The organism is Pseudomonas sp. GOM7 (genome assembly GCF_026723825.1).
GTDB lineage: Bacteria > Pseudomonadota > Gammaproteobacteria > Pseudomonadales > Pseudomonadaceae > Aquipseudomonas.
In genome coordinates, this window is record NZ_CP113519.1 from 1,650,514 (window position 1) to 1,762,276 (window position 111,763).

Annotated in this window: 101 protein-coding genes, 1 tRNA gene and 1 pseudogene (2 of these 103 running past the window's edge); 61 read left to right on the plus strand and 42 right to left on the minus strand. The window is 62.3% G+C overall.

Going from position 1 to position 111,763, the window contains the following annotated elements; all coding sequences use genetic code 11:
• The 7 genes from OU800_RS07420 to ispD form a co-directional block, all read left to right on the plus strand.
• A protein-coding gene (locus OU800_RS07420; RefSeq protein ID WP_268182482.1) for an acetyl-CoA carboxylase carboxyltransferase subunit alpha crosses the window boundary here: on the plus strand, window positions 1–423 show its final stretch. Its footprint begins 528 nt before the window's first position; the window shows 423 of its 951 coding nt (coding positions 529–951); the start codon falls outside the window, past its left edge; its stop codon occupies window positions 421–423.
• A gap of 196 nt (window positions 424–619) precedes the next feature.
• Window positions 620–1,948, plus strand: coding sequence for a tRNA lysidine(34) synthetase TilS (gene tilS, locus OU800_RS07425; protein ID WP_268182484.1), 1,329 nt, complete (start codon window positions 620–622; stop codon window positions 1,946–1,948).
• Window positions 1,949–2,108: 160 nt separating this feature from the next.
• On the plus strand, window positions 2,109–3,740 hold the full coding sequence (locus OU800_RS07430; protein ID WP_268182486.1) for a CTP synthase: 1,632 nt from the start codon (window positions 2,109–2,111) through the stop codon (window positions 3,738–3,740).
• 3 nt (window positions 3,741–3,743) lie between these two features.
• A complete protein-coding gene (gene kdsA, locus OU800_RS07435) occupies window positions 3,744–4,589 on the plus strand; it encodes a 3-deoxy-8-phosphooctulonate synthase (protein ID WP_268182487.1) in 846 nt (281 codons plus the stop codon).
• A gap of 146 nt (window positions 4,590–4,735) precedes the next feature.
• Window positions 4,736–6,025 carry a phosphopyruvate hydratase gene (gene eno / locus OU800_RS07440; protein WP_268182489.1) on the plus strand — a complete coding sequence of 430 codons (1,290 nt, stop codon included), beginning with the start codon at window positions 4,736–4,738 and terminating at the stop codon, window positions 6,023–6,025.
• A gap of 177 nt (window positions 6,026–6,202) precedes the next feature.
• The gene (gene ftsB, locus OU800_RS07445; protein WP_268182490.1) at window positions 6,203–6,481 is read left to right on the plus strand and encodes a cell division protein FtsB; all 279 of its coding nucleotides are present in this window, start codon (window positions 6,203–6,205) and stop codon (window positions 6,479–6,481) included.
• Window positions 6,478–7,182, plus strand: a complete 705-nt coding sequence (ispD, locus tag OU800_RS07450) for a 2-C-methyl-D-erythritol 4-phosphate cytidylyltransferase (protein ID WP_268182491.1) — start codon at window positions 6,478–6,480, stop codon at window positions 7,180–7,182. The genes ftsB and ispD overlap by 4 nt, the downstream gene beginning before the upstream one ends.
• Window positions 7,183–7,185: 3 nt before the next feature.
• Here ispD and OU800_RS07455 read toward each other — a convergent pair whose 3' ends face one another.
• Window positions 7,186–7,500, minus strand: coding sequence for an HPF/RaiA family ribosome-associated protein (locus OU800_RS07455; protein ID WP_268182492.1), 315 nt, complete (start codon window positions 7,498–7,500; stop codon window positions 7,186–7,188).
• A gap of 111 nt (window positions 7,501–7,611) precedes the next feature.
• Window positions 7,612–8,499, minus strand: coding sequence for a LysR substrate-binding domain-containing protein (locus OU800_RS07460; RefSeq protein WP_268182493.1), 888 nt, complete (start codon window positions 8,497–8,499; stop codon window positions 7,612–7,614).
• A 173-nt stretch (window positions 8,500–8,672) separates the two neighbouring features.
• On the opposite strand from OU800_RS07460, the gene OU800_RS07465 reads away from it, so the two are divergent.
• From OU800_RS07465 to rpoS, 9 genes are all read left to right on the plus strand, one after another.
• Complete coding sequence (locus OU800_RS07465) at window positions 8,673–9,785, plus strand: S-(hydroxymethyl)glutathione dehydrogenase/class III alcohol dehydrogenase (protein ID WP_268182494.1); 1,113 nt, start codon at window positions 8,673–8,675, stop codon at window positions 9,783–9,785.
• 96 nt (window positions 9,786–9,881) lie between these two features.
• Window positions 9,882–10,736, plus strand: coding sequence for an S-formylglutathione hydrolase (gene fghA, locus OU800_RS07470; RefSeq protein ID WP_268182495.1), 855 nt, complete (start codon window positions 9,882–9,884; stop codon window positions 10,734–10,736).
• 144 nt (window positions 10,737–10,880) lie between these two features.
• Window positions 10,881–11,354: a 2-C-methyl-D-erythritol 2,4-cyclodiphosphate synthase gene (gene ispF / locus OU800_RS07475; protein ID WP_268182496.1), complete on the plus strand. Its 474-nt coding sequence runs from the start codon at window positions 10,881–10,883 to the stop codon at window positions 11,352–11,354.
• Entirely contained in the window at window positions 11,351–12,409 is a 1,059-nt protein-coding gene (truD, locus tag OU800_RS07480; protein WP_268182497.1) for a tRNA pseudouridine(13) synthase TruD, read from the plus strand. The genes ispF and truD overlap by 4 nt, the downstream gene beginning before the upstream one ends.
• Window positions 12,397–13,146, plus strand: coding sequence for a 5'/3'-nucleotidase SurE (gene surE / locus OU800_RS07485; protein ID WP_268182498.1), 750 nt, complete (start codon window positions 12,397–12,399; stop codon window positions 13,144–13,146). The genes truD and surE overlap by 13 nt, the downstream gene beginning before the upstream one ends.
• A 38-nt stretch (window positions 13,147–13,184) precedes the next feature.
• A complete protein-coding gene (locus tag OU800_RS07490; RefSeq protein ID WP_268184228.1) occupies window positions 13,185–13,820 on the plus strand; it encodes a protein-L-isoaspartate(D-aspartate) O-methyltransferase in 636 nt (211 codons plus the stop codon).
• 25 nt (window positions 13,821–13,845) lie between these two features.
• Complete coding sequence (locus tag OU800_RS07495; protein ID WP_268182499.1) at window positions 13,846–14,775, plus strand: DUF368 domain-containing protein; 930 nt, start codon at window positions 13,846–13,848, stop codon at window positions 14,773–14,775.
• A gap of 56 nt (window positions 14,776–14,831) precedes the next feature.
• On the plus strand, window positions 14,832–15,710 hold the full coding sequence (locus tag OU800_RS07500; protein ID WP_268182500.1) for a peptidoglycan DD-metalloendopeptidase family protein: 879 nt from the start codon (window positions 14,832–14,834) through the stop codon (window positions 15,708–15,710).
• 102 nt (window positions 15,711–15,812) lie between these two features.
• Window positions 15,813–16,817, plus strand: a complete 1,005-nt coding sequence (gene rpoS, locus OU800_RS07505) for an RNA polymerase sigma factor RpoS (protein ID WP_268182501.1) — start codon at window positions 15,813–15,815, stop codon at window positions 16,815–16,817.
• A gap of 540 nt (window positions 16,818–17,357) precedes the next feature.
• On the opposite strand, the gene pyk is transcribed toward rpoS, so the two are convergent.
• A complete protein-coding gene (pyk, locus tag OU800_RS07510) occupies window positions 17,358–18,809 on the minus strand; it encodes a pyruvate kinase (RefSeq protein WP_268182502.1) in 1,452 nt (483 codons plus the stop codon).
• Between the two features lie 148 nt (window positions 18,810–18,957).
• Window positions 18,958–19,764 carry a tetratricopeptide repeat protein gene (locus OU800_RS07515; RefSeq protein WP_268182503.1) on the minus strand — a complete coding sequence of 269 codons (807 nt, stop codon included), beginning with the start codon at window positions 19,762–19,764 and terminating at the stop codon, window positions 18,958–18,960.
• A gap of 150 nt (window positions 19,765–19,914) precedes the next feature.
• Between OU800_RS07515 and OU800_RS07520 the strand changes: the two genes are divergently transcribed.
• The 3 genes from OU800_RS07520 to OU800_RS07530 are packed head-to-tail and all read left to right on the plus strand — an operon-like array spanning window position 19,915 to window position 21,188.
• Window positions 19,915–20,289, plus strand: a complete 375-nt coding sequence (locus tag OU800_RS07520) for a tetratricopeptide repeat protein (protein ID WP_268182505.1) — start codon at window positions 19,915–19,917, stop codon at window positions 20,287–20,289.
• 59 nt (window positions 20,290–20,348) lie between these two features.
• Window positions 20,349–20,771 (plus strand): DUF4124 domain-containing protein, encoded by a 423-nt coding sequence (locus OU800_RS07525; protein WP_268182506.1) that lies wholly within the window; start codon window positions 20,349–20,351, stop codon window positions 20,769–20,771.
• Window positions 20,772–20,831: 60 nt separating this feature from the next.
• Window positions 20,832–21,188, plus strand: a complete 357-nt coding sequence (locus tag OU800_RS07530) for a PilZ domain-containing protein (RefSeq protein WP_268182508.1) — start codon at window positions 20,832–20,834, stop codon at window positions 21,186–21,188.
• 4 nt (window positions 21,189–21,192) lie between these two features.
• On the opposite strand, the gene OU800_RS07535 is transcribed toward OU800_RS07530, so the two are convergent.
• From OU800_RS07535 to OU800_RS07545, 3 genes are all read right to left on the minus strand, one after another.
• A complete protein-coding gene (locus OU800_RS07535; RefSeq protein ID WP_268182509.1) occupies window positions 21,193–21,996 on the minus strand; it encodes a SirB1 family protein in 804 nt (267 codons plus the stop codon).
• Between the two features lie 178 nt (window positions 21,997–22,174).
• Complete coding sequence (locus OU800_RS07540; RefSeq protein WP_268182511.1) at window positions 22,175–22,576, minus strand: DUF488 domain-containing protein; 402 nt, start codon at window positions 22,574–22,576, stop codon at window positions 22,175–22,177.
• A gap of 78 nt (window positions 22,577–22,654) precedes the next feature.
• Window positions 22,655–22,912, minus strand: a complete 258-nt coding sequence (locus tag OU800_RS07545; RefSeq protein ID WP_268182512.1) for a YebG family protein — start codon at window positions 22,910–22,912, stop codon at window positions 22,655–22,657.
• A gap of 1,134 nt (window positions 22,913–24,046) precedes the next feature.
• Here OU800_RS07545 and OU800_RS07550 point away from each other — a divergent pair.
• Both OU800_RS07550 and OU800_RS07555 read left to right on the plus strand, forming a co-directional pair.
• A complete protein-coding gene (locus OU800_RS07550) occupies window positions 24,047–25,225 on the plus strand; it encodes a diguanylate cyclase domain-containing protein (RefSeq protein ID WP_268182513.1) in 1,179 nt (392 codons plus the stop codon).
• Window positions 25,226–25,388: 163 nt separating this feature from the next.
• Window positions 25,389–25,883, plus strand: a complete 495-nt coding sequence (locus tag OU800_RS07555) for a phosphate-starvation-inducible protein PsiE (RefSeq protein WP_442964739.1) — start codon at window positions 25,389–25,391, stop codon at window positions 25,881–25,883.
• Window positions 25,884–25,906: 23 nt separating this feature from the next.
• Here OU800_RS07555 and OU800_RS07560 read toward each other — a convergent pair whose 3' ends face one another.
• Complete coding sequence (locus tag OU800_RS07560; RefSeq protein ID WP_268182517.1) at window positions 25,907–28,537, minus strand: DEAD/DEAH box helicase; 2,631 nt, start codon at window positions 28,535–28,537, stop codon at window positions 25,907–25,909.
• Window positions 28,538–28,704: 167 nt separating this feature from the next.
• Entirely contained in the window at window positions 28,705–29,580 is an 876-nt protein-coding gene (locus tag OU800_RS07565) for an AraC family transcriptional regulator (protein ID WP_268182519.1), read from the minus strand.
• 177 nt (window positions 29,581–29,757) lie between these two features.
• On the opposite strand from OU800_RS07565, the gene bglX reads away from it, so the two are divergent.
• From bglX to OU800_RS07585, 4 genes are all read left to right on the plus strand, one after another.
• On the plus strand, window positions 29,758–32,052 hold the full coding sequence (gene bglX, locus OU800_RS07570; protein WP_268182522.1) for a beta-glucosidase BglX: 2,295 nt from the start codon (window positions 29,758–29,760) through the stop codon (window positions 32,050–32,052).
• 236 nt (window positions 32,053–32,288) lie between these two features.
• On the plus strand, window positions 32,289–33,848 hold the full coding sequence (locus OU800_RS07575; RefSeq protein ID WP_268182524.1) for a glucan biosynthesis protein G: 1,560 nt from the start codon (window positions 32,289–32,291) through the stop codon (window positions 33,846–33,848).
• On the plus strand, window positions 33,841–36,387 hold the full coding sequence (gene mdoH / locus OU800_RS07580; protein WP_268182526.1) for a glucans biosynthesis glucosyltransferase MdoH: 2,547 nt from the start codon (window positions 33,841–33,843) through the stop codon (window positions 36,385–36,387). The genes OU800_RS07575 and mdoH overlap by 8 nt, the downstream gene beginning before the upstream one ends.
• A gap of 172 nt (window positions 36,388–36,559) precedes the next feature.
• Window positions 36,560–37,093, plus strand: a complete 534-nt coding sequence (locus OU800_RS07585) for a cytochrome b (protein WP_268182528.1) — start codon at window positions 36,560–36,562, stop codon at window positions 37,091–37,093.
• A 267-nt stretch (window positions 37,094–37,360) separates the two neighbouring features.
• Here OU800_RS07585 and OU800_RS07590 read toward each other — a convergent pair whose 3' ends face one another.
• From OU800_RS07590 to OU800_RS07605, 4 genes are all read right to left on the minus strand, one after another.
• On the minus strand, window positions 37,361–37,756 hold the full coding sequence (locus OU800_RS07590) for a GFA family protein (RefSeq protein ID WP_268182531.1): 396 nt from the start codon (window positions 37,754–37,756) through the stop codon (window positions 37,361–37,363).
• A 68-nt stretch (window positions 37,757–37,824) separates the two neighbouring features.
• Window positions 37,825–39,012, minus strand: a complete 1,188-nt coding sequence (locus tag OU800_RS07595; RefSeq protein WP_268182534.1) for an MFS transporter — start codon at window positions 39,010–39,012, stop codon at window positions 37,825–37,827.
• Window positions 39,013–39,118: 106 nt separating this feature from the next.
• The gene (locus OU800_RS07600) at window positions 39,119–40,018 is read right to left on the minus strand and encodes a LysR family transcriptional regulator (protein ID WP_268182535.1); all 900 of its coding nucleotides are present in this window, start codon (window positions 40,016–40,018) and stop codon (window positions 39,119–39,121) included.
• 20 nt (window positions 40,019–40,038) lie between these two features.
• Window positions 40,039–41,949 carry a DEAD/DEAH box helicase gene (locus OU800_RS07605; RefSeq protein WP_268182537.1) on the minus strand — a complete coding sequence of 637 codons (1,911 nt, stop codon included), beginning with the start codon at window positions 41,947–41,949 and terminating at the stop codon, window positions 40,039–40,041.
• Between the two features lie 149 nt (window positions 41,950–42,098).
• Here OU800_RS07605 and OU800_RS07610 point away from each other — a divergent pair, with 149 nt between their 5' ends.
• Window positions 42,099–42,992, plus strand: coding sequence for a DMT family transporter (locus tag OU800_RS07610; protein WP_268182540.1), 894 nt, complete (start codon window positions 42,099–42,101; stop codon window positions 42,990–42,992).
• 58 nt (window positions 42,993–43,050) lie between these two features.
• Here the strand turns inward: OU800_RS07610 and mnmC are convergent, their stop codons facing one another.
• A complete protein-coding gene (mnmC, locus tag OU800_RS07615; protein WP_268182542.1) occupies window positions 43,051–45,012 on the minus strand; it encodes a bifunctional tRNA (5-methylaminomethyl-2-thiouridine)(34)-methyltransferase MnmD/FAD-dependent 5-carboxymethylaminomethyl-2-thiouridine(34) oxidoreductase MnmC in 1,962 nt (653 codons plus the stop codon).
• Window positions 45,013–45,300: 288 nt separating this feature from the next.
• Here mnmC and pap point away from each other — a divergent pair, with 288 nt between their 5' ends.
• Both pap and OU800_RS07625 read left to right on the plus strand, forming a co-directional pair.
• Window positions 45,301–46,788: a polyphosphate:AMP phosphotransferase gene (gene pap / locus OU800_RS07620; RefSeq protein WP_268182545.1), complete on the plus strand. Its 1,488-nt coding sequence runs from the start codon at window positions 45,301–45,303 to the stop codon at window positions 46,786–46,788.
• Window positions 46,789–46,933: 145 nt separating this feature from the next.
• Window positions 46,934–48,118, plus strand: coding sequence for a thiolase family protein (locus tag OU800_RS07625; protein WP_268182546.1), 1,185 nt, complete (start codon window positions 46,934–46,936; stop codon window positions 48,116–48,118).
• Between the two features lie 59 nt (window positions 48,119–48,177).
• Here OU800_RS07625 and OU800_RS07630 read toward each other — a convergent pair whose 3' ends face one another.
• The 3 genes from OU800_RS07630 to pyrC form a co-directional block, all read right to left on the minus strand.
• A complete protein-coding gene (locus OU800_RS07630; RefSeq protein WP_268182549.1) occupies window positions 48,178–48,396 on the minus strand; it encodes a bacterioferritin-associated ferredoxin in 219 nt (72 codons plus the stop codon).
• Window positions 48,397–49,443: 1,047 nt separating this feature from the next.
• On the minus strand, window positions 49,444–50,118 hold the full coding sequence (rnt, locus tag OU800_RS07635; protein ID WP_268182551.1) for a ribonuclease T: 675 nt from the start codon (window positions 50,116–50,118) through the stop codon (window positions 49,444–49,446).
• Complete coding sequence (pyrC, locus tag OU800_RS07640; RefSeq protein WP_268182553.1) at window positions 50,115–51,161, minus strand: dihydroorotase; 1,047 nt, start codon at window positions 51,159–51,161, stop codon at window positions 50,115–50,117. The genes rnt and pyrC overlap by 4 nt, the downstream gene beginning before the upstream one ends.
• A 153-nt stretch (window positions 51,162–51,314) precedes the next feature.
• On the opposite strand from pyrC, the gene OU800_RS07645 reads away from it, so the two are divergent.
• The 3 genes from OU800_RS07645 to gloA all read left to right on the plus strand — a co-directional run bounded on the left by OU800_RS07645 (window position 51,315) and on the right by gloA (window position 54,181).
• On the plus strand, window positions 51,315–52,250 hold the full coding sequence (locus tag OU800_RS07645; RefSeq protein ID WP_330221405.1) for a flagellar protein MotY: 936 nt from the start codon (window positions 51,315–51,317) through the stop codon (window positions 52,248–52,250).
• Between the two features lie 106 nt (window positions 52,251–52,356).
• The gene (locus tag OU800_RS07650; protein ID WP_268182555.1) at window positions 52,357–53,574 is read left to right on the plus strand and encodes an argininosuccinate synthase; all 1,218 of its coding nucleotides are present in this window, start codon (window positions 52,357–52,359) and stop codon (window positions 53,572–53,574) included.
• Between the two features lie 214 nt (window positions 53,575–53,788).
• Window positions 53,789–54,181, plus strand: coding sequence for a lactoylglutathione lyase (gloA, locus tag OU800_RS07655; RefSeq protein WP_268182557.1), 393 nt, complete (start codon window positions 53,789–53,791; stop codon window positions 54,179–54,181).
• 56 nt (window positions 54,182–54,237) lie between these two features.
• On the opposite strand, the gene OU800_RS07660 is transcribed toward gloA, so the two are convergent.
• The 9 genes from OU800_RS07660 to metG all read right to left on the minus strand — a co-directional run bounded on the left by OU800_RS07660 (window position 54,238) and on the right by metG (window position 63,491).
• Window positions 54,238–54,417 carry a PA3496 family putative envelope integrity protein gene (locus OU800_RS07660; protein ID WP_004423730.1) on the minus strand — a complete coding sequence of 60 codons (180 nt, stop codon included), beginning with the start codon at window positions 54,415–54,417 and terminating at the stop codon, window positions 54,238–54,240.
• Between the two features lie 109 nt (window positions 54,418–54,526).
• On the minus strand, window positions 54,527–55,165 hold the full coding sequence (gene nth / locus OU800_RS07665; protein ID WP_268182559.1) for an endonuclease III: 639 nt from the start codon (window positions 55,163–55,165) through the stop codon (window positions 54,527–54,529).
• On the minus strand, window positions 55,162–55,869 hold the full coding sequence (locus OU800_RS07670) for an electron transport complex subunit E (protein WP_268182561.1): 708 nt from the start codon (window positions 55,867–55,869) through the stop codon (window positions 55,162–55,164). Before OU800_RS07670 ends, nth begins: the two co-directional genes overlap by 4 nt.
• The gene (rsxG, locus tag OU800_RS07675; protein WP_268182563.1) at window positions 55,866–56,501 is read right to left on the minus strand and encodes an electron transport complex subunit RsxG; all 636 of its coding nucleotides are present in this window, start codon (window positions 56,499–56,501) and stop codon (window positions 55,866–55,868) included. The genes OU800_RS07670 and rsxG overlap by 4 nt, the downstream gene beginning before the upstream one ends.
• A gap of 2 nt (window positions 56,502–56,503) precedes the next feature.
• Window positions 56,504–57,535: an RnfABCDGE type electron transport complex subunit D gene (locus tag OU800_RS07680; protein WP_268182565.1), complete on the minus strand. Its 1,032-nt coding sequence runs from the start codon at window positions 57,533–57,535 to the stop codon at window positions 56,504–56,506.
• 132 nt (window positions 57,536–57,667) lie between these two features.
• Window positions 57,668–60,124: an electron transport complex subunit RsxC gene (gene rsxC / locus OU800_RS07685; protein WP_268182568.1), complete on the minus strand. Its 2,457-nt coding sequence runs from the start codon at window positions 60,122–60,124 to the stop codon at window positions 57,668–57,670.
• The gene (gene rsxB / locus OU800_RS07690) at window positions 60,121–60,696 is read right to left on the minus strand and encodes an electron transport complex subunit RsxB (protein ID WP_268182570.1); all 576 of its coding nucleotides are present in this window, start codon (window positions 60,694–60,696) and stop codon (window positions 60,121–60,123) included. Before rsxB ends, rsxC begins: the two co-directional genes overlap by 4 nt.
• The gene (gene rsxA / locus OU800_RS07695) at window positions 60,693–61,277 is read right to left on the minus strand and encodes an electron transport complex subunit RsxA (RefSeq protein WP_268182571.1); all 585 of its coding nucleotides are present in this window, start codon (window positions 61,275–61,277) and stop codon (window positions 60,693–60,695) included. The genes rsxB and rsxA overlap by 4 nt, the downstream gene beginning before the upstream one ends.
• Before the next feature lie 177 nt (window positions 61,278–61,454).
• Window positions 61,455–63,491, minus strand: a complete 2,037-nt coding sequence (gene metG / locus OU800_RS07700; RefSeq protein ID WP_268182573.1) for a methionine--tRNA ligase — start codon at window positions 63,489–63,491, stop codon at window positions 61,455–61,457.
• A 176-nt stretch (window positions 63,492–63,667) separates the two neighbouring features.
• On the opposite strand from metG, the gene apbC reads away from it, so the two are divergent.
• Window positions 63,668–64,756, plus strand: coding sequence for an iron-sulfur cluster carrier protein ApbC (gene apbC, locus OU800_RS07705; protein WP_268182575.1), 1,089 nt, complete (start codon window positions 63,668–63,670; stop codon window positions 64,754–64,756).
• 39 nt (window positions 64,757–64,795) lie between these two features.
• Window positions 64,796–65,017, plus strand: a complete 222-nt coding sequence (locus OU800_RS07710) for a hypothetical protein (protein ID WP_268182577.1) — start codon at window positions 64,796–64,798, stop codon at window positions 65,015–65,017.
• Window positions 65,018–65,170: 153 nt separating this feature from the next.
• Here the strand turns inward: OU800_RS07710 and OU800_RS07715 are convergent, their stop codons facing one another.
• Window positions 65,171–66,220 carry an AraC family transcriptional regulator gene (locus OU800_RS07715; protein WP_268182580.1) on the minus strand — a complete coding sequence of 350 codons (1,050 nt, stop codon included), beginning with the start codon at window positions 66,218–66,220 and terminating at the stop codon, window positions 65,171–65,173.
• Window positions 66,217–67,233, minus strand: coding sequence for a carbon-nitrogen hydrolase family protein (locus OU800_RS07720; protein ID WP_268182582.1), 1,017 nt, complete (start codon window positions 67,231–67,233; stop codon window positions 66,217–66,219). The genes OU800_RS07715 and OU800_RS07720 overlap by 4 nt, the downstream gene beginning before the upstream one ends.
• Before the next feature lie 201 nt (window positions 67,234–67,434).
• Here OU800_RS07720 and OU800_RS07725 point away from each other — a divergent pair, with 201 nt between their 5' ends.
• The 5 genes from OU800_RS07725 to OU800_RS07745 all read left to right on the plus strand — a co-directional run bounded on the left by OU800_RS07725 (window position 67,435) and on the right by OU800_RS07745 (window position 73,597).
• Entirely contained in the window at window positions 67,435–69,468 is a 2,034-nt protein-coding gene (locus OU800_RS07725) for an NADPH-dependent 2,4-dienoyl-CoA reductase (RefSeq protein ID WP_268182583.1), read from the plus strand.
• A gap of 66 nt (window positions 69,469–69,534) precedes the next feature.
• Window positions 69,535–69,954 (plus strand): nuclear transport factor 2 family protein, encoded by a 420-nt coding sequence (locus OU800_RS07730; RefSeq protein ID WP_268182585.1) that lies wholly within the window; start codon window positions 69,535–69,537, stop codon window positions 69,952–69,954.
• A 210-nt stretch (window positions 69,955–70,164) separates the two neighbouring features.
• A complete protein-coding gene (locus OU800_RS07735; protein WP_268182587.1) occupies window positions 70,165–71,526 on the plus strand; it encodes a chromosome partitioning protein ParA in 1,362 nt (453 codons plus the stop codon).
• Window positions 71,527–71,528: 2 nt separating this feature from the next.
• The gene (locus OU800_RS07740; RefSeq protein WP_268182590.1) at window positions 71,529–72,491 is read left to right on the plus strand and encodes a 1-aminocyclopropane-1-carboxylate deaminase/D-cysteine desulfhydrase; all 963 of its coding nucleotides are present in this window, start codon (window positions 71,529–71,531) and stop codon (window positions 72,489–72,491) included.
• Complete coding sequence (locus tag OU800_RS07745) at window positions 72,491–73,597, plus strand: cyclic nucleotide-binding domain-containing protein (RefSeq protein ID WP_268182591.1); 1,107 nt, start codon at window positions 72,491–72,493, stop codon at window positions 73,595–73,597. The genes OU800_RS07740 and OU800_RS07745 overlap by 1 nt, the downstream gene beginning before the upstream one ends.
• Before the next feature lie 62 nt (window positions 73,598–73,659).
• Here the strand turns inward: OU800_RS07745 and OU800_RS07750 are convergent, their stop codons facing one another.
• The gene (locus tag OU800_RS07750; protein WP_268182592.1) at window positions 73,660–74,598 is read right to left on the minus strand and encodes a DUF1853 family protein; all 939 of its coding nucleotides are present in this window, start codon (window positions 74,596–74,598) and stop codon (window positions 73,660–73,662) included.
• 85 nt (window positions 74,599–74,683) lie between these two features.
• Between OU800_RS07750 and OU800_RS07755 the strand changes: the two genes are divergently transcribed.
• The 10 genes from OU800_RS07755 (at window position 74,684) to OU800_RS07800 (ending at window position 88,882) form a co-directional block, all read left to right on the plus strand.
• Window positions 74,684–75,571: an NAD(+) kinase gene (locus OU800_RS07755; RefSeq protein WP_268182595.1), complete on the plus strand. Its 888-nt coding sequence runs from the start codon at window positions 74,684–74,686 to the stop codon at window positions 75,569–75,571.
• The gene (locus tag OU800_RS07760; protein ID WP_268182598.1) at window positions 75,572–76,546 is read left to right on the plus strand and encodes a metallophosphoesterase; all 975 of its coding nucleotides are present in this window, start codon (window positions 75,572–75,574) and stop codon (window positions 76,544–76,546) included. It begins immediately after the preceding gene.
• Window positions 76,543–77,403: a rhomboid family intramembrane serine protease gene (locus tag OU800_RS07765; RefSeq protein WP_268182599.1), complete on the plus strand. Its 861-nt coding sequence runs from the start codon at window positions 76,543–76,545 to the stop codon at window positions 77,401–77,403. The genes OU800_RS07760 and OU800_RS07765 overlap by 4 nt, the downstream gene beginning before the upstream one ends.
• A gap of 53 nt (window positions 77,404–77,456) precedes the next feature.
• A complete protein-coding gene (locus OU800_RS07770; protein WP_268182601.1) occupies window positions 77,457–77,720 on the plus strand; it encodes a YeaC family protein in 264 nt (87 codons plus the stop codon).
• Window positions 77,717–78,553, plus strand: coding sequence for a DUF2797 domain-containing protein (locus OU800_RS07775; RefSeq protein ID WP_268184233.1), 837 nt, complete (start codon window positions 77,717–77,719; stop codon window positions 78,551–78,553). The genes OU800_RS07770 and OU800_RS07775 overlap by 4 nt, the downstream gene beginning before the upstream one ends.
• Window positions 78,554–78,608: 55 nt before the next feature.
• Window positions 78,609–81,266: an aminopeptidase N gene (gene pepN, locus OU800_RS07780; protein ID WP_268182604.1), complete on the plus strand. Its 2,658-nt coding sequence runs from the start codon at window positions 78,609–78,611 to the stop codon at window positions 81,264–81,266.
• A 487-nt stretch (window positions 81,267–81,753) separates the two neighbouring features.
• A complete protein-coding gene (locus tag OU800_RS07785) occupies window positions 81,754–83,763 on the plus strand; it encodes a DUF1302 domain-containing protein (protein WP_268182606.1) in 2,010 nt (669 codons plus the stop codon).
• Between the two features lie 66 nt (window positions 83,764–83,829).
• Window positions 83,830–85,200, plus strand: coding sequence for a DUF1329 domain-containing protein (locus tag OU800_RS07790; protein WP_268182607.1), 1,371 nt, complete (start codon window positions 83,830–83,832; stop codon window positions 85,198–85,200).
• Between the two features lie 195 nt (window positions 85,201–85,395).
• Window positions 85,396–86,487, plus strand: a complete 1,092-nt coding sequence (locus OU800_RS07795; RefSeq protein WP_442964740.1) for a WD40/YVTN/BNR-like repeat-containing protein — start codon at window positions 85,396–85,398, stop codon at window positions 86,485–86,487.
• A 16-nt stretch (window positions 86,488–86,503) separates the two neighbouring features.
• Window positions 86,504–88,882: an efflux RND transporter permease subunit gene (locus tag OU800_RS07800; protein WP_268182608.1), complete on the plus strand. Its 2,379-nt coding sequence runs from the start codon at window positions 86,504–86,506 to the stop codon at window positions 88,880–88,882.
• Window positions 88,883–88,981: 99 nt separating this feature from the next.
• Here the strand turns inward: OU800_RS07800 and OU800_RS07805 are convergent, their stop codons facing one another.
• Window positions 88,982–90,415, minus strand: coding sequence for a M48 family metalloprotease (locus tag OU800_RS07805; RefSeq protein WP_268182611.1), 1,434 nt, complete (start codon window positions 90,413–90,415; stop codon window positions 88,982–88,984).
• A 269-nt stretch (window positions 90,416–90,684) separates the two neighbouring features.
• Between OU800_RS07805 and OU800_RS07810 the strand changes: the two genes are divergently transcribed.
• Together OU800_RS07810 and OU800_RS07815 are read left to right on the plus strand one after the other, a co-directional pair.
• Complete coding sequence (locus OU800_RS07810) at window positions 90,685–90,924, plus strand: sulfurtransferase TusA family protein (RefSeq protein WP_268182612.1); 240 nt, start codon at window positions 90,685–90,687, stop codon at window positions 90,922–90,924.
• A gap of 36 nt (window positions 90,925–90,960) precedes the next feature.
• Window positions 90,961–92,022: an AI-2E family transporter gene (locus OU800_RS07815; protein WP_268182614.1), complete on the plus strand. Its 1,062-nt coding sequence runs from the start codon at window positions 90,961–90,963 to the stop codon at window positions 92,020–92,022.
• 78 nt (window positions 92,023–92,100) lie between these two features.
• Here the strand turns inward: OU800_RS07815 and OU800_RS07820 are convergent, their stop codons facing one another.
• Together OU800_RS07820 and OU800_RS07825 are read right to left on the minus strand one after the other, a co-directional pair.
• A complete protein-coding gene (locus OU800_RS07820; protein ID WP_268182615.1) occupies window positions 92,101–92,574 on the minus strand; it encodes a peroxiredoxin in 474 nt (157 codons plus the stop codon).
• Window positions 92,575–92,622: 48 nt separating this feature from the next.
• Window positions 92,623–93,180: a glycine cleavage system protein R gene (locus OU800_RS07825; protein WP_268182616.1), complete on the minus strand. Its 558-nt coding sequence runs from the start codon at window positions 93,178–93,180 to the stop codon at window positions 92,623–92,625.
• 202 nt (window positions 93,181–93,382) lie between these two features.
• Between OU800_RS07825 and dapA the strand changes: the two genes are divergently transcribed.
• The 4 genes from dapA (at window position 93,383) to OU800_RS07845 (ending at window position 96,562) form a co-directional block, all read left to right on the plus strand.
• Window positions 93,383–94,261: a 4-hydroxy-tetrahydrodipicolinate synthase gene (gene dapA, locus OU800_RS07830; protein ID WP_268182618.1), complete on the plus strand. Its 879-nt coding sequence runs from the start codon at window positions 93,383–93,385 to the stop codon at window positions 94,259–94,261.
• A 17-nt stretch (window positions 94,262–94,278) separates the two neighbouring features.
• Entirely contained in the window at window positions 94,279–95,397 is a 1,119-nt protein-coding gene (bamC, locus tag OU800_RS07835) for an outer membrane protein assembly factor BamC (protein ID WP_268182620.1), read from the plus strand.
• An 86-nt stretch (window positions 95,398–95,483) separates the two neighbouring features.
• Window positions 95,484–96,353 carry a phosphoribosylaminoimidazolesuccinocarboxamide synthase gene (locus tag OU800_RS07840; protein WP_268182623.1) on the plus strand — a complete coding sequence of 290 codons (870 nt, stop codon included), beginning with the start codon at window positions 95,484–95,486 and terminating at the stop codon, window positions 96,351–96,353.
• A 119-nt stretch (window positions 96,354–96,472) separates the two neighbouring features.
• Window positions 96,473–96,562: transfer RNA gene (locus OU800_RS07845), tRNA-Ser, on the plus strand.
• Window positions 96,563–96,647: 85 nt separating this feature from the next.
• Here the strand turns inward: OU800_RS07845 and OU800_RS07850 are convergent.
• The 3 genes from OU800_RS07850 to OU800_RS07860 all read right to left on the minus strand — a co-directional run bounded on the left by OU800_RS07850 (window position 96,648) and on the right by OU800_RS07860 (window position 98,403).
• Entirely contained in the window at window positions 96,648–96,899 is a 252-nt protein-coding gene (locus OU800_RS07850; RefSeq protein ID WP_268182626.1) for an antitoxin of toxin-antitoxin stability system, read from the minus strand.
• Window positions 96,900–97,047: 148 nt separating this feature from the next.
• A complete protein-coding gene (locus OU800_RS07855; RefSeq protein WP_268182628.1) occupies window positions 97,048–97,512 on the minus strand; it encodes a hypothetical protein in 465 nt (154 codons plus the stop codon).
• Between the two features lie 501 nt (window positions 97,513–98,013).
• Entirely contained in the window at window positions 98,014–98,403 is a 390-nt protein-coding gene (locus tag OU800_RS07860) for a hypothetical protein (protein ID WP_268182630.1), read from the minus strand.
• Window positions 98,404–98,543: 140 nt separating this feature from the next.
• Here OU800_RS07860 and OU800_RS07865 point away from each other — a divergent pair.
• A pseudogene (locus OU800_RS07865) lies at window positions 98,544–99,404 on the plus strand (IS110 family transposase); the annotation flags it as partial.
• Between the two features lie 38 nt (window positions 99,405–99,442).
• Here the strand turns inward: OU800_RS07865 and OU800_RS07870 are convergent.
• From OU800_RS07870 to OU800_RS07890, 5 genes are all read right to left on the minus strand, one after another.
• A complete protein-coding gene (locus OU800_RS07870) occupies window positions 99,443–99,805 on the minus strand; it encodes a hypothetical protein (RefSeq protein WP_268182632.1) in 363 nt (120 codons plus the stop codon).
• Between the two features lie 88 nt (window positions 99,806–99,893).
• Window positions 99,894–100,328: a hypothetical protein gene (locus tag OU800_RS07875; protein ID WP_268182633.1), complete on the minus strand. Its 435-nt coding sequence runs from the start codon at window positions 100,326–100,328 to the stop codon at window positions 99,894–99,896.
• A 793-nt stretch (window positions 100,329–101,121) separates the two neighbouring features.
• Window positions 101,122–101,475: a hypothetical protein gene (locus OU800_RS07880; RefSeq protein WP_268182634.1), complete on the minus strand. Its 354-nt coding sequence runs from the start codon at window positions 101,473–101,475 to the stop codon at window positions 101,122–101,124.
• 80 nt (window positions 101,476–101,555) lie between these two features.
• Window positions 101,556–101,957: a hypothetical protein gene (locus OU800_RS07885; protein WP_268182635.1), complete on the minus strand. Its 402-nt coding sequence runs from the start codon at window positions 101,955–101,957 to the stop codon at window positions 101,556–101,558.
• A 602-nt stretch (window positions 101,958–102,559) separates the two neighbouring features.
• Window positions 102,560–103,456: an AraC family transcriptional regulator gene (locus OU800_RS07890; RefSeq protein ID WP_268182636.1), complete on the minus strand. Its 897-nt coding sequence runs from the start codon at window positions 103,454–103,456 to the stop codon at window positions 102,560–102,562.
• 220 nt (window positions 103,457–103,676) lie between these two features.
• Here OU800_RS07890 and OU800_RS07895 point away from each other — a divergent pair, with 220 nt between their 5' ends.
• Genes OU800_RS07895 through OU800_RS07910 form a run of 4 tightly spaced genes read left to right on the plus strand, consistent with a single transcriptional unit; the run spans window position 103,677 to window position 107,230 of the window.
• Entirely contained in the window at window positions 103,677–104,879 is a 1,203-nt protein-coding gene (locus OU800_RS07895) for a lipid-transfer protein (protein WP_268182637.1), read from the plus strand.
• Between the two features lie 27 nt (window positions 104,880–104,906).
• Window positions 104,907–105,233, plus strand: coding sequence for a MaoC/PaaZ C-terminal domain-containing protein (locus OU800_RS07900; RefSeq protein ID WP_268182639.1), 327 nt, complete (start codon window positions 104,907–104,909; stop codon window positions 105,231–105,233).
• The gene (locus tag OU800_RS07905) at window positions 105,230–106,060 is read left to right on the plus strand and encodes an SDR family NAD(P)-dependent oxidoreductase (protein WP_268182641.1); all 831 of its coding nucleotides are present in this window, start codon (window positions 105,230–105,232) and stop codon (window positions 106,058–106,060) included. The genes OU800_RS07900 and OU800_RS07905 overlap by 4 nt, the downstream gene beginning before the upstream one ends.
• 18 nt (window positions 106,061–106,078) lie before the next feature.
• A complete protein-coding gene (locus OU800_RS07910; protein ID WP_268182642.1) occupies window positions 106,079–107,230 on the plus strand; it encodes an acyl-CoA dehydrogenase family protein in 1,152 nt (383 codons plus the stop codon).
• 52 nt (window positions 107,231–107,282) lie between these two features.
• On the opposite strand, the gene OU800_RS07915 is transcribed toward OU800_RS07910, so the two are convergent.
• Window positions 107,283–108,071, minus strand: a complete 789-nt coding sequence (locus tag OU800_RS07915) for a hypothetical protein (protein ID WP_268182644.1) — start codon at window positions 108,069–108,071, stop codon at window positions 107,283–107,285.
• A 98-nt stretch (window positions 108,072–108,169) separates the two neighbouring features.
• On the opposite strand from OU800_RS07915, the gene OU800_RS07920 reads away from it, so the two are divergent.
• Both OU800_RS07920 and OU800_RS07925 read left to right on the plus strand, forming a co-directional pair.
• Entirely contained in the window at window positions 108,170–108,952 is a 783-nt protein-coding gene (locus OU800_RS07920) for a crotonase/enoyl-CoA hydratase family protein (RefSeq protein WP_268182646.1), read from the plus strand.
• A gap of 34 nt (window positions 108,953–108,986) precedes the next feature.
• Window positions 108,987–110,513: a class I adenylate-forming enzyme family protein gene (locus tag OU800_RS07925; RefSeq protein WP_268182648.1), complete on the plus strand. Its 1,527-nt coding sequence runs from the start codon at window positions 108,987–108,989 to the stop codon at window positions 110,511–110,513.
• Between the two features lie 519 nt (window positions 110,514–111,032).
• Here OU800_RS07925 and OU800_RS07930 read toward each other — a convergent pair.
• A protein-coding gene (locus OU800_RS07930; protein WP_268182650.1) for an IS5 family transposase crosses the window boundary here: on the minus strand, window positions 111,033–111,763 show its 3' portion. 274 nt of this gene lie beyond the right edge of the window; only the last 731 of its 1,005 coding nucleotides appear in the window; its start codon lies off the right edge, out of view — the gene reads right to left on this strand; its stop codon occupies window positions 111,033–111,035.

A 111,763-nucleotide genomic window follows, 5' to 3' on the forward strand; every position in this document is an offset into this window, starting at 1 on the left:
GCCATCGCCTGGAACCTGCGCGTGATGGCGCGGCTGAAGACGCCGATCATCGCCACCGTGATCGGTGAAGGCGGTTCCGGTGGCGCGCTGGCCATCGGCGTCTGCGACCAACTGAACATGCTGCAGTACTCCACCTACTCGGTTATCTCGCCGGAAGGTTGTGCTTCGATCCTCTGGCGTACTGCCGAGAAAGCCCCGGATGCCGCCGAGGCCATGGGCATCACCGCCGAGCGCCTGAAAAATCTGGGTATCGTCGACCAGGTCATCGCCGAGCCGCTGGGTGGCGCGCACCGTGATCCGGCCGCTGCTTCCGAGTCGATCCGCCAGGAGCTGACCAAGCAACTGGCCAGCCTGCAGAAGCACGATACCGCAGCGTTGCTCGAGCGCCGTTACGAGCGCCTGATGAGCTACGGCATCGCCTGAGTTCTTTCTCTGCGTATCAGGCGAGTTTTCGGGCGAATGCCCGGCACAGATGGCTTTTGTAGGGTGTCGCGGGGCCGCCCAGGCTGTGCGCACCTATGACCGTAGCACCGGTATTTTGGTGCGCACGGCGCACCCTACGTAATTTCATCGTGCATCACCACGGGCCTTCGGGCCCGTTGTTGTTTAAGCTTGAACGATGACTGCTCTCGATCTTCGCTTGCGCCAAGCCTTGCAGCCCTGGCGCACGGCGCCTGCCTGGTACATAGCCTTCTCCGGTGGCCTGGACTCCAGCGTGCTGCTGCATCTGCTCGCCGACTGGGCGCGGCACGAGACGTTGCCGCCGCTGCGCGCCCTGCATGTCGAGCATGGTCTGCAGCCAGCGGCGCAGGCCTGGCCGGCGCACTGTGCCGAAGTCTGTCAGCGCCTGGGCATCGAGCTGGAAGTGCTGCGGGTACGGGTCGAGGCGGGTGCCAGCCTGGAGCAGGCTGCGCGCCAGGCGCGTTATGCCGCCTTTGCGCAATGCCTGGAGCCGGGCGCACTGCTGCTGACCGGCCAGCACCGTGACGACCAGGCCGAAACCCTGCTCCTGCGCCTGCTGCGTGGCGCCGGTGTGCGTGGTCTGGCGGCCATGCCCAGGCAGCGCCCCCTGGGGGCTGGCAGCCTGTTGCGGCCGCTGCTCGATTGCCCGCGCGGCGAGCTGGAGGCCTATGCTGCTGCCCATGGCCTGAGCTGGGTGGAAGACCCGAGTAACCGCAGCGAGCAGTTCAGCCGCAACTTCCTGCGCCGGCAGATCCTGCCGCGCCTGGCCGAGCGTTGGCCGCAGACGAGCGCTGCCCTGGCGCGTACGGCGGCGCACCTGGGCGAGGCGCAGATGCTGCTCGATGAGCTGGCCGAGCAGGATCTGGCCGCCGTGCGGCAAGCATCGGGTATCGCCTGGCTGCCCGTACCGTCCTTGCCCCTGGCACCCATTGCGGCGCTGAGTGAGGCGCGTCAGCGCAATCTGCTGCGCCACTGGCTGGCACCGTTGACGCGCCTGCCGGACAGCGAGCATTGGGCGGGCTGGCGTGATCTGCGCGATGCCGGCGTCGATGCCACGCCGATCTGGCGTCTGACCGATGGTGAGTTACAACGCAGCGAGGGGCGTATCTGGTGGCTGGCCGGCGCCTGGTTGCAGCCCCCGCCCGCGCTGGACATGCCCTGGCCCGTCGGGGCTCAGGAGGTGTCCCTGCCCGGTAATGGTCTGCTGCGCCTGCGGGGTGTTCAGGTGCATGAGAATCTGCGCGTGCGTTATCGCCAGGGCGGCGAGCGGCTGTTCATCGAGGGTCGTGGTCAGCGTGATCTCAAACGCCTGCTCAACGAGCAGGGGGTGCCCAGCTTCGTGCGCGGGCGTCTGCCGCTGCTGTACGCCGGGGACGAGTTGCTGGTGGTGGCCAACCTCGATCTGCCAGGCACCGCGGCGCAGAGCCTGCAGTGGCTGGCACCAGGCCAGCTCAGCGAAGAGCAAAGGGCGATGATCGAGGTTTGAGCTGGCATCCCCTTTCCGGTAGACTACGCTCCCGTCTTATTACAGCTTTGCCGACTTCCCCTGGGGAGCCGGTGAGTTAGCCATTGTCTCAACGGTGGCGCTCCTTCTTTGCTTTCCCCGGCGGCGCAGGCCGCTTAAACGCAGACTTCTAGGGTTTTTCATGACGCGCTACATCTTCGTCACGGGTGGTGTTGTTTCTTCATTGGGGAAAGGCATCGCCTCGGCTTCACTGGCGGCCATCCTGGAGGCGCGGGGCCTGAAGGTCACCATGCTCAAGCTGGACCCTTACATCAACGTCGATCCGGGCACCATGAGCCCGTTCCAGCATGGTGAGGTGTTCGTCACCCACGACGGCGCCGAGACCGACCTCGACCTGGGTCACTACGAGCGGTTCATCCGCACCACGATGACCAAGAGCAACAACTTCACCACCGGCCGCGTGTACGAAGACGTACTGCGCAAGGAACGCCGTGGTGATTACCTGGGCGCGACCATCCAGGTCATCCCGCACATCACCGACGAGATCAAGCGGCGCATCATCAAGGGCGCCGGCGATGCCGACGTGGCCCTGGTGGAAATCGGCGGCACCGTCGGTGACATCGAGTCGCAGCCGTTCCTCGAAGCCATTCGCCAATTGCGCGTGGAAGTGGGCGCCAAGCGCGCCATGCTGATGCACCTGACCCTGGTACCGTACATCGCCACTGCCGGCGAAACCAAGACCAAGCCGACCCAGCATTCGGTCAAGGAGCTGCGCTCCATCGGCCTGCAGCCGGACGTGCTGGTGTGCCGCTCCGATCATCCGATCGATGTCTCCTCGCGGCGCAAGATCGCCCTGTTCACCAATGTCGAAGAACGTGCGGTGATCAGCCTGGAAGACGTCGACACCATCTACAAGATCCCCGGCGTGCTGCATGCCCAGGGCCTGGATGACTTCGTCGTCGAGCGCTTCGGCCTGGAATGCGGCGGTGCTGACCTGTCCGAGTGGGATCGCGTGGTCGATGCCAAGCTCAACCCGGAGAAGGAAGTCACCATCGCCATGGTCGGCAAGTACATGGAACTGCTCGACGCGTACAAGTCGCTGATCGAAGCCATGAGCCATGCCGGCATCCAGAACCGCACCAAGGTCAATCTGCGTTACATCGACTCCGAAGACATCGAGAATCAGGGCACCGCGCTGCTCGAAGGCGTCGATGCCATCCTGGTGCCGGGCGGCTTCGGTCTGCGCGGCGTGGAAGGCAAGATCAAGACCGTGCAATATGCTCGCGAGAACAAGATTCCCTACCTGGGCATCTGCCTCGGCATGCAGGTGGCGGTCATCGAATACGCACGTAACGTGGTGGGCTGGAGCGATGCCAACTCCACCGAGTTCGACATGGCCAGCCAGCACCCGGTGGTCGGTCTGATCACCGAGTGGCAGGACGCGGCAGGTAGCGTCGAGCAGCGCAGCGAAAGCTCCGACCTGGGCGGCACCATGCGCCTCGGCGCGCAGGACTGCCAACTGCAGGCCGGCTCCCTGGTACACGCTTGCTATGGCAAGGACGTGATTGTCGAGCGCCATCGTCACCGCTACGAAGTGAACAACAACCTGCTGCCGAAACTGACCGAGGCTGGCCTGAAGGTCACCGGTCGTTCCGGCGACGGTGCGCTGGTCGAAGTGGTCGAGGCCCCGGATCATCCCTGGTTCGTCGCCTGCCAGTTCCACCCCGAGTTCACTTCCACGCCGCGTGACGGTCACCCGCTGTTCAGCGGTTTCGTCAACGCTGCGCTGGCCAAGAAAGCGAAGAAGGTCTGAGACATGGCACAGAAGATCATCAAGGTCGGCAATATCGAGATCGCCAACGACAAGCCCTTCGTGCTGTTCGGCGGCATCAACGTGCTCGAGTCGCGCGACCTGGCCATGCAGGCCTGCGAGGAGTACGTGCGGGTGACCGAAAAGCTCGGCATTCCCTACGTGTTCAAGGCCAGCTTCGACAAGGCCAACCGCTCCTCCGTCACCTCCTTCCGTGGCCCGGGCCTGGAAGAGGGCATGAAGATCTTCGAGGAAGTGAAGAAGACCTTCGGCGTGCCGGTGATCACCGACGTGCACGAGCCGCATCAGGCCGCCCCGGTGGCCGAGGTGTGCGACATCATTCAGTTGCCGGCCTTCCTCTCGCGTCAGACCGACCTGGTGGTGGCCATGGCCAGGACCGGCGCGGTGATCAATATCAAGAAGGCTCAGTTCCTCGCCCCGCAGGAGATGAAGCACATCCTGCGCAAGTGCGAGGAAGCCGGTAATGATCAGCTTATTCTCTGCGAGCGCGGCTCCTCCTTCGGTTACAACAACCTGGTGGTGGACATGCTCGGCTTCGGCATCATGAAGCAGTTCGAGTACCCGGTGTTCTTCGACGTGACCCATGCCCTGCAGATGCCGGGTGGTCGCGCCGATTCCGCTGGCGGCCGCCGCGCTCAGGTTACCGACCTGGCCAAGGCGGGCATGAGCCAGGGGCTGGCCGGCCTGTTCCTCGAGGCCCACCCGGATCCGGAAAACGCCAAGTGCGATGGCCCCTGTGCCCTGCGCCTGAACAAACTGGAGCCTTTCCTCACCCAGCTCAAGCAACTGGATGACTTGGTGAAGAGCTTTGCGCCGATCGAGACTGCCTGAATCCTGCGCAATCCGGTAAAGTGCCGCCCCAGTAAGATACCCCTGGCCTCTGAGTCAGTGCCGTTTGCCCGCCCGTCAGGGCAGCCAGCGGCTTCGCGCAGCCGCTGGCTGCTGCCTCATCGTCAACCTTCGGAGTGTTAATAAGCATGGCAAAGATCGTCGACATCAAGGGTCGTGAAGTTCTCGACTCCCGTGGCAATCCCACCGTGGAAGCCGACGTGATCCTCGAAGGCGGCATCATCGGTAGCGCCTGCGCGCCGTCCGGTGCCTCCACTGGCTCCCGTGAAGCGCTGGAGCTGCGTGATGGCGACAAGAGCCGTTACCTGGGCAAGGGCGTGCTGAAAGCCGTGGCCAACATCAATGGCCCGATCCGCGGCCTGCTGCTGGGCAAGGACGCTGCCGATCAGAAAGCGCTGGATCACGCGATGATCGAGCTCGACGGTACCGAGAACAAGGCCAAGCTGGGCGCCAACGCCATCCTCGCCGTGTCCCTGGCGGCCGCCAAGGCCGCTGCCCAGGCCAAGGGCGTGCCGCTGTACGCGCATATCGCCGACCTCAATGGCACCCCGGGCGTCTACTCCATGCCGGTGCCGATGATGAACATCATCAACGGCGGCGAGCACGCCGACAATAACGTCGACATCCAGGAATTCATGGTGCAGCCGGTGGGCGCCAAGAATTTCGCCGACGCCCTGCGCATGGGCGCCGAGATCTTCCATCACCTCAAGGCCGTACTGAAGGCCCGTGGCCTGAACACTGCCGTGGGTGACGAAGGCGGCTTCGCGCCGAACCTGGCCTCCAACGAAGACGCCCTGGCCGCCATCGCCGAGGCCGTGGCCAACGCCGGCTACAAGCTGGGTGATGACGTGACCCTGGCTCTGGACTGCGCCTCCAGCGAATTCTTCAAGGACGGCAAGTACGACCTGGAAGGCGAGGGCAAGGTATTCGACGCCGCCGGTTTCGCCGACTACCTGGCCGGGCTGACCCAGCGCTACCCGATCATCTCCATCGAAGACGGCATGGACGAATCCGACTGGGCCGGCTGGAAGGTGCTGACCGACAAGATCGGCGCCAAGGTGCAACTGGTCGGCGACGACCTGTTCGTCACCAACACCAAGATCCTCAAGCGTGGCATCGACGAGAAGATCGGCAACTCGATCCTGATCAAGTTCAACCAGATCGGCTCGCTGACCGAAACCCTGGAAGCCATCCAGATGGCCAAGGCCGCCGGCTTCACTGCGGTGATCTCGCACCGCAGCGGCGAAACCGAAGACAGCACCATCGCCGACCTGGCCGTAGGTACTGCCGCTGGTCAGATCAAGACCGGTTCGCTGTGCCGCTCCGACCGCGTATCCAAGTACAACCAGCTACTGCGCATCGAAGAGCAGTTGGGTGGGAAGGCTCCGTACAAGGGTCGCGCCGAGTTCCGCGGCTAAGCACAGCGGACGAGAAAAGGGCGACGCGAGTCGCCCTTTTTCGTGGTCGTTTCGTCGATTTCCGGGAACCCTTGCACGGATGCACAACCTTAAAACCCATGTCACCCATCAGCCGGCTCCTTTTCAAGCATGATCGCAGCCCCTACCATGCCGATGACTCAATCCGCGAGCCGCTCCATGCGTAGTCCCTATTGGCTGTTCATCGTGCTGATCCTGTTGCTGGCTGGCCTGCAGTATCGTCTGTGGGTGGGCGAGGGCAGCCTGGCGCATGTCAGTCGCCTGCAGCAGCAGATCGCCGAGCAGAAAGGCGAGAACCAGCGCCTGCTGGAGCGTAACCGTATCCTCGAGGCCGAGGTGATGGAACTCAAGCGCGGTATGGAAACCGTCGAGGAGCGGGCGCGGCAGGAGTTGGGCATGGTCAAAGAGGGCGAAACCCTCTACCTGCTGACCAAATGAGCGTGCCGTTCTGGCTGGTCATCCCGGCCGCTGGAGTGGGTGCGCGCATGGGCGCCGACCGGCCCAAGCAGTACCTGCAGGTGGCCGGACGCAGCATTCTGGAACATACCCTCGATTGTTTTCTCGACCATCCGGGCTTGCTCGGCGCCGTGGTTTGCCTGAGCCTGGACGATCCCTTCTGGCCGCCGCTGCCCGTGGCCAGCGACCCGCGTGTGCGCCGCGCGCCGGGTGGGCGCGAGCGTGCCGATTCGGTTCTGGCCGGTTTGCAGGCGCTCGAGCAGGGCGGCGCGGATGCCCAGGACTGGGTGTTGGTGCACGATGCCGCGCGGCCGAACCTGGCACGCAGTGATCTCGACCGGTTGTTGGAAACGCTGGCCACGGATGCGGTCGGCGGCCTGCTGGCGGTGCCGGCACGCGATACGCTCAAGCGCGCCGATGACCAGGGGCGGGTGGCGCAAACGGTGGATCGTGCGGTGATCTGGCAGGCCTACACGCCGCAGATGTTTCGCCTGGGGAATTTGCGTCAGGCCCTGAGTGCCGCCCTGGCGGCGGGGGTGCCTATCACCGATGAAGCTTCGGCGCTGGAGTGGGCGGGCCAGGCGCCGCGCCTGGTGGAGGGCCGGGCGGATAACCTCAAGATCACCCGCCCGGAGGATCTGCAGTGGCTGCACCTGGCCTGGGCCGGGCGCAGCCTGGAGTGATCGTCAGGCGTGTCGCTGGCGGCTGATGTTGCGCTCCAGCACCGTACCCAGTTTCTCCATGGCGCCTTCCAGCGCCTGTTCCAGATTGTCGCCGTTGTGGCTCACCGAAACCGGATCACGGCCTTTGAGCCGGGCCTCGGCCTGGCAGCGTTTATCCTGGCCGCCACCCTTGTGGCCGTTCTCGTCGTTGAAATGCAGCTCGATTCGGGTCAGGTGATCCTCGAAGCGTCGCAGCCTGAGCAGTACACGGCCACGTACCTTGTCCGCCAGCGCGGCGGAGCCGTGGATGTGGTTGTCGCTGTTGACCATGACTTGCATACATTACCTCCGGTTTCGCGGTGAGCGATGCCTGGGCTGGGGCATCACCTTAATTCTGGCCGCAAACGCCGGAAGTTGTTCCCGCTTCGCTGTGACAATCTGTTGCCTGCGCTAGCTGTATTCCGGGCGCTGCGCCAAACCCTGCTTGAGGTGCTCGACCAGTTGCCGCACCTTGGGTGAGAGCAGGCGCTGCTGCGGGTAGACCGCCCAGACGGCGGTGTTGGGTGGTCTGTGTTGTTCCAGCAGGGAGATCAGCGCACCGCTGCGCAAGTGTTCGAGCACATAGTAGTCCGGTAGCTGGCACAGGCCGAAGCTGCGCAGGGCGGCATCGAGCACCGCTTCGCCGCTGTTGCAGCGCCAGTTACCCTGTACCCGCACCTGCGCTTCGCGTCCGCCTTCGGCGAAGTTCCAATGGTCACTGCTGCCGATCAGGCAATTGTGCCGGCTCAGTTCGGAAAGCGAATGGGGGCGGCCGTAGCGCTGCAGGTAGTCCGGTGCCGCGCACAGGTACATGACCCGAGGGGCCAGGCGCGTGGCCACCAGCCGCGAATCCTGCAGGCGCCCCAGGCGGATGGCGAGATCCAGGCCTTCGTGCAGCAGGTCGAGTGGGCGGTTGCTCAGCTCGATTTCCAGGCGCAGTTGCGGGTGCTGAGCCATGAACTGGTTGACCAGGGGCACGATGAAGCGCTCGCCATAGGCCACCGCGCAGGTCATGCGCAGCAGCCCCTTGGGTTCGGCGCCAAGGTCGCTGACGGCGCGCAGGGCTTCTTCCCGAGCATCCTGCAGGCGCTGGCAGTGCTGCAGGAAGGTCTGGCCCGCTTCGGTCAGCGCCACGCGCCGGGTGCTGCGGTAGAACAGGCGGCTTTGCAGGCGTTCCTCCAGGCGTGCCACCTGGCGGCTGACCTGCGAGGTGGACAGCCCCAGACGCTCGGCGGCGGCGCTGAACTGACCGCACTCGGCCACCGCGACGAATTCGTCGAGTCCTTCCCAGCGATTCATGTGCGCTTCCTTCTCGCAGTCCGGAAATGGTTGATCAAGCATGCCCGTTCGGCTCTGGCGAGGCGAAATATTATCCCTGTACGGCAATAATGTTTTGCTGGGATGCCGATTGTCTCTCAGGAAGCTTGAACTAGACTGCCTGCCATTGTCCACGACTCCACTGGAGAGCTGTCATGATCAAATCCCGCGCTGCCGTCGCCTTCGCCCCGAACGAGCCACTGAAGATCGTCGAGGTGGATGTCGAGCCGCCCAAGGCCGGTGAAGTGCTGGTACGCATCGTCGCCACCGGCGTGTGCCATACCGATGCCTACACCCTGTCCGGTGCCGATTCCGAAGGGGTGTTCCCGGCGATTCTCGGCCACGAGGGTGGCGGCATCGTCGAAGCAGTGGGCGAGGGCGTCACCTCGGTGAAGGTGGGTGACCACGTGATTCCGCTGTATACCGCCGAATGCGGTGTGTGCAAGTTTTGCAAGTCGGGCAAGACCAACCTGTGCAGCTCGGTGCGTGCCACTCAGGGCAAGGGCCTGATGCCAGACGGCACCACCCGCTTCAGCTACAACGGCGAGCCGATCTACCACTACATGGGCTGCTCGACCTTCTCCGAATACACCGTGCTGCCGGAAGTGTCCCTGGCGGTGATCCCCAAGGAGGCGCCGCTGGAGAAGGTCTGCCTGCTGGGCTGCGGCGTGACCACTGGCATCGGCGCGGTGCTCAACACCGCCAAGGTGGAAGAGGGCGCCACCGTGGCCATCTTCGGCCTGGGTGGCATCGGCCTGGCAGCCATCATCGGCGCCAAGATGGCCAAGGCCTCGCGCATCATCGGCATCGACATCAACCCGGCCAAGGAAGCGGTGGCCCGTGAGCTGGGGCTGACCGACTTCGTCAACCCGAAGGAGCACGACAAGCCGATCCAGGAGGTCATCGTCGAGATGACCGACGGCGGCGTCGACTACAGCTTCGAGTGCATCGGCAACGTGCAACTGATGCGCGCCGCGCTGGAGTGCTGCCACAAGGGCTGGGGCGAGTCGGTGATCATCGGTGTGGCGCCGGCCGGTGCCGAGATCAGCACCCGTCCGTTCCAGCTAGTCACCGGGCGCGTCTGGCGCGGCAGCGCCTTCGGCGGTGTCAAGGGCCGTAGCGAACTGCCGAGCTACGTGGCGAAGGCGCAGAGCGGCGAAATCCCGCTGGATACCTTCATTACCCACACCATGGGGCTGGACGAGATCAACCAGGCCTTCGACCTGATGCACGAAGGCAAGAGCATCCGTACCGTCATCCATTACTAACCAGCGGCAAGCGGCGAGTGGCCCTGCGGCCGCTCGATGGTAGGGTGCGCTGCGCGCACCGCTAACCCCTGGTGCGCATGGCGCACCCTACGGAGTATGGACATGACTCTGGAAAACATTTCCTGTCAGAAGAGCTTCGGCGGCTGGCACAAGCGTTACCGCCATCGTTCCAGCAGCCTCAACTGCGACATGGTGTTCGCCGTCTACCTGCCGCCGCAGGCCGAGCAGGGCGGCAAGCTGCCGGTGCTGTACTGGCTGAGCGGCCTGACCTGCACCGACGAAAACTTCATGCAGAAGGCCGGCGCCCAGCGCATGGCGGCCGAGCTGGGGCTGATCATCGTCGCGCCGGATACCAGCCCGCGTGGCGAGGGGGTGGCCGACGACGCCAATGGCGCCTATGACTTCGGTCTGGGGGCTGGCTTCTATGTCAACGCTACCCAGGAGCCCTTCGCCCGTCACTACCGCATGTACGATTACGTGGTGCAGGAACTGCCGGCCTTGATCGAGGCCAACTTCCCGGTATCGGACAAGCGGGGCATCGCCGGTCACTCCATGGGTGGCCATGGCGCGCTGATCTGTGCACTGAAGAATCCCGGACGCTACCAGTCGGTGTCGGCGTTCTCGCCGATCAGCAATCCGATGAACTGCCCCTGGGGCGAGAAGGCTTTCTCACTGTACCTGGGCGAGGAGCGTTCGCGTTGGCGCGAGTGGGATGCCAGCGTGTTGATCGCCGAGGCCAGCGAAAAGCTGCCGATCCTGGTGGATCAGGGCGATCGCGACGACTTCCTCGAAGGCCAGCTCAAGCCCCAGGCGCTGCAGGCGGCGGCCAAGGCCGCCGGGCACCCGCTGACGCTACGCATGCAGCCCGGTTATGACCACAGCTACTACTTCATCGCCAGCTTTATCGACGATCACCTGCGTCATCATGCGGCCGCGTTGCGGCAGCTTTAAGCCGCAAGCCACAAGCTGCAAGTAAAGGCTTGGTGGCAGTCGTAGCCCGGATGAAATCCGGGGGGCGAATTTCCCGGATTTCGTCCGGGCTACGGATCAATGCGGTTAGAATCACGCCCTGACTTTTTCAGGGCGTTGTTCTTTATGCGTATCGGTCATGGCTATGACGTACACCGCTTCGGCGAAGGCGATTTCATCACCCTCGGCGGCGTGCGGATTCCCCATAAGTTTGGCCTCGTCGCCCATTCCGATGGTGACGTGCTGCTGCACGCTCTGAGCGATGCCTTGCTCGGCGCGGTGGCCTTGGGCGATATCGGCAAGCACTTTCCCGATACCGACCCGACCTTCAAAGGCGCCGATAGCCGTGTACTGCTGCGCCATGTGATGGGCCTGGTGCGGGCCAAGGGCTATGTGGTGGGCAATGTCGACGCCACCATCATCGCCCAGGCGCCGAAGATGGCGCCGCATATCCAGAGCATGCGCCAGTGCATCGCCGAGGATCTCGTCGTGGAGCTGGATCAGGTCAACGTCAAGGCCACCACCACCGAGAAGCTCGGCTTCACCGGGCGTGAGGAAGGCATCGCGGTGCACGCCGTGGCCCTGCTGGTCAGAGTATGAACGAGCTGCAACTGCTGGGGCCATGTGCCCATGGCCAGGCCTGTGGCCGCGCCGTGCTCAAGGCCACGGCCGAGGACTTCCAGGTCGACGAGGTGCTGGACATCCCGCTCACCGGCCAGGGCGAGCATCTCTGGCTGTGGGTGGAAAAACGCGGCCTGAATACCGAGGATGCGGCCCGGCGCATCGCCCGTGCTGCTGGCTTGCCGCTCAAGGCGGTCAGCTACGCCGGGCTCAAGGATCGCCAGGCGTTGACCCGGCAGTGGTTCAGCCTGCACCTGCCGGGCAAGGCCGACCCCGACCTGGCTGCTGCCCAGGGCGATGACCTGAGTGTCCTGCGCAGCCAGCGGCACAACCGCAAGCTGCAGCGCGGCGCCCACGCCGCCAATGGCTTCACCCTGCGTCTGACGGCGCTTGAGGCAGATCGCGATGCCCTGGAGCAGCGCTTGCAGCGCATCGCCAAGCAGGGCGTTCCCAATTACTTCGGCCTGCAGCGCTTCGGTTTCGATGGCGGCAATGTCGAGCAGGCCCGTGATTTCGCCTCTCGCCTGGAGCTGCCGGTGCAGCGCAACCTGCGTTCGCGCCTGCTCTCGTCGGCGCGCAGCTACCTGTTCAACCAGGTATTGGCCAGGCGTGTCGCGGCCGGCACCTGGAATCAGGCGCAGGTCGGTGATCTGCTGGCGTTCACCAGCAGTCGCAGTTTCTTCATGGCGGGCGAGGCCGAATGCAGCGACCCGCGTCTGGCCGCGCTCGATCTGCATCCCACCGGGCCGCTCTGGGGCGACGGGCCTTTGCCGACCGCTGGTGAGACCCGACAGCTGGAGCAGGAAGTAGCCGATGAGGCCGCAGCGCTGGTGCAATGGCTGGCCAAGGCGGACATGGCTCACGAACGGCGCATTCTTCGCCTCCCCATCGGCGGCCTGTCGTGGCATTATCCCGAACCCGATATTCTGCAACTTGCATTCGTCCTGCCGGCCGGGTGTTTCGCCACCGTGGTGGTGCGCGAATTGCTCGACCTGTTGCCAGCAGGGCAGACGGATACTCCATGCGAATTCTGATTTCCAACGACGACGGGGTGAACGCGCCCGGCATCGCCGCGTTGCACCAGGCCCTGGCCGACTATGCCGAGTGCGTGGTGATCGCCCCTGCCGAAGACCGCAGCGGTGCCAGCAGTGCGCTGACGCTTGACCGTCCGTTGCACCCGATGGCATTGCCCAATGGCTACATCAGCCTCAATGGCACGCCGACCGACTGCGTGCATCTGGGCATCAACGGTTTGCTCGAGCAGAAGCCGGAGATGGTCGTCTCCGGCATCAACCTGGGCGCCAACCTGGGTGATGATGTGCTCTATTCGGGCACCGTGGCTGCGGCCCTGGAAGGGCGCTTCCTGAGCAGACCGGCATTCGCCTTTTCCCTGCTCTCGCGCCTGCCCGACAACCTGCCGACTGCCGCCTATTTCGCGCGCAAGCTGGTCGAGGCCCATGCGACTTTGGAGCTGCCGCCACGCACCGTGCTCAACGTTAACGTACCCAACCTGCCGCTGGAGCACATCCGTGGCGTGCAACTGACTCGTCTGGGCCATCGCGCCCGCGCTGCGGCGCCGGTCAAGGTGGTCAACCCCCGGGGCAAGGAAGGCTACTGGATCGCCGCCGCCGGGGACGTCGAGGATGGCAGCCCAGGCACGGATTTCCATGCTGTGATGCAGGGTTACGTGTCGATCACGCCGTTGCGCCTCGACCGCACCTTCAACGAGGCTCTGGAAACGATGGCTGGCTGGTTGGAGGGCATCTTCTGATGCGCGAACAGGACGACATGCAACGCCGCGGGATCGGCATGACCTCTCAGAGAACGCGCGAGCGCCTGATTCAACGCCTCTACGAAGAGGGGTTGTCCAATGCCCAGGTGCTCGAAGTGATTCGCCGCACGCCGCGTCACCTCTTCGTCGACGAGGCGCTGGCGCACCGCGCCTACGAGGACACCGCGCTGCCCATCGGGCATAACCAGACCATTTCCCAGCCCTACATGGTGGGGCGCATGACCGAGCTGCTGCTGGCGGCCGGGCCGCTGGACAAGGTGCTGGAGATCGGCACCGGCTCCGGCTATCAGACCGCCGTGCTGGCGCAACTGGTAGAGCGGGTGTTCTCGGTCGAGCGCATCCAGGTGTTGCAGGAGCGGGCCAAGGAGCGTCTGGCCGAACTCAGGTTGCGCAACGTGGTCTTTCGCTGGGGCGATGGCTGGGAGGGCTGGAATGCGCTTGGCCCCTACAACGGCATCATCGTCACGGCCGCGGCAGCCGATGTGCCGCCAGCCTTGCTTAATCAGTTGGCCCCTGGCGGGCGCCTGGTGATTCCGGTGGGCAGCGGCGATGTGCAGCAGCTACTGGTGATCGTCCGCGAGGATGACGGCTTCTCCCGTCATGTGCTCGATGCGGTGCGCTTCGTTCCCCTGTTGAATGGTCCACTGGCCTGAGGGCCGTGGTTTCCTGGAAGGATCCATGAAGAAATATTTCCTGCTCTATACCAAAGGCATCGCCATGGGGGCGGCCGATGTCGTGCCGGGCGTTTCCGGCGGCACCATCGCCTTCATCAGTGGTATCTACGACGAGCTGCTGCGCTCCATCGCCAGCGTGCCGGAGGCCCTGTTCCTGCTAGTGCGGGGGCGAATCCGCGAAGCCTGGAACAAGGCCAATGCCACCTTCCTGGTGGTGCTGCTGGCAGGGGTGCTGACCAGCATCCTCAGCCTCGCGCGGTTGATCACCTACCTGCTGGAGCATCATCCGGTGCCGGTCTGGTCGTTCTTCTTCGGCCTGATTCTGGTGTCGGCCTATATGGTGGGGCGTGACATCGGCCGCTGGAACTGGAGCCGCGTGCTGAGCTTCCTGCTCGGCCTGGGTTTCGCCTACTGGATCACGGTGGCCGCGCCGGTGCAGTGGAGCGATGATCCGCTGACCCTGTTCTGCGCCGGTGCCATCGCCATCTGCGCGATGATCCTGCCGGGCATCTCCGGCAGCTTCATCCTGCTCCTGCTCGGCCTCTACGCCACCGTGCTGGGCGCCGTGAAGAGTCTGGATCTGGCCGTGCTGGCGGTCTTCGCCGCTGGGTGCCTGGTGGGTATCCTCAGCTTCGCCCGGCTGTTGAGCTGGCTGTTGTCACGCTGGCGCGATCTGACCCTGGCATTCTTGACCGGGCTCATGCTCGGTTCCTTGAACAAGGTCTGGCCCTGGAAGGAGACCCTGAGCTGGCGAATCGATAGCAAGGGTGAGCAAGTGCCTCTGCTGCAGCACAACCTGTTGCCCACGCAGTTCAGCGCAGTCAGTGGGCAGGACGCGCAACTGCTGCTGGCCATCGTCCTGGCGATTGCCGGTGTCGCTCTGGTGCTGGGATTGGAGTGGCTGGCCCGGCGCAAACCGCAAGAGGCTGGTTGATCCGGCCGTGCGGGTCGGGTCATATTGATATTCAGGATCGTTTCAGGGAGTACTGGGTGAGTCGCACAACCTTTCAAGCGCTGATTGCAAGAGCCGTCGATCTTCGTCTGCTCCTCGTGCTGTTGGGCGCTGTGCAGCTCTCCGCTTGTGTCAGCTCTCCACCAGGCGGTGTGCAGGTAGTCGAGCGTGGCCAGAACCAGGGCAGGGCGCCGCTGATCCAGCGTCAGCCGGTGCGTACCGGGCAGTATGTGGTCAAGCGCGGCGATACCCTCTACTCCATTGCCTTTCGCTTCGGCTGGGACTGGAAGGCGCTGGCTGCGCACAATGGCTTGCGTGACCCTTATCTGATTCGGGTTGGGCAGATCATTCACTTCGGTAATAGGACTTCCGTCCCAAGCAGTCCGGCCGTGGTCGCCAGCGCTCCGAGCAATCCGGCGCCCAGGGCGCCTGCCCCCGTACCGAGCCAACCCACGTCCAGCACTCCGGCCACGGCGGCTACACGTCCGGCACCGGCGGCACCGGCGGCGCCGGCCACCACGCCGGTCACCCCCGTCACCCGCTCTGCCAAGGGCTGGGCCTGGCCAACGCAAGGCGCCGTGATCAGCCGTTTCTCCTCAAACGGCAGTTTGAATAAAGGCATTGATATCGCCGGGGAATTAGGCCAGCCTGTTTTAGCTGCGTCTGATGGGTCAGTGGTATATGCCGGGAGTGGTTTGCGGGGCTACGGCGAGTTGATCATCATCAAGCACAGCGACACCTACGTGAGTGCCTACGGTCATAACCGCAGGCTATTGGTACGGGAGGGGCAGCAGGTCAAGGCCGGGCAACGTATTGCCGAGATGGGTTCCACGGGAGCCGACCGGGTGAAACTGCATTTTGAGATTCGCCGCCAAGGAAAACCTGTAGACCCGCTGCAATATCTGCCAAGTCGTTGATGCGTTGCCAGTTTCGTCCCGGAACGTAGGAGGGACGGGCTCAGGTGTAGCCGGGACGGTTCCGCCAGAGTCTGTTGTCGAACTCACACTGGGGCAACAATAATGGCACTCATTAAAAAAGAAGCGCCGGAGTTTGACGTCGACGATGAACTGCTCCTGATGGAGCCCGGAATCGTCCTGGACGAACTTCAGACCGACGAGGCGCCTGCCTCTTCGTCGCGCAAAGCCAAGCACTCCACGCCATCCAAGCAGCACAAACACATCGACTACACCCGGGCGCTCGACGCCACGCAACTTTATCTCAACGAAATCGGTTTCTCTCCCTTGCTCAGCCCTGAAGAGGAAGTGCACTTTGCGCGTCTGGCGCAGAAGGGCGATCCTGCTGGGCGCAAGCGCATGATCGAGAGCAACCTGCGCCTGGTGGTGAAAATTGCACGACGCTACATCAACCGTGGGTTGTCGCTGCTCGACCTGATCGAGGAAGGCAACCTGGGCTTGATCCGTGCCGTGGAGAAATTCGATCCGGAACGGGGTTTCCGTTTCTCTACCTACGCCACCTGGTGGATCCGCCAGACCATCGAGCGCGCGATCATGAACCAGACGCGCACCATTCGCTTGCCCATTCATGTGGTCAAGGAACTGAACGTCTACCTGCGAGCGGCCCGCGAACTGACGCAGAAACTCGATCACGAGCCTTCGGCCGAAGAGATCGCCAACCTGCTGGAAAAGCCGGTCGGCGAGGTCAAGCGCATGCTGGGTCTGAACGAGCGGGTTTCCTCGGTGGACGTATCGCTGGGTCCGGACTCGGACAAGACGCTGCTCGACACCCTCACCGATGACCGGCCCACCGACCCCTGCGACTTGCTGCAGGACGACGACCTTTCCCAGAGCATCGACCTATGGCTGTCGGATCTGACGGAAAAGCAGCGTGAGGTGGTGATTCGCCGCTTCGGCCTGCGCGGGCACGAGAGCAGCACGCTCGAAGAGGTTGGGCAGGAAATTGGCCTGACGCGCGAGCGGGTTCGGCAGATTCAGGTCGAAGCGCTCAAACGGCTGCGCGAGATCTTCGAGAAGAATGGCCTTTCCAGCGACGCGCTCTTCCAGTAACACCTGGCCCTGTTCCCATGAAACCCGGCCCGCTGGCCGGGTTTTTTATTGCCTGCTTTGTGGGAGCGAGTTCATTCGCGATCAGGGGGGGCTGCCTCGAAGCGCTTTTTCACGGCTGGCCCCCGGCAGCCAAGCAGCGGATCTGCGATCCCGCATGTCAGTCATCGCTTACATGCAGCGTCAGTCTTCAGGGCAAGCGGGTTCTGATCTTTGCTTTTTTTCCTGTGTGAAAATTTCAAGCCATTGATATTTAATAGTATTTTTATGCCAATCAGTTTGGCGAGGTGACTGCTCGCCGTGTCGCACGGGGTTGAGCGCGAAACGAGGGCGAGTAATATCGAACCCGTGCTCAGGGAACGGCACAGGTTGTCAGGAAGATGATCAGGAACATCGCAAGAAGCGATTCATCAGGACGATGAGTTGGGAAATAGAGGGACTAGGGACAAAAAGTGGGCGGGTTTTCCCGCCCCTTTTTTTGCCTGCGATTTGCCAGGGGCCTCTTGCGTTCGCTGTCCTATTCAAGGGTCAGGCCGGTACGGCTTACACCATCGGATCACCGACATGCAGGATCTTCATGGTGTTGGTGCCACCAGTGCCGTGGTAGCTGTCACCCTTGGTCAGGATCACCCAGTCGCCAGGCTCTACCACACCACGCTTGAGCAGCTCGTCCACCGCCGCCTGGCTGACCTTGTTGGCCGGCAGCGAGGCTGGATCGAACGGCACGGTGTAGACGCCACGGAACAGTGCCACGCGGGCTTGGGCCTCACGATGCGGGGTGAAGGCGAAGATCGGGATCGACGAGCGGATGCGCGACATGATCAGTGGGCTGTAGCCGCTCTCGGTGAGGCTGATGATGGCCTTGACGCCGGGGAAGTGGTTGGCCGTGTACATGGTGGCCAGGGCGATGCTCTCGTCGCAGCGCTCGAAGGTGCGGCCCAGGCGGTGGCTGGACTGCTTGCTGGTCGGGTGCTTCTCCGCGCCCAGGCACACGCGGGCCATGGCCTGTACGGCTTCGACCGGGTATTCGCCGGCGGCGCTCTCGGCCGACAGCATCACCGCGTCGGTGTAATCCAGCGCGGCGTTGGCCACGTCGGAGACTTCGGCGCGGGTCGGCATCGGGCTGTGGATCATCGACTCCATCATCTGCGTGGCGGTGATCACGGCTTTGTTCAGGCGGCGGGCGTGGGCGATGATCTTCTTCTGGATGCCTACCAGCTCGGCATCGCCGATTTCCACAGCCAGGTCGCCACGGGCCACCATCACCGCATCGCTGGCACGGATCAAACCGTCGAGGGCTTCGTCGTCGGCCACGGCTTCGGCGCGTTCGATCTTGGCCACCAGCCAGGCTGTGCCCCCAGCCTCGGTGAGCAGACGGCGGGCGTAGTCCATGTCGGCGGCGTCACGCGGGAAGGATACGGCGAGGTAGTCCAGCTCCATCTCGGCGGCGACCTTGATGTCGGCCTTGTCCTTCTCGGTCAGGGCCGGTGCGGTCAGACCACCACCACGACGGTTGATGCCCTTGTTGTCCGACAGCGGGCCACCGATCAGCACGCGGCAGTGCAGTTCGTCGGCACCCTTGAGTTCGACACGCATGACCACGCGGCCGTCGTCGAGCAGCAGTTCGTCACCGACGTCACAGTCCTGGATCAGCGCCGGGTAGTCGATGCCGACCACTTCCTGGTTGCCGGCAGTGCGCGAGTGGCTGGAAGAGAGGCGGAACAGGTCACCATCTTTGAGTTCGATGCGCTTGTTCTCGAACTTGGCGATACGGATCTTCGGGCCTTGCAGGTCACCGAGCAGGGCGACATGGCGACCATGCTTGGCGGCCAATTCACGAACCAAGGCAGCACGTGCCTTGTGGTCGTCCGGGGTGCCGTGGGAGAAGTTCAGACGGGCCACGTCCAGGCCGGCGAGGATCAGTTGCTCCAGCACTTCCGGCGAGCTGCTGGCCGGGCCGAGGGTGGCGACGATTTTGGTGCGGCGAAAGGTCATGCACGAACTCCCTAGTCAACGATAGCAGGGAGGCTACTACGGGCTTTCGCTGTAGTCATTGTTCCCGTGCACTACCCTTTGCCGTTCGCCTTGAGCAATGTGATGTCGTCTGCCCCGGCATGGTGCTGGGGGCGACCAGTACCACGAATCAGGGCGTGTTCAGGTTGATCGCCTTGTCGAGCAACAGGGAGGCCTTGGCATGCAGCTCGCCGTTGGGGTACTCGGCGAGCAGGCGGCGCAGGTAGGCGATGGCCTTTTCGCGATCGGCGCTGGGGTTGTCTGGCGCCATGTACATCAGCGCTAGCTGGTAGAGCGCCTTTTCCTTGATGTCTGCCGCTATGTGTGGGTCGGCCAGGCCCAGCAGGTAGAGCTCTTCGGCTTCGGCTACGCGATCCTTGAGCACGGCGCGGCGCGACAGCAGGGTCATGTCCTGGTCGAGGCTGGGTTTGTACAGATCGAGGTTCTGGCTCGGTTGCCAGTGTTCCAGCAGTTCGCGCGAACTCTTATGCACCGGCTCCTCGGCGCGCTTGCGAATCATCGCGATGCGTTTCTCGGCGCGGCTGGCAGCACGGCTGTTGGGGAATTCGTTGACGACCTTGTAGAAATAATTGAGGGCCTTGGCGTCGTCGCGCTGATCGTTGAAGCTGTTCATGTAGATCAGGCCGATCTGGTAGAGGGCGATCGCGCGCACCTCATCGCTCAGTTGCTGGTCGCGATAACCATCGAGATAGAGCGCTTCGGCCTTGTCGCTATGGGCATCGCGGATGGCCATGGCGCTGTAGGTGAGCAGATCGCCTTCTTCTTCGATGGCGGCGCTCATGCGCTTGGCCTTGAGCGCCTTGTATTCGACCACCTCGTTGGTGGTGACCTGGGCGATGAACAGCGGGGTCGTCGGGGCGCAAGCGCTCAGCAAGGTTGTGGCCATGACCAGGAACAGCGGGCGGATGAGCAGCATGTGGGCTCCTTGGCCGGAATCGACCTGTTCACGCAGTCTAGTGAGTGCAAGGGGTGGCGCCAAGGCAGCAAGGGCAGAACCCATCGGAGGTTTGTGGCAGTTCAGTTTCTGCCTGGCCTGTCGATACACTGCTCATCGGAGGATCTGCCTATGAAAACCCTGATCATACTGGCCGTGGCGCTGGCCGCCACGGGTTGCACCCGTGTCTCGCTCGATCATCACCTGAACAACGCCTATCGTGCCTACGACGAAGGAGACTGCGCGCGTGTCGTGCTGGAACTGTCGCAGGCCGAGCGCAAGAGCCGTTCGCGCAACTACCTGCAACCGGAAATTTCTCTGCTGCGTGGCCAGTGCCTGGAGCGCGAGAACCTGTTCGTCGATGCCGCGCAGACCTATCAGTTCATCATCAGTCGCTACCCGGCCAGCGAGTATGCCTATCGGGCGCGTGCACGCCTGCAGACGTTGCAGCAGCTCGGTCACTACACGCCGGCAGCCGCCGTCAAGACCAGTCCCGCTGCACTCTGAGCCAGGCTTTGCGCGCTGTCTGCTGCGGTATAAGCTGGTGGCCTTCATGGAGGATGAGCATGCGCCACCTGCTTCTGATCGTATCGCTGTTACCGGGTCTGGCCGCAGCGGAGATTTATCGCTGGACGGACGAGCAAGGCCGCGTGCACTTTGGCCAGCGCCCGGCTGCCGGTGCCGAGGTGATCGAGGTCAGGCCGCAGGTGATCGAGCGCGATGCTGATACCCGTGAGCGGGAGGTGCGCAGCCAGCGTTTCTATCAGGCCCGTGAACAGGAGCGGCAACGGGCCGCCGAGCAGGCCGCGCAGCAGCGCGAACAGCGTGCCAGTGAATGCCGCGAGTTGCGTCAGCGCATGGCGCAGTTACCGGAGGGCTATTCCTACTATCGGGAGGAGGCCAACGGCGAGCGTATTTACTATAGTGATGATGAGCTCGACACCGCTCGTCGCCAGATACGCGAGCGCATCGCCGAGCGGTGCTCCTGAGACTGGTAGTGTGATGGCTCGAAGGCGCATACTCGGAAACCTTTGTAGCGATATGCCATCATGCCTAGCCAGCGTCGAATCGAGCGGCATCAGCTGCCTTACTACCTGAAGGTCTTCAACCGCATCACGGACAAGCCGATGGGGTCGATCGGCAATGTCTCCCTCGATGGGTTGATGCTGATCAGTCAGATACCCCTGCTGGTGGGCGTGCAGTTCGACATGCAACTGAAGATTCCCTCTGCGCACGGCCTGCGCCTGATCAACCTGTCCGGCAAATGCCAGTGGTGCCGTGAGGATGTCACGCCAGGCTCCTATGACTCGGGCTTCTCCTTGTTCCCCCCGCCTCAAGACTACCTCGAGATGATCGAGGCGCTGCGCTATTACTTCAGTTTCCATTCGCTGTCGGCCTCGGCCTGACGCCTCAGTGCAGGGCTGGCGCCCTGTCGAGACTGCGCAGGCGCTGGCTCAGTTGCAGGCGCATGCCTTCCTCTTCGCATAGCAACAGGGCGTGCTGCAGGTCGTAACGTTCTCCCTGCGGGCATTCCAGTTGCTGGTAGATGGTGGCTCGGGCCAGATGATCGAGCAGGTTCGGTGGGCCGAGCTGCAACACCCGCTCGGCATCCTTGAGCGCCGCCAGATGGTCGTCCTGCTGCACGTGTAGCTGGCGCAGGTTGCGTGACAGGCGCAGCAGCATGGTGCGCGCATCCGCCGCTTGCAGGTGGGCGGCCCCCAGTTCTTCCTGCGGCCCCAGATGATGCACGAGCAGCTCGCGGCAGTCGCGGGTATACAGGCGACGGCCGCCGCAGGGATCGAGCAGGTGATCGGCGCCTGGAACCCGTAGCAGGAAATGACCGGGGAAGTTCACGCCTTGCAGGGGAATGTCCAGGCGTCTGGCCAGTTCCAGTGCAATCAGTGCCAGGCTCAGGGGTTGGCCACGGCGCCAGCGCAGGACTTCGTGCAGCAAGGCATGGCGCGGTCGCGTCGGGCCTTCATCGTCCTGGTGATAATCCAGCTCGCTGAGGCGGCGCAGCAAGGGTTGCGCGAGTTCGCGCAGTGGCAGACTGGGCAGGCCGGCGGCCACCTGCACCTGCAGACCATGCAGGTCAGCCAGCACCTGGGGTGGCTGTGCGTGCGGATCATGTTCGGCAGCAATCCACAGAGCCGCCTCGAACAGGGCCGGTGGATCTCGCTCCAGACACAGCAGACAGGCTTGACGTGGGCTCATCGCACGATCTCCGCTTCCTCCCTGGTTTGTAGCGTTTTGTCGTTCGGGCGTCCAGTTTTCGCGTGTCACGGGACTGGGGATTGGCTGTTGGGAGTCGATCTATCCGCGAAGGGGAGCGGCCTTGAGGCTCGATTGATCGCGCATGAATTGGCGCCTACAACAGAACAGGCATGGCTGCTCAATCGATGCCGAACTCACCTTGGTAGCACACCGGGGAGCTGGGTTCACCGGTACGTTGCAGTTCGTCTTCGAGGTACTCGGCCAGCACGCGGGCATTGTTGTGGGCCTCGTCGCGGGCCGCGTAGAGCAACGTGAGGGTGCCGGTCGTCGCGCTGTGCAGCAGGGCCTGCCAGTGTTGCGGTTGCGCATCGAGTTGTTGCCGATAGGCCAGGCGGAAGGCCTGGAAATCGCCGTCCCGGTGAAAGGCGCGGCGCAGTTCGTCGCTGGGCGCCACTTCCGCCACCCAGGCATCCAGTTGCGCGGCCTCTTTGCTGATGCCGCGCGGCCAGAGGCGGTCGACCAGCACGCGCTGGCCGTCATCGGCGGCTGCGGCGAGGTAGATGCGTTTGCACTGGACCATGCTCGTCTCCCTTGGTAGGACGGACGGCCCGAGCATAGCCCATCTACACAAAGGCCCCGCAAGTGCGGGGCCTGAGGGTCATTCGGCGTTGTCGTTCAGTTCGTCGAGTGCGTCGGGCTGATTCTTGAAGGCCTTGGCGAACACGTCGCGGTTCTTGGCCATGAAGATACCCAGTTCCTCACCCTGTTGCTCGTTCAGCGAAGGAACCGCCTTGTGCAGTACCTCGGTCAGCCGTTCGGCCAGTTCGAGCATCTTGTCATAACGGTCGGCTTCGGCTTTATCCATGAACAAGCGCTCCGGATCGCGACTGCTGCGGTACACCACTTCGACGGCCATTCATCACCTCGTCTGCCTTCATGCGTGTCAATATTGGCTGTTTATTTATACAGTATTCGAGAGCATAAAGAACTCGCCGCCATTTTGCCAGCAGCGAGTGTATCGGTGTTCAGCGATTCGCAATTATGGGGGCTGAACTCTGGCGCACCCTGGGATTTTTCTTGGTTCATCACATTTTCAGGGGGAGTGCCTGATTGACACCGGACTGGCAAGTTTGTGTTGTTTTCGGTATTCAAGCGTTTAGCTGATGTCTCCCGTTTCGCCCCCCGGCGACCTTCTTTTGTCAAACGCCACAAAAGAAGGCAAAAAGGCTTGGCCCCGCCATCCGAGCTAGGCGCCCCCGCCCTGCTGCGCCGGGGTTCGTTCATTCCATCGTTGCTCCGAGGGCACGCTGCGAAGGGCCATCCCTGGCCCATCGCAGCTCTCGCGGCATCCATGCCGCTCAACCCTCTACGTAACGATTCCACTCACCCTCCTGAAGGGGCCATTCGCGCGCCTGAGCGGACAGGTGTGCCAGGTTAGTCCTGCGTGCTCTGGCGGCTGTGAAGTCGCGATGTGGCCATCGAGTTAAACCAAAACTTTCATTCGCGAAGTTTCAACTTGCCGGCTTGCAGCCGGCATCCCGGTCAGCTCTAGGGCTGACCCATGTCCAAGCGCTCCGCACTAATTCTGGGTTACCGCAGGTTCAGGCGCGTGCAGAGCCCGCCCAGGAGGGCGAACGGAATCGTCGTGGAAGAGGTTGAGCGACATGGATGTCGCGAAAGCCGCGATGGGCCAGGGATGGCCCACCGTGGCGGGCCTCTGGAGCGGCGATGGAGTGAGCGAACCCTGGCGAAGCCAGGGCCGGATGATCGGGCGGAGGGTTTGGTTACTTTGCCCGCAAAGTGACTCGCCCGGGAGGGCGAAACCAAGAACATCAGCAAAAACGCGGCAATTCGGAACAGACGCCTGAAAAACCAAGACCGGGGGTTTTGACGAGAGGGGCGAACTGGGCTGGTGTATAGGTCTTGTATAATCCGCGTCGCGCCGTGGGAGCCGCGCTCGGAGTCGGCGTAATCCTTGCATTCCCCATAGGCGCAACTATAGTCAGTGCGCCATGAAAGGACTCCGCAATGCACAAGGCAAGAGATGTTTATGCTTGATTCGATCGGTCGCGTAGAACGCAAATTGCTGGCCTTGGTCGCGCTGTTCTACCTCAGTCTGATGCTACTGATCGGAGCCATCTGGGGCAGCCAGACCAGTTTCTCCAGTGGACGTGATGTACAAGAGTTGTATCGATCTCTTTATCGTCTGAGCCTGCTGCTGCCCAGCTTGCAAGAGGCCGAGCTCGATCAGCGCGGCTATCTGCTTACGGGCAAGGCGCGGTATCTCGAGCCTTATGCCTTGTCCGTGGAAAGATTCGATGAGCAGCTACGTGGCTTGCTGGATACCCCCACCATGCAGGCGCACGAGGCTGAGTTGCAAGCCATTGCCGAGCTCGGCCGCTTCAAGCGCGATGAAATGGCGCTGACCCTCGATCTGTACCGTGAGCAGGGCCGGGCAGCGGCCATGGAGCAGTTTTCGGACGAGCGTGGCGAGCGTTACATGGGCGAGATGCGTACACGTATCGCCAGCATCGAGCGTGCTGTGGCGATTGCCCTGAAGGCGCACAAGGCCGATATCGAATGGCGTTCGATGCTGGCGCTCTGGGGTGGTGGGGGTGGGGCACTGCTCATGCTCGGGCTGCTCACGCTGTTGTTCGTCGATCTGCGTCGCGATCTGCGAGAGCGTGGCGAGTTGCTCGAACGCATGGCGTTCGAGTCGCAACATGACAGCCTGACTCACCTGCTCAATCGGCGTGCCTTCAATGACACCCTGGATCAGGCCCTGGCCCTGGCGCGCCGTGGTGAACGTTCCGTGGCGCTGCTCTATCTGGATCTCGATGGCTTCAAGACCATCAACGACAAGCTCGGCCATGCGCTGGGCGATGCCGTTCTCAAATCCGTGGCGGCGCGCTGGAAGACCGTGGTGCGTGAAGGTGAAGTGTTGGCACGCCTGGGGGGCGATGAATTCGCCGTGATCGCCGCAGGCGATACCGATGCTGTCGAGCACCTGGCCCAGCGCCTGATCGCTGCACTCGATGGGCCCTTGTTGGTGCAACAGCCCGACGTTCGTGTCGGCGTCAGTGTCGGGCTTGCCCGCTGTGCCGAGCATGGCGAGGATCGCCGCCGCCTGGTGGCCTCGGCCGATATGGCCATGTACCGCGCCAAGAAGGCCGGCAAGCACTGTTATGCCTGGCCCGAGGAGCGTCCTTCGGTGCTCGCGGTGGTGTGAGGCGCATGCTGCTGTGGCGTTTCGTCACATCCCTGCCTCATCCTGGAACTGGTGTCATTCCTGCGTGGGCAGCCTTGGCTGCCTGCGCGCGGCGGGGCGAGCTGCAAGCGTGCTTCGCATGGCGCGGGGCAGGCCTTCATTTGGATCTTGGGAGAAGTTGTCGATGAATTGGGCGGAACGTCTGCGTGAAGGGCTGCATGGCCTGGCCGAGTCGCTGGGCAACCTGTTGATGGAGGCCTTCCACTATCTGGCGTTGTTCGCCATCGGTGCGATAACGGCCTGGGCGGGTGTGATGGCCTTTCTGGGCATGCTGGAAAAAGGCCATATCACCATCGATGACATCCTGTTGCTGTTCATCTACCTGGAGTTGGCGGCCATGGTGGGGATCTACTTCAAGACCAACCACATGCCGATCCGCTTCATGATCTACGTGGCGATCACCGCGCTGACCCGTTTGCTGATTTCCGATATTTCCCATACCCACAAGCCGAGCTGGGGGGTGGTGATGGTGTCGGGCGCGATTCTGCTGCTGGCGCTGGCGATTCTGGTGGTGCGCTATGCGTCATCACGTTTTCCCGCCGTGGCTGCGCCCAACCCGCGTAGCAAACCGCGTAACCGTGAAGATGCCGAGGCCGAGCGGGACGACGCCGCGGAGTGAGTGGGCCGCCTCGCCACTGTCCCTTACTGCAGAGGGGCGAAGAGGGCGGCCAGATCCTGCTCGTCCAACTGCCACTGACCCTGGCCGCCGCCTTCGAGCACGCCGCGCGCCAGGCTGGCCTTGCTCTGCTGGAGCTGCTGGATCTTTTCCTCGACGCTGCCGCGGGCGATCAGCTTGTAGACGAACACCGGTTTGTCCTGGCCGATGCGGTAGGCGCGGTCGCTGGCCTGGGCCTCGGCCGCCGGGTTCCACCAGGGGTCGAAATGGATCACGGTATCGGCGGCAGTCAGGTTGAGGCCACTGCCGCCAGCCTTGAGGCTGATCAGGAACACTGGGAACTCGCCGGCCTGGAAGCGCTGCACCGGGGTGCGTCGATCCTGGGTACTGCCGGTGAGTTTGGCGTAGGCGATGTCACGGCTGCGCAGTTCGGCTTCGATCAACGCCAGCATTGAGGTGAACTGGGAGAACAGCAGCACGCGCCGACCTCCGGCCACCAGTTCCTCGAGCATCTCCAGCAGGGCGCTGAGCTTGCCCGAGTCGCTGGCCTGCAGGGTCTCGCCTGCATCGCCCAGCAGGCGCAGGTCGCAGCAGCTCTGGCGCAGGCGCAGCAGTGCTTCGAGGATGACGATATGACTGCGCGCCAGACCCTGGCGGGCGATTTCATCGCGCACCTTCTTGTCCATGGCCAGGCGCAGGGTTTCGTAGCGGTCACGCTGTAGCTGGGTCATCTCGACCCATTGCACGATTTCGGTCTTCGGCGGCAGTTCGCTGGCCACCTGCTCCTTGGTGCGGCGCAGCAGGAAGGGGCGGATACGGCCAGTCAGGTGGGCCAGGCGCTGAGCGTCACCGCGTTTCTCGATGGGGCTGCGGTAGTTGCGATTGAAGGCCTTGGCATCGCCGAGCCAGCCGGGCATGAGGAAGTGAAACAGCGACCATAGCTCGCCCAGATGGTTTTCCAGCGGCGTGCCGGTCAGGCACAGGCGCAGCTCGGCATTGACCTGGCCGGCGGCACTGGCCGCCTTGCTGCGCGGGTTCTTGATGTTCTGCGCCTCGTCGAGGATCAGCAGACGGTAGTGTTGCTTGTTGAGGGCCTTGAGGTCGCGCGGTAGCAGGGCGTAGGTGGTGAGGATCAGATCATGCTCGGCGATCTGCTCGAACAGCGCCTTGCGCTTGGCGCCATGCAGGGCCAGCACGCGCAGGCTCGGGGCGAAGCGTGCGGCCTCGTCCTGCCAGTTGGGAATCAGGCTGGTGGGCATGACGATCAGCGCCGGCTTGTCCAGGCGCCCGGCCTGTTTCTCGCTGAGGATATGGGCGAGGGTCTGCAGGGTCTTTCCCAGGCCCATGTCGTCGGCCAGTACGCCGCCGACCTGCAGTTCGGCCAGGGTCTGCATCCAGTCCAGGCCCTGCAACTGGTAGGGGCGCAGGGCAGCGTGCAGTTCGGCTGGGGCCTGGGTGGTGCGGCTGCCGAGTTGCTGTAGGCGCTGGGCGAAACTACGCAGGTTGTTGCCACCTTGCCAGCTCAGCAGATCGTTGTCGCTGAGTGCGCTCAGACGCGCGGCATCGGCGCGCCCCAGGCGCAGCGGCAGGTGATCTTCTTGCGGGTCGCGGAAATACAGCTCGCCCAGGGTCGCCAGCAACGGCTTGAGGCGAGCGAAAGGCAGGGCGACACGCTTGCCGCTCTGCGGCAGGCTGATCAGCAGGCGATCCTCGTCGGTGCGCTGGGCCAGGGCTTCCGGCGCCAGTAGCCAGGGGGTACGACGAATGGCCTGGAGCAGGATCGGCAGCAGGCTGATGCGCTGCCCCTCCACTTCGATGCCCAGTTCCAGGTCGAACCAGGTCTGCTGCGGATCCTGCTCGACTTCGGCGTACCAGTCATCGATCTGCGCCAGGTTGTACTGGAAGTCCGGGCGCATGTGGATCTGCCAGCCTTCGGCACGCAGTCGTGGCAGGTGCTCGTGGACGAAGGCCAGCCAGTCGCGTTCGTGCTCCAGCTCGAAAGGCTCGCCGGCATCGGCCGGCAGTGCCTCGCTCTGCCGCAGTGCCACTTGCAGGCCGAGGTTTTCCAGGCGTTTACGCAGGCTGTTCTCGGCGGCGGCATCACGGATCAGACGCAGATTGGTGGCGGCATCCAGACGCTTGAGCAGATCCTTGGCCGGCTTGCCGAAGACGCGATGCCCGGCATAGTCGAAGGCCAGCGCAGCACGGTGCTGGGTCTGTTCCAGCATGCGTCCCTTGCGAGCGTCGAAATGCACACGCACATGGCTGCCCAGGGTCAGTACGGCGGTCGGCGCGATGCCCTCCAGGCGCTGCTCGGCCACTTCCTTGCTCGGTACGATCAGGTCGCTGAGGTCATGGCCATCACGTTGCCGGGCTTCGAGGGTGAGCAGGGCGGCGACCACATGCTTGCAGTTGAAGCCCACCGGGCAGGTGCAGTGGCCGGTCACGCTCCATTTGCGCCCATAAGGGTGCAGGGTAATGCGTTGCTGATAGCTCTGGCTGCCCGAGCCACGACAATTGGCCAGCAGGCTGTTGTCGCGCAGGCTGAGCAGCTTGCTGCGCTGTTCCTCGGCATAGGCGATGCCGCGTCGCAGGTCGCCGGCACCGAACTCGGAGCGCCAGTCCTCCTGACGCAACTGGTGGATGTCCAGGGGCATCAACTGAGCCCCGTGGCGAAAGGTAATGGGCGCATGACTGGGCCATGTGGCAATGCAAAGCCGCAGATTTTCGCATAGCCGCGCGGTGATTAGCAGGCGCCTTGGCGAGATTGTCGACGCGCAGCCGTGACCACTCGCTCAGAAGCCCGCTTGCGGGCGAGAGAGGCTCAGCCCTGGAAGGCGGCACGGTACTGGCCTGGCGTTGCGCGTAGCGCCAGGCGGAAGCGGTTGCTGAAGTGGCTGGGGCTGGCGAAGCCGCAGGCCATAGCGACTTCGCCCAGTGGCAGGCGCGAGTGACGCAGCAGGTGGCAGGCGCGGGCCAGGCGACGGGCCAGCACGTAGCGGTGTGGCGGTAGGCCGAAGCTGGTCTGGAACATCCGCGCGAAATGGTATTCGGACAGCGCGCAGAGGCTTGCCAGCTCGCCCAGCGACAGCGGTTCGGCCAGGTGCTGCTCGATATGTTCGCGCAGACGGCGGCGTTGCACCGGGGCCAGGCCGCCTTTCAGGCGCAGGCCCGGGCGCAGCCCAACCTGGTTCAGCAGGGCGTGGTCGAGCAACTCATGCGCCAGGCTGCTGGTCAGCAGGCGTTCGCCGGGCTCCTGCCAGTCGAGCCGGCATAGCTGGCGAAAGCGCGCCGCCTGCTCGGCATCCTCGAGGAAGGTGGCTTCCTGCAGTTGCAGGCTGCGCGGTTCACGGTCGAGCAAGGTAACCGCGCCGAGGGCGAAGCGCTCCTGCTCCACATAGAGGTGGACGAGCTGGATCTGGCCATTGATGATCCAGGCCGACTCGTGTTCGGCCGGCATGATGCACAGGCGATCCGGGGCACCCTTGTTGCCCGGATGCTCGCGGCGAAAAGTACCGGTGCCTCCGCTCAGGTAGCATGACAGGGTATGATGGCTGGGGGCGAGGTAGTCGCGTACGTCATGGGCGTTGCTCCAGCGCGCCAGGGCCAGACCGTCGCCCAGATGGGCCAGGCCGTGCAGTCGCGCATTGGGCGAGCGACTCATGGTCTGGAATACCTGCAGGTGTTCGAGTTGCGCCATCGAAGTCTCCTTTGCAGGGGATGCTACGCTCACTAGGCCGGCACGCCAGTCCTTCGCGATAAAAAGCGCAAGTCTGTGCAAGTGAATAATTTTTCCTTCGCCGCAACGCGCGATGCCTTGAGTCGGGGTATCTTGGCGGCCACTCGAACAATGACTCCCGGTTGGATGCTGCCCTCGATGAAACCACTGCGCTCGTTCGCTCTTGCCTCTCTGCTCTGCCCCCCCATTCTCGCCCTGGCTGCCCCCTCGCTGGATGACAAGGATGCCTTCATCAACGACCTGATCGGGCGCATGACGCTGGAAGAAAAGGTCGGTCAGTTGCGCCTGATCAGCATTGGCGGCGACATGCCGCGCGAGCGCATCCGTGAGGAAATCGCCGCCGGGCGCATCGGCGCCACCTTCAACTCGGTGATCCGCCCGGAGAACCGGCCCATGCAGGAAGCCGCCATGCGCAGCCGCCTGGGTATTCCGATCTTCTTCGCCTACGACATCATCCATGGTCATCGCACCACCTTCCCCATCGGCCTCGGTCTGGCTTCGAGCTGGGACATTCCGGCCATCGAGAACAGCGCGCGCATCGCCGCCTTCGAGGCCAGCGCCGACAGCCTGGACATGACCTTCGCGCCCACCGTGGATATTTCCCGTGATCCGCGCTGGGGGCGCACTTCCGAGGGCTTCGGCGAGGATCCGTATCTGGTGTCGAAGATCGCCGCCGCCATGGTCAAGGGCTACCAGGGCGACGATCTGAGTTCGCCCCAGCACATCATGGCCAGCGTCAAGCACTTCGCTCTGTACGGCGCGGTGGAGGGGGGGCGTGACTACAACGTGGTGGACATGAGCCCGATGCGCATGTACCAGGACTACCTGCCGCCCTACCACGCGGCTATCGAGGCCGGTGCCGGCGGGGTGATGGTGGCGCTCAATGCCATCAATGGCGTGCCGGCTTCGGCCAATACCTGGCTGCTGCGTGACCTGCTGCGCCGCGATTGGGGCTTCAAGGGCGTGGCGCTGAGCGATCACGGTGCCATCACTGAGCTGATTCGCCACGGTGTTGCTTCAGATGGCCGCGAAGCTGCGCGCCTGGCCATCACCGCAGGCGTTGGCATGAGCATGGCCGACACCCTGTACGATCAGGAACTGCCGGGTCTGGTGCGCGACGGCGTGGTGCCGCAGGCGGTGCTCGACGAGGCCGTCAGCCACGTGCTGAGCACCAAGTACGAACTCGGCCTGTTCCATGATCCTTTCCGCCGCATCGGCCGCGCCGAGGACGATCCGGCCGACGTCAATGCCGAAAGCCGCCTGCACCGTGCCGATGCTCGTGCCATGGCGCGCGATTCCCTGGTATTGCTGGAAAACCATGGTGACACCCTGCCGCTGAACAGGAACGCCACCGTTGCCCTGATCGGCCCGCTGGCCGACTCGCCGGTGGACATGCTTGGTAGCTGGTCGGCGGTCGGCGTGGCCGAGCAGGCGGTGACCCTGCGCAAGGGTATGGAGACGGCCCTCAAAGGCCACGGCAAGCTGCTCTATGCCGTCGGTGCCAACGTCACCGATGACGCCCATGTGATCAACTACCTCAACCAGCTCAACTGGGATCGCCCGGAAGTGGTGCTGGACAAGCGCACGCCGCAGGAAATGCTCGAAGAGGCCGTGCGCGTCGCGACTCAGGCCGACGTCATCGTCGCTGCCGTGGGCGAGGCGCGTGGGATGTCGCACGAGTCCTCCAGCCGTACTCGCCTGGATCTGCCCGACAGTCAGCAGGCCCTGCTGCGTGCCCTCAAGGCCACCGGCAAACCCCTGGTGCTGGTGCTGATGAACGGCCGGCCACTGGCGCTCGGCTGGGAGAAGGAAAACGCCGACGCCATGCTGGAAACCTGGTACAGCGGCATCGAAGGCGGCAACGCCATCGCCGATGTGCTGTTCGGCGACCACAACCCGTCGGGCAAGCTGCCGATCACCTTCCCGCGTTCGGTGGGGCAGATTCCCACCTATTACAACCATCTGCGTCTGGGCCGCCCTTACACTCCCGGCACGCCGGGCAACTACACCTCGCAGTATTTCGAGGAGCCCAACGGCCCGCTGTATCCGTTCGGCTACGGTTTGAGTTACAGCGACTTCCAGCTTTCGGCACCGAAGCTGTCCGCCGAGCGCATGGGGCCTGACGAAAAGATTCGTGTCAGCGTGACCCTGAAAAACGCTGGAAGCCGCGCCGGTGCTACGGTCGTGCAGCTCTATCTGCGTGACGAGGCCGCTTCGGTGATCCGTCCGGTTAAGGAACTCAAGGATTTTCGCAGGGTCAAGCTTGAGGCAGGCGAGGCGCGTGAGCTGAGTTTCGACATCGACGAACCCATGCTGCGTTTCTACGATGCCAGCCTGCGCCATGTCAGCGAGCCAGGTGCTTTCCGTGTTCAGCTTGGCCTGGATTCGGAGACCGTGCAGGAGGCCCGTTTCGAGCTATTGCCGCGCCGTTGAGGGGGCGGCTCAAGGAGGCGAAAAATATACCTGTGTGAGCCCCTGTGCTGGGCATCGCGATCTGGTAATAATGCGCAGAAAAAACGTGCATGCTATTGGCCAGCATTCGTCTGTGTCAGCATGCCGTTTCTGCGTTTTCCCTTGCACCATTTTCGCCCAACTTTGATCCCCGTGCAGCGGCAACCCGTGGGGTGCTCGCTGCGCGTCAATCCGTATGCCTTGGAGGCTGTGTGTCAATGAGTCGTCGTTCTGCAACCCGTCTGGGCAAGACCGGCCGGTTGATTCTGAGTACTTTGCCCTTGTTGTTTGCCGCACACGCATGGGCTTTCGACCTGGATGATGTGGCCGTCAAGGCCAAGGCGCTCGCCGCAGAACGCTACAGTGCCCCGCAAAGTCGGCTGCCTGCTGCTTTGCGCGAATTGCCTTTCGCCGATTACCAAAAAGTCCGCTTCCGTGAGGATCATGCACACTGGAGAGATGGCAAGACGCCCTTCCAGCTGTATTTCTTCCATCAGGGCATGCACTTCGACGTGCCGGTGAAAATCAACGAGGTGACCGCCACGGGCACCCATGAAATCAAGTACTCGCCGGAGATGTTCGATTTCTCCGACCTCAAGCTCAACCCGGACGACCTCAAGGATCTGGGCTTTGCCGGCTTCAAGGTCGTTCACCCCCTGAACGAGGCGGGCAAGCAGGACGAGGTGATGAGCGTGCTTGGCGCCAGCTATTTCCGCATCGTCGGCAAGGGCCAGGTCTATGGCCTGTCCGCCCGCGGCCTGGCCATCGACACCGCACTGCCGTCCGGCGAGGAGTTCCCGCGCTTCACCGAGTTCTGGATCGAGAAGCCGCAGCCTGACCGTGGCACCCTGCTGTTTTACGCTCTGCTGGATTCGCCGCGTGCCACCGGCGCCTACCGCATGGAAATCGACCCGGGCCGCGATAGCGTGCTCGACGTGCAGGCCAAGGTCTATCTGCGCGAGCCGGTGGAAAAACTCGGTATCGCGCCGCTGACCAGCATGTACCTGTTCGGCGCCAACCAGCCCTGGCCGCGTCCCAACTACCGCCCCGAGCTGCACGACTCCGATGGCCTGGCCATCCATGCCGGCAACGGTGAGTGGCTGTGGCGCCCGCTGAACAACCCCAAGCGCCTCAATGTCAGCAGCTACCGTATCGACAATCCTCGTGGTTTTGGTCTGATGCAGCGTGGCCGCAGCTTCGCCCAGTATCAGGATCTCGACGACCGCTACGAGCTGCGTCCCAGCGGCTGGGTGGAAACCGTGGGGGACTGGGGCCCGGGCCAGGTCGAGCTGGTGGAAATTCCCACGCCCGATGAAACCAACGACAACATCGTCGCGCTGTGGCGCCCGGATCAGCAGCCGGCCCCCGGTGAGGCGCTGGACGTGCACTACCGCCTGCATTTCAGTCGCGACGATGCCAAGCTGCATGATCCCAAGCTGGCCATGGTCACCCAGACCCGTCTGTCCGAGGGCGACGTGAAACAGGCCAACCTGATCCGTCAGCCCGATGGCAGCACCGCCCTGGTGGTGGACTTCGCCGGCCCGGTACTGGCTGAACGCAAGCCCGATGCGCCCATCGAGCCGCAGATCAGCGTCGACGGCAACGCCGATATCGTGGAGAAGAATCTGCGTTACAACCCGGTGAGCAAGGGTTGGCGCCTGACGCTGCGGGTCAAGGTCAAGGATCCGGCGCAGCCGGTGGAAATGCGTGCTGCCCTGATCGAGGACGGCAAGCCCCTGTCGGAAACCTGGAGCTATCAGCTACCTGCCCATGAATAAGTCCCCCGATGCCACGTTGATCCAGGAGTACCTGGAAGAACTGCCCCTGGACCAGGCTCAGCAACAGGAACTGGAGCGCCGCCTTGAGGAGGGCGGCGATCTGGCCGAGCTGCACCATGCCCTGCAGGCCCCTGAAGCCGCCTCGCCGGTGGTGGAGGAGGAAACCCGGGAACTGCTCGAGTCGGTTCCCGTGCGCCTGTCCATGGCCTGGCCGGACGCCATGGAGCGTGGCTGCCGCCTGGTGCAGGATCACCAGGGGCGGCCGACCATCGAGTCGACCCCGCCGATCAAGCGCACCCGCATGGTGCCCGAGCCCTGGCAGACCAACATCCTCGAGCGCGGCTGGTGGCGCCTGAAGAGCGGCCAGCATACGCCACGCCCGCGTACCCGCGAGTCGGAGGACTTCAGTGAGGAGCACTGGCGTCATGTGGCCGCAGTGCGCCGTGCCGCCCTGATGGTGCTGATGATCGTGCAGACGGTGGTTGCCACCTGGTACATGAAATCGGTGCTGCCTTATCAGGGCTGGTCGCTGGTGGATCTGCGCCTGGTGTTCGAGCAGCCCTGGCTGGAGTCGGCGCGGCAGATCCTGCCTTACGTGGTGCAGACCAGCATCCTGGCGCTGTTCGCGTTGCTGTTCTGCTGGGTGTCGATGGGCTTCTGGACAGCCTTGATGGGGTTCTTCCAGTTGCTCAAGGGGCGTGATCGCTACAGCATTTCCGCCACCTCCTGCGGCGATGAGCCAATTTCGCCCAAGGCCCGTACCGCGTTGGTCATGCCCATTGCCAACGAGCACGTGCCACGCGTGTTCGCCGGCCTGCGCGCGACATTCGAGTCGCTCAAGGCCACCGGCCAGCTCGAGCACTTCGACTTCTTCGTCCTCAGCGACAGCAACGACCCGGACATCTGTGTGGCCGAGCAACAGGCCTGGATGGAGCTGTGCCGTGAGGTGGAAGGCTTCGGCCATATCTTCTACCGCCGTCGCCGGCGCCGGGTGAAGCGCAAGAGCGGCAACATCGATGACTTCTGCCGGCGCTGGGGCAGCAACTACCGCTACATGGTGGTGCTCGACGCCGACAGCGTGATGAGTGGCGAATGCCTGACCCGCCTGGTGCGCCTGATGGAGGCCAACCCCGGTGCCGGGATCATCCAGACCGCGCCGAAGGCTTCGGGCATGGACACCCTCTATGCCCGGTTGCAGCAGTTCGCCACGCGCGTCTACGGCCCGCTGTTCACCGCCGGCCTCAACTTCTGGCAGCTCGGTGAGTCGCACTACTGGGGCCACAACGCGATCATCCGGGTCAAACCCTTCATCGAGCACTGTGCTCTGGCGCCGTTGCCGGGCAAGGGGGCGTTTGCCGGGGCCATCCTCTCCCACGACTTCGTCGAGGCTGCGCTGATGCGCCGTGCCGGCTGGGGCGTGTGGATCGCCTACGACCTGCCTGGCAGCTACGAAGAACTGCCGCCGAACCTGCTCGACGAGCTCAAGCGCGACCGGCGCTGGTGCCATGGCAACCTGATGAACTTCCGCCTGTTCCTGGTGCGCGGCATGCACGCGGTGCACCGCGTGGTATTCCTCACCGGCGTCATGTCCTACCTCTCGGCACCGCTGTGGTTGCTGTTTCTGGTGCTGTCCACCTGCCTGCTGGCGATCCATACGCTGATGGTGCCGGAGTACTTCCTGCAGCCCAACCAGCTCTATCCACTGTGGCCACGCTGGCAACCGCAGGAGGCAGTGGCGCTGTTCTCGGCCACCATGACCCTGCTGTTCCTGCCCAAGCTGCTCAGCGTGCTGCTGATCTGGATTCAGGGCGCCGAAGCCTATGGCGGGCGCATGCGCGTGCTGCTGTCGATGCTGCTGGAGGCCTCCTGCTCGGTGCTCCTGGCGCCGGTGCGCATGCTATTCCACAGTCTGTTCGTCACCGCCGCCTTCCTCGGCTGGTCCGTGCAGTGGAACTCGCCGCAACGGGTGGATGATTCCACGCCCTGGAGCGAAGCGTTTCGCCGGCATGGCTCGCAGGTGCTCATCGGCCTCGGCTGGACGGCGCTGGTCGCCTGGCTGAACCCCGACTTCCTCTGGTGGCTGGCGCCCATCGTCGTGTCGCTGATCCTCTCGCCAGTGGTGTCGGTGCTCACCAGCCGTACCGCGCCCGGTCTGGCAGCGCGGCGCGGCAAGCTGTTCCTCATCCCGGAGGAGCACGAGGTGCCGCGTGAGCTGAGCAACACCGCTGAATACGAGCGCCTGAACAGCGCGCGGGCGCTGCGCAAGGGCTTCGTCCGGGCGGTGGTCGACCCGCTGTACAACGCCCTGGTCTGCGCCATGGCCCGTGCCCGCCATGCCAAGGTGGTTCCGGCCGCCGAAGCGCTACGCGACGAGCGCATCGAGGAAATCCTTGCCGCCGGCCCCGAAGGCCGTGTCGAAGCGACGCGCTGGCGTCTGCTCAACGACCCCGACGGCATGGCCCGCCTGCACGCCCGTATCTGGCAGGAGCCGCAGCACCATGCCTGGCGCGAGGCCCGCGAAGCGTTGCGCGAAAGCTGATGGCCCACGAGCCCTTGCCGATATCGGCAAGGGCTCGACATACCCGCTAACACCTGAACCCCCTGTTAATGCCAGCAGCACGGGCACTATGATCTGTGCATCGGGTCTTTTGCACGACCAGGGCTCGTTGGCCTGGCAGCGATTTCGTCGATGACATTGAAGAGGAACCACGATGTCGAATCTGCATGATTGCGCGCAGCGCTATGGCACCGTCACCCGTCTGCTGCACTGGAGCATGGCTGTCCTGCTTGGCTGGCAGTTCGTGACCGTGCTGGCACATGTGCTCTTGCCGGACAGTGCGCTGGACTCCTTCGCCTGGAGCACGCATAAGGCAACCGGGCTGCTGCTGATGATTCTGGTGGTGATTCGCCTGGGGTGGGCGTTCTACAGTCGCAACCGGCGGCCGACAGCGGTCAGTAGCCTGGCGCGGCTCGGCCACCTGACGCTCTATGGCCTGCTGTTCGTGATTCCCTTTATCGCGTTGCTTCGTCAGTACGGCTCTGGCCGCGAGTTCGTGGCCTTCGGCATGACCCTCATGCCGGGCTTCAGCGACGGCAAGATCGAATGGATGATCGCGCCGGCCAGCCTGCTTCACGGCAACCTCGGCTGGCTGCTGCTGGCACTTATCATCGGCCATGTGGCGATGGCGTTCATCCATCGTCACCAGGGCGGCGAAGACGTGCTGGCACGCATGATCGGGAAATGATCCTGCTCGTCTATGGCGAATGTCTTACACGTCATGACGGTAAGCGCCACTTCTGCCATCCCGGTGAGATCTCTAATCTACACACATCCCCTGCAGCGATGGATCGCTGAGGATCACGGAAGATGACCAGGCCAAGATGGCTACCGACAGGATGTTGGATGGTTGGGAAGAAACCCGCTTCGGCGGGTTTTTTGTTGCCTGCCGTTTTTGCCACCATGTATGGCGGCAAATGTGCGGGCCGCCCCATGGCACGCTGCGTGTCAGCCTTCAGTCCTGATCCGGTTGTTGCAAGCACCACCAGCGGGGGCGGCTGGAAACGTAGGAATGGTATTGCGGCGCCAGTGCTTTGCGTTTGTGGGAGTCGAAGACGCCCACGGCAATGGCCAGCGTCGGTTCGTCGTCGATGGCGCCGATGGTGCTGCCGCACACCGGGCAGAACGCCCGGCTCGACCACTCCGACGAGCGCCAGGTGGCCGGTGCTCCACCTGGGCCGATCCACTCGACCTGGTCGGCGGCGAACTCGACCCAGCTCTGGGTCAACGCCCCGGAGTGGCGCTGGCACATCCGGCATGAGCAGGTGTGCGGCCGCAGCGCCTGGCCTTTGGCGGCGAAGCGGATGTTTCCGCACAGGCAGCCGCCTTCGTGAATCTTCATGGTTGCCATGGCAATGCCTCCTTAATCCTGGCCGGGCTTCGTACCGCGAGTGAAGCACAGTCGCTCGGCGGGTGCGATCACCTGCCGCTGCGCAGAAAGCTGCCCAGGGCCAGCAGCGGCAGTGCGGCGGCCAGCAAGGCCGTGCCTTGCCAGCCGAAGCGCTCGTAGATCGGGCTGGCCAGTGCCGAGCCGATGGCGCCGCCAATGAAGATGCTGGTCATGTACAGCGCATTGAGGCGGGCGCGGCTCTGCGGCTCCAAGGCGTAGATGGTGCGCTGGCCCAGCACCATGCTCATCTGCACGGCGAAATCCAACACGATGGCGGTAGCGACCAGGCCGATCCAGCCCAGCCCATGGTTGAGTAGATTGGGGGCGAAGGCCAGCGGGGCCAGGATCAGTGCCACCAGGCTGGCGCGCCAGGTATGGCCGGCATCGGCCAGGCGCCCGGCAATGGGCGCCGCAACTGCGCCGATGGCACCGGCGAGGGCGAACAGGGCGATGTCCTGTTGGCTCAGGCCCAGATGACGCGCCAACTCCAGCGGCGCCGCCGTCCAGAACAGGCTGAAACTGGCGAACATCATGGCCTGGTAGAGCGCGCGGCGGCGCAATGTGGGATAGCGGTGCAGCAGGTGCGCCAGCGAAGCCAGCAATTGCCCGTAGCTGGCGCGATGGCTGGGGACATGGCGTGGAATGGTAGTGGCGATCACCAGGGTGATCAGCAGCATCAGGGCAGCCGCCATCAGGTATACCGCACGCCAGCCGAACTCACCGGCCACCAGGCTGGCCAAGGGGCGAGCCAGCAGGATGCCCAGCAACAGGCCGCTCATGATATTGCCCACCACGCGGCCACGGCTGGCCTCCGGTGCCAGGTTGGCGGCCAGGGGAATCAGCATCTGCACCGAAACCGAACTCAAACCGATCAGCAGTGCCAGACCGAGGAACAGATCCGGCTGCTTCGCGAAGGCCGCTGCAAGCAGGCAGAGCAGGGCGGCGGCAGTGGTGATCAGCATCAGCCGGCGGCTTTCCAGCAGATCCGCCAGCGGCACCAGAAACAGTAGACCCAGGGCATAGCCGATCTGCGTCAGTGAGACGATCAGGCTGGCGCGCTCGGCGCTCAGGCCGACATCCGGAGCGATCAGCTCGATGATCGGCTGGGCATAGTAGAGGTTGGCGACTATGGCACCACAGCACAGGGCGAACAGCAGCACCAGGGCTTGTGGCAGGGATGGAGATTCGTGGGTGAGCGAGGAACTCTGGCTGGTCATGCTGGTATCTCGGCGAAAGGGAAGGCAGGCGCAAGGTTAGGGATGTGGCGCCAGGCGGAGAATCCACTCGTCCAGCAACAGTGCGTTGCGCAGTGCGCAAAGACTTTCAGCCTTGCAGCAACGCCTGGAGGAATTCACTGAAGGCGGCGATGCGTTTCGAGCCCCGATGATTGGGCAGATACAGTAGATGAATGGCACCGTCGTGGGGCCCAGGGGCCACTTCATGTTCTGGTAGTAGGCGCTGCAGCTTGCCGCTTTCCACATCCTCACGCACTAGCCAGTCCGCCAGCAGTGCGACCCCCTGGCCGGCCAGGGCAGCCTGGCGCAGGATATCGGCGTTGTTGCTGTGTAGGCGCCCTGTGATGGGCACCTGTAGCGTCGTGCCGTTCTGCTCGAAGCGCCAGTAACGGGTCGCTCTGCCATAGTCGAACTGCAGACAGGTGTGTGCCTGGAGTGCATCCGGATGGGCGATGGGTGAGGTGCGAGCGAGATATTGTGGGCTTGCCACCAGCCAGCGCCGGAAACTGCCGACGCGCTGGCTGACCACGTCGTCGCTGACGATGGAAGAACCCAGGCGCAGGGCCAGGTCGATACGTTCGCCGAGCAGGTCGACCACTTCATCGGTGACCCGCAGGGTCAGTTCCAGTTGTGGGTGGCGGGTGAGCAACTCGCCCAGGTGCGGAGCGACGATGCGTCGGGCGAACTCCACCGGCATGCTCACCGCGAGGTGGCCACGCACTTCTTCACCCTTGTCGGCCACGGCGGCATCGGCTTCGTCCAGCGCATCGAGGATGGCCAGGGCGCGCTCGAAATAGTCCCGTCCGGCCTCGCTGACGCTGACCTGGCGCGTGTTGCGGTTGAGCAGCACGCAGCCCAGCTCCTGCTCCAGGGCGTTGACCGTGCGGGTCACCGAGGAAGTGGCCAGCCCCAGTTGCCGCGCCGCAGCGGAAAAGCCACCGCAGCGGACGGTGGCGACGAAGGTGCGCAGAGCCAGCAGTTTGTCCATGGAAAATCCCGAAGTGCCGATCAGTCCGCAGCTTGCGCGATTGCCCGGCTGGCTGCCAAGCATTGCGTAACGCCCTGAGCCTTGCGCGTGTACCACAGCACCCGACTCACGCCACGGGTGATGGCCACGTAGGCCAGGCGCCTGGCTTCGTCCTGCATGGCCTGGTCGTAGCTCTGGCGGAAAAAGCCGCACTGGGCATAGAGCGCGTTGCGCAGCGGGTGTTTATCCACCGGTAGGCAGTCATCGAGGATGATCGCCACCTCGGCCTGCAGGCCCTTGGCGCGGTGGATGGTCAGGGTTCTGACCGGCAGTGTCTTGTCCAGTTGCGCGCGCACCTGCTGCAAGGGTTCGTTGCGCCGGCTGAGCAGTAGCACGGCGGTGCGATCCGCGTTGCGACGCTGGCTGACGTGCTGGCACTGCGCGGTGATTTCCTTCAATAGTGCCGGCAGTCCGCTGGCCAGGTCGAAGCGCAGGATCAGCTTCACACCATGATCGCCCGGTTGCATGGCCCTGGCCGCGATGCAGGTCTTGCCCTGTTTGGTCTGAACACCTGCCAGTACCTTTTCGCCGTCGCGGATTACTGGCTCGATGCTGCGGTAGTTGGTGCTCAGCAGCAGGGTGGTGCTCTTGCCGCGTCCACGGCTGGGGAAGTGCCGGTCGAAGTCGATGAACAGCTCCGGCGAGCTGCCACGCCAGCCGTAGATCGACTGCCAGTCATCGCCAATGGCCATCAGGCTGATGCGCTCGCCCGCGCGGTGCAGGCGGCGGTGCACGGCCTGCAGCCACAGCACGATCTGCGGCGAGATGTCCTGGAACTCGTCGATCAGCAGGTGGCTCAGGGCGAGCAGGGCCGGGCCAGGCTTGCCGTTGTCGGTGCTCAATCCTTCGCTCAGTTGCGCGAAGGCACCGTTGAAGCACATCAACCCCTGGCTGTGCAGCAGGTTAGTGAAGTGCTGGTGGAAGCGTTGCATGGCTTCGATGACGTCGTGTTCGCGCGCGGTGCAGTTTAGGGTCTTCACGTCCAGGCGATCGAGACGAATGCCCAGGCTCTCGGCGAAATCGATCTGCCCGTGCAGCAGCTCGAACAATGGCAGGGCGGCGAATTCGCCGGGCAGTTTGCAGGTATCCAGCGGCGCTTTGGCTTTGCCCTTGGGAGGCTCCTCGGGAGCGGGCAGCTCGAGCAGGCGGTGAGTCAGGGCACGAAAGCGCGCATCACCGGCGTAGGCATGCTGGTAAGCCTGCTTGAGCAGGCGCTGCTGCGCAGGGCGCAGGCGCCCACCAGCTAACGGGTTGTCCGGTTCGTCGCTGGGGTCGTCCAGTTGCTCGAACCAGCGCGGGTTGTCCAGGCGCTCCTTGGCCAGCGTCGCCATGGCCGCGTGGAAAGTGCGCACGCACTGGCGCGCGTCGTGCGGGTAGTGCCAGAAGTCGAGCAGGCGTTGCAGGCGTTCGCGCAGTTCGTTGCAGGAGGCGTTGGTGAAGGAGATCACTGTCAGGCGCTGTGGCTCGACCTCCAGGTGGCAGAGCAGGAACACCACACGCAGTACCAGAGTGCTCGACTTGCCCGAGCCGGCGCCGGCGAAGATGCGCGCCAGCGGGGCGCGGCAAAGAATCATCGCCCACTGCTCGTCCGATGGTGCACCGATCAGCCCGGCGCTCACCGCCTGGGCCACGCGCTCGCGCATGGCCTGCACCTGCGCCTCTTCGATCTTCAGCCGGGTGCTGGGGTAGATGCCGGCGGGGCCGGGTTTGCCGCCGGTGGCCTTGCTGCCGCTTTTCTTGTTGGCGGTAGATTTCTTCTTGCTCTGCTTGCGCACGGGCTTGCGTGGCTGCGCGGCCTCGCGCTCGGCGCGCAGGTAGGCGGTGGTGCGGGGGAAATAGCGGGCGAGGGTGGTGGACAACAATTGTTTGTAGCGCGCGACGGCAGAAAGCATGCGGTGAAGATGACCTGGCTGACGAAATCCGCATGATAAAGCTTCGCGCGCGATGGCAGGCAGTGATGGCGCTTTGAAAAATGCGCAACTTCATGCAAGCGCAGGGTGCGCGCCGGCTCCAGACTGTGCCCAGTCCTGGAGAACACTTGATGAACCTGTCTCTGTACCTGCTGACCGTCCTGATCTGGGGCACCACCTGGATCGCCATCAAATTACAGATGGGCGAGGTGGCCGTGGCTGCCTCCATCGCCTATCGCTTCGCCCTGGCCGCGGCCGTGCTGTTCGCCATGCTCTGCTTCAGTGGTCGCCTGCAGCCACTGGATCGTCGTGGCCAAGGCATTTGCCTGGTGCAGGGACTGTGCCTGTTCTGCCTCAATTTTCTGTGCTTCTACACTGCCAGCCAGTGGATCCCCAGCGGGCTGATCGCGGTGATCTTCTCCACTGCAACCCTGTGGAATGCGATCAATGCGCGGCTGTTCTTCAAGCAGCGCATCGCCGCCAATGTATTGCTCGGTGGTGCGTTGGGGCTGGTCGGTCTTGGGCTGCTGTTCTGGCCGGAGCTGGCCGGGCACGAGGCCAGCCGCGAAAGCCTGCTGGGCATCGGCCTGGCGCTGTGCGGCACGTTGTTCTTCTCTGCCGGCAACATGCTCTCCAGCCTGCAGCAGAAGGCTGGGCTCAAGCCGCTGACCACCAATGCCTGGGGCATGCTATATGGCGCCTCGATGTTGGTCGTGATCTGCCTGGTCAGCAGCACGCCGTTCGCTTTCGAGTGGAATCTGCGTTATGTCGGCTCGCTGCTGTACCTGGCGATTCCCGGCTCGGTGATTGGTTTTACCGCCTACCTGACCCTGGTCGGACGCATGGGGCCGGAGCGCGCGGCCTACTGCACCGTGCTGTTCCCGGTGGTGGCGCTAAACATCTCGGTATTCCTGGAAGGCTACCAATGGACAGCCCCGGCGCTGCTTGGCCTGGGGTTGGTGATGCTGGGTAACGTGCTGGTGTTCCGCAAGCCCAGGCCGGTGCTTGTCGAGGCTAGGGTTTAATGGCTGGATCGATTCGGTGCGCACGGCGCACCCTACGCGCCAACTTGCGCACCGTCGATCAACTCCCGCGAATCAACGTGCGCAGCATAAAGCGATTGGGGTGGCTGGCCTCGGCCACGTCGCGCGGCACTGGCAGCGGTTCGTCCTCCAGCCAGGCGGCGATCAGCTCGCCCGACAGTGGCGCGGTGATCAAACCGCGCGAGCCGTGGCCGCTGTTGATATACAGCCCCGGCAACCAGGGGCAGGGCACATCCGGCATCTGGCGGGCATCTTTGGCCAGCACGGCGTAGGCCTCGGCGAATGCCGACTGCTCGGCCAGCGGGCCTACCAACGGCAGGTAGTCAGGGCTGGTGCAACGAAAGGCGGCGCGGCCTTGCAGGGTGGTGGGGTCGAGCGCCTGGGCATCCAGACGTTCGGTCAGATCAGGGGATATCTCCCGCAGCAGGTCGAGGTTGCCGGCATGCTCGGCCACGCTGGGGGCAAGGTCATCGCTGTGGAAGTCGAAGCTGGCGCCCAGGGTGTGCTCCCCAGCACGCACGGGCGCGACGTAACCTTCGGCGCAGACCACGGTACGCAGCGCGCTGCTGGCCTCGCTGGCCGGCAGGCGGCTGATCTGCCCGCGAATGCGTTTGAGCGGCAGGTTCGCTTGTGGCAACAGGCGGCCGATCTCGGCGGCGCAGGCCAGCACCAGAGCGGGCGCCTCGGCTAGCACGCCGTTCTGACCTTCGACGCGCCAGTGGTCATCCTGTCGGCTCAGGCTCAACGCCTCCTGATAGGGGCGCAGTTCGATCAATGGATGCTGCACCAGGTATCGGCACAGTGCCGGCGGGTGCACCCAGCCGGCATCCGGGTAGAACAGGCCACCGGCCGGCAGGCCGATGCCGGCGCGCTCTTCGGCTTCGGCCTGGGGCAGCGGCAGCAGCAGGTCGCTGGGGAAGGCGGCGGCCAGTTTGCCCTGGCGCTCGGCTTCCTTGGCATCGAAGGCCAGTTGCAGCACGCCGCAGGCATCCCAGTCAGTGCCATGTTGCAGGCGTTCGAGCAGGCGGCGGGTATGGCCGAAACCGGCGACTATCAGCCGCGACAGCGCGGTGCCATGGGCCGACAGCTTCAGATAGAGCACCCCTTGCGGATTGCCCGACGCCTCGCGGGCGACATCGTCGTGACGCTCCAGCAGGGTTACGCTCCAACCCCGTGCGGCCAGGCTCGCCGCAGTGGCACAGCCGGCCAGGCCGGCGCCAATCACCACGGCCCGGCGCTCGCCGGCCGGTAGTGCCGGGCGGGCGAACCAGGGGGCAGGGCGCTGGGCCGGTTCGCCCTGGAAGGGGCCGGCGAGCATCTCACGCTTGTGGCCGAAGCCCTTGACCCGCACCACAGCAAAACCTGCCTCGATCAGCCCGCGCCGAACGAAGCCGGCACTGGTAAAGGTGGCCAGTGTCGCGCCCGGTGCCGACAGCCGCGCCAGCTCGGTGAACAGCGCCTGAGTCCACATTTCCGGGTTCTTCGATGGGGCGAAACCATCGAGGAACCAGGCGTCGACCTGCGCATCGAGCTGCGGCAGGCATTCGAGCACGTCGCCGATCATCAGCGTCAGCACCACACGACCGCCGCCCAGCAGCAGGCGCTGGAAGCCAGGATGGATGGCGCGGTACTGCGCCAGCAACTGCTCGGCGTAGGGCGCCAGTTCCGGCCACAGGTTCAGGGCGCGTTGCAGATCCGCCTGGGTCAGGGGGAATTTCTCCACGCTGACGAAGTGCAGCCGCGCATCGCCTGGAGCGTGCTCGGCGAAGGCCTGCCAGGCGCAGAGGAAGTTGAGCCCGGTGCCGAAGCCGGTTTCGCCGATCACCAGTCTTCCACCGGCCGGCAGGGCCTGGCAGCGTTCTATGATCTGGTTATGGGCGAGGAAAACGTGGCGGGTCTCCTCCAGGCCATTGGCGCGGGAGAAATACACGTCGCCATAGCTGCGCGACAGCGGCTGGCCGTGTTCGTCCCAGTCGAGCTGGGCGTTGTGAGCATCGGACATGATGAGCTTCCGGTAAAACAGGCGGCGATTCTAGCAGGCTGTTGAAAAACGTAGGCGAGGCAGCCAGTGCAAGGCAAAAACAGCCGAAAAAGCGCAGTTTACGTGTTGTAAATGAGCATTTTGAGGCTGTTTTTAACGTAGCAATGGCAACGCAGGTAGTTTTTCAACAGCCTGCTAACCGCTGCGCCGGTCGTTTACCCGGCGCAGGTCAATTCGTGTCGAGCCGCCGTCAGGCAAAGTCGCCGCCTATCCGTTAGGCTGTCATGACCATTCCAGGGAGGCCATTGCATGTTCGAGTCCGCCGAAATCGGCCGCAGTATCGATAAAGAGACGTTCGAGGCCGAAGAGCCGGCGCTGCGCGAGGCCTTGCTGGAGGCACAGTACGAGCTCAAGCAGCAGGCGCGTTTTCCGGTGATCGTGCTGATCAACGGCGTCGAGGGCGCCGGCAAGGGCGAGACGGTGAAACTGCTCAACGAGTGGATGGATCCGCGGCTGATTCAGGTCAGCACCTTCGATATACAGACCGATGAAGAATTGGCGCGGCCACCGGCCTGGCGCTATTGGCGACAGTTGCCGCCGAAAGGGCGTATGGGTGTGTTCTTTGGCAACTGGTACAGCCAGATGCTGCAGGGCAGGGTGCATGGCCACTTCAAGGATGCCGTGCTGGATCAGGCCATCGACGGTGCCGAGCGCCTGGAGCGCATGCTCTGCGACGAGGGTGCGTTGATCTTCAAGTTCTGGTTTCACCTGTCCAAGAAGCACATGAAGGCGCGCCTCGAAGCGCTCAAGGACGACCCGCTGCATAGCTGGCGCATCAGCCCGCTGGACTGGCAGCAGTCGAAGACCTACGACAAGTTCGTGCGCTACGGCGAGCGTATCTTGCGCCGCACCAGTCGCGACTACGCGCCCTGGTACGTGGTCGAGGGTGTCGATCACTATTACCGCAGTCTCACCGTCGGGCGCATTCTGCTCGAAGGTCTGCAGGCGGCGCTGGCCAATCCGCAGGGCGCGAAGTTGCAGCCACATTCGGCGCCGCTGGTCTCCAGCCTGGACAATCGCGGTTTGCTGGCCAGCCTGGACATGACCCAGGCACTGGACAAGGACGACTACAAGGAACAACTGGCCACCGAACAGGCGCGCCTGTCCGGCCTGATGCGTGACAAACGCATGCGCAAGCACGCCTTGCTCGCCGTCTTCGAGGGCAACGATGCCGCTGGCAAGGGCGGCGCCATCCGCCGCGTCACGGGCGCGCTGGATCCGCGTCAGTACCGTATCGTGCCGGTGGCGGCGCCGACCGAAGAGGAACGCGCTCAGCCCTATCTGTGGCGCTTCTGGCGGCATATCCCAGCGCGCGGGCATTTCACCATCTTCGACCGTAGCTGGTATGGCCGCGTGCTGGTGGAACGGGTCGAGGGCTTCTGCAGCCAGGCTGACTGGTTGCGTGCATACGGTGAGATCAACGACTTCGAGGAGGAGCTGACCAACGCCGGGGTGATTCTGCTGAAGTTCTGGCTGGCCATCGATCAGCAGACGCAACTGGAGCGCTTCAAGGAGCGCGAGAAGATCCCCTTCAAGCGCTTCAAGATCACCGAAGAGGACTGGCGCAACCGTGACAAGTGGGACGATTACGCCGATGCCGTGGGCGATATGGTCGACCGCACCAGCACCGAGATCGCGCCCTGGACACTGATCGAGGCCAACGACAAGCGCTTCGCTCGGGTCAAGGTACTGCGCACCATCAACGAGGCCATCGAAGCGGCGTTCGCCAAGGATTGATGCTCTGTCGCGCTGATCGACCCGGATTGCATCCGGGCTACGCCCCTGCATCGGCCCGTATACGCCAGATCAATGATGGTCGCAGCATGTGCTCGGCTGGATTTATCTTCTCGCCATTCGCCATCCAATAACAACGAGGTGCGTCATGCGTGAAGTGGTGATCGTCGACAGCGTGCGGACTGGCCTGGCCAAGTCCTTCCGTGGCAAGTTCAACATGACTCGGCCGGACGACATGGCCGCCCATTGCGTCGATGCGTTGCTGACGCGCAACGGCCTCGACCCCAAGCTGGTCGACGACTGCATCGTCGGTGCTGGCTCCAATGAGGGCGCGCAGGGCATGAACATCGGTCGCAACGTCGCGGTGCTGTCACGCCTGGGCAACCCGGTGGCGGGCATGACGCTGAACCGCTTCTGCTCCTCGGGCCTGCAGGCCATCGCCATCGCCGCCAATCAGGTAGCCTCCGGTTGCAGCGAGATCATCGTCGCCGGTGGCGTCGAGTCCATCACCATGACCCTGAAAAGCATGAACATGGACAACCTGTTCAACCCGCTGCTGCAAGAGGAAAACCCCGGCATCTACTACCCCATGGGCAAGACCGCGGAGATCGTCGCCAACCGCTACGGTATCAGCCGCGAAGCCCAGGATGCCTACGCCCTGCAGAGCCAGCAGCGCACGGCGCGGGCGCAGGCCGAAGGCCTGTATGCCGACGAGATCGTGCCGATGGCGGTGAAGTATCTGCAGGAAGACAAGGCCACCGGCGAGAAGAAGATCGTCGAGGGGGTGGTCGAAGCCGATGACTGCAACCGCCCGGACACCACCCTGGAATCCTTGGCCAAGCTGCAACCGGCATTCGACCCGGCCGGCAGTGTCACCGCCGGCAACGCCTCGCAACTGTCCGACGGCGCTTCCATGACTCTGGTGATGAGCCTGGAAAAAGCGCTGGAGCTGGGCCTCAAACCCAAGGCCTATTTCCGTGGCTTCACCGTGGCCGGTTGCGAACCGGACGAAATGGGCATCGGCCCGGTATTCTCGGTACCCAAGCTGCTTGCGGCCAAGGGCCTGAGCGTGGCCGACATCGACCTGTGGGAACTCAACGAGGCCTTTGCTTCGCAGTGCCTGTACTGCCGCGACAAGCTCGAGATCGACAACGACAAGTACAACGTCAATGGCGGTTCCATCTCCATCGGCCATCCCTTCGGCATGACCGGCTCGCGCCAGGTCGGCCACCTGGTGCGCGAGCTGCAGCGCCGCGAGTTGCGTTACGGCATCGTCACCATGTGCGTGGGCGGTGGCATGGGGGCCACGGGGCTGTTCGAGGCCTATCGCTGAGGCAAACGGCGGGCATAAAAAAACCGGATCGATGATCCGGTTTTTTGTGTTCTGGAGAATCAGGCGGTGACGAAGTTCGCCGGGTAGGCGAGATTGACCTGATTGCTCTGCACTTCGGCGATGGTCTCACGTACCACTTGCTTGGCCAGGCAGGCGCACTTGCCGCACTGGCTGGCGATGCCGAGGCTACCGCGCACTTCACGGTAGCTGCAGCAGCCTTCATAGACCGCTTCGCGGATCTGGGTATCGGTGACACCTTCACAGAGGCAGACGTACATGGGCAAGGCTCGTCTAGGTTGTTCTGTTCGATGGCTCGGATACTAATGTTAATGAGAATGCTTGTCAAAGATCGGTTGCGAATGCTCGCATCTGCTGACGAACGGTATTGTTCCGCTGTTCAGGCATGGAAACAGGTCCATCGCATTTTCAGGGGGAATGCCTGGTTGACACTGGATTGGCAAGTTTGTGTGGTGGTTGTTCTTATGTTCGTTCCGAATTGCCGCGTTTTTGCTGATGTTCTTGGTTTCGCCCTCCCGGGCGAGTCACTTTTGGGGCAAAAGTAACCAAAACCTCCGCCCTTTCATCCGGCCCTGGCTTCGCCAGGGTTCGCTCACTCCATCGCCGTTCCAGAGGCCCGCCGCGGTGGGCCATCCATGGCCCATCGCGGCTTTCGCGACATCCATGTCGCTCAACCTCTTCCACGACGATTGCGTTCGCCCTCCTGGGCGGGCTCTGCACGCGCCTGAACCCTAGGTAACCCAGAAGTAGCTCGGAGTGTTTGAACATGAGGTCAGCCTCAGGGCTGACCTGAATGCCGGCTGCAAGCCGGCAAGCTATTCAAGCGAATGAAAGTTTTGGTTTAACTCGACGACCCATTCGCGACTTCATCGCCACTAGAACAAGCCGAGCAACCTATGGAGTGCCTACTCGTTCAGGCGCGCGAACGGCCCCTTCAGGAGGGTGAGTGGAATCGTTGCGTAGAGGGTTGAGCGGCATGGATGCCGCGAGAGCCGCGATTGGCCAGGGATGGCCCTTCGCGGCGGGCCCTCGGAGCAGCGATGGAGCGAACGTACCCCGGCGCAGCCGGGGCCGGATGGCGGGGCCAAGCCTTTTTGCCTTCTTTTGTGGCGTTTGACAAAAGAAGGTCGCCGGGGGGCGAAACAAGAGACGTCAGCTAAACACCGATAAGCAGCTTGAACGCCGAAAGTAACCGAACACTCACACAAACTTGCCAGTCCGGCGTCAATACTGATTTTCCCGAAATTCCGCGAACCTGAAAAAAACGGCTTCGGCTGGTTTCTTCAGGCTCGCGCGCGAGGAGGGGATTACTGATCGAACTCGTCCCAGCCGCCCATTTCCTTCCAGCGGTTGACGATGCCGCAGAACAGCTCGGCGGTCTTCTCGGTGTCATAACGCGCCGAGTGCGCCTCCTTGCCATCGAATTCGATGCCGGCAGCCTGGCAGGCCTTGGCCAGCACGGTCTGACCATAAGCGAGGCCGGCCAGGGTGGCGGTGTCGAAGCTGGAGAAGGGGTGGAAGGGGTTGCGCTTGATGCCGCAACGCGCTACCGCGGCATTGAGGAAACCCAGGTCGAAGCTGCTGTTGTGGCCGACCAGGATCGCGCGCTTGCAGCCGGCCGATTTGATCGACTTGCGCAGGCCCTTGAAGATCTCGCCCAGGGCATGCTCCTCGCTCACCGCCATGCGCAGCGGATGGTCGAGCTTGATGCCGGTGAATTCCAGCGCCGCCGCTTCGATATTGGCACCCTCGAAGGGCTCGATGCGGAAGAAATGGGTGTAATCCGGGTAGAGGAAGCCGCTCTCGTCCATGGCGATGGTGGTGGCGGCGATTTCCAGCAGGGCGTCGGTGGCGCTGTTGAAACCACCGGTCTCGACATCCACGACCACCGGCAGGTAGCCGCGAAAGCGCGCCGCCATGGGCGTGCGCGGGCCGGCCGGCAGGCTGGGTTCGAGTTCGTCGTCGTAGTTGTCTTCGCTCATGCCTGGCCCTCCAGCAGTTTCCAGCGCAGGGTTTCGCCGGCGCGCAGCGGCACCACGCTGTTGTCGCCCAGCGGCAGGCTGGCCGGCACTGTCCATTCTTCACGCACCAGGGTGATGCTGTCCGTGTTGCGCGGCAGGCCGTAGAAGTCCGGGCCGTGGAAGCTGGCGAAGGCCTCCAGCTTGTCCAGGGCGCCGCGCTGCTCGAAGGCCTCGGCATAGAGTTCGATGGCGGCATAGGCGGTGTAGCAGCCGGCGCAGCCGCAGGCCGCTTCCTTGGCGTGCTTGGCGTGCGGTGCCGAGTCGGTGCCGAGGAAGAACCTGGGGTTGCCGCTGGTGGCAGCATCGAGCAGGGCTTCCTGGTGCACGTTGCGCTTGAGGATCGGCAGGCAATAGAAGTGCGGGCGAATACCGCCGACCAGCATGTGGTTGCGGTTGTACAGCAGGTGGTGGGCGGTGATGGTGGCGCCGACGTTGGCCGAGGCGGCCTCGACGAACTGCACCGCGTCACGGGTGGTGATGTGCTCGAACACCACTTTCAGGGTGGGGAAACGCTCGACCACGCGGCTCAGGTGTTCGTCGATGAAGGTCTTCTCGCGGTCGAACACGTCGATCTCGGCGCGGGTCACTTCGCCATGCACCAGCAGCAGCATGCCGACTTCGGCCATGGCTTCGAGTACCGGGAAGATCTTGTCGATGCTGGTGACGCCCGAGTCGGAGTTGGTGGTGGCGCCGGCCGGGTAGAGCTTGGCCGCATGCACGAAACCGCTGGCCTTGGCCGCGCGCACATCCTCGGGGCTGGTGTTGTCGGTGAGGTAGAGCACCATCAGCGGCTCGAAGCGGCTGCCGGACGGGCGTGCCGCGAGGATGCGCTGGCGATAGGCGTCGGCTTCGGCGGCGTTGCGCACCGGCGGTACCAGGTTGGGCATGATGATGGCGCGGCCGAAAGTGCGCGCGGCGTCGCCGACGGTGTGTGGCAGCACCGCGCCATCGCGCAGGTGAATGTGCCAGTCATCGGGACGCAGAAGAGTCAGACGGTCGGACATGGGGGCTTCCAGGCGGGTAAAACGTGGCCGCATGGTACCTGAAAAGCGCCGCTTCGCGCTCGCGCCAGCGCGACAATCGCACGCAGGGGGTCAAGTTTCCGCGCGCCCGACCGATACCCCGTGAGAATGCCGTGAACCGCCGTGGAGTCGACCGTGCGTGCGCCCAATTACCTTCTGATCAGCCTGCTGGCCGGCATGCCCCTGTGTCTGCCGGCGCATGCCATCAGCTTCCAGACGCGGCTGGAAAAGGTGGAGTGGACGGTCGAGGGCGACAAGTTTGAGTGTCGCCTGAGCCAGCCGATCAGCAACTTCGGCAGCGGCGAGTTCGTCCGTCGCGCGGGTGAACAGGTCACTTTCCGCCTCAAGGCCCGCGAGCACTGGCTCGGCAATGGCTCGGCAACCCTGTTGGCGGCTGCCGCACCCTGGCAACCGGGGCGCGGCGACATCAACCTCGGCGTGGTCAGCGTCGCCAATGGCGAGGTGCCGTTCAACAGCTCGCAGGAGCAGGGCGCGCGTCTGCTCGCCGGCCTGCTGGAAGGGCGCAGCCCGCTGGTGCGGCATCGCACCTTCAATGGCGGCGACAGGCTGGAGGTGCGCCTGCTGCCTGTGAAATTCCACAAGGCCTATGAAGATTACGAAGCCTGTACCGCCAAGCTGCTGCCGGTGAACTTCGACCAGATTCGCCTGGCGCAGATCGGCTTTCCCGGCGGCGGTATCGACCTCGACCCGATGGCCAAGGCCAAGCTCGACATCATCCTCGAGTTCGTCAAGGCCGACCCGACCATCAACAGCTTCCAGATCGACGGCCATGCCGACAACAGTGGTAACCGTCTGACCAACCGCGACCTATCACGCCGCCGCGCCCTGGCGGTGCAGGAATACCTCAAGGCTCACGGTATTCCTGTCGAGCAGATCACCGTGCGCTTCCATGGCGAACGCTATCCATTGGTACCGAACACCAGCGAGGCCAATCGCGCGAAGAATCGCCGGGCGACCTTGCGTCTGGATCGTGTGCCGCCAGCCGAGGTACCGCAGCAGAGCGCGCCCGCTCCGACGCCGGCCGATCCGCCCGGCAGCCAGCCGTCCTGAAGCGCTTTGGCGTCGCTTCGTCAACTCTGTCTGTCGCGCCCCTGTAAATTAGGGCGTGAGGCCAGTAGAATCACGGGTTTTACCGTACAACCCGTGGAGTGATGGCATGGCGGACGTCAAAAAGGTAGTTCTGGCCTATTCCGGTGGCCTGGACACCTCGGTGATCCTCAAGTGGCTGCAAGATACCTATAACTGTGAAGTGGTGACCTTCACCGCCGATCTCGGCCAGGGCGAGGAGGTCGAGCCGGCTCGCGCCAAGGCCCAGGCCCTGGGCGTCAAGGAAATCTACATCGACGACCTGCGCGAAGAGTTCGTGCGTGATTTCGTCTACCCGATGTTCCGTGCCAACACCATCTACGAAGGCGAGTACCTGCTGGGTACGTCCATCGCCCGTCCGCTGATCGCCAAACGTCTGATCGAGATTGCCAACGAGACCGGCGCCGATGCCATCTCCCACGGCGCCACCGGCAAGGGCAACGACCAGGTGCGTTTCGAGCTGGGCGCCTATGCACTGAAGCCGGGCGTCAAGGTCATCGCGCCGTGGCGTGAGTGGGATCTGCTGTCGCGCGAGAAGCTGATGGATTATGCCGAGAAGCACGCCATCCCGATCGAGCGCCACGGCAAGAAGAAGTCGCCGTACTCCATGGATGCCAACCTGCTGCACATCTCCTATGAAGGTGGCGTGCTGGAGGACACCTGGACCGAGCATGAAGAAGACATGTGGCGTTGGACCAAGTCGCCGGAAGCGGCGCCGGACACCCCCACCTACATCGAGCTGAGCTACCAGGGCGGTGACATCGTTGCCATCGACGGCAAGGCGATGACCCCGGCGCAGGTGCTGGCCGAGCTGAATCGCATCGGTGGCGAGAACGGCATCGGCCGTCTGGATATCGTCGAGAACCGTTTCGTCGGCATGAAGTCCCGTGGCTGCTACGAGACCCCCGGCGGCACCATCATGCTCAAGGCTCACCGCGCCATCGAGTCGATCACCCTCGACCGCGAAGTGGCGCACCTGAAAGACGAACTGATGCCGAAATACGCCAGCCTGATCTACAACGGTTTCTGGTGGAGCCCGGAGCGTCTGATGCTGCAACAGATGATCGACGCTTCCCAGGCCAACGTGAACGGGGTGGTGCGCCTGAAGCTGTACAAGGGCAACGTCATCGTCACCGGCCGCAAGTCCGACGATTCGCTGTTCGACGCCAACATCGCGACCTTCGAGGAAGATGGCGGCGCCTACAACCAGCAGGACGCGGCGGGCTTCATCAAACTCAACGCCCTGCGTATGCGCATCGCTGCCGGCAAGGGCCGCAAGCTGGTCTAACAGGCTGTTGAAAAACTACCTGCGTTGGCAATACTGCGTTAAAAACGGCCTCAAAATGCTCATTTACAACTCGTAAACTGCGCTTTTTCGGCCGTTTTTGCCTTGTCTTGCCTGCCTCGCCTACGTTTTTCAACGGCCTGCTAAGCTGAAATTCTTGCCTCACAAGGACCCCGGCCAAGTGCCGGGGTTCTGCTTTCCAGAAGAGGAAAACCTGATGAGACTGCTGCATACCATGCTGCGCGTGGGCGACCTGGACAAGTCCATCGCCTTCTATACCGAAGTGCTGGGTATGACTCTGCTGCGGCGCAAGGATTATCCGGACGGCCAGTTCACCCTGGCCTTCGTCGGCTATGGCGACGAGGCGCACAACAGCGTGATCGAGCTGACCTACAACTGGGGGGTGGACAGCTACGAGCTCGGCACCGGCTACGGCCATATCGCCCTGGAGGTCGAGGACGTCTACAAGGCCTGCGAGGACATTCGCAGTCGCGGCGGCAAGATCACCCGTGAGCCGGGGCCGATGAGGCACGGCACCAGCATCCTGGCTTTCGTCGAGGATCCGGACGGTTACAAGATCGAGTTGCTTTCGCCGTCGCGCCGCGACTGATCGACAGATACGAAAAGCCCCGCAAGTCGCGGGGCTCTTTCCGTACGATTCGATACTCAGATATCGAAGTCATATTCGGCTAGCTGTTTGTGCAGGCGGCGTTCTTCGAGGAAGTTGTCGATGATGCGGCGCTTGGTTAGGTTGGTCTTGGCGACTTCCACCGCAGGCTCGGCATCGTCTGCATCGTCCGCGACAAAGTCTTCGTCCAGCTCGAGGTCTTCTTTGTCTGTGCTCATTTTTCACTCCAGGCCAGCTACCAGGGCCATTTGCGCACCTTATAGCGACAAAAAATGAGCGGGTAAAAAAGATTTTTTCAATCAGATGATCGCTGGATTCTATATCTGATCAATCGTCGGAGGTCTTGGCCTTGTACTCGCACAGATCTTCGATACGGCAGGCGCCACAGCGCGGTTTGCGCGCGGTGCAAACGTAGCGCCCATGCAGGATCAGCCAGTGGTGGGCGTCGAGCAGATAATCCTTGGGCACGAACTTGAGCAGCTTCTTTTCCACCTCGACCACGTTCTTGCCCGGCGCAAGGCCGGTGCGGTTGCTGACGCGGAAGATGTGCGTGTCCACGGCCATGGCCAACTGGCGAAACGCCGTGTTGAGCACCACGTTGGCGGTCTTGCGGCCGACGCCCGGCAGGGCTTCGAGATCCTCGCGGTTGTCCGGCACTTTGCTGCCGTGCTTTTCGATCAGGATGCGGCAGGCCTCGATGACGTTCTTCGCTTTGCTGTTGTACAGGCCGATGGTCTTGATGTACTCGCTCAAACCTTCGACGCCGAGGGCGTAGATGGCCTCTGGCGTATTGGCCACCGGGAACAGCTTGGCCGTGGCCTTGTTGACGCTGACGTCGGTGGCCTGGGCCGATAGCGTTACCGCCACCAGCAGCTCGAAGGGCGTGCTGTAGGCCAACTCGGTCTTCGGCTCGGGGTTGTCCTCGTGCAGGCGACGGAAGATTTCCAGGCGTTTGGCAGCGTTCATTCGATGACTCCGGTAACGCGAACGCGGCGGCTTTGTGCCGGTGCCTCGGGCGCGGCGGTCTTGGCTCGCTCGGCGGCGATCTGGTCGATGCGGTTCTTGCCGGCGATCAGCAGGCCGAGAACGATGAAGGCGCCCGGCGGCAGGATGGCCAGCAGAAAACCACGGTAGTCGTGCACCAGGGTGAGTTTCCAGTCGGCGGCGATGGGGCCGAACAGCAGGTGCATGTTGGCGAACAGGGCGCCGGTGCCGAGCAGCTCGCGGATGGCGCCGATCAGTACCAGCACCAGGCCGAAGCCCAGGCCCATCATCAGACCGTCATAGGCGGCGCGGGCCGGGTCGTGCTTGGCGGCGAAGCCGTCGGCGCGGCCGAGGATCACGCAGTTGGTGGTGATCAGCGGGATGAAGATGCCGAGAATCTGGTACAGCTCGTAGGTGTAGGCCTGCATCAGCAGCTCGATGCAGGTGGTCAGCGCGGCGATGATCATGACGAAGGCCGGCAGGCGCACGGCGGTGTTGACCACGCCCCGTACCAGCGACACGGCGGTGTTGGAGCAGGCCAGCACCAGCGTGGTAGCCAGCGCCAGACCGAGGGCGTTGACCGTGGAGTTGCTCACTCCCAGCAGCGGGCAGAGGCCAAGCAGTTGCACCAGCGCCGGGTTGTTCTTCCACAGGCCGTTGAGGGTGATTTCGCGGTAGCTGGTCATCGTTCGTCCTCCGCCAGGCCCAGCAACTGGGCGCGGTGCGTGTCGAAGTAGCGCAGGGCGCCGTGCACGGCCTTGACCACGGCGCGTGGGGTGATGGTGGCGCCGGCGAACTGGTCGAAGTCGCCGCGATCCTTCTTCACCGCCCAGCCATCTTCGCCGGGGTTGTGCAGGGATTTTCCGGTAAAGCCGAGTACCCAATCGCTCTTGGCCAGCTCGATCTTGTCGCCCAGGCCTGGGGTTTCCTTGTGGCTGAGCACGCGCACGCCAGCCAGGCGACCGTCGGCGAAGATACCCACCAGCAGGTGGATGGCGCCGCTGTAGCCGTCCGGCGCGGTCACCGGCAGGATCAGCGCGCTGGGCTGGCCGCCCTTGAGTGCCAGGTAGGCCGACTGCGGGCTGCGGTGACCCAGCTCGGGAGCGTTGAGCTCGATGCGGTTGTCCAGCAGGTGATTGTCATAGCTGCCGGCCGGCAGAATCTCGGCCAGGGCGCGCACCTGGGCTTCGCGCTCGGCCTTGGCGATGCGTTCGGCGGTGCCCTGTTGCAGCAGAGCGACGGTGCCGACGGTGCCGATGGCGAAGAGGCCAAGCACCAGGGCGTTCTTCAACATCGAGCGGCTGATTTCCGGCAGCATGCTCATTCTCCCAGCTTGAAGCCGCTGTTGGGCTTGCGGTGGCCGTAGCTGCGCGGCCGGGTGTAGTAGTCGATGGTCGGTGCCGCCAGGTTCATCAGCAGCACGGCGAAGGCCACTGCATCCGGGTAACCGCCCCAGGTGCGGATCACGTAGACCAGCACGCCGACGCCGATACCGAATACCAGGCGCCCGCGATTGCTGGTGGCGCCGGAGACCGGGTCGGTGACGATGAAGAAGGCGCCGAGCATGGTGGCGCCGGTCAGCAGGTGGAACAGCGGCGAGCCGTTGGAATCCGAGCCGCTGCCGTTCCAGAACAGCAGGCTCATGGCGAACAGCGCGGCGAGCATGCCCAGCGGCGCATGCCAGGTGATCAGGCGCTTGTGCAGCAGGTACAGGCCGCCGGCGAGAAAGGCCAGATTGACCGCTTCGCTGCCGGCGCCGCCGAAACGGCCGAAGGCCGGATTGCTGGCATGCAGCTCGTCGATGGTCAGGCTCTTGTTGACCTTCAGCGCATCCAGCGCGGTGGCCTGGGCCCAGCCATCCGGCAGGTTGGCGATGCCGAGGATGTGCTTGATGCCGTCAAGCGCGGCGACGGTGTGTGGCGCGGGCCAACTGGTCATGTCGACAGGGAAGGAGATCAGCACCACCACGTAGCCGACCATGGCCGGGTTGAACGGGTTCTGCCCGAGGCCACCGTAGAGCTGCTTGCCGAGGCCGATGGCAAAACCGCAGGCGATCAGCGTCAGCCACCAGGGCGAATAGGGCGGCAGGGCCAGGGCCAGCAGCACGGCGGTGACCAGGGCGCTGTAGTCCTTGAGAAAGAAGGCGATCGGACGCTTGCGCGCGGCCAGCAGTGCGGCCTCGAAGCCCAGGGCGCAGAGGCTGGCCCAGACCAGATTGAACAGGGTGCCGATGCCGAACAGCCAGGTCAGGGCGAGGATGCCCGGCACGCAGGCCAGCAGCACCTGCAGCATGACCTGCTGGGTACGGTTGCTGCCCGTGGCGTGGGGCGATGTGATGCGGGGCAGGGCCATCGGCGCTCCGGTGGTGCTGTTACTGCGTTGTGCATTCCCCGGATTGCATCCGGGCTACGGTTGTCTGTGCCGCCCGGATGCTCCGATGCGACGGATTATTGCGTGTAGCCCGGATGCAATCCGGGATGATCGTTACGGCTGATATTCGGCCAGCTTGCGTTCGGCTTCGCTCAGACGCGCGCGTGCCTGTTCCAGTGCCTCGGTCGTGGCGCTGTCGTCACGCTCCAGCTTGCGCAGGTCGGCACGGGCGAAGGCCACTTCGGTTTTCACGGCTTTCAGTTCGGCATTCACGCCGGGACGTTCGGTGCGCACCAGCTCCGGCGCTGGCTTGCCCGAGGCCGCTTCGGCGGCATGCAGTGCCTGCTCGGCGGCGGCCAGGGCATCACGCAGTGGCTGCAATGCGGCTTCGTCGCTGCCTGCCTTCTCGGCCTTCTTCAGTTCGGCGCGCTTCATCGCCAGTTCGACCTTGGCTTTCTTCAGCGCCTCTTCGCCCGCAGGTTTGGCAGCCGGCGCGGGCGCCTGGATCTGCAACTCGGCCAGGGCTTTCTCGGCGGCTTCGAGCTGCTGGCGCACACGGGCGATCTCGGCTTGCTGCTCGTCGTCCGGGGCTTCGATCTTTTCCAGCTTGCGCAATTGCGCCTTGAGCATGGCGGCTTCGATCTTGGCTTTTTTCAGCGCTTCGTCACCGGCCGGCTTGGCGGCGGCTGCGGGCTTCTGGCTGTCCAGCTCGGCCAGGGATTTCTCGGCGGCTTCCAGTTGTTGACGCACACGGGCGATTTCGGCTTGCTGGTCGTCGTCCGGGTTTTCGATCTTTTCCAGCTTGCGCAACTGGGCCTTGAGCATGGCAGCGTCGATCTTGGCCTTTTTCAAGGCTTCGTCGCCAGCGGGCTTGGGCGCTGGGGCGGGCGCCGCAGCTTGGGCATCGGCCAGGGCCTTTTGTGCGGTTTCGGCTGCGGCACGCAGCTCGGCGACCTGCGCCTGCAGCTCGAGCGTGTCGTGTGCGGCCAGTTGCTTTTCCGCCTTCTTCAGCGCGACCTGGGCCATGCTGGCTTCGATCTTGAGCTTCTTCAGCGCTTCGTCCGCCGGTGAAGCCGACGCTGCAGGAGGGGCTTCGGCTTGCGCAGCCTTGGCGCGGGCGGCTTTTTCGGCGCGGGCCTTGCGCTCGGCCTCCTTCTGCTCCTCGGCGCGGCGCAGGCGTTCCTGGCGTTGCTCGAAGCGCTGCTTGGAGTGCTCGGCCTTGAGCTGCTTCTGCTCCAGCTCGCGGATTTCCGCCTTGGCCACACGGTAGTACTGCACCAGGGGGATGCTCGACGGGCAGACGTAGGCGCAGGCGCCGCACTCGATGCAGTCGAACAGGTTGTGTTCCTTGAGCTGTTCGTGCTCCTGGCCGAGGGCGAAGAAGTGCAGTTGCTGCGGCAGCAGGCTGGCCGGGCAGGCCTGCGCACATTCGCCGCAGCGGATGCAGGGCATGGCCGGCGCTGGCGGCGGCAGTTCCTTGGCGGTGCTGGCCAGCAGGCAGTTGCTGGTCTTGATCAGGGGGACATCGAGGCTGGGCAGGGTAAAGCCCATCATCGGCCCACCCATGATCAGGCGATCAAGCTTGCCCTGATCCAGACCGGCGAACGTCAGCAGTTCGCCCACTGGGGTGCCGAGCAGTGCTTCGACGTTGCCGGGGCGCGCCAGCGCTTCGCCTGTGAGTGTGGTGATGCGCGAGATCAGCGGCTTGCCCAGCAGCACGGCATCATGGATGGCCACGCAAGTGCCGACGTTCTGGCAGAGGATGCCGATATCGGCAGGCAGGCCGCCGCTGGGCACTTCCACGCCAGTGAGAATCTGGATTAGCTGTTTCTCGCCACCGGATGGGTACTTGGTGGGGAATACCCGCACCTGGTAGTCGCGGCCGGCGCAGGCGGCGCGCACAGCGGCGATGGCTTCGGGCTTGTTGTCCTCGATGCCGATCAGCACCTGCTCGGGCTGGATCAGATGGGCGAGCACCTCGATACCGGCCACCAGCTCGGCGGCGCGTTCGCGCATCAGCAGGTCATCGGCGGTGATATAGGGTTCGCACTCGGTGCCATTGATGATCAGGGTGTGGATCTTCTGCGTCGGCCGTGCGGTGAGCTTGACCGCCGTTGGGAAGCCGGCGCCGCCCAGGCCGTTGATGCCGGCTTCGCGGATCAGCGTGAGCAGCTCGGCGGATTCCAGGCAGCGGTAGTCGGTCGGTGGCGTCAGCTCGATCCACTCGTCCAGGCCGTCGCTGTCGATGACGATGGCCGGGGCCAGCATGCCGGAAGCATGGGGATAAGGCTGCTCACCGATGAAAGCGACGGTGCCGGAAGTCGGCGCATGCAGCGGCACGCTGACGAAGCCGTTGGCGTTGGCGATCTTCTCGCCCTTGTACACGCGCTGGCCGACGGCCACGCAGGGCTCGGCGGCAGCGCCGATATGCTGGCCGAGCGGCAATACCAGACGCTTGGGCAACGGCACTGGCTGGATCGGCGTGCGGTTGGACAGTTCCTTGCGCTCGGGCGGGTGAATGCCGCCAGGGATGTCCCAGATCTTCATGCTTTCTTTGGCCAATGCACTCATGCCGCCTGCTCCCGGTCACTGGCGATCAACTGGCCGGGTGGCAGCGGCTTGTCCCATTTCCAGCTTTGCACGCTGCTGCCAACTTCGATCATGTCGATACAGTCCACCGGGCAGGGTTCGACGCACAGGTCGCAGCCGGTACATTCGCTGGCGATCACCGTATGCATCTGCCGTGCTGCACCGACTATGGCATCCACCGGGCAGGCCTGGATGCACTTGGTGCAGCCGATGCATTCGGCTTCGCGGATGTAGGCGACCATCTGCGGCTTCTCGCCTTCCACGGCGTCCAGCGGCTCGGGCTCGACGTCCAGCAGGTCGGCCAGTGCCTGGATGGTCGCCTCGCCGCCAGGCGGGCACTTGTTGATCTTGTCGCCGCCGGCAATGGCCTCGGCGTAGGGCTTGCAGCCCGGGTAGCCGCACTGGCCGCACTGGGTCTGCGGCAGCAGGGCGTTGATCTGCTCGGCGATGGGGTCGCCCTCGACCTTGAAGCGCACGGCGGCAAACCCGAGGATGGCCCCGGCGATCAGGCACAGTGCGAGCAGGGCGAGGACGGCGACCAGAACCAGGCTCATAGCTTGATCAGCCCGGAGAAGCCCATGAACGCCAGCGACATCAGCCCGGCGGTGATCATGCCGATGGCCGCGCCCTGGAAGGACTTGGGCACGTCGGCGATGGCGATGCGTTCACGCATGGCGGCGAACAGCACCAGCACCAGGGAGAAGCCCAGGCCGGCGGCGAAGCCGTTGACGGTGGCGGTGACGAAGGTGAACTCGGCCTTGTTGGCGTTGAGCAGGGCCACACCGAGGACGATGCAATTGGTGGTGATCAGCGGCAGGAAGATGCCCAGCACGCGATAGAGCAGGGGGCTGGTCTTGTTCACCACCATCTCGGTGAATTGCACCACCACGGCGATCATCAGGATGAAGCTGATGGTGCGCAGAAATTCCAGATCCAGCGGCTTGAGCACGTATTGCTGCACCAGGTAGCTGCACATGGCGGCCAGGGTGAGTACGAAGGTGGTGGCCAGGGACAGGCCGATGGCGGTTTCGATCTTCTTCGACACGCCCATGAACGGGCACAGGCCGAGGAACTGCACCAGCACGAAGTTGTTGACCAGGATGGCGCTGACCATGATCAGGACGAGTTCGGTCATCGGGTTGCCGTCGAATGCACAAAGGCCTTAGGAAATGGGCGCCTATTATCGGGAGAAGCAGCGGCAAGCTACAAGCCACAAGCGTCAAGTAAAAGCGCAAAAGCCAGGCTGGCGCTCAGCGCCAGCCCGTATCCCGATTTGCTTGCAGCTTGCAGCTTGCAGCTTGCAGCTTGCAGCTTATTTCACGCGCTGGCCCGGCTTGGCGCCGCTGTCCGGGCTGAGCAGGTAGATTTCCTCGCCACCGGGGCCGGCGGCCAGCACCATGCCTTCGCTGATGCCGAATTTCATCTTGCGCGGTGCCAGGTTGGCCACGTACAGGGTCAGGCGACCCTCCAGCTTGCTCGGATCCGGGTAGGCGGACTTGATGCCGGAGAACACGTTGCGCTTCTCGTCGCCGATATCCAGCGACAGGCGCAGCAGCTTGTCGGCACCTTCGACGAACTCGCATTTCTCGATCAGCGCAATGCGCAGGTCGACGGCGGCGAAGGCGTCGAAGTTGATCTCGGCGGCCAGCGGTTCCTTGGCCAGTTCGCCGTTACCCGCTGGTTTGCTGGCTTCGGCGGCCAGGTCTTCCTTGGAGGCTTCGATCATGGCTTCTATCTTCGCCGGCTCGATACGGGTCAGCAGTGGGGTGAAGGGGTTGAGCTGGTGATCGGCCAGCGGTGTGGCCAGGTCTGCCCAGGTCAGGGCCGGTACGTTGAGGAAGGCTTCGGCGTCACTGGCCAGTTTCGGCAGTACCGGCTTGAGCATGATCACCAACTGGCGGAACAGGTTGATGCCCAGGGCGCAGATTTCCTGTACCTCGGCCTGCTTGCCTTCCACCTTGTTCAGCGCCCAGGGCGCCTTGTCGGCGATCCAGGCGTTGGCGCGGTCGGCCAGCGCCATGATCTCGCGCATGGCGCGGGAGAAGTCACGCGCCTCGTAGGCTTCGGCGATGCTCGGCGCGGCAGCCTGGAAAGCTTCCCACAGGGCTGGTTCGGGGTTGGCGGTGACCAGCACGCCGGCATTGCCCTTGTGGATGAAGCCGGCGCAGCGGCTGGCGATGTTGACCACCTTGCCGACCAGATCCGAATTGACCTTCTGCACGAAGTCCTCGAGGTTCAGGTCGAGGTCATCGACGCCACGGCCCAGCTTGGAGGCATAGTAGTAGCGCAGGCATTCCGGGTTCAGGTGATCCAGGTAGGTGCGCGCCTTGATGAAGGTGCCGCGCGACTTGGACATCTTCTGCCCGTTCACCGTCAGGTAGCCGTGCACGTTCACCGCAGTCGGCTTGCGGTAGCCGGCGCCTTCGAGCATGGCCGGCCAGAACAGGGCGTGGAAGTTGACGATGTCCTTGCCGATGAAGTGGTACAGCTCGGCGGTCGAGTCCTTGCCCCAGAAAGCGTCGAAATCCAGATCTGGGCGGCGCGTGCAGAGGTTCTTGAAGCTGGCCATGTAGCCGATGGGCGCATCCAGCCAGACGTAGAAGTACTTGCCCGGCTCACCGGGGATCTCGAAGCCGAAGTAGGGCGCATCGCGGCTGATGTCCCACTCCTGCAGGCCGCTATCGAGCCATTCGGCCAGCTTGTTGGCCACCGCCTCCTGCAGCGTGCCGGAGCGCGTCCACTGCTTGAGCATGGCCTCGAAGTCCGGCAGCTTGAAGAAGAAATGCTGCGACTCCTTGAGCACCGGCACGGCGCCGGAGATGGCCGAGCGTGGGTTCTTCAGCTCGGTGGGGGTGTAGGTGGCGCCGCATTTTTCGCAGTTGTCGCCGTATTGATCCTCGGCCGCACACTTGGGGCAGGTGCCCTTGATGAAGCGGTCGGCAAGGAACATGCCTTTCTCGGGGTCGAAATACTGGGTCACCGCGCGGGTGGCGATATGGCCCTTGTCACGCAGCGCCAGGTAGATGGACGCCGACAGCTCGCGGTTCTCCTCCGAGTGGGTGGAGTGGTAGTTGTCGAAGTCCACCAGGAAGTCGGCGAAGTCGGCCATGTGCTCGGCACGCACGCCGTCGATCAGTTGCTCCGGGGTGATGCCTTCCTTCTCGGCGCGCAGCATGATGGCCGAGCCGTGGGCGTCGTCGGCGCAGACGTAGACGGCCTGATTGCCGCGCAGTTTCTGGTAGCGCACCCACATGTCGGTCTGGATGTACTCGAGCATGTGGCCGAGGTGGATCGAACCGTTGGCATAGGGGAGGGCGCTGGTGACGAGAATCTTGCGGGCTTCGGTCATGGTGATCGGCTGCACGGGGGAAACGAGGGAAGTCGGCAACTATAAAGGAAGCTGCAAGCTGCAAGCTACAAGCCGCAAGTAAAAGCGGCTATGTCTTGGTCGCGGTGAGAGGTGTGCAGCTAGGCTCTGCTGTTAAGATGGCGGCCTGTTTTTCTGCTGCCTTCTGGAGTTCTTGCATGAGTGCCGTCACCCGCGAAGCGGTCGAAGCCTGTCTGCGTCAGTTCACCGACCCCCATCTCGAGCAGGATCCGGTCAGCGCCGGTTGCCTGCGTGAAGTCGACATCCAGGGCGCCCGCGTGGCCGTGCGCCTGGAGCTGGGTTATGCCGCCGGGCTGTTCAAGAACGGCTGGGCGCAGATGCTGCAAATGGCTCTGGAGAACCTCGAGGGCGTGGACAGTGCCCGGGTGCAGGTCGACTGCCTGATCGAGTCGCACCAGGGCCAGGCCCAGGTGCCGGCGCTGGCCGGGGTGAAGAACGTGATCGCCGTGGCCTCGGGCAAGGGCGGCGTGGGCAAGTCCACCACCGCCGCCAACCTGGCGCTGGCGCTGGCCCGCGAAGGTGCGCGGGTGGGCATGCTCGATGCCGATATCTACGGCCCCAGCCAGGGCATCATGTTCGGCATCGCCGAGGGCACGCGTCTGCAGGTGAAGGATCAGAAATGGTTCGTGCCGCTCGAAGCCCATGGCGTGCAGGTGATGTCCATGGCCTTTCTCACCGACGACAACACGCCCATGGTCTGGCGCGGGCCGATGGTCAGCGGCGCCTTGCTGCAACTGATCACCCAGACCGCCTGGAATGACCTCGACTACCTGGTGATCGACATGCCGCCGGGCACTGGCGACATCCAGCTGACCCTGGCGCAGAAGGTGCCGGTGGCCGGCAGCGTGATCGTCACCACGCCGCAGGATCTGGCCCTGCTCGATGCCAAGAAAGGCGTGGAGATGTTCCGCAAGGTGCACATTCCGGTGCTGGGTGTGGTGGAGAACATGGCCGTGCACATCTGCTCCAACTGCGGCCACACCGAGCATCTGTTCGGCGAGGGCGGCGGCGAGAAGCTGGCTGCGCAGTATGGCGTCGAGCTGCTGGCCTCCCTGCCGCTGTCGATGGCCATTCGCATGCAGGCCGACGACGGCAAGCCGACCGTGATCGCCGACCCGGAAAGCCAGTTGGCGATGATCTATCAGGATCTGGCGCGCAAGGTGGGCGCGCGTATCGCTCTGGCGGGCAAACCGACCATGCCGAATATCGAGATCAGCGAGGACTGAAAACCGCCGCAATAACGGTTTTCCTACCGGCTGCTCTCGATGTCGCACATCCTGAGCAGCCGGCAGGAGTTAATTGCCATTCATCCAGCGATCAGCCTGCGGCTTTCCGTCATCTTGTCTTCATGCAGGCAAAGTAGCTTGCTATCGGTCAAACCCAATGACCGAGGAGAACAGCAGATGGACGAGTATCAGGAAGAACTGCTCGAGCGTGATGCCTTCGATCAGGATGTGCTCGATACGGACGACGCCACTGAACTCTGAGCCTCGCCAGGGCACCTCTAAAAACTTAGGCGAGGCAGGCAGCGCAATACCGATGGCGGCCCCGCAAAAAACAGGCGAAAAAGCTCAGTTTACGCGCTGTAAATGAGCATTTTGAGCCTGTTTTTAACGCCGCGATGGCAACGCAGGTAGTTCTTAGAGGTGCCCGCCAGCGGCCCTGCGTTGTGCACGCCGGTAATCGCCGGGAGTTTGCCCGAGCCAGCGCTTGAAGGCTCGCTGGAAGGCTTCGGCCGAGGCGAAGCCGAGCAGATAGGCGATCTCGCCGAAGGCCAGTTCGGTGTCGCGGATATAGGCCGTGGCCAGGTCGCGGCGGGTGTCGTTGAGGATGGTGCGAAACTGCGTGCCTTCCTCGGCCAGCTTGCGCCGTAGCGTCCAGCTCGGTAGTTGCAGGCGCCGCGCCACTTCCTGCAGATCCGGTTCGTGGCCGTGCAACAATGGACCCAGTAGCTGGATCACCCGTTCGCGCAGGCTGCGGGTGCGGGTCAACTGATCCAGTTCGCGTTCGCACAATTCCAGCAGATGGTTCCAGGTGCCCGGGCAATGCTGGCGGTTGCGCAGGTTCAGGGTTTCATCGCTCAGGCGCAGGCGATTGGCTCCCGCGACGAATTCCACCGGGCAGCCGAACAAGGTTTCGTAGCGTTCGGCATAGTCCGGCGCAGGGAATTCGATTTCGACCCTCTCCGGCGCGATGGGCTGGCCAGCCACCTGCGCCAGGTTGCTCAGCCAGCCGGCCAGCACCGAATCCACCACGAAGCGGTTGTAGGCGTTGTATGGGCTGATGGAGTAGAAGTTCAGCCAGGCACCGCGCGCGTCTTCGTCAAAGCTCGAGCGGCCGCGGTAGTTGGCGGCGTACAGGGGCTCGAAGCGGGTCAGGGTGCGCGCCGCTTCGCGCAGGTCGGGCGCCTGCGCGGCGCAGATGCCGGCCAGGCCGATCTGGCCCAGGTGGCTGTGGCGGCCCATGTCCAGGCCCAGCGCCGGCTCGCCGCACAGGGCGATGGCGCTGTGGCCGAGGCGCATGAAGCGGGGGATCGAAAGCCGCGCGCGAGGTTCGCTCAGGCGTGTGGCGTCGAGGCCGAACTGCTGCAGCAGGGGCTGCGGGTCATGGCCATGGGCATTCAGCGCAGCGGCCAGCGGCAGGGTGAAACCAACGGAAAGATCGCCCAGGCGAACGCGTGAGGCCTTCATAGCCACAGGTTGATCAGTTGTGCGCCAGCGCTCGCATCGCCCTGGCTGAGTCGGCCGTCGACGAATGCCAGGGCTGTTGCCTGGCCGCTACGTTCCCACAGGCGCCCCCGCATGTGCACCTGCAAGCCGGCGTGGATGCCCTGTGCTTGCAGGTGTTCGCCGAATTCGCTCATGTTCGTGTTGGCGTCCATGTCACTGGGCATGACCAGCAGTTCGACGTCTTGTCGCGCATGGCTGGCGATGTGCCGGGCATCGCCGCCGAGCAGGATGCCGAGCCGGCCTGCCGGCGTGTCGAGTACCTGCAACGCCTCTGGCGCCTGGCTGCTGGCCGTGGCGGCGGCGAAGGCCTGGCGGTGCGGCTGGCCCAATGGCTGGCCGGCGCTGTCGAAGACCAGGCTGACGTTGTACAGCGGCCCTTGGGCGACCTGCAGTTGGCCGTGCTCGAGCTGAGGTTGCGGCAGGACGATGGAGCCAGCCACCAGGGTGACGGCGTAATCGCGCGCCAGGCCGCCGAACAGTTGCTGGTAGTCATGGGCCATGCGCTTGGCCTTGGTGCGTAGCAGGGCGTCGGGCAGGCGCGCATCGCCGTCTGCCCAGAGCAGTGCCTGGATGAAGTCCAGCGGATTGCGCGCCGCCGACCACTGCAGCGCTCGCTGGTGGTCAGGTGCCTGATACAGCTCGTCCTTCTCGCCGATGGCGAACAGCCAGGTGCCGATATGTTCGGGCAAGACCACCACGGTGCGTGGGTTGAGCAGGCCCAGGTCGCGCGCTTGGTCGAGGTAGGCCGCCAGCTTCAGGCGCAGGCGCGCCAGGCTTTGCAAGTCGCTGCTGACCAGCTCGGGCTGGATGCCCAGCAGGTTGCCGGCGGTGCCGGGGTTGCCCTGGTTGAGGGCCAGATGACTGCGCAGATCCGACAGGTAGCGAACCTGGGGCCGTTGCTCGCACCAGTAGGCATAGGCGCCGAGGCTGCCGAGCAGGAGGAGGATCAGGCAAAGGGAGATCAGTCGACGCATGGGTATCTTTCGCGGGTGTGTGCGTTCAGGTTAGGTCGGATGGTGGCTGAAGCCAAGCATGGCTGTTGTTTTTGATCATTATCTTGTCATTTTCGATCATTGAGCCTGCCGTTTGGCCTCTTTATCGTCTGCCTCAATAACCGACCGCGTGCCCATGAGACCGCGGCGATCCGTGAACTGCACCGCGATGTGGAGAATTCCATGACTGCTCGTTACCCGCACCTGCTGGCCCCGCTCGACCTCGGCTTCACCACGCTGAAGAACCGCACGCTGATGGGCTCCATGCACACTGGTCTGGAAGAGAGGCCAGGCGGTTTCGAGCGCATGGCGGCATACTTCGCCGAGCGTGCCCGGGGTGGTGTTGGCCTGATGGTCACCGGCGGCATTGGCCCGAACGAGGAGGGCGGCGTGTATGCCGGCGCGGCCAAGCTGAGCACCCTGGAAGAGGCCGAGAAGCACAAGGTCGTCACCCAGGCGGTGCACGAGGCCGGTGGCAAGATCTGCATGCAGATCCTGCATGCCGGCCGTTACGCCTATAGCCCGAAGTCCGTGGCGCCGAGCGCCATCCAGGCGCCGATCAACCCGTTCAAGCCCCGTGAGCTGGACGAGGAGGGCATCGAGAAGCAGATCGCCGACTTCGTCAATTGCGCGGCGCTGGCCCAGCAGGCCGGCTACGACGGCGTCGAGGTGATGGGCTCGGAAGGCTATTTCATCAACCAGTTCCTGGTTGCCCACACCAACCACCGCACCGACCGCTGGGGCGGCAGCTTCGAGAACCGCATGCGCCTGCCGGTGGAGATCGTCCGTCGCGTGCGCGAGGCGGTGGGGCCGAACTTCATCATCATCTATCGCCTGTCGATGCTCGACCTGGTCGAGGGCGGCAGCACCTGGGACGAGATCGTGCTACTGGCCAAGGCCATCGAGCAGGCCGGCGCCACCATCATCAACACCGGCATCGGCTGGCACGAGGCGCGCATCCCCACCATCGCCACCAAGGTGCCGCGTGCAGCCTTCACCAAGGTTACCGCCAAGCTCAAGGGCGAGGTGGCGATCCCGCTGATCACCACCAACCGCATCAACACTCCGGAAGTGGCCGAACAGGTGCTGGCCGAAGGCGATGCCGATATGGTGTCGATGGCGCGCCCGTTCCTCGCCGACCCGGAGTTCGTCAACAAGGCCGCCGAGGGCCGCGCCGACGAGATCAACACCTGCATCGGCTGCAACCAGGCCTGCCTGGATCACACCTTCGGCGGCAAGCTCACCAGTTGTCTGGTCAACCCGCGTGCCTGTCATGAGACCGAGCTGAATTACATCCCCACCACCACGGTGAAGAAGATCGCCGTGGTCGGCGCCGGCCCGGCCGGCCTGGCAGCCTCCACTGTCGCGGCCGAACGTGGTCACAGCGTGACCCTGTTCGACTCGGCCAGCGAAATCGGTGGCCAGTTCAACGTGGCCAAGCGCGTGCCGGGCAAGGAGGAGTTCTACGAGACCCTGCGCTACTTCAAGCGTAAGCTGGAAATCACCGGCGTCGATGTGCGCCTCAACACACGCGTGTCGGTGGATGATCTGGTCGCCGGCGGCTTCGACGAGATCATCCTGGCCACCGGCATCGCCCCGCGTACCCCGGAGATTCCGGGCATCGACCACGCCAAGGTGATCGGCTACCTGGACGCCATCCTCGAGCGCAAGCCGGTCGGGCAGAAGGTCGCGGTGATCGGCGCGGGCGGTATCGGCTTCGACGTCTCCGAGTTCATCACCCATCAGGGCCAGGCCACCAGCCTCGACCGCGAGGCATTCTGGAAGGAGTGGGGCATCGACACCGCGCTGGAAGCCCGTGGTGGTGTCGCTGGCGTGCAGGCGCAGCCACACCCGGCAGCGCGTGAGGTGTTCCTGTTGCAGCGCAAGAAGAGCAAGGTGGGCGACGGCCTGGGCAAGACCACCGGCTGGATTCATCGCACCGGCCTGAAGAACAAGAAGGTGCAGATGCTCAATTCGGTGGAGTACCTCAAGGTCGATGACGCCGGCCTGCATATTCGCATCGCCGGTGGTGAGCCGCAGGTGCTGCCGGTCGACACCGTGATCGTCTGCGCCGGCCAGGATCCGCTGCGCGAGCTGCAGCAAGGACTGGAGAGCGCCGGTCAGCGCGTGCATCTGGTCGGCGGCGCGGATGTCGCCGCCGAGCTCGATGCCAAGCGGGCGATCGACCAGGGCTCGCGCCTGGCGGCGGCGCTTTGAGTGAAACGACGCCCCGCCTTGTGCGGGGCGTGTGCTATCTGGCCCGAAAACCACAAGGAGAAGCCGATGTCTCTCGATACTCTCTTGCAACCTGCCGCCGCCGCCAGCCTGGCGCGCTGGCACCAGTTCGTCGCCGCCAAAGATCTGCGCGCCTTGCCCGAGCTGTTGCACCCGCAGGCCGTGTTCCGCTCGCCCATGGCGCACACCCCTTACCCGGGAGCGCAGAAGGTCAATCTGATCCTCAACACCGTGCTGCAGGTGTTCGAGGACTTCACCTACCACCGTGAACTGGCCACGGCTGATGGCCTGAGCGTGGTGCTGGAGTTTTCCGCGCGGGTCGGCGAGCGCGAGCTGAAGGGGATCGACCTGATCCGTTTCGACGAAACCGGGCTGATCGTCGAGTTCGAGGTGATGGTGCGCCCCATGAGTGGCCTGCAGGCCCTTGGCGCAGAGATGGCACAACGCCTGGGCGCAGTCAGCGGCTGAGTCTCGCCCAGTCGGTCACAGTTTGGCCTAACCATTGGCTGGCAGAGCGCTTGCCAGCGGGCCGGCTGCCAATCGCGTCACATTGCCGTTGCAACTTTTTCCCCTAGACTAGCCCGATCACGCATGGACGACGTTCGCGCCAGGGCCAGAACTGCCCCGGCGCTGGCGTCGTGCGCGTCGTTTCAGTCGCATCAGAGGGGGCCGACAGGCATGCAGAACAAGCCGCAGATGGTAGAGGCCGTGATGTTCTTCAAGGAACATGGCGTCTGCAAGCAGATGCTCTACCCCGAATTCGAGGCCTTGCTCGATGGCGTGGTGAACATGCCCGAGTTCGCCGATCAGCAGATGCGCATGGTCTACGTGGTGATCAACCCGCGACTGCTGGTCAAGGCGGCGGTGTTCTTTTATCTGGATTTCGATGAGGACGGCCGCCCCGATTCCGGCTGGAACATCCCGTTGCAGCATCTGGCCGATCGCGCCGGGCGCGGGCCGGATCTCGGTGCCGGGCCTATCCGCCTGGCCTGTCGCAGCCAGTGTGCGGTGTCCTGGCATCAGATGCATCTGTGGGATCCCAATCTCACGCCCGGGCAGAACGATCTGGTACGCCTGCGCGATGCGGTCAAGGGCAATCAGCTCGGCCTGCTGATCGAGGACGACAGCACCCAGGTGGTGCAGGCCGAACGCCTGCAGATGGCGCCCGAGGACAAATGGTATGCGCCCGATCCGGCCAAGGAGGTGGCCGAACAGTTGGCGCAGAAGATGGATCAGGAGCATCGCGCCAAGACCGCTCAGCTCATCAAGCAGCAGCGTCTGCGCATCGCCAGCCTCACCCAGCAGCATGAAGAAGAGCTGGCCAGGCTCAAGCTGGCCGGCGAGGAGCAGGGTAAGCGTCAGCAGGCGCAGCTTCAGGAGTTGCAGCAGGCCTTGCGCCAGCAGCAGGAACTCAATGCCCGGCTCAAGGCGCAACTGACCGAGCAGGCGCAGAACTATCAGCACAGCCGCGAGCAATTGACCCAGCAACTGCGTGCCCTGGAGCGCCATGGGCGCACCGAGGGCGACATTCTGCGGGCGCAGCTCGAGGCCGAGCTGCAAGCCAAGATCACTGCAGCCGTGGCCCAGTACAAGGAGCAGGTGGCGATACGCGATGTCGAACTGGCCTACCGCAATGAGCAGGACATCCAGCAGCAGGCGGAGATCGAACGGCTCAAGCGCGAGCGCGATGCCATCGCCAGCCAGAGTGGCGATCAGGTGCTCGAGCGCCTGGCCAGGCTCGGCGTGGTGTTCGTGGCCTATCATCCCGGCGCCGGGCACCTGACCATCGCCCTGCAGGATATTGCCCGCTACCAGGACAACCCCATGGCATACGTCGCGGCCAAGTGCTTCGTGACGGAGGCGCAGTATCGTCAATGGTTGGCGCATTACCAGCAACCCACCTGCGAGGCGCTGCTGGCCGGCGGTGAGCGCTGCGCCATGCCCATCGAGCGGGTGGATACGCCAAGCCGCTTCGTGCTGGGTGAATCCAATTGCTGTTCGCGGCACAAGGCGAGCGCTCGTTTGCAGGGTGTCAACTGACCTTGCTCCTGCCACGCATCGACTGGCAGCCGCAGGCGCCCCTGCAACCGCTGCGTCTGGATTGGCTGCAGGCGGCAGGTGTCGAGGTGGCCTGCCTGCGCCTGGATCTGATCGATGCACTGATCAGCGGCAACAAATGGTTCAAGCTCGCGCCGCACCTGCGTGAAGCTCATCTGGCCGGTGCGCACGGGGTGATCAGCCTAGGTGGTGCTCACTCCAATCATCTGCATGCCCTGGCGGCGGCCGGTAGGCGTTTCGGTTTCGCCACGGTCGGCCTGCTGCGCGGCGAGCCGCAGCTCACGCCGACGGTCAGGGATCTGCAGGTTCTCGGCATGCAACTGCACTGGCTCAGCCATGGCGCTTACCGCAAACGCCATGAGCCTGGCTTCTGGGCGCCCTGGCTGGCGCGTCATCCGCACTGTTACCCCATCAACGAAGGTGGGCGAGCGCTGCTCGGCGCCCAGGGCTGCGCCGTGCTGGTGGGCCTGGTCGAGCGGCAGATGGCGGCCCTGGGCTGGGCGGACTTCCACGGCTGGTGGCTGGCCGCAGGCACCGGCACCACCCTGGCCGGGCTGGTGCTGGCCGAGCAGGGCGAGCGCCCGGTGCATGGCGCCCTGGCCGTGCCGGCCGGTTATGGCGTGCCCGAGCAGGTGAGCGAGTTGCTGCGAGAGGCAGGGTGCGATGACCAGGGCTATCGTCTGATCGAGGCCGCGCGACGTGGCTTTGCCCGCAGCGATGACGAGTTGCTGGCCTTCATGGCTGCCGTGGAGCGCGACGCCGGCCTGCTGCTGGAGCCGGTGTATACCGGCAAGGCACTGCTGGCATTGCGACAGCAGGTGAGCGACGGTTACTTTAGGCGTGGCAGTCGCCTGGTCTTCGTGCACACAGGCGGCTTGCAAGGGCGGCGGGCAACGCTCGGCTCGCACCATGACTACACTGTATTGCAGAGCCTGGACGCCTTCTGATGACTGAACCCCTGACACCGGCACAACTGCGCAGCCTGACGCCGCTCAATGCATTGTCCGAGCAGCAATGGCGCGAGCTGCGTAATCAGCTCGTGCCTCAACCCTTGCTGGCGGGGCAGTCGCTGTTTCGCCGCGGCGACCAGGCGCGCCTGACCTATTACCTGCTGGCCGGCGAGCTGTCCTTGCAAGGCGATGGCTTGCCGCAGTCCGTGGTGGCAGGTAGCCCGGCGAGCTGCCATCCCTTGTCGCCGAGCCTGCCACGGCTGCACGAAGCCATGGCGATGACCGATTGCAGCGTGCTGGTGATCGACAGCAGCGCGCTCAACCGTCTGCTGACCTGGCGCCTGAGTTTCGAGGATCTGCTGCTGGCCATGGGGCAGAGTGGCGAGGAGATCGAGTGGCTCGAACGTCTGCTGGAAAATCCGCTGTTGGCCAAGGTGCCAGCGGCCAATGTGCAGACCATGCTGACGCGCCTGCAGCCTCTGGAGCTTAAGGCCGGCAGCCAGGTGCTGGCAGAGGGCGAGGTCGGGGATTGCTGCTTCTTCCTGCGCAGCGGCCGCGCCGAGGTGATGCGTGGTGCCGGCAGCGAGAGTCAGGTGCTGGCTGAGTTGGAGGTGGGTGCCTGCTTCGGTGAAGAGGCATTGTTGGCGGATCGCCCACGCAATGCCACGGTGACCATGCTCGAAGACGGCAGCGTGCTGCGCCTGGATCGCCAGGACTTCTTCGCCCTGCTCAAGGCACCCGTGGTGGCGGAAGTTTCCCTCGGCGAGGCCTCGCGCCTGCTCAGTCAGGGTGGGCAGTGGCTGGACGTGCGCCTGCAGGAGGAATACGAGCAGGCCCATGCCCTGGAGTCACTGCACATGCCCTTGCAGTTGCTGCGCCTCAAGGCCCGTCTGCTCGACCCTGCGCGCACCTATCTGTGCTACTGCGACAGCGGCAAGCGCAGCGCCAGTGCAGTGTTCCTGCTCAGCCAGCTCGGCTTCAGCGCCTATGCCCTGCGCGATGGTCTGGATGCCTTGCCGGCGGTGCAGCGCGATGCCCTGCTGTGCGAGAGCGGGGCAGGCTATCTGGCGCGCTCCGGTGGGCGTACCGAACGCAGCCATTGAGGCCTGTAGCCCGGATGAAATCCGGGAGCGACGCCGCCGATACTTCCCGGATTACAGCCGGGCTACGTTTCCGGCCACTGGTCGCTGACCAGAAATACCCGCTCGACCTCGCGCCAGTCCCCCGTCTCATCGACCTCCAGGCGCACCAGTAGCTGCGCCTGGGCCTCTGGCGGCAGGGCGCTCAACCAATGCTCGAATCTTTCCTGCGACCAGCGTTGTTCTGCGTCCATCAAGGCCGGGGCCAGCCAGGCCAACCTGGGCAGGGGCTGCCAGCAGGCCTCGGGGTTTTGGCCGGCAAATACCACCCAGTCGGCTCGGCGCAGCCAGTGCCCGCGCAGGTGACGGGGGCAGGCGCCGCGCGGCGGTGCGCAGCCCCCAGGCCAGGGATAGAACAGATAGCCGCCGAGCCAGAAAGCGGAGCGGACTTCACGCACCTGCAGCTCGTTCAGCGCTCCCCGTGCTTCGCGGCGCGATGACAGCGGCAGTTGATGCTGGGCGAGATGGCTCAGTTTGAGGTCGAGCCGATCATGACTGCCAGGGCCGAGCCATTGGCTGGCATCGCTGCCGTCGGCCGCCTCGGGGCCGAGATAGAACTTTACCGCCAGCTCCAGGTGATGCTCGCCCTCTGCGTCGCGCAGCAGCAGATCCAGCTCGCCCAGGGTATGGCCATGCTGACGAATCGCCAGGTTGGCCGCGATGACTTCGATATCTGGTGCGGCCTGCAGGGCGTATTGCCAGAGGCGCTCGTAGTACAGGCCAAGACGCCGCACCGGCTTCTCGGCCAACCAGGCATGCAGCGCTTCGGGTGCTTCGTCCTGGCGGATCAGCCAGTCCGCCAACAAGTGCGGGCGCTGCGCCCAGTCGCTGGCCTGCAGGGGATGACGCTGGGGGTTCGTGGTCTCACCCAGCAAGGGCGCTGACAGCAACGCCCAGGCCAGGTCACGCACGGCTGGGGTGCGCAAGGTCTGCAGCAGGTCGTGCAGCGTGTCGGGAGCGATCATCAGGCGAGCATAGCTCGGTTTGCCGCTGCCTTGGCCTTTGGCCGATAATCCCCCTTTCGTTTCTTATCTGTCTGGCGGGAACCCCATGGATCAATTTCGCAATGTCGGCATCATCGGGCGCCTGGGTAGCACACGGGTGCTGGAAACCGTGCGCCGGCTCAAGCGTTTTCTCATCGACCGCCATCTGCATGTGATTCTCGAAGACACCATCGCCGACCTGCTGCCCGGCCATGGCCTGCAGACCTCCTCGCGCAAGATGCTCGGTGAGGTGTGCGACCTGGTGATCGTCGTCGGCGGCGACGGCAGCATGCTTGGCGCTGCCCGCGCCCTGGCGCGGCACAAGGTGCCGGTGCTGGGTATCAACCGTGGCAGCCTGGGCTTTCTCACCGACATCCGCCCCGACGAGCTGGAGCTCAAGGTGGCGCAGGTACTGGAAGGCCAGTACCTGACCGAGAACCGCTTCCTGCTCGAAGCCGAAGTGCGCCGCCAGGGCGAGGCCATCGGCCAGGGCGACGCGCTCAACGACGTGGTGCTGCACCCCGGCAAGTCGACGCGGATGATCGAGTTCGAGCTGTACATTGATGGCCAGTTCGTCTGCAGCCAGAAGGCCGACGGCCTGATCGTCGCCACGCCCACCGGCTCCACTGCCTATGCGCTGTCCGCCGGTGGGCCGATCATGCACCCCAAGCTGGACGCCATCGTCGTGGTGCCGATGTACCCGCACACCTTGTCCAGCCGGCCCATCGTGGTCGACGGCCACAGCGAGCTGAAGGTGGTGGTGTCGGCGGACATGACCATCTACCCGCAGGTGTCCTGCGACGGTCAGAACCACTTCACCTGTGCCCCGGGCGATACCCTGCACGTGGCCAAGAAGGCGCAGAAGCTGCGTCTGATCCACCCGCTGGATCACAACTACTACGAGGTCTGCCGTACCAAGCTGGGTTGGGGTAGCCGCCTGGGAGGGCAGGACTGAATGTCCATCGACCCCCATCGTGGCTATGACCTGATCGGTGATATCCACGGTTGTGCGCGCACCCTGGAACGTCTGCTCGAACGCCTGGGCTATAGTCGCCAGGAAGGCGTGTGGCGCCACCCGCGGCGCATGGTGCTGTTTCTCGGTGATCTGATCGACCGTGGCCCGGGTATTCGCGAGACCTTGCATCTGGTGCGCGACATGGTCAGCGCCGGTCAGGCCCTGTGCATCATGGGCAACCATGAGTACAACGCGCTGGGCTGGAGCACGCCGGCACCGCCCGGCAGCGGCCGCCAGCACGTGCGTGAGCACAGCCCACGGCACCTGCGCCTGATCCGTGAAACCCTGGCGCAGTTCGAGGGGCACCCACAGGAGTGGCGCGAATTCCTGCGCTGGTTCTACGAGATGCCCCTGTTCATCGACGCCGGGCATTTTCGCGTCGTGCATGCCTGCTGGGACGCCGAACTGATCGCGCCGCTCAGGCAGCAATTTCCCGATGGCTGCATCGATGAACATTTCCTCCAGGCCTCGGCGGTGCCCGGCAGCTTCGCCAACATGGCGCTCGACCGCCTGCTGCGTGGCACCGACATGCGCCTGCCGCACGGCCTGACCCTGACCGGCGGCGACGGCTTCACCCGTTCCTATTTCCGCACCAAGTTCTGGGAAGAGGATCCGCAGACCTACGGCGATATCGTCTTCCAGCCCGATGCCTTGCCGGAGCTGGCGGCGCAGACGCCCTTGAGCGAACTGCAGAAGGACGAACTGCTCAAATATGGCGCGCACGAACCGCCGCTGTTCGTCGGCCACTACTGGCGCCGCGGCAAGCCGGCACCGATCCGCCCGAACCTGGCCTGCCTGGATTACAGCGCGGTGATCGGCGGCCGGCTGGTGGCTTACCGGCTCGATCATGAGCAGCGTCTGGATGCGAGCAAATTCGTCTGGGTCGATGTCGACCCGCAGGAGGCGCCACGATGACCGCTAGCGTTGCACTACGTCTGCCGCTGGAGACCGACCTCAGCGGCTTCATCGCCCTGCTGCAACGCCTGCGCGTGCCGCATCGGGTGGCCGAGGAGGGCGGTGAACAGGTGCTCTGGGTGCACGGTGAGGAACTGGCCGAGCAGGTGCGTGAGCTCTACGCACAGCATCCTCTAGGTGATGTGAATGGCGACTTCCCCCAGGCCGTGGCGCCTGCGCGCACCCCTGTGCTGGTGCAACTACGACGTAGCCCGCTGACGGCTCTGATGCTGCTGATCACCTTCATCGTCTTCGCCGTGACTCTGGCAGGTGAGAACTACGCCGCGATTCGCTGGCTGAGCTTCGTCGATTTTCACATTGACGGTGGCAACATCTACCTCAACTACCTGGATGCAACGCTGGCCAGCGGCCAATGGTGGCGTTTGATCACGCCCATGCTGATCCACTTCGGCTGGCTGCATCTGGCGATGAACAGCCTGTGGTACTGGGAGCTGGGCCGGCGCATCGAGTTTCGTCAGGGCGCCATCGGCCTGCTCGGGCTGACCTTGCTGTTCGGTCTGGCCTCGAACTTCGCCCAGTACTGGTGGGCGGGGCCCTCGCTGTTCGGCGGTCTGTCCGGCGTGCTCTACGGCCTGCTCGGGCATTGCTGGATCTACCAGCGCCTGGCGCCCAACCCGGCCTATCGCCTGCCGCCCGGTGTGCTGGTGATGATGCTGGCCTGGCTGGCGATCTGCATGACTGGCGTGTTCGAGCTGCTGCAGTTCGGCGCCATCGCCAACGCCGCGCATGTCGGCGGCCTGCTCACCGGCTGCCTGACCGGGCTGCTTGGCGGTATGCTGGCCCGACGTAACGCTTGAACCGACTAATCTGGCGGGTCTGACCCGCCCTGTGATTCATCTGGAGACCCTCCATGTCGTCCTTTCTCGAAGCCATCGACAACATCACCCCGGAAATCTACGAGAGCCTCAAGCTGGCCGTGGAAATCGGCAAGTGGCCCGATGGCCGCAAGCTTACCCAGGAGCAGAAGGAGCTGAGCCTGCAGGCGATGATCGCCTGGGAAATGCAGAATCTGCCGGAGGAGGAACGCACCGGCTATATGGGTGAGCAAGCGTGCAAGTCCAAATCCGAGCCGGTGCCGAACCTGCTGTTCACCTCTTCGGATACCCTGCACTGATGGAACTGGGACGTGGCTCGCTGAGCAAGATGAAGGCGCACCTGGAGGCGCCGGTGCAGTATGCGTTTCGTCTGGGTGACGAGGAGGTGCCGGTCAACCCGCTGGTGGGCAAGCAGCTGCGCCTGGAATACCTCGGCGCCATCCATTGCAGCCACTGCGGGCGCAAGACCAAGACCAGCTTCAGCCAGGGTTATTGCTACCCTTGCATGCAGAAGCTGGCGCAGTGCGACGTGTGCATCATGAGCCCGGAAAAGTGCCATTACGACCAGGGCACCTGCCGCGAGCCGAGCTGGGGCGAGCAGTTCTGCATGACTGATCATATCGTCTACCTGGCCAACTCCAGTGGCGTGAAGGTGGGCATCACTCGCGCCAGCCAGGTGCCGACGCGCTGGATCGATCAGGGCGCGACTCAGGCGCTGGCCATTCTGCGCGTCGCCACCCGGCAGCAGTCCGGCTTCGCCGAGGATCTGCTGCGCAGCCAGGTGGCGGACAAGACCAACTGGCGTGCATTGCTCAAGGGCGACGCCGCGCCGGTCGATCTGCTGGCGATCCGCGAGCAACTGTTCGATGCCTGTGGCGCGGGTATCAGTGGTCTGCAGCAGCGCTTCGGCCTGCAGGCCATCCAGCCGCTGAGCGCGGCCGAGGTGCTGGAAATCCGCTACCCCATCGAGGCCTATCCGGCCAAGATCAGCAGTTTCAATCTGGACAAGCAGCCCCTGGCCGAGGGTACCCTGCTCGGTATCAAGGGCCAGTACCTGATGTTCGACACCGGCGTGATCAATATCCGCAAATACACTGCGTACCAGTTGGCCATCCACGAGATCGCCGCCTGACCACCACTTGCAGCTTGCGGCTTGAAGCTTGCAGCTGCCTCGAAGAGGCTTCGCCATGCGCACCGAGCAATCCAAGACTATTTATCTGAAGGATTATCAGGTTCCCGACTACCTGATCGACGAGACCCACCTGACCTTCGAGCTGTTCGAGGATCACAGTCTGGTGCACGCGCAGTTGGTCATGCGTCGCAACCCCGATGCCGGAGCTGGCCTGCCGAAGTTGGTGCTCGATGGTCAGCAGCTTGAACTGCTGGAGCTCAAGCTCGATGACCGCGAACTGGGCGAGGGCGACTACACGCTGACCGACAGCCACCTGACCCTGCAGCCGACCCAGGAGCGCTTCGTGGTCGACAGCAGCGTGCGCATCCACCCGGAGAGCAACACCGCGCTGGAAGGCCTGTACAAGTCCGGCAAGATGTTCTGTACCCAGTGCGAGGCCGAGGGCTTCCGCAAGATCACCTTCTACCTCGACCGTCCGGACGTGATGAGCAAGTTCACCACCACGGTCAGCGCCGAGCAGCATGCCTACCCGGTGCTCTTGTCCAACGGCAACCCGATTGCCAGCGGCTCGGAAGAGGGCGGTCGGCACTGGGCTACCTGGGAAGACCCGTTCAAGAAGCCGGCCTACCTGTTCGCCCTGGTCGCCGGCGACCTCTGGTGCGTGGAAGACAGTTTCACCACCATGAGCAAGCGCGAGGTGGCACTGCGCATCTACGTCGAGCCGGAGAACATCGACAAGGTGCAGCACGCCATGGACAGCCTCAAGCGCTCGATGAAGTGGGACGAGGAGGTCTATGGCCGCGAGTACGACCTGGACATCTTCATGATCGTCGCGGTCAATGACTTCAACATGGGCGCCATGGAGAACAAGGGCCTCAACATCTTCAACTCCAGTTGCGTGCTGGCCAAGGCCGAGACCGCCACCGACGCCGCCCACCAGCGCGTCGAGGCGGTGGTGGCGCACGAGTACTTCCATAACTGGTCGGGCAACCGCGTGACCTGCCGCGACTGGTTCCAGTTGTCGCTCAAGGAAGGCTTCACCGTGTTCCGCGACAGCGAGTTCTCCGCCGACACCCACTCGCGCGTGGTCAAGCGCATCGAGGACGTGGCCTACCTGCGCACCCATCAGTTCGCCGAGGATGCCGGCCCCATGGCTCACCCGGTGCGCCCCGATGCGTACATGGAAATCTCCAACTTCTACACCCTGACCATCTACGAGAAGGGTGCCGAAGTGCTGCGCATGATCCACACCCTGCTCGGCCCGGAGCTGTTCCGCAAGGGCTCGGATCTGTACTTCGAGCGCCACGACGGCCAGGCCGTGACCTGCGATGACTTCGTCAAGGCCATGGAAGATGCCAGTGGCATCGACCTGACCCAGTTCAAGCGCTGGTACACCCAGGCCGGTACGCCGCGCCTGGCGGTGAGCGAGACTTATGACGCCGCTGCTCAGACCTACAGCCTGACCTTCCGCCAGAACTGCCCGGCCACGCCAGGGCAGCACGAGAAGCTGCCCTTCGTGATTCCCGTGGCGCTCGGTCTGCTCGATGCCCAGGGCCATGAGCTGCCGCTGCGCCTGCAGGGCGAAAGCGCTGCGCAAGGTACCAGCCGCGTGTTGTCGGTCACCGAAGCCGAGCAGACCTTCACCTTCGTGGGTATCGCTGAGAAGCCCCTGCCTTCGCTGCTGCGCGGCTTCAGCGCGCCGGTCAAGCTGAGCTTTCCCTATGACCGCGACCAGTTGATGTTCCTCATGCAGCACGACTCGGATGGCTTCAATCGCTGGGAAGCCGGCCAGCAACTGTCGGTGCAGGTGCTACAGGAACTGATCGGTCAACATCAGCGTGGTGAGGCTTTGGTGCTGGATCAGCGCCTGGTTGCCGCACTGCGTACCCTGCTGGAGGACGAGTCGCTGGATCAGGCCATGGTCGCGGAAATGCTTTCGCTGCCGGGTGAGGCCTATCTCACCGAGGTCAGTGAAGTGGCCGATGTCGAGGCCATCCATGCCGCACGCGAGTTCGCCCGCCAGCAACTGGCCAGCGCGTTGTTCGCCCCGCTGTGGGCGCGCTACCAGGCCAATCGCGAGGTTTCCAGGGCCACCCCTTACGTGGCCGAGGCGGCGCACTTCGCCCGTCGCAGCCTGCAGAACATCGCGCTGTCCTACCTGATGCTCAGCGAGAAGCCCGAGGTGCTGGCGGCCTGCGTCGAGCAATTCGAGAAGGCCGATAACATGACCGAGCGCCTGTCGGCCCTCGCTGTGCTGGTCAACTCGCCGTTCCAGGAAGAGCAGGGCAAGGCCCTGGCCATGTTCGCCGATTTCTTCAAGGATGATGCCCTGGTCATGGATCAGTGGTTCAGCGTACAGGCCGGCTGCCCGCTGCCGGGTGGCCTGCAGCGTGTGCAGGCGCTGATGCAGCACGAAGCCTTCACCCTGAAGAACCCGAACAAGGTGCGCGCGCTGATCGGTGCCTTCGCCAACCAGAACCTGATCAACTTTCATCAGGCCGATGGTTCGGGCTACCGCTTCCTCGCCGACCAGGTGATCACCCTCAACGCCCTCAACCCGCAGATCGCCTCGCGGCTGCTGGCGCCGTTGACCCGCTGGCGCAAGTACGGTGCGGCCCGACAGGCGCTGATGAAGGCCGAGCTGGAACGCATTCTGGCCTCTGGCGAGCTGTCCAGCGATGTTTACGAAGTGGTAAGCAAGAGCCTGGCCTGAGTCGGGTTCGCTCTGCGCCGCAAGATCAGAAAGTGTTACCTGACTCGCTCTGGTAACACTTTTTTGTTACTGAATCGAATAAGTCGCTGCCTTTAAAGTACCTACCCGAATTAAGGTTGGGGTGTTTTGCTTGACCCTGAGCATTTCTCATGCTCGTGAATCACGCCAAAGAGTGAGTCGCGTCATGAAAGGTGTCGGATCGTAGGACAGGATGACGTGTTCACGCGCTGCAAACCAGTAGATTGATCAGTGAATGATCAGTCAGGTTTTGGGTTTGCAAGTACCATGCTTGAGCGGTTCATGAGGTTTTGGACAAGCGTTTGATTTGGCATCATGGTTGCAGCGCCAGGCGCGCATGGGCTGGAGTGCCTCATAGGTCTGCCAGACAAAAACAATGAGTTTGATCGTTCAAACCGCCGTAGTGCGGTGAACAGGTGCCCGCTGATCTAGGGCCAACAAGAAGAACTACCCGAGGAGTAATGTCTCGATGGAAATCACGTCCCGTAAACCCCTTCTACGTTTCGCACCGGCCACGGCTGGTTTTGCTTTCGCTGGTGTGTTGCCGCTATTGGTAGCGGCTCAGGCCCAGGCGGTGGAGTTCAGCTTCGCCGACAACGAGGTCACCGGTTCCATCGATACCACCGTGTCCTACGGCCAATTGTGGCGCGTACAGGGCCGCGACAAGACCAACGACGACATCAACACCAACGACGGTAACCGTAACTTCGACACCGGCCTGGTATCCGAAGTGTTCAAGGTCACCTCCGATCTGGGCATGTCCTACCAGAACTACGGTCTGTTCGTACGCGGCACGGCGTTCTATGACACCCAGATCATGGACAAGCGCAACGACTACTACGGCGCCAACTCGCCGGCTCAGCCGAGCCAGAGCTTCCCGCGCGACAACAGTTTCACCTACGAGACCCGCCACAAGGCCGGGCGTGACGCGCAGATCCTCGATGCCTATGTCTACGGTGACTGGGATGTGGCCAACATGCCGGTCACCGGCCGTTTCGGTCGCCAGGTATTCAACTGGGGTGAAGGCCTGTTCTATCGTGGCGGCGTCAACACTACCAACCCGGTGGACGCCGCCAAGTTCCGCCTGCCCGGTTCGGAAGTGAAGGAAGTGCTGGTGCCGGTCGAAGCGCTGAGCTTCAACATCGGCCTGACCGACAACCTGTCGATGGAAACCTTCTACCAGTTCAACTGGAAGGAGTCGGCCATCGACCCGGTGGGCACCTACTTCTCCGAGACCGACCTGTTTGCGGATGGGGGCAATACGGCCTATTCCACTCAATCCCGGCTGATCCCCCTGGCGGGCTTGTACTCCGGCCTCAGCAACGCCGGCGTAGGTGGGCTGCAAGGTGGGCGTACCGTCGATGCCAACGGCAACATCAAAGTCGCCAGCATTGGCCCGGATATCAATGCCAAGAACGATGGCCAGTTCGGTGTGGCTTTCCGCTATATCGCCGAAGAGCTGAACTCCACCGAATTCGGTTTCTACTTCGTGAATTATCACGCCAAGGAACCGACCATCTATGCTGATCTAGGCGATTACTCCCAGCTAAATTTGGCGGCGATCCAGGCTGCAGCTACACCGGGTATTCAGCAAAGCGTGGCCAGTGCCGCTGGAGTCAGTGTTGCCACTTTGCAGGCAGTCATCAATAACCCTGCGCTGAACCCGCAACTGGCAGGTGCTTACAGAGATGCGTTGACTGGCGCTGTCGGTGGCGTAGCCACTGTCGATGTGGCCAACAGTGTCAACGCCCGCCGCGAATACGCCGAAGATATCCGTATGTACGGCATGAGCTTCAACACCACAGTTGGCAGTGCTTCGGTATTCGGTGAACTGTCCTACCGTCCCAACCTGCCTGTTGGCATCGCCGCCACAAACGACCTGCTGGGTGACCTGTTGACCCAGGCTCCCCAGCTAGCGGGCGGTCAGGTGGTCAACATTGGCGGTAAGCAGGTGCAACTGGGTGACCAGATCCACAACTACACCCGCGTCGAAGCTTTCAACACCTCGCTGGGCACCATCTACAACTTCGGCCCGACCATGAGCTTCGACTCGCTGTTCGGTATCGCCGAGCTGGCTTCCGAGCACCTGCGTGGCGACAGCCTGCAGTATCAGTCGCGCAATGGCACTCGTTACTACGCTGGTCGTGGCAACGGCTCTTACATCTCTGGCTACGACCGTGATGATCAGGTCAACAAGAACGCCTACGGCTATACCCTGATGATGTCGGGTACCTGGAACGACGTGTACGCCGGGGTCAACCTGTCGCCCTTCGCCGTGTTCAAGCACGACTTCGAGGGTAACTCGCACCAGACCGGCAACTTCGTCGAGGGCCGCAAGGCTTACACCCTCGGTCTGCGCGCCAGCTACCTGAACAGCCTGGAAGCGGAAATCCAGTACACCGAGTTCTATGGCGCTGGGCAGAACAACGTGATGCGTGACCGCGACAATATCGGCGTCAACGTCAAGTACTCCTTCTAAGCCTCATAACTCGAAACCTGCCGGACGCCAGCGGGCGTCCGGCCAGATTCTTCACGGAGAAATACCATGCTGATCAAGCACAGGCTCATGGCGCTCGCCGTTGCCCTGGCGTTTTCCGCCGGTAGCGCAGTGGCAGCCGTTTCCTCGCAGGAAGCCGCGAAACTCGGCACCACCCTGACCCCATTCGGCGCCGAGAAGGCCGGTAACGCGGCCGGCACCATCCCGGCCTGGACCGGTGGCATCACCCAGGCGCCGGCCGGTTACACCCGTTCCGGCCAGCACCATGTCGATCCGTTCCCGGAAGACAAGCCGCTGTTCACCATCACCGCCGCCAACCTGAGCCAGTACGAAGCCAACCTGACCCCGGGTCAGATTGCCCTGTTCAAGGCCTACCCGGACACCTACCAGATGCCGGTGTATCAGACCCGTCGCTCCGGTTCGGCGCCGCAGTGGGTCTATGACAACACCGTCAAGAACGCCACCACCGCCAAGCTGGTAGGCGGCGGCAACGGTTTCGTCGATGCCTATGGCGGCATTCCCTTCCCGATTCCGCAGAGCGGTGTCGAGGCGCTGTGGAACCACATCGCCCGTTACCGCGGTACCTACATCGTACGCCGCGCCTCGGAAGTGGCCGTACAGCGCAATGGCGCCTACTCGCTGGTGACCTCGCAGCAGGAAGCGCTGTTCAAGTACTACCTGAAAAATGGCTCGTTCGCCGACCTGAACAACATCATGTTCTATTACCTGTCGTTCACCACCAGCCCGGCGCGCCTGGCCGGTGGGGCGGTGCTGGTGCACGAGACCCTGGATCAGGTCAAGGAGCCACGCCAGGCCTGGGGTTACAATGCCGGTCAGCGTCGCGTGCGTCGCGCGCCGAACCTGGCCTACGACACCCCGATCGCTGCCGCCGACGGTCTGCGCACCGCCGACGACACGGACATGTTCAACGGTGCCCCGGATCGCTATGACTGGAAGCTGGTGGGCAAGAAGGAAATCTACATCCCGTACAACAACTACAAGGTCACCAGCCCGGACGTTAAGTACGCGGATCTGCTGAAGGTCGGCCATATCAACCCGGCGTATACCCGCAACGAACTGCATCGCGTCTGGGTCGTCGAGGGGACGCTGAAATCCGGCGCCCGCCATATCTACTCCAAGCGCACTCTGTTCCTCGACGAGGATAGCTGGCAAGCTGCCGTGGTCGATCAGTACGACGGTCGCGGTGATCTGTGGCGCGTTTCCATCGCCTACCTGAAAAACTATTACGACCTGCCGACCACCTGGACCGCGCTCGACGTGTTCCATGATCTGCAGGCGCGTCGTTACCATGTGCAGAACCTCGACAACGAGGAAAGCAATACCATCGACTTCAGCCAGCCGATTCCGGACGACGGTTACTTCAAACCGGCCGCCCTGCGTCGCCGCGGTACGCGTTGATAGCGATGTAGTTGAAGGAAAAGGCCGCTACAGTAGTAGCGGCCTTTTCGTATCAGCCTGGCGAATAGCGCTCAATCATGCGGGTTTGCCTTAACAAAACATAACGTCGCACCGATTGTCAGGGCTTTTCAAAGGCCGCTAGGATGGGCCGTCTGTCAACTGACAGCACCGCCTATAACAATAAGGGGGAAATCTATGAGTGAGCCCGTCATGCGGCGCACCCCATGCAGCCTTGCGTCGACTCAGGAACGCAAGCTGACGCTCCGTTTTCATTCGCCGTTGACCAAAGCGCTCTCGCTGTGCGGTGTGATGTCCTTGCTGACACTTGGAGCCATGCCACTGCACGCAGAAACCTCCGCTGCATCCTCCGTATTCGCCATCGAGTCGCCCAAGGCGTTGCACAGCCTGCTGCTCGATGTGGTCAACACCGGCAAGCGACTCGTTGCCGTGGGCGACCGTGGCCATATCCTCTATTCCGACGATCTGGGACAGCACTGGAACCAGGCCAAGGTGCCGACCCGGCAGATGCTCACCGCCCTGTATTTCGTCGATGATCAGCACGGCTGGGCCGTGGGTCACGATGCGCAGATTCTCGCGACCACCGACGGAGGCCTGACCTGGATCAAGCAGTTCGAGGATCTGGAGCGCGAAGCGCCGCTGCTCGACGTCTGGTTCAAGGATCTGCAGACCGGCTTCGCGGTCGGTGCCTATGGCGCGTTGCTGGAAACCCTCGATGGCGGCAAGAGCTGGGAGGACATCAGCGATCGCCTGGACAACGAGGACGCCTATCACCTCAATGCCATCGCGGCGGTCAAGGACAGTGGACTGTTCGTGGTCGGTGAGATGGGTGTGATGTTCCGTTCCGCGGATTGGGGCGAGACCTGGGAGCGTATCGAGAAACCACCCTACGAGGGATCGCTGTTCGGTGTCATGGGCACTGATCAGCCAGCCACCTTGCTGGCTTACGGCCTGCGCGGCCACCTGTTCCGCTCCACCGATTTTGGCGACAGTTGGCAGCAGATTCCGCTGCAGAAAGCCGGTAACGGCCCGCTGGAGTTCGGCCTTTCTGGTGGTGCACGCCTGGCCGATGGCTCGCTGGTGATCGTCGGCAATGGCGGCAGCGTGCTGCGCAGCGACGATGGCGGACGCAGCTTCAGCCTGTTCAATCGTCCGGATCGTCAGTCCCTGGCCGCCGTGGCTGCCGGTGACAAGGGTCAGTTGGTGCTGGTGGGGCAGGGCGGTGTGCGCCTGGCTACCGCTACCGGTGCCGACCTGGCCGCACAATAACAAGGGGTAGCGTTCGATGTCCGACCATCAAATGAACAAGGCGACCTTCCTGGAGCGCCTGATCTTCAACAATCGGCCGGCGGTTATCCTGCTCTGCTTGTTGACCACCATCTTCCTGCTCTATCAGGCCACGCAGATTCGTCCCTCGACCAGTTTCGAGAAGATGATCCCGCTGTCGCACCCCTTCATCCAGAACATGATGGAGCACCGCAACGACCTGGCGAACCTGGGCAACACCGTGCGTATTTCGGTGGAAGCCAAGAATGGCGACATCTTCACCAAGGAGTACATGGAGACGCTGCGCCAGATCCATGACGAGGTCTTCTACATCAATGGTGTGGATCGCTCCAACCTGAAGTCGCTGTGGAGCCCCAGCGTGCGCTGGACCGAAGTGACCGAGGAAGGCTTCGCCGGTGGCGAGGTGATCCCGCAGACCTACGACGGCAGCGCCGAGAGCCTGGACGAGTTGCGCAGCAACGTGCTCAAGTCCGGCCAGATCGGTCGTCTGGTCGCCAACAACTTCAAGTCCAGCATCATCGACGTGCCGTTGCTGGAGTCCTATCCGGATCCGAACGACCAGGGCAAGCTGATCAAGCTCGACTACCAGCAGTTCTCTCATGAGCTGGAAGAGAAGATTCGCGACAAGTACCAGGCACTCAACCCGAACGTGCAGGTGCACATCGTCGGTTTCGCCAAGAAGGTCGGCGACCTGATCGATGGCCTGATCATGGTGGTGGGCTTCTTCGCCATCGTCCTGCTGATCACCTTCGCCCTGCTGTACTGGTTTAGCTGGTGTATCCGCAGCACCATCGGCGTGCTGCTGACCACCCTGATTGCCGTGGTCTGGCAACTGGGCCTGATCCATCTGATCGGTTTCGGTATCGACCCCTATTCGATGCTCGTGCCTTTCCTGATCTTTGCCATCGGCGTGTCCCATGGCGTACAGAAGATCAACGGTATCGCCCTGCAATCGAGCGGTGCCGAGAACTCCCTGATGGCGGCGCGGTTGACCTTCCGACAACTGTTCCTGCCGGGCATGATCGCGATTCTGGCGGACGCGGTGGGCTTCATCGCGCTGCTGGTCATCGATATCGGCGTGATCCACGAACTGGCCATCGGCGCCTCCATCGGCGTTCTGGTCATCGTCTTCACCAACCTCATCCTGCTGCCGGTGGCGATTTCCTACCTCGGTATCAGCAAGAAGGCCATCGCTCGCAGCAAGCGTGAGGAAACCCTCGAGAAGCCCATGTGGCGTTTGCTGTCGAATGCTGCGCACCCAACCGTGGCGCCGTTCATGGTGGTCATCGCGCTGGTGGCAGGCGTCGGCTGCTTCCTCTATCAGAAGGCCAACCTGCAGGTCGGCGACCTCGACCAGGGTGCGCCGGAGTTGCGCCCGGATTCGCGCTACAACCTGGACAACGACTTCATCATCCAGAACTACTCGACCAGCTCCGACGTGCTGGTGGTGATGGTCAAGACCGATCGCGAAGGCTGCTCGCGCTACGATGCGCTGTCGGCGATGGATGAGCTGATGTGGAGGATGGAGAACACGCCTGGCGTGCAATCGGCCATTTCCATGGTCACGGTGTCCAAGCAGCTGATCAAGGGCATGAACGAGGGCAACCTGAAGTGGGAAACCCTGTCGCGTAACCAGGACGTGCTGAACAACTCCATCGCCCGTGCCGACGGTCTGTACAACGCCGACTGCTCGTTGGCGCCGGTGCTGCTGTTCCTCGAAGACCACAAGGCGGCAACCCTCAAGCGTGCCGTTGCTGCCGTGCAGGCGTTCGCCGACGAGCACAATCGTGACGGTCTGCAGTTCCTGCTGGCCTCGGGCAACGCCGGTATCGAGGCGGCGACCAATGAAGTGATCTCCACCTCCGAGTTGCTGATGCTGTCACTGGTGTACCTGTGGGTGGCGGTGATGTGCCTGATCACCTTCCGTTCGATTCCGGCGATGATCTGCATCGTGCTGCCGCTGATCCTCACCTCGATTCTGGGCAACGCCCTGATGGCCTGGCTGGGTATCGGCATGAAGGTTGCCACCCTGCCGGTGATCGCGCTCGGTGTGGGCATCGGCGTGGACTACGGCATCTACATATACAGTCGCCTGGAGAGCTTCCTGCGCGCCGGGCTACCGTTGCAGGAGGCCTACTACCAGACGCTCAAGTCGACCGGCAAGGCAGTGCTGTTCACCGGTCTGTGCCTGGCTATCGGCGTGGCGACCTGGATGTTCTCGGCGATCAAGTTCCAGGCCGACATGGGCCTGATGCTGACCTTCATGTTCATCGTCAACATGTTCGGCGCCATGCTCCTCTTGCCGGCGCTGGCGCGCTTTTTGATCAAGCCTGAGAAACTGGCGGGCAAGAAGAGCGGTTCGCTGCTGGCGCATTGAGCCTCCCCGGCGTTGCGATCTTGGTCGCAACGCTGACTGCATGAAAAACGCCGTGCTCAAGAGCACGGCGTTTTCGTTTGGAGAGGGCGGTGTGGCGAATCAGCGCAGCATCTGGTCGACCATGCGCTGCTCGTCTTCCAGTTCGCGCTGGCGGGCATCGAGGCGCGAAGCCAGTTGGAAGTTGTTGCTGGCGCGGCGCTTGGCGAAGTCGAGCTGCTCCAGGGCCTGTTTGTAATCGCCAACCAGGGCGAAATATTCGGCACGGGCCTGGTGCAAGCCGATGGTGTTGCCGCTCAGGCCACGCACTTCGGCCACCTGGTACCAGACGTCGGGATCCTTGTCGCGCACCTTCACCAACTCGTCCAGGGCACGTTCGGCATCCTGGGTGCGGCGCTGCTTGAGCAGCAGATCGACCCGCGCCTGCTGCAGCGGGTAACTGCTGGGGTAGAGGGTGAACATACGGGTTTGTCGGCGCTGGGCCTCGTCCAGGCGATTCTGCGCCATGTCCAGCTCGATCTGTGCCAGGTTGTAGATGAGCTCGTCCGGGTCGCTCTTGAGCAGCGGCTGCAGTGTCTGCCATGCCTCGTCTAGCTGGCCGCTCTTCATCTGCGCCAGAACCAGGCCATAACGCGCGGCGTCGAGCTTGGGGTTCTCGTCGAGCATCGCGCGGAAGCGCTTGGCAGCGACTCCCGGGGTTTCCTCGTAGGTCAATTGCACGCGGGCACGCATCAGTTGGTAGCGCAGGCTGTCTTCCACGCCCTTGGCCGGATACTGCTCGGCGCGGTTGCGGGTGTCGGCAATGCGCGACTCCGAAACCGGGTGCGTGAGCAGGAATTCTGGTGGCTTGGCGTCGTAGCGGTACTGGCGCATCAGGCGCTCGAACATGCTTGGCATGGCCCTTGGGTCGTAGCCGGCGCGCTCCAGGTTGAGCAGGCCGATACGGTCGGCCTCCTGCTCGTTCTGCCGGGAGAAGCGCCGTTGTTCCTGAATCGCCGCCGCCTGGGCAGAAAAGATGGTGGCCATGCCGGCATCACCGGCACCGGCAGCAGCTGCGACGATGCCGGCGAGCATCGCTGCCATCAACGGCAACTGCATGCGTTGCTGTGCTTCCAGGCCGCGGGCGAAGTGGCGTTGCGACAAGTGCGCCAGTTCGTGAGCCATCACCGAGGCGTACTCGGCCTCGGTCTGGGCATAGAGAAACAGGCCGCCATTGACGCCGATGATCCCGCCAGGTGCGGCGAAGGCATTGAGCTGCGGGCTATTGAGCAGGATGAACTCCAGACGTCGATCCTGCACCTGGCTGGTTTCCGCCAGGCGATAGACGCTGCTTTCGACGAAGTCCTTGAGCAGCGGGTCGTCGAGCTGGGCGACCTGGCCACGCAGCAGAGCCAGCCAGGCGCGGCCCAGCAGATGCTCCTGCTGCGGCGAGACGATGGACGAACTGGAGTCGCCGAGCGAAGGCAGATCGCTGGCCCCGGTGTGGGCGGCGAAGAGGCAGGCGAGCGTCAACAGGGTAGGGCGCAGAAAAGTCATGCAACTGAAGCTCTTGGCTGGCGAAATGGGCTTACTGTAGCTGGCTGGGTGTCGTGCTGGCCAGGGATCGAAGGCGTTCGGTATCCTAGCAGGCCGTGGAAAACTACCTGCGTTGGCAATACTGCGTTAAAAACAGCCTCGTGTGCGAGCCCAGTCAAAATGCTCATTTACTACACGTAAACTGCGCTTTCTCGGCCGTTTTTGCCTTGTCTTGCCTGCCTCGTCTACGTTTTCCAACGGCCTGCTAGCCGTCTTTGTTGGAGTAGACGATGACTGATGTACCTGAGTTCGATGTCGAACTCGACGCCTCCGGGCTCAATTGCCCCCTGCCACTGCTCAAGGCCAAGCTCGAACTCAATCGCCTGAGCAGTGGCGCGGTGCTCAAGGTCACCGCCACCGATGCGGGATCGCAGCGCGACTTTCGCGCCTTTGCCAGCCTGGCCGGCCACGCGCTGCTGCATGAAGAGGTGGGCGAGGGCGTCTACCGCTACTGGTTGCGCAAGGCCTGATCCGTATCGGGCCAAGGTTTCTTTGAAGGATTGCTGATGTTCAAGGTTTTGCAGGATTGGGTGCACCGTTACTTCTCCGATGAGCAGGCGGTGGTGTTGGCGGTATTGCTGGTGCTCGGCTTTGCCGTGGTGCTGACGCTCGGCGGCATGCTGGCGCCAGTGCTGACCGGGCTGGTGCTGGCCTTCCTGATGCAGGGGCTGGTCAATGGCCTGGAGCGCCTCAAGGTGCCGCAGACTTTGGCTGTCTGGCTGGTGTTCACCTTGTTCATGGGGGCACTGGTGGTGTTCATGCTGGTGCTGATGCCATTGCTCTGGCAGCAGCTCAGTACCCTGTTCAACGAACTGCCGCGCATGGTCGTCGAATGGCAGGCGCTGCTCCTGCTGCTGCCGGAGCGTTATCCCCACCTGATCAGCGATGCCCAGGTGCTGCAACTGATCGAAAGCATGCGCGGTGAGGTGGGCAAGTTCGGCCAGTGGGCCTTGTCCTTCTCCCTTTCCAGCCTGCCCATGCTGGTCAGCCTGATGATCTATTTGGTGCTGGTACCCATCCTGGTGTTCTTCTTCCTCAAGGATCGCGAGCTGATCGGTAGCTGGTTCCGCGGCTACCTGCCGCGCGAGCGTGCGCTGATCACCCAGGTGTCGCAGGAAATGAACCAGCAGATTGCCAATTACATTCGTGGCAAGTTCATCGAGATCATCATATGTGGTGTGGTCACCTATATCGCCTTCGCCTATCTGGGGCTCAACTACGCCGCGCTGCTGGCGTTACTGGTGGGGCTTTCGGTAGTGGTGCCCTACATCGGCGCGGTGGTGGTGACCGTGCCGGTGGCGCTGATCGGTCTGTTCCAGTGGGGCTGGAGCGACCAGTTCATCTACCTGATGATCGTTTACGGCATCATCCAGGCGCTCGATGGCAACGTGCTGGTGCCGCTGCTGTTCTCCGAGGCGGTCAACCTGCACCCGGTGGCGATCATCTGCGCGGTGCTGCTGTTCGGCGGCCTGTGGGGCTTCTGGGGTGTGTTCTTCGCCATTCCCCTGGCCACCCTGTTCAAGGCGGTGATCAACGCCTGGCCGAGGATCGAACCGGAGCCCGTCTAGCACCTAGCCGGGGCCTACACAAACTAAAACGCCGCGTCCTCCCTGGGAGGCGCGGCGTTTTTCATGCGTGAAGCGGGCTCAACCCTTGTTCAGCGCCTCGGCGGCGGCGAGCACCTTGTCGACATGGCCGGCAACCTTGATGTTGCGCCACTCCTCGCGCAGCACGCCGTCCTTGTCGATGAGGAAGGTGCTGCGCACGATACCCATGTATTCCTTGCCGTAGTTCTTCTTCATCTGGTACACGCCGAACAGGTCGCAGAGCTGGTGCTCTTCGTCGCTGATCAGCTCGAAGGGGAAGGCCTGCTTGCACTTGAAGCTCTCGTGCTTCTTCAGACTGTCCATGGACACACCGAAGATCAGCGTATTGGCCGCCTTGAACTGCTCGAAGCGGGCGCTGAAGTCCATGCCTTCGGTGGTGCAGCCGGGCGTGGCGTCCTTGGGATAGAAGTACAGCACCACCTGCTGGCCTTTCAGCTCGGAGAGCTTGACCTGCTGGCCGCTGGTGGCGACAGCCTGGAAATCGGCAACGGGTTTGTCGAGTTCGACGGTCATGGAAACTCCTTCATCTAGCGGTTATCGGCGATCTCGCGAGCTACACACTCAGGGATTCTGTGGGCGCCAGGGTTCGATCAGCGCATCCAGATTCAAGGCATCGGCGAAATCGAGGAACTGATCGCGCAGCCAGCTGATCTGGGTGCCGGCCGGCAGCGTCACGGTCAGCGTGGCGTTGAGCATGGTGCCGCCGGTCTGCGGGGCTTGGTAGGTGTCGCAGGTCAGGCTCTCCAACTCGACGCGATGGTCGAGGAAGAACTGGCACAGCTCGTTGAGAATGTCCGGGCGGTACACGGCGCTGACGTAAGCCACGTAGGGCAGCGCCTGCGGGCGTGCTTCGGCCGCGCCACTGCGAATCAGGTTGACCGAGAAATCGTGCTTCTTGGCCAGTGCCGGCATGCCGGACTCCAGGCGGGCCAGGGCATCCCAGCTACCGGACACCTGCAGCACCAACGCGCTGTATTCGCCATGGCGGCTCAGGCGGGTGCTGATCACGGCGCAACGGTTCTCGTGGCAGGCGCGGCTGAGCAGATTGGTCAGGCTCATGGCATCGCGGCCAAGGGCACTGATGAGCAGGAATTGTTCGCGAACGACGGGGGTGGACATGCAGCCTTCCTAAAGCGATGAACGGCCTGGACGCTCGGGCCACAGGCCAAAGGCAGCAGGGTAACCAAAAGCACCGCCGAGGGGAATGGCGGCGCGGGCCGCGCGCGAATGCTGCAGGCAGCGCGAGCCCTTGATCCTTGCTTGTGCCGGACACTAGGCGCCAGTACCATTACGGCTCAATTTTTCCGGCAGGAGTGGTTGCATGATTGCGGGCAGCATGGTGGCATTGGTCACGCCCATGGATGCGCAAGGGGATCTGGATTGGGATGCCCTGAGCAAACTGGTGGATTTCCACCTGCAGGAGGGCACCAACGCCATCGTCGCGGTCGGCACCACGGGTGAGTCCGCCACGCTGGAAGTGTCCGAGCACATCGAAGTGATCCAGCGCGTGGTCAAGCAGGTGGCCGGGCGCATCCCGGTGATCGCCGGTACCGGCGGCAACTCCACCCGTGAGTCCGTCGAGCTGACCCGCGCTGCTCAGGACGTTGGCGCCGATGCCTGCCTGCTGGTGACCCCCTACTACAACAAGCCGACCCAGGAAGGCCTGTACCAGCACTTCCGCCACATTGCCGAAGCCGTGGCCATCCCGCAGATCCTCTACAACGTGCCGGGCCGCACCGTGTGCGACATGCTGCCGGAAACCGTCGAGCGGCTGGCCAAGATCGACAACATCATCGGCATCAAGGAAGCCACTGGCGATCTGCAGCGCGCTCAGGACGTCATCGACCGCGTGAGCAAGGATTTCCTCGTCTATTCCGGTGACGACGCCACCGCCGTGGAACTGATGCTGCTCGGTGGCAAGGGCAACATTTCCGTGACCGCCAACGTCGCCCCGCGCGCCATGAGTGACCTGTGCGCCGCCGCCATGCGTGGCGAAGCTGCCATCGCCCGCGCCATCAACGACCGCCTGATGCCCCTGCACAAGGCACTGTTCATCGAATCCAACCCGATTCCGGTGAAGTGGGCTCTGCATGAAATGGGCATGATGGGTGACGGCATCCGCCTGCCGCTGACCTGGCTCAGCCCGCGTTGTCATGAACCGCTGCGCCAGGCCATGCGCCAGTGCGGTGTATTGGCTTAACCCTAAGGATTCTACGCATGAAGCGACTGGCCGGACTCTCCGCCCTTGCTCTGATCATCTCCAGCACCAGTGGTTGTGGCTGGCTCTGGGGTGAAAACGGTTATTTCCGTGATCGTGGCAGCGACTACCTGGAAGCGCGGCAGACCGCGCCCATGAAACTCCCAGCCGACGTCGATGCCAAGCGCCTCGACCCGCTGCTGCCGGTGCCCGCTCAGGTGCCCAACGACACCCAGACCTCCGGTGAATTCGAGGTGCCGCGCCCGCAGACCATGCAAGTGCGTAGCGACGAGCGCGACTTCAGCCTGCAGCGCAGCGGTGATTCGCGCTGGATCGTGGCCCAGCGCGTGCCGGCCGAAGTCTGGCCGTTGGCTCGCCAGTTCTTCGAGGACAACGGCTTTCGCATCGCCGACGAGCGTCCGCAGGTGGGTGAGTTCACCACCGCCTGGCAGCGTTTCGACGAACTCTCCGCCAACATGGCGCGCCGTCTGAGCAGCCGCGTATCCGGCGTCGCCGCCGATGCCGAAACCCGCGTGCGCGTGCGCATCGAGCCAGGCGTGCAACGCAACACCAGCGAAGTCTTCGTCACCAGCGTCCAGCGCCCGGCCGGCAGCACCGCCGATGTGGCCTTCGCCGCCAGCGGCAACGCCAGCCTCGAAGGCGCCTTGCTCGACGAGATGATGGTCAGCATGGCGCGCAGCGTCGAGCAGGGTGGTTCGGTTTCCCTGCTCGCTGCCCGCGACTTCGACGCGCCGAGCCGCGCCAGCCTCAGCGAAGACGGCAACGGCAATCCGGTACTCAACCTGAGCGCCGACTTCGACCGCGCCTGGTCGGGCGTAGGCCGCTCCCTGGAGCTGGCCGACATTCGCGTCGACGACCTCAACCGCAGCCTTGGCGTGTACTACATCAACCTGGCCGAAGGCGCGCAGAGGCGTGACGAGAAGCCGGGCTTCTTCCGCCGCCTGTTCGGCAGCGAGCCAAGCAAGGAAGAGATCGAAGCCCGCGCCGAGCGTTACCAGGTACGCCTGACCACCGTCGGTGAAGGCGTTCAGGTCACCGTGGAAAAAGACCTCAACACCATCGCGCCGGACGATGTGGCGCGCCGCGTACTGGGGCTGATCCAGGACAATCTCGGCTAAACGGCCCGCAAGCCCAGCCGATCACCGATAGGCGAAACCCGCGCAGGGTTTCGCCTGTTTCGTTTGCCAGAGACGGAAATGCCGACATGAGCACACCCACCACCCTGAGCCTGAAGAAAATCTACTCGGGCAAGGTTCGCGACCTCTACGAAATCGACGACAAGCGCATGCTGATGGTGGCGACCGATCGTCTCTCGGCATTCGACGTCATCCTCGAACAACCCATCCCGGAGAAGGGCAAGATCCTCACCGCCATCTCCAACTTCTGGTTCGACAAACTGGCCGGCGTGGTGCCCAACCACTTCACCGGCGACCAGGTCGAAGACGTTGTGCCGGCTGCCGAACTGCCCCTGGTCGAAGGCCGCGCTGTGGTCGCCAAGCGCCTCAAGCCAGTGGCCGTGGAAGCCATCGTGCGTGGCTACATCGTCGGCTCCGGCTGGAAGGAATACCAGAAGAGCGGCACCGTCTGCGGCATCGCCCTGCCGGCGGGCCTCAAGGAAGCGGCCAAGCTGCCGCAACCGATCTTCACCCCCTCCACCAAGGCCGCCGTAGGCGACCATGACGAGAACATCAGCTTCGAGCAGTGCGAAGCCATCATCGGCGCCGAACTGGCCGCCCAGGTGCGCGACACCGCTATCAAGCTGTACAGCACTGCCGTCGAATACGCCGCCACGCGCGGTATCATCATCGCCGACACCAAGTTCGAGTTCGGCCTCGATGAAGACGGCACCCTGACCCTGATGGACGAAGTGCTGACCCCGGACTCCAGCCGCTTCTGGCCGGCCGACAGCTATGCCGAAGGCAGCAACCCGCCGAGCTTCGACAAACAGTTCGTGCGCGACTGGTTGGAATCCACCGGCTGGAACAAACAGCCGCCGGCCCCGGCCGTACCGGCAGAGGTGGCGCAGAAGACCGCCGACAAGTATCGCGAAGCCCTGACTCGTCTCACCGCCTGATCAGCCAGCCAGGCCGAGCCAGCCTCGGCCTGGGCTTTCACAAGCGCCTGATAGCACACGAAATTTTTTCAAAATAAGCTTCGCCAAACGTCATCGAACTGTTATCATGCGCGCCGCTTGGGAAGATGCCGGAGTGGTCGAACGGGACGGATTCGAAATCCGTTGTGTCAGCAATGGCACCTAGGGTTCAAATCCCTATCTTCCCGCCATATCTCAAGCCTAAGCCCCTGAAATTCCTAGAGTTTCGGGGCTTTTGCTTTTCAGGGCATTATCGGCAACGTGCCGGACAATGCATCAGTTATCCAGGACCCTGGCACGGCGAGCGGCGAACTCAGCTTCCACCTCGGCATTGTGCCGGCCATGACCAGCCTCTACCGATGCCCTGGCAGCGGCTACCTTGGCCTGCACGAATTCATCATGCTGTTTGGCTTGCCGCTGCTCGCGCATAAGGCCTTGAGTTACCGGAAAGTGCGGCCTGTGCGTAGGCTGAGCGGCTGTCTTGCATTCAGGCTCAAGCTTCGAGTTGAAAGCTGTTTCTTTGGTCATGGCGCAAGCCTATCAGTCAATTCTTGGTTCTTCAGGGGCAGATCACGATTTTGGGAGAAGTTAATCGTGGTCTGTCCCTTATTGTTCCTGATTTCAGAGATTCTATTAAGAATGGGGGACATATGGTCTGTCCCCTGTTTGGGAGTCTCTATAGGCTATCCGCCTCCTTTATCCAACCTTCTGCCGTAACCACATAAATACCATCAGGTGTATGGCACTTCATTCCAATGGATTCGCCTACTGTACCAGGATAAAAGTGCCTTTCTCTTTCAGTGACATCAGTTAAAATATCCATTGCACACCTGAAAACATTCTTGCCGCGACCGACGATATAAGCCAGTCCCAAATGCTCCTCGGCTGACCATAGATGAAATTTTGTCAGGAACTCGTTTGCCAGCTCTTGTTCGATCAGTGCGTGAGCGGCAGCGAGACGAAGCATGGATTTCGTCGCCCAGTATGCCTTGAACTCTTTGCAGGCGAGTTCATGCTCATAATCTCCGGTGTATATACGCACAGGGAGTTTGGGTATTAGTGGAATCATAGTTCGATACCAAGAGGCGGCTTGGTTGCAACTCATGGACATGGGAGAGGGGACTGCAATTGTGTCTTTCATTGGGCAAAATCTCTCAGTTTAGATAAGGCTTTTTCGGGTGGTAATATGCAGGACATGCCACCTAACGTTTGGTTAAGGGGCGGGCTTTAGCCCGTCCCAGTGAGCGAAGCGAACGGTTTGAACCACTAGTTAGGTATCTGCTTTCGAGTAATCATAGTCTTCAAAGTTGAGCCCGGAAGCTGAGCCAATAACGGAGCCGCCAAAGCAGCACTCCGGATTAGGGCAAACAGCTGATACCCCATCTTGCCAAGACTTGATGTCCGATGGTGGAAAGCGTCTGTAGCAGTTAGTGCACATGCATATGTCGCTTGCTTCAACTTCGCAGCGGTTCCCCCATGTGTGACTCTCAAGACTCTCTCCGAGCTCTCGTAGTCTTTCTTTTGAGAAACCCTTGGGATTGTGCATGTACACTTTCCTCTGTATCTCAGTGCGGTAGCCTAACGTTTGGTTAAGGGGCCGGCTTTAGCTGGTTCCAGTGAGCGAAGCGAACGATTTGAACCACTAGTTAGGTGCTGGATTAACTGATAGGACTGCTTCATACACTCCGCTTTCGGGGCTGAAGGGTATAAAGCTGTTTACCCCTTTTTGAACCCACAACTTACCGCACGACTGACACTCGTAGGCCATAATAGAGTTGTTCAATAATGTGCTTCCGATAATGTCGTAGCAGGCTTCGGCCGCTTTCGGTCGCCAGGGCGTATTTCCGTATCGTTTATCTAAATGAGCTTCTAGATTTCCAGCTTTTGCTGCAATTAATAGAGAGTTCATTTCTTGCGCCAAGTCTTGAATGAAATTCTCTTCCTGCTGATCTTTTATAATCAAGGCTTTGTAGGGCAGTGAGTCCGTTTGGTCACGGATTATATTGCCGCATGTGCATGCAAGCTTACTCATGAAGCACCTAACGATTAAGCTAAGGGGCCGGCTTCGCCGGATCCAGCGAACGAAGTGAGCGCTTTGAGTGCTGTAATGGACTCCCCCACGCCACAGTTCTATACCTGAGGGCTGTTATAGCTGAAATTGGGAGAGCCGTTATGAAGCGCATCGCTGTTGATCTGGTCAAGTCCGTTTACCAAGTTACCGAGAGTGTCCGTTTCGGCCAGGTGGTACAGCGCAAGCGGCTGAACCGAGAGGCGTTCCGACGATATATACAGGAGCAGGCCGAGCCGGTCGAGTGGGTGATGGAGGCCTGTGGCGCGGCACATTACTGGGGACGTTTCGCGCAATCGCTCGGTCATCAGGTCAAGCTGCTGCACCCGCGCTACGTGCGGCCCTATCGGCGACGCAACAAGACCGACCGCAACGACTGCGATGCTATGCTGGAAGCCGCGCGCTGCACCGACATTCATCCCGTGCCGGTGAAGAGCCACGATCAACAACAGCTCCAGCAATTGCATGGGCTGCGGGAAACCTGGAAGAAGAGTCGCACCCAGCGCATCAACCTGCTGCGCGGCATGCTGCGTGAAGCGGGGATCGAAGCCCCGACCTCGACCGCCGCCTTTATCCGTGCAGCCAGTGAGCTGGTTGAACAACCGGAACTCAAAACCTTGAGCCGCCTACTGCATATCGTCCTGGCCGAGATCAACCTGTACGAACAGTGCATGGCCGAATGCGAACAGCAGCTCAAGCGCTGGCATGTTGACGATGAAATCGTGCGCAAACTGGATGAGGTCAGCGGTATTGGGCTGCTGACTGCCAGCGCCCTGACCGCCGCTATCGGTAAGCCTGAGCGCTTTGCCAATGGCCGCCAGCTCAGCGCCTGGCTGGGTATGACACCGCGCGAGTTCAGCACCGGCAATAGCCGCAAGCTCGGCCATATCAGCCGACAGGGCAATGTCTATGTACGCACGTTATTGATCCACGGCTCACGTGCAGCCTTGCTCGCCGCGCAACGCTTTGCTCACTACTTGTGGGGAGAGTCCATATACTATTGTTAGACGCCATACCCACTGTAAGTAGAACCTGCGTAGTAGAAAACCCAGCCGGAAATGTAAGGCAACAGCGCTATAAATAGGAAGACCAAAAATACTAGCGCGCCTCGCCAGCCTCGCGTATGGATGAGATACGCCGGCAATAAAATGGGCCAGAGGAAGAAAATAAAAGCGCCAAACTCATAAGGACGATGGAAATTATATTTCTTTGCGTCATCCAGACACCATAAGGCAACCATAAGAGCGAAAGACCAAGCCATTAAATTTTCGTACTGAGGCGCAGGGTCATAACCCAAGTAACCCATGATTGAGTAATGGGCTATCGAGATTGCGACTACGATTGCAATATTGGTGGGCTTACGCATAACTTCCTTGTGGTGTCTAATGTTTGGTTAAGGGGCCGGCTTTAGCCGGTTCCGAGTGAGCGAAGCGAGCGATTTGAATTGTTAGGTCCTATAGGAGGCACCGTGGGTCACCGCCAATTGCACTTTCATTTAGTTTATCGAAGTACCTCTCCCAAACGAAGTTGTAAGCTGTGGCAGACATTTTTGTTGTGCAGTTGAAGTTTCCGTTTGATATTAATATATTTAAGAAATAACCGGCACCCGTACCTGATGGTGAGTAAACTGAAAGTTCCGTGGCTTCATCGGTTGTTTCTTTTTTAAGCTGCTGGTTGTTCACGAAGCCAACGCCATTTCCAGTGCTGACGTAGCTTGGTTTAAAGCACTTTAATAAGTATCTCTCAACTCGGCTTTCGACTAATGTTCGCTCATAAGCGAAGCAGTATTCGGGGCTTTTATTGCCGGACTGTGCAAGCTCTTCCTTTGTTTCGGGAAAAATCGAACATCCGCTTAGAAGGCTGAGGGAGAATGCTATGGTTTTTTTCATGACTTTAAGTGGTGCCTGACGTTTGGTTAAGGGGCGGGCTTTAGCCCGTCCCAGTGAGCGAAGCGAACGTTTTGAACCGCTAGTTAGGCAGCCTGCAAACCATCACTATTTCTCCAATACAACGTTGATTCGTACTGGAATGAAACCACAAAATTAGCATCACCGAACGGGGCATAAGTGCTCCCACCCAAACTTCGGTCTCCATTTTCTCCATATCTCTGCCTCCCATCTATTGCAGCGTGCCCCGCAGGTAACATTTCCTATTCGAGGTATTTTTATTGCCCATCTTGATGCAATAAAGACTCTTCGATATACACCTGCGGGCATGCTTTGGGCACCTAACGTTTGGTTAAGGGGCCGGCTTTAGCCGGTCCCGAGTGAGCGAAGCGAGCGGCTTGAACCAGTAGTTAGGTGAACCACTGCCACTTACTAGAAATGCCAGAATATGCTTTTTCTGCTGTTTTCTTAACTTGTTCGATTGAGTCTCCACCGCCAGCGGCAAGAACCTCCCATTGCTCATTGCAATAGAAAAGGAGGTAGTCATCTTCTCCTGGGTTCTGGCATATAGAGAGCTTAGGGACTGGCCCTATAAGGTTTCCATCTACGTACGTGGTAACTCTGCCAGTATAGATAACGGATTCATCAACTACCGCAAAGGCTATTACCTTTGCGGAGTCCTGAATTGCGGGCGGCTTAGGTCTGTCCATGGTTACCTAACGATTAAGCTAACAGGCGAGCAAAAGCGCAGCTTTTGCGAGTCCAGTGAGCGAAGCGAACGGTGTTGAGCGACTTGTTATGCAACTGACCACCGATGCCCTTCAGGTAAGCACTCTTCGCATAGCGGTACACCATTAAGCAACGCGCCATCAAAAACTATTATTTGCGTGTCATCGCTCAGGTCGAGCCCGGCAGGATTAGCTTCCCTGTTAACCATATAATGCCCACATTTTGAGCAGTTGCAAATTGAATATTTTTGTGTGCTTAAAAAGTGGGTTTCTCCGTATTGGTACTCGAACCCATACTTTGAGATTAATGAGGCTAACTCTGCTCTTAAACACTCAATTTTCTCACCCGGAATATCTAGTTCAATCTCGCTGCTGGAGAACTCAGAGGTGCAGCTGAATTTTGTAACAGCGAGATGTTTCATGTGTCACCCCTGAGGTGCATAACGTTCGACATGAGCGGCAGGATCAAGCGCAGCTTGAGCCTGTCCGCTCGATGGAGGGGTTAGGCGACAAGGCGGGTTGAATCAGCTTCACAGTTGTAGATGAACTTGAGAATCCTGCCACCGCTCAGCTCGATGTTGACTTGAACATCACCCGCCTCGGATCCCTCATAGGAGACCCGCTCCACCACATGGCCGACAATGCCCGCCACCCCTGAAAGATCGTTCAGCAACAACCCGAACGCTAGATCAGTGTTTTGCCCAGCCTCCGGCTTCTCACTGACACGCCAGAAGACCGTACCGCACTCAAAGTAGAGCCGATACCAACGTTCGTTGAAGCATAGGTGAGCCACGTTCACCTGATCGGTAATTTGCAGCCCTTCATAGAAGTGCTGCAGCACGAAGCCAGTGCACTGTAGGCCTAGCAGCTGCGGCTCCTCGCCGTTGATGCAATAGTGGGGCACGGTAGATTTTCTTGGCGCCTAACAGTGATTAGATAGTCTTCTTCACTAACACATTAGTAGAGCCAGCGGTCTAACTCCGCACTGCAGGGTGTAACCATCCATAGCAAGCACTTAAAAATCAATAAGTTACACAGAAGGCTATACGGCTGAGCGTATTCGCTTGACTTCCACATTTTGCGCTTTCATTACTACTGGACAGATATACACAAAAGCACTGCGACGGTGCAAGGACAGCGAGGGTGCGTGTCGAAATCAACGGGCGACATAGTGCCGCAATGGGCAGGAGGGATGAGCCGAAAAGCCTCGATTTTGCTGGCTTTGGGCAGCGATGGGCAGCAACGGGCATCCGTAAAAACGGGTTCAAATTCCTATCTTCCCGCCTGCAAAAAGCTGCGTGACTCAATGGGGTACGGGGTTTTGCGTTTCTTTGAAAAAATGCAGAGTCGTTTGGGGGGCGAATCCAGTACCAAACCGCTCTGCTCAGACATATACCGGCCCATGCGCTCTTAGTCATGGTCGTGTCGGCATGGCCTAGCTGCTTGTCCAGCCATTCCAGTGTGACGTGGTTTGAACTGGCCTGGCTCGGATACGTATGCCGGACTTCAGGCTTTCCTGTAAGAGCCAGGTGCTTCGCCTGTCCAGGCTTTGAAGGCACGCTGGAAGGCTGCGCTATCTGAAAAACCGAGCTCTTCGGCGAGCTTGCTAAGTGGCACGTCTGAGCAGGTCAGGCGCTCGATTGCAATGTCGCGTCGAAGCTGATTTTTGATCATGCGGAAGGAAATACCTTCGTTATTCAGGTCGCGCTGCAAGGTGCTGGTTGAAATGTGGAGCGCCTTGGCAATGACGCCAAGCTCGGGCCAGTCCAGCCTGTTCTGCAGAAGGAAGGCGCGCACTTTGGCCGAGGTGGGCTGATCGAGGCGCTGTGGTGCAACCAGGATATCCGGCGTTCTCGCGATGAAGCTCTTTATCTCGCTCAAGCTCATCTGCCAGCGTTGCGACAGGGCTTCGGCACCGAACCAGATGATCGTGCTTGGACGGTCAAAGCGAATTTTTCCCGGTAGCAGTTGTTTGCACTCGGCCACATGCTTGGGTTGAGGCGTTGCCAGGTCAAATGCTGGATTCGGAAGTGGCTGCCCATAAAGCCAGTTCATGAGTCGCAGCAGCACGATCACCAGAATCTCATGAGCAAATGCTCTCTCCGGTAGATAGCTCGGTGGAATGTCGATGCGCAGCCCAGCCATCGCCCCATCACGTATCAGCAGCACGGTCACGTCATCGTGAAGCAGGTTCATCGCCTTACAGGCCTGGCGAATAGAGCCCTCGAAGGTGCTGCTACCTACGACTGATTGCACCATCAACGCGAGCGAACCTCGCCTCAGCCTTCTGGAGAACAGCCCGACGCCTTCATCATCCAGCGCTTCCATGATGCTTCTGAACAAGCTCATGTACTGGGCGATGGTCACTCGGGCATCAGGTTGTTCCAGCAAGTCAGCTGACATGCCTGCCCCTATCAGAAAGGGAGCAGAGGATCGCTCCATCCGCTTAAGCCCTGCGAGTAGGCCCTGAACGAATGCGACCGAGATGGTCGTGTGCGGTGGGAGTGTCGTCGACATATCCAGATTGAGGTCTTCTGACATTGGGTTGAAGTGAGTTGCTATCGCTGTCAGCCATGCTGATTCATAGCATCGCAGACACCTCAATCCAACTGTGAGAGCCGCAATGAGCGTGCGTGTCTGTGTATCCGGGGTTGGCATGATCCCCTTCAGCAAACCTGGTGCCAGTGAGACCTATGATGTCATGGCGGGTGCGGCTGTTCGTGCTGCGCTGCATGATGCAGGTATCGACTACGCGCGTATCGAGCAAGCTTATGTGGGCTATGTCTACGGTGATTCAGCCTATGGGCAGAAATCGCTGTATCCCATCGGCATGACCGGCATCCCCATTTTCAACGTCAATAACAATTGCGCGACTGGGGCTACCGCATTGTTCCTTGCTCGCCAAGCCATTGAGAGTAGGGCTGCAGATTGCGTGCTCGCTTTGGGCTTCGAGCAAATGACACCTGGTGCCCTAGACTACATGTTCAACGACCGCCCCCGGTCGCTCTCTCGCTTTGAACAGCTTACTGATGAACTGTTGGGCAGCAGCAACAAGCTACCTTTTGCTCTGCGCTGCTTTGGTGGCGCCGGTTACGAGCATATGAAGCGGTTTGGCACCAAGCTCGAAACCTTCGCCAAAATTCGGGCCAAGGCCAGTCGGCACGCTGCGCAAAACCCTCTGGCTTTGTTCAAGAAAGAAGTGAGTGCTGATGACGTCATGGCGGCAGAAACACTGTGGCCTGGCGTGATGACGCGTTTGATGGCTTGCCCGCCGACTTGCGGTGCGGCAGCGGCCATTCTCTGCTCTGAGGCATTTGCCAGAAAGCACGGCTTGAGCACCGAGGTTCAAATTCGTGCGCAAGCGATGACGACTGACTACAGCGCAGCCTTTGCTGCCAAGGATATGCGCGAGTTGGTTGGTGCCAGCATGGCAAAGTCCGCTGCCTATCAAGTCTATGAAAAGGCAGGTGTCGGAACCGAAGACATTCAGGTCATCGAGCTGCACGACTGCTTCGCCCATAACGAACTCATCACCTACGAGGCACTCGGTCTTTGCGCAGAAGGCGAAGCGGAGAAGTTCGTCGAGGACGGCGATAACACCTACGGGGGGCAATACGTCACCAACCCTTCGGGAGGTCTTCTCTCCAAGGGGCATCCACTCGGCGCCACCGGACTGGCGCAGTGCTTTGAACTGGTAGAGCAGCTTCGCGGTATGGCTGGTGCCCGTCAGGTGGAGGGCGCTCGCTTTGCTCTTCAGCACAATCTCGGATTGGGCGGAGCGTGCGTTGTGAGCCTCTTCGAGCGGGTCGGCGCAGGTGTGGCGTGATCGATCGAAATTGGATCGGCCAGACCTATGTGCGATCACAGCCCCATTAATGTTGATAGCGACTTTGCCCGTGCGGCTGGCCTGCCTGACGTCATCGGGCACGGAACGCTCAGCATGGCCTGGCTCGGCATGTTGCTCACGCAGTGGGTTCCTCTGTCTTGGATTCAGAAACCGGATGTCCGCTTCAGTGGCATCTGCGGGCTTGCAACCGTGGCGACTTGCTCTGGGGGAGCCCGCGTCGATGCCTACGGCGTGCATCTACCGCCGAAAGCGGTGGATCAGCGCAGCGAAGAAAAACTCGTTGGTGAGGCACTGATTGCCAAGCCTCAATCACTCGAAAAAGGTGAAGCATGAGCAACGCACTGCAAGGAAAAGTGGCACTTATTACCGGCTCTGGCCGTGGCATTGGCCGGGCTGTCGCCCTGAAGTTCGCCTCTCAAGGGGCTCGGGTGGTCATCAACGATCTGGATGCCGAAGTCGCAGACAGCGTTGTTCAGGAGATCATCGCGCTGGGTGGTGAAGCCGTCAGTTGCAACGGCAGTGTCACTGCCGAAGGGTTTGCCGAGCGCTTTATCAAGACAGCGGTCGACTGCTTTGGTGGCCTCGACATCATCGTTAACAACGCGGGTTACACCTGGGACAACGTCATTCAGAAGATGAGTGACGAGCAGTGGCACGACATCATCGATTGCCACCTGACTGCGCCGTTCAAGATCCTTCGTGCTGCCCAGCCCGTGATCCGTGAATCGGTCAAATCGGAGTCTGCTCGAGGCGAGCGGGTACTCCGGCGCGTCATCAACATCTCCTCCCTGGCTGGTGTGTTTGGGAACGCTGGCCAAATCAATTACTCCGCAGGCAAGGCCGGCATCATCGGCATGACCCAGGCGCTGGCCAAGGAGTGGGGACGACTCAACACGACCGTCAACTGTGTCGCCTTCGGTTTGATTCAGACGCGTCTCACCGTGAAGGCCTCCGATAACCAGACCATGAATATCGATGGCCGGGAAATCAAAGTGGGTATCAGCGACGAGATTGCGGCTGCTTCCAAGCACATCATTCCCCTGGGCCGCTTCGGCACCACTGAAGAGGCTGCGGGGGCCGTCTACCTGTTCGCCATCCCGGAAGCCGACTATGTGAGCGGCCAGACCCTTGTCTGCGCTGGCGGTATCACTGGCGTTTAACCTCCCGAGGATTCAAAGATGCAGAATGGACATAGCCATCATCCCTGGATGACTGAGGAGCTATCGGCGACTCGTGAGCAGGCTCGCCGCTTCGCAGAAAAAGAGGTGGCGCCTCGGGTAGAGTCCTGGAGAGAGGTAGGCCACAGCGACCCACAGGTATGGAAACAACTCGCCGACCTCGGGCTGCTACTCCCTGAGCTGTCGGAAGAGTATGGCGGCTCTGGCGGCTCGCTGGCCTACCAGTTGGTGGTGCAGGAAGAGCTGGCGCGCGTTGAGGCGGGGCTCGGCATCGTGACGGTGCACTCCATTGCCGCACACTACATCTTGAACTACGGCACAGATGAGCAGAAGCAGCGCTGGCTCCCTCGTTTGGCCAGCGGAGAGCTGCTGGCCGCTATCGCCATGTCCGAGCCTGGAGCAGGAAGCGATCTGCAAGGCGTTCGGACGCGAGCAACACGAGAGGGTGAGGAGTACGTGATCAATGGCTCCAAGATTTTCATATCTGGCGGTTACAACGCCGGGTTGATCATCGTGGTCTGCAAGACCGATCTGACCCAGGGAGCCAAAGGCATCTCGTTGATCGTTGTCGAAACGAAGGCGCTGGCAGGTTTCAAGGTGGGCCGGTTGCTCAACAAGATCGGACTAAAGGCCTCCGATACGGCGGAGCTGTTCTTCGATGAAGTCCGGGTTCCGGCGGGTAATCTCCTAGGCGGTGTGGAGGGCCGTGGTTTCTATCAACTGATGCAGGAGCTGCCATTTGAACGGATGCAAATTGCTGCGGGAGCCGTTGCAGTGGTGGAGCGTGCGGTAGAGCTCACGGTTCAATACACCAAGGAGCGCAAAGCTTTTGGCCAAAGCATTTTCGACTTCCAGAACACTCGGATGAAACTGGCGGAATGCAAGACCTTAGCTCAGGTCATGCGCAGTTACATGAACGACTGCACCCAGCAACTGGTCGACGGCAAACTCAGCGTAGAAGCGGCTTGTATGGCCAAATGGTGGTGCACCGAGCAGCAATGCAAAGTGCTGGATGAGTGTTTGCAGTTCTTCGGTGGCTACGGCTTCATGCATGAACAGCCGATAGCCAGGTTCTATGCCGATTCTCGTGCGCAGAAAATCTATGGCGGGGCCAACGAAGTGATGAAGGAAGTGATCGCCAAATCGCTGTAAGCAGAGGCTGAGCCCTTCGGGGCTCGCCTTTCCCTCGCTTTAGAGGTGCCCTTTAGTCCAGTGCCAGGGCCTTCATCCAGATCTCACGGGCATTCACCTGGTAGGCAGTCATTCGCTCAATGAGCTGCTGCCGCTTTGCGCTGTTGAACATCTCATCTGGCAGCAATGGATCCAGGATGATCATGCGGATCACTCGACGCCCTTCAATCAGCGTATGCGCGGCAGCCTGCTCCAAGCTCATCGAGAGCAGTTGCCGTTCACTGGCTTCAAGGCGCTTCAGGCAATCGTCGTAGGATTGATCCAGTGCCTGGGTATCCCAGAGCGTCCAGGCAGCTCGCTCATCTTCCTGCGCAAGGCCAGTCACTCCTAGGACGGTGGCGGTTGGCGCAAGGCCCAGCAACATCAGCTCCTGCCTAACCTGCTGGACGCCGCCCTGGATATTGTCGGGCCGCACACTCAAGCCATTAGGCAGTGACTTGAAACCACGTAGCTCCAGTGCTTTGGCATGGCGCTTCAGCGCAGTGCGGTCGGTACGCGATAAGTCCGAATCAAGCACACCTACCCAATCACCTCTCCAAGGCGCCATTTGCCGCTCCTTGTAGAGCCAGTTGCGGACATCCTGAAACAGGCTGTGCCCTGCTGGGTTCCAGGCATAGCAACCTCTGGATTGGGCGGTGACTTTGCCTTGTTGAACCAAACGCGTGAGAGCCACGCGCAGAGTCTGCTCTCCGATCCCCACAAAGCTGCCAGCTCGGCACAGCGCCGCTACAGGAAGCTCATGCGCTTCGTGTGAGGACAAAAGATCGAGGACGAGCTCATTAGCCGTAATGCTATCACTCAAAATATTGCTCTCTCATACGATATTTGTATTTCAATGTAATATTACATGTATTGGTGTACTGTTTTTCCTTATGAAACATTCCTTGCCTGGAGACCTATATGAGCGACCAGCTCGTGATCACCGAAGTTTCTGAGAGCGTGTGCACCATTATCCTCAACCGCCCAGAGCGGCGGAATGCTGTGGATCGGAAAACGGCGGATGCGCTGCGAGAGGCCTTTGAGCATTTCGAGGCTGATGCCAATTTGCGGGTAGCGGTGCTTTACGGCGCGGGGGGGAATTTTTGTGCCGGTGCAGATCTGAAAGCCATGAGCTCTCCTGATGCTCGCAATGAGGTCGATGAGTTCGGTGCAGGCCCAGGGCCAATGGGGCCAACGCGTATGCATCTGAGCAAGCCGGTGATCGCGGCTGTATCAGGCTATGCAGTTGCCGGGGGGCTAGAGCTCGCTGCCTGGTGTGACATGCGAGTCATAGAGGAATCGGCAATCTTCGGCGTCTTCTGTCGCCGTTGGGGTGTCCCTCTAATCGACGGCGGCACTGTTCGTTTACCTCGTCTCATTGGGCACGGACGAGCCATGGATCTCATTCTTACGGGGCGCCCGGTGGACGCCCAGGAAGCGCTGGCGATTGGTCTCGCCAATCGAGTCGTCGCGGACGGCCAAGCGCGTGAGGCCGCCGAGGCCCTGGCAAAAGAAATCGCAGCGTTCCCCCAGCAGTGCCTGGTTGCGGATCGCCAGTCTGCACATCGCCAATGGGATATTCCGATGACCGACGCGCTTCGCGAAGAGGGGGCAGGCGGGTACCCAATCGTTTTCAAAGAAGCCATTCAAGGAGCAGGTCGCTTCTCTGAAGGAGCAGGGCGCCACGGCAGCTTCAAGAACTGAAATGCCTCATCGAACTGAATCGGAGGGAACAACAATGACAACAAGTTACCTTGATTTGATCAATCGCGGTGCACAGCACCATCGAGACAGAACGGCGATTGTGTTTGGTGATGCTAGGTTGACCTTCACTGAGGTGGACGAACTGAGCAGCCAGCTTGCACATGCATTAGGCTCGCTGGGAGCCAACAGAGGCTCCACTGTCGCACTGCTCATGAACAATGGGCTTTACAGCGTGCCGATGGATTTTGCGTGCGTGAAGGGCGGTATCAACAGGGTTCCGATCAACTCCCGGCTGTCACTTTCCGAGCATGTCCGAATGCTGATGGACACACACTGCCAGACCCTGGTATTCGCTCCTGATCTGATTGAGCGCGCCACCGCTCTGCAAGAGCAGATTCCCGGACTCGTCACTCATGGCTTGGGTGTTTCCATGGAGGGCGGCGTTGACCTTCTTGATGAGGCAAGTCGGCATAGCAAGAAATGCCCGAAAGTTGGCGTTCAGCCAACGGATTATGCAGTGACCCTTTTTACTTCCGGTACCACGGGAACTCTAAAAGCCGCCCAGCACACCCAGGCATCCTATGCGGCAGTTTGCCAGAATATCTTTCAGAATTTCATCGACATTGCCCCTGATGACTCAATGCTACATGCGGCCTCACTGATTCATGCGAGCGGAGTATTTGTCCTGCCGTTCTGGCTGCGTGGCGCTCGTACTGTGATCATGCCTGGCTTCGACCCGCTGGCTTACTTGCAGCTCATCCAGAAGGAAAAAATCACGTCGGTGAACATGGTGCCGACCATGCTGCAAATGCTCTTGGATCACCCGTCTTTCCACGGCGCGGATCTATCGTCGCTGCGTCACATCATCTACGGCGCCTCTCCGATGCCTCGACCAGTCATAGAGAAGGCCATCTCGCTGCTTGGGCAGCACCGGTTCTGGCAATACTTCGGACAGACCGAGTTTCCCCTGGCGATTGCTGCCTTGCGACCTGAAGATCATGTGCCCGAGCTGCTTGGTGCATGTGGCCGACCCTCGATAGATGTTGAAATTCGTTTGGTCGATGAGGCCGGGAATGATGTTCCTGACGGCAAAGAGGGGGAAATTGCCGTGCGTGGCCCCTCAATGATGGCCGGTTACTTCAATGCGCCCGCTCTTAACCAGGAGATGTTCTTCGATGATGGTTGGCTGCGTACTCGAGACGTGGGCATCTTCGATGAGCGAGGCTTTCTGCATCTTAAAGACCGCACCTCGGACATGATCATCTCCGGTGGCTACAACGTGTATCCGCGAGAGGTCGAGGACGTCCTTCTCGCTCACCCTGCTGTGGCGGAATGTGCTGTGGTAGGGCTAAAGGATCCCAAATGGGTTGAAGTCGTAACGGCTGTAGTGGTGCTCAAACCGGGGCAAGTGAGCACGGAGTCTGAGCTGATCAACTTCGTCGCCGCGCAAGTGGCCTCCTACAAGAAGCCTCAGAAGGTCATCTTCGTCTCAGCGCTACCGAAGACGCTAATTGGCAAGATCAACCGGCGTGTGCTCCGAGAGGAGCTAGCAGCTTCCTAGGTTTCTGGGACACGATTGCTGTCGGTAGCTAGCTGCTTAGCATTGGGCTGAGCGGTGCTTGAATCGGCCTGGAGATGTTTAGGCAGCGTGCAAAACCCTATCTTCCCGTCATGCAGAAAAGCCCCGAGCTGCATTTCAGTTCGGGGCTTTTGCTTTGCGCCATTGCAAGATGTCCAAGACAGGCCTGGCGGCGGCACCTCTCCACGGATAACGTTCATCTGCATTTCTGAATCCTGGTACGCCAGTCCTTCAAATTCGGCCTCGAAATGATCATTACCACGGTTTTACCGAGGCTCCAGCGCAAGCGATCTTGCGTTGCAGAAACCCATTCTTTTCAGCGGCTTGTTGTGGTCGACTGTCATGCATCGTCTGCACCTGGCACGTCTATAGGGCACCTCTAAAAACCCGATTCAGACCTGAATACAAGGCGTGAAGAGGCGGCTAGCACAAAGAATATGTGGTCAGTACCTATCGCAATGGGGGGGAATGCAGGCCGGAGAAACCGGCCTGTTGTCATCTTTACGCCATCTCCAGCAGGCACGACATCCTTTTCAGGTTGTACACCGCTGATTTGATCGTCAGACCAAACTGCGCGCGTGCCAAGCCAATGCTGCGAATCGTCTTGCCGCCCATCTGCGCTAGGCTGGCAAATACGTGTTCAACCCGAGCGCGTGGGCTGGCGATACGCTTGTTGCGAGCCTTGTCCCGCTTGCCGATGGGCTTACCGGCTTGTCCTTTGCGCTGAATATGCGGGCGCCCATTGAGCTTGAGCCAGTGCTCGCGTGGCTTGTCGTGATAGTCACGATCAGCCCAGAAGTCACGGCTGCTGTTCCCTCGATCCAGGACATCGACCAAGTGAAGTGTGTCGGCCTCGCAGGCATCACTCACCCGCACGTTGCGGATCAGTTTGTGCCGATGATCTACGCTGACCGACAGCTTGTAGCTGAAGTACGATTTGCCATGCTTTTTCGTCCAGCGCGCCTCGACATCCTTTTGTCGGCGTTTCGCTGGTTCCCACTCGATGGGCGCTGCTCGCTGCTTCACTACTTCCTGTTCTTCAGCCGTGCTGTGCTGGGTTGGCGCGCGGACGATGCTGGCATCGATGATCTGCCCTTCGCGTGCGTTGAAGCCGCTGAGCTGCAGTTGGCGCTGCACTTCATCAAAAATCAGATGCTCGACCTTGGCCTGAACGAGCCGCTCACGGAAATTCCAGATCGTATTGCGATCCGGCACGCGCGCAGTGTTCTTCA

What these genes read in the sequence shown, in the direction of transcription:
- tilS (WP_268182484.1), top strand. Translation starts at nt 620, where the DNA reads ATGACTGCTCTCGATCTTCGCTTGCGCCAAGCCTTGCAGCCCTGGCGC.
- OU800_RS07430 (WP_268182486.1), top strand. Translation starts at nt 2,109, where the DNA reads ATGACGCGCTACATCTTCGTCACGGGTGGTGTTGTTTCTTCATTGGGG.
- kdsA (WP_268182487.1), top strand. Translation starts at nt 3,744, where the DNA reads ATGGCACAGAAGATCATCAAGGTCGGCAATATCGAGATCGCCAACGAC.
- eno (WP_268182489.1), top strand. Translation starts at nt 4,736, where the DNA reads ATGGCAAAGATCGTCGACATCAAGGGTCGTGAAGTTCTCGACTCCCGT.
- ftsB (WP_268182490.1), top strand. Translation starts at nt 6,203, where the DNA reads ATGCGTAGTCCCTATTGGCTGTTCATCGTGCTGATCCTGTTGCTGGCT.
- ispD (WP_268182491.1), top strand. Translation starts at nt 6,478, where the DNA reads ATGAGCGTGCCGTTCTGGCTGGTCATCCCGGCCGCTGGAGTGGGTGCG.
- OU800_RS07455 (WP_268182492.1), bottom strand. Translation starts at nt 7,500, where the DNA reads ATGCAAGTCATGGTCAACAGCGACAACCACATCCACGGCTCCGCCGCG.
- OU800_RS07460 (WP_268182493.1), bottom strand. Translation starts at nt 8,499, where the DNA reads ATGAATCGCTGGGAAGGACTCGACGAATTCGTCGCGGTGGCCGAGTGC.
- OU800_RS07465 (WP_268182494.1), top strand. Translation starts at nt 8,673, where the DNA reads ATGATCAAATCCCGCGCTGCCGTCGCCTTCGCCCCGAACGAGCCACTG.
- fghA (WP_268182495.1), top strand. Translation starts at nt 9,882, where the DNA reads ATGGACATGACTCTGGAAAACATTTCCTGTCAGAAGAGCTTCGGCGGC.
- ispF (WP_268182496.1), top strand. Translation starts at nt 10,881, where the DNA reads ATGCGTATCGGTCATGGCTATGACGTACACCGCTTCGGCGAAGGCGAT.
- truD (WP_268182497.1), top strand. Translation starts at nt 11,351, where the DNA reads ATGAACGAGCTGCAACTGCTGGGGCCATGTGCCCATGGCCAGGCCTGT.
- surE (WP_268182498.1), top strand. Translation starts at nt 12,397, where the DNA reads ATGCGAATTCTGATTTCCAACGACGACGGGGTGAACGCGCCCGGCATC.
- OU800_RS07490 (WP_268184228.1), top strand. Translation starts at nt 13,185, where the DNA reads ATGACCTCTCAGAGAACGCGCGAGCGCCTGATTCAACGCCTCTACGAA.
- OU800_RS07495 (WP_268182499.1), top strand. Translation starts at nt 13,846, where the DNA reads ATGAAGAAATATTTCCTGCTCTATACCAAAGGCATCGCCATGGGGGCG.
- rpoS (WP_268182501.1), top strand. Translation starts at nt 15,813, where the DNA reads ATGGCACTCATTAAAAAAGAAGCGCCGGAGTTTGACGTCGACGATGAA.
- pyk (WP_268182502.1), bottom strand. Translation starts at nt 18,809, where the DNA reads ATGACCTTTCGCCGCACCAAAATCGTCGCCACCCTCGGCCCGGCCAGC.
- OU800_RS07515 (WP_268182503.1), bottom strand. Translation starts at nt 19,764, where the DNA reads ATGCTGCTCATCCGCCCGCTGTTCCTGGTCATGGCCACAACCTTGCTG.
- OU800_RS07520 (WP_268182505.1), top strand. Translation starts at nt 19,915, where the DNA reads ATGAAAACCCTGATCATACTGGCCGTGGCGCTGGCCGCCACGGGTTGC.
- OU800_RS07525 (WP_268182506.1), top strand. Translation starts at nt 20,349, where the DNA reads ATGCGCCACCTGCTTCTGATCGTATCGCTGTTACCGGGTCTGGCCGCA.
- OU800_RS07530 (WP_268182508.1), top strand. Translation starts at nt 20,832, where the DNA reads ATGCCTAGCCAGCGTCGAATCGAGCGGCATCAGCTGCCTTACTACCTG.
- OU800_RS07535 (WP_268182509.1), bottom strand. Translation starts at nt 21,996, where the DNA reads ATGAGCCCACGTCAAGCCTGTCTGCTGTGTCTGGAGCGAGATCCACCG.
- OU800_RS07540 (WP_268182511.1), bottom strand. Translation starts at nt 22,576, where the DNA reads ATGGTCCAGTGCAAACGCATCTACCTCGCCGCAGCCGCCGATGACGGC.
- OU800_RS07545 (WP_268182512.1), bottom strand. Translation starts at nt 22,912, where the DNA reads ATGGCCGTCGAAGTGGTGTACCGCAGCAGTCGCGATCCGGAGCGCTTG.
- OU800_RS07550 (WP_268182513.1), top strand. Translation starts at nt 24,047, where the DNA reads ATGCTTGATTCGATCGGTCGCGTAGAACGCAAATTGCTGGCCTTGGTC.
- OU800_RS07555 (WP_442964739.1), top strand. Translation starts at nt 25,389, where the DNA reads ATGAATTGGGCGGAACGTCTGCGTGAAGGGCTGCATGGCCTGGCCGAG.
- OU800_RS07560 (WP_268182517.1), bottom strand. Translation starts at nt 28,537, where the DNA reads ATGCCCCTGGACATCCACCAGTTGCGTCAGGAGGACTGGCGCTCCGAG.
- OU800_RS07565 (WP_268182519.1), bottom strand. Translation starts at nt 29,580, where the DNA reads ATGGCGCAACTCGAACACCTGCAGGTATTCCAGACCATGAGTCGCTCG.
- bglX (WP_268182522.1), top strand. Translation starts at nt 29,758, where the DNA reads ATGAAACCACTGCGCTCGTTCGCTCTTGCCTCTCTGCTCTGCCCCCCC.
- OU800_RS07575 (WP_268182524.1), top strand. Translation starts at nt 32,289, where the DNA reads ATGAGTCGTCGTTCTGCAACCCGTCTGGGCAAGACCGGCCGGTTGATT.
- mdoH (WP_268182526.1), top strand. Translation starts at nt 33,841, where the DNA reads ATGAATAAGTCCCCCGATGCCACGTTGATCCAGGAGTACCTGGAAGAA.
- OU800_RS07585 (WP_268182528.1), top strand. Translation starts at nt 36,560, where the DNA reads ATGTCGAATCTGCATGATTGCGCGCAGCGCTATGGCACCGTCACCCGT.
- OU800_RS07590 (WP_268182531.1), bottom strand. Translation starts at nt 37,756, where the DNA reads ATGGCAACCATGAAGATTCACGAAGGCGGCTGCCTGTGCGGAAACATC.
- OU800_RS07595 (WP_268182534.1), bottom strand. Translation starts at nt 39,012, where the DNA reads ATGACCAGCCAGAGTTCCTCGCTCACCCACGAATCTCCATCCCTGCCA.
- OU800_RS07600 (WP_268182535.1), bottom strand. Translation starts at nt 40,018, where the DNA reads ATGGACAAACTGCTGGCTCTGCGCACCTTCGTCGCCACCGTCCGCTGC.
- OU800_RS07605 (WP_268182537.1), bottom strand. Translation starts at nt 41,949, where the DNA reads ATGCTTTCTGCCGTCGCGCGCTACAAACAATTGTTGTCCACCACCCTC.
- OU800_RS07610 (WP_268182540.1), top strand. Translation starts at nt 42,099, where the DNA reads ATGAACCTGTCTCTGTACCTGCTGACCGTCCTGATCTGGGGCACCACC.
- mnmC (WP_268182542.1), bottom strand. Translation starts at nt 45,012, where the DNA reads ATGTCCGATGCTCACAACGCCCAGCTCGACTGGGACGAACACGGCCAG.
- pap (WP_268182545.1), top strand. Translation starts at nt 45,301, where the DNA reads ATGTTCGAGTCCGCCGAAATCGGCCGCAGTATCGATAAAGAGACGTTC.
- OU800_RS07625 (WP_268182546.1), top strand. Translation starts at nt 46,934, where the DNA reads ATGCGTGAAGTGGTGATCGTCGACAGCGTGCGGACTGGCCTGGCCAAG.
- OU800_RS07630 (WP_268182549.1), bottom strand. Translation starts at nt 48,396, where the DNA reads ATGTACGTCTGCCTCTGTGAAGGTGTCACCGATACCCAGATCCGCGAA.
- rnt (WP_268182551.1), bottom strand. Translation starts at nt 50,118, where the DNA reads ATGAGCGAAGACAACTACGACGACGAACTCGAACCCAGCCTGCCGGCC.
- pyrC (WP_268182553.1), bottom strand. Translation starts at nt 51,161, where the DNA reads ATGTCCGACCGTCTGACTCTTCTGCGTCCCGATGACTGGCACATTCAC.
- OU800_RS07650 (WP_268182555.1), top strand. Translation starts at nt 52,357, where the DNA reads ATGGCGGACGTCAAAAAGGTAGTTCTGGCCTATTCCGGTGGCCTGGAC.
- gloA (WP_268182557.1), top strand. Translation starts at nt 53,789, where the DNA reads ATGAGACTGCTGCATACCATGCTGCGCGTGGGCGACCTGGACAAGTCC.
- OU800_RS07660 (WP_004423730.1), bottom strand. Translation starts at nt 54,417, where the DNA reads ATGAGCACAGACAAAGAAGACCTCGAGCTGGACGAAGACTTTGTCGCG.
- nth (WP_268182559.1), bottom strand. Translation starts at nt 55,165, where the DNA reads ATGAACGCTGCCAAACGCCTGGAAATCTTCCGTCGCCTGCACGAGGAC.
- OU800_RS07670 (WP_268182561.1), bottom strand. Translation starts at nt 55,869, where the DNA reads ATGACCAGCTACCGCGAAATCACCCTCAACGGCCTGTGGAAGAACAAC.
- rsxG (WP_268182563.1), bottom strand. Translation starts at nt 56,501, where the DNA reads ATGCTGCCGGAAATCAGCCGCTCGATGTTGAAGAACGCCCTGGTGCTT.
- OU800_RS07680 (WP_268182565.1), bottom strand. Translation starts at nt 57,535, where the DNA reads ATGGCCCTGCCCCGCATCACATCGCCCCACGCCACGGGCAGCAACCGT.
- rsxC (WP_268182568.1), bottom strand. Translation starts at nt 60,124, where the DNA reads ATGAGTGCATTGGCCAAAGAAAGCATGAAGATCTGGGACATCCCTGGC.
- rsxB (WP_268182570.1), bottom strand. Translation starts at nt 60,696, where the DNA reads ATGAGCCTGGTTCTGGTCGCCGTCCTCGCCCTGCTCGCACTGTGCCTG.
- rsxA (WP_268182571.1), bottom strand. Translation starts at nt 61,277, where the DNA reads ATGACCGAACTCGTCCTGATCATGGTCAGCGCCATCCTGGTCAACAAC.
- metG (WP_268182573.1), bottom strand. Translation starts at nt 63,491, where the DNA reads ATGACCGAAGCCCGCAAGATTCTCGTCACCAGCGCCCTCCCCTATGCC.
- apbC (WP_268182575.1), top strand. Translation starts at nt 63,668, where the DNA reads ATGAGTGCCGTCACCCGCGAAGCGGTCGAAGCCTGTCTGCGTCAGTTC.
- OU800_RS07710 (WP_268182577.1), top strand. Translation starts at nt 64,796, where the DNA reads ATGTCGCACATCCTGAGCAGCCGGCAGGAGTTAATTGCCATTCATCCA.
- OU800_RS07715 (WP_268182580.1), bottom strand. Translation starts at nt 66,220, where the DNA reads ATGAAGGCCTCACGCGTTCGCCTGGGCGATCTTTCCGTTGGTTTCACC.
- OU800_RS07720 (WP_268182582.1), bottom strand. Translation starts at nt 67,233, where the DNA reads ATGCGTCGACTGATCTCCCTTTGCCTGATCCTCCTCCTGCTCGGCAGC.
- OU800_RS07725 (WP_268182583.1), top strand. Translation starts at nt 67,435, where the DNA reads ATGACTGCTCGTTACCCGCACCTGCTGGCCCCGCTCGACCTCGGCTTC.
- OU800_RS07730 (WP_268182585.1), top strand. Translation starts at nt 69,535, where the DNA reads ATGTCTCTCGATACTCTCTTGCAACCTGCCGCCGCCGCCAGCCTGGCG.
- OU800_RS07735 (WP_268182587.1), top strand. Translation starts at nt 70,165, where the DNA reads ATGCAGAACAAGCCGCAGATGGTAGAGGCCGTGATGTTCTTCAAGGAA.
- OU800_RS07745 (WP_268182591.1), top strand. Translation starts at nt 72,491, where the DNA reads ATGACTGAACCCCTGACACCGGCACAACTGCGCAGCCTGACGCCGCTC.
- OU800_RS07750 (WP_268182592.1), bottom strand. Translation starts at nt 74,598, where the DNA reads ATGATCGCTCCCGACACGCTGCACGACCTGCTGCAGACCTTGCGCACC.
- OU800_RS07755 (WP_268182595.1), top strand. Translation starts at nt 74,684, where the DNA reads ATGGATCAATTTCGCAATGTCGGCATCATCGGGCGCCTGGGTAGCACA.
- OU800_RS07760 (WP_268182598.1), top strand. Translation starts at nt 75,572, where the DNA reads ATGTCCATCGACCCCCATCGTGGCTATGACCTGATCGGTGATATCCAC.
- OU800_RS07765 (WP_268182599.1), top strand. Translation starts at nt 76,543, where the DNA reads ATGACCGCTAGCGTTGCACTACGTCTGCCGCTGGAGACCGACCTCAGC.
- OU800_RS07770 (WP_268182601.1), top strand. Translation starts at nt 77,457, where the DNA reads ATGTCGTCCTTTCTCGAAGCCATCGACAACATCACCCCGGAAATCTAC.
- pepN (WP_268182604.1), top strand. Translation starts at nt 78,609, where the DNA reads ATGCGCACCGAGCAATCCAAGACTATTTATCTGAAGGATTATCAGGTT.
- OU800_RS07785 (WP_268182606.1), top strand. Translation starts at nt 81,754, where the DNA reads ATGGAAATCACGTCCCGTAAACCCCTTCTACGTTTCGCACCGGCCACG.
- OU800_RS07790 (WP_268182607.1), top strand. Translation starts at nt 83,830, where the DNA reads ATGCTGATCAAGCACAGGCTCATGGCGCTCGCCGTTGCCCTGGCGTTT.
- OU800_RS07795 (WP_442964740.1), top strand. Translation starts at nt 85,396, where the DNA reads ATGAGTGAGCCCGTCATGCGGCGCACCCCATGCAGCCTTGCGTCGACT.
- OU800_RS07800 (WP_268182608.1), top strand. Translation starts at nt 86,504, where the DNA reads ATGTCCGACCATCAAATGAACAAGGCGACCTTCCTGGAGCGCCTGATC.
- OU800_RS07805 (WP_268182611.1), bottom strand. Translation starts at nt 90,415, where the DNA reads ATGACTTTTCTGCGCCCTACCCTGTTGACGCTCGCCTGCCTCTTCGCC.
- OU800_RS07810 (WP_268182612.1), top strand. Translation starts at nt 90,685, where the DNA reads ATGACTGATGTACCTGAGTTCGATGTCGAACTCGACGCCTCCGGGCTC.
- OU800_RS07815 (WP_268182614.1), top strand. Translation starts at nt 90,961, where the DNA reads ATGTTCAAGGTTTTGCAGGATTGGGTGCACCGTTACTTCTCCGATGAG.
- OU800_RS07820 (WP_268182615.1), bottom strand. Translation starts at nt 92,574, where the DNA reads ATGACCGTCGAACTCGACAAACCCGTTGCCGATTTCCAGGCTGTCGCC.
- OU800_RS07825 (WP_268182616.1), bottom strand. Translation starts at nt 93,180, where the DNA reads ATGTCCACCCCCGTCGTTCGCGAACAATTCCTGCTCATCAGTGCCCTT.
- dapA (WP_268182618.1), top strand. Translation starts at nt 93,383, where the DNA reads ATGATTGCGGGCAGCATGGTGGCATTGGTCACGCCCATGGATGCGCAA.
- bamC (WP_268182620.1), top strand. Translation starts at nt 94,279, where the DNA reads ATGAAGCGACTGGCCGGACTCTCCGCCCTTGCTCTGATCATCTCCAGC.
- OU800_RS07840 (WP_268182623.1), top strand. Translation starts at nt 95,484, where the DNA reads ATGAGCACACCCACCACCCTGAGCCTGAAGAAAATCTACTCGGGCAAG.
- OU800_RS07850 (WP_268182626.1), bottom strand. Translation starts at nt 96,899, where the DNA reads ATGACCAAAGAAACAGCTTTCAACTCGAAGCTTGAGCCTGAATGCAAG.
- OU800_RS07855 (WP_268182628.1), bottom strand. Translation starts at nt 97,512, where the DNA reads ATGAAAGACACAATTGCAGTCCCCTCTCCCATGTCCATGAGTTGCAAC.
- OU800_RS07860 (WP_268182630.1), bottom strand. Translation starts at nt 98,403, where the DNA reads ATGAGTAAGCTTGCATGCACATGCGGCAATATAATCCGTGACCAAACG.
- OU800_RS07870 (WP_268182632.1), bottom strand. Translation starts at nt 99,805, where the DNA reads ATGCGTAAGCCCACCAATATTGCAATCGTAGTCGCAATCTCGATAGCC.
- OU800_RS07875 (WP_268182633.1), bottom strand. Translation starts at nt 100,328, where the DNA reads ATGAAAAAAACCATAGCATTCTCCCTCAGCCTTCTAAGCGGATGTTCG.
- OU800_RS07880 (WP_268182634.1), bottom strand. Translation starts at nt 101,475, where the DNA reads ATGAAACATCTCGCTGTTACAAAATTCAGCTGCACCTCTGAGTTCTCC.
- OU800_RS07890 (WP_268182636.1), bottom strand. Translation starts at nt 103,456, where the DNA reads ATGTCAGCTGACTTGCTGGAACAACCTGATGCCCGAGTGACCATCGCC.
- OU800_RS07895 (WP_268182637.1), top strand. Translation starts at nt 103,677, where the DNA reads ATGAGCGTGCGTGTCTGTGTATCCGGGGTTGGCATGATCCCCTTCAGC.
- OU800_RS07900 (WP_268182639.1), top strand. Translation starts at nt 104,907, where the DNA reads ATGTGCGATCACAGCCCCATTAATGTTGATAGCGACTTTGCCCGTGCG.
- OU800_RS07905 (WP_268182641.1), top strand. Translation starts at nt 105,230, where the DNA reads ATGAGCAACGCACTGCAAGGAAAAGTGGCACTTATTACCGGCTCTGGC.
- OU800_RS07910 (WP_268182642.1), top strand. Translation starts at nt 106,079, where the DNA reads ATGCAGAATGGACATAGCCATCATCCCTGGATGACTGAGGAGCTATCG.
- OU800_RS07920 (WP_268182646.1), top strand. Translation starts at nt 108,170, where the DNA reads ATGAGCGACCAGCTCGTGATCACCGAAGTTTCTGAGAGCGTGTGCACC.
- OU800_RS07925 (WP_268182648.1), top strand. Translation starts at nt 108,987, where the DNA reads ATGACAACAAGTTACCTTGATTTGATCAATCGCGGTGCACAGCACCAT.